This is a genomic window from Mycolicibacterium vulneris (assembly GCF_002104765.1).
GTDB lineage: Bacteria > Actinomycetota > Actinomycetes > Mycobacteriales > Mycobacteriaceae > Mycobacterium > Mycobacterium vulneris.
Map to the genome: position 1 here is coordinate 1 of NZ_NCXM01000009.1, position 115,343 is coordinate 115,343.

Annotated in this window: 100 protein-coding genes, 2 tRNA genes and 2 pseudogenes (1 of these 104 running past the window's edge); 49 read left to right on the top strand and 55 right to left on the bottom strand. The window is 66.6% G+C overall.

Features of this window, described 5'->3' with window-relative positions; genetic code table 11:
* Positions 1–86: 86 nt before the first annotated feature.
* The 6 genes from B8W69_RS10315 to B8W69_RS10340 form a co-directional block, all read right to left on the bottom strand.
* Positions 87–159 (bottom strand) — tRNA-Arg (locus B8W69_RS10315).
* A 49-nt stretch (positions 160–208) separates the two neighbouring features.
* A complete protein-coding gene (locus B8W69_RS10320) occupies positions 209–1,033 on the bottom strand; it encodes an LLM class F420-dependent oxidoreductase (protein WP_085289734.1) in 825 nt (274 codons plus the stop codon).
* Positions 1,034–1,039: 6 nt separating this feature from the next.
* Positions 1,040–2,116 carry a poly-gamma-glutamate hydrolase family protein gene (locus B8W69_RS10325; RefSeq protein ID WP_085289735.1) on the bottom strand — a complete coding sequence of 359 codons (1,077 nt, stop codon included), beginning with the start codon at positions 2,114–2,116 and terminating at the stop codon, positions 1,040–1,042.
* Entirely contained in the window at positions 2,117–3,358 is a 1,242-nt protein-coding gene (locus B8W69_RS10330; RefSeq protein ID WP_439330602.1) for an Nramp family divalent metal transporter, read from the bottom strand.
* Between the two features lie 83 nt (positions 3,359–3,441).
* Positions 3,442–4,518: an NAD(P)H-dependent amine dehydrogenase family protein gene (locus B8W69_RS10335; protein ID WP_085289737.1), complete on the bottom strand. Its 1,077-nt coding sequence runs from the start codon at positions 4,516–4,518 to the stop codon at positions 3,442–3,444.
* 24 nt (positions 4,519–4,542) lie between these two features.
* Positions 4,543–5,334, bottom strand: a complete 792-nt coding sequence (locus B8W69_RS10340) for an SDR family oxidoreductase (RefSeq protein WP_085289738.1) — start codon at positions 5,332–5,334, stop codon at positions 4,543–4,545.
* 239 nt (positions 5,335–5,573) lie between these two features.
* On the opposite strand from B8W69_RS10340, the gene pstS (B8W69_RS10345) reads away from it, so the two are divergent.
* The 4 genes from pstS (B8W69_RS10345) to pstA all read left to right on the top strand — a co-directional run bounded on the left by pstS (B8W69_RS10345) (position 5,574) and on the right by pstA (position 9,951).
* Positions 5,574–6,674 carry a phosphate ABC transporter substrate-binding protein PstS gene (gene pstS, locus B8W69_RS10345; protein ID WP_085289739.1) on the top strand — a complete coding sequence of 367 codons (1,101 nt, stop codon included), beginning with the start codon at positions 5,574–5,576 and terminating at the stop codon, positions 6,672–6,674.
* A gap of 252 nt (positions 6,675–6,926) precedes the next feature.
* Positions 6,927–8,039 carry a phosphate ABC transporter substrate-binding protein PstS gene (gene pstS, locus B8W69_RS10350; RefSeq protein WP_085289740.1) on the top strand — a complete coding sequence of 371 codons (1,113 nt, stop codon included), beginning with the start codon at positions 6,927–6,929 and terminating at the stop codon, positions 8,037–8,039.
* A gap of 32 nt (positions 8,040–8,071) precedes the next feature.
* Entirely contained in the window at positions 8,072–9,046 is a 975-nt protein-coding gene (gene pstC / locus B8W69_RS10355; RefSeq protein WP_085289882.1) for a phosphate ABC transporter permease subunit PstC, read from the top strand.
* Entirely contained in the window at positions 9,043–9,951 is a 909-nt protein-coding gene (pstA, locus tag B8W69_RS10360) for a phosphate ABC transporter permease PstA (protein WP_085289741.1), read from the top strand. Before pstC ends, pstA begins: the two co-directional genes overlap by 4 nt.
* A gap of 12 nt (positions 9,952–9,963) precedes the next feature.
* Here the strand turns inward: pstA and ku are convergent, their stop codons facing one another.
* The 5 genes from ku to B8W69_RS10385 all read right to left on the bottom strand — a co-directional run bounded on the left by ku (position 9,964) and on the right by B8W69_RS10385 (position 15,735).
* Positions 9,964–10,869 carry a non-homologous end joining protein Ku gene (gene ku / locus B8W69_RS10365; RefSeq protein ID WP_085289742.1) on the bottom strand — a complete coding sequence of 302 codons (906 nt, stop codon included), beginning with the start codon at positions 10,867–10,869 and terminating at the stop codon, positions 9,964–9,966.
* A gap of 96 nt (positions 10,870–10,965) precedes the next feature.
* Positions 10,966–11,874: a carbohydrate kinase family protein gene (locus B8W69_RS10370; RefSeq protein WP_085289743.1), complete on the bottom strand. Its 909-nt coding sequence runs from the start codon at positions 11,872–11,874 to the stop codon at positions 10,966–10,968.
* Entirely contained in the window at positions 11,871–13,298 is a 1,428-nt protein-coding gene (locus B8W69_RS10375) for a mannitol dehydrogenase family protein (RefSeq protein ID WP_085289744.1), read from the bottom strand. Before B8W69_RS10375 ends, B8W69_RS10370 begins: the two co-directional genes overlap by 4 nt.
* Positions 13,299–13,354: 56 nt before the next feature.
* A complete protein-coding gene (locus tag B8W69_RS10380; protein WP_085289745.1) occupies positions 13,355–14,212 on the bottom strand; it encodes an HAD family hydrolase in 858 nt (285 codons plus the stop codon).
* Positions 14,209–15,735, bottom strand: a complete 1,527-nt coding sequence (locus B8W69_RS10385; protein ID WP_085289746.1) for a mannitol dehydrogenase family protein — start codon at positions 15,733–15,735, stop codon at positions 14,209–14,211. The genes B8W69_RS10380 and B8W69_RS10385 overlap by 4 nt, the downstream gene beginning before the upstream one ends.
* Before the next feature lie 129 nt (positions 15,736–15,864).
* Here B8W69_RS10385 and B8W69_RS10390 point away from each other — a divergent pair, with 129 nt between their 5' ends.
* Both B8W69_RS10390 and B8W69_RS10395 read left to right on the top strand, forming a co-directional pair.
* Complete coding sequence (locus tag B8W69_RS10390) at positions 15,865–18,132, top strand: ATP-dependent DNA ligase (protein ID WP_085289747.1); 2,268 nt, start codon at positions 15,865–15,867, stop codon at positions 18,130–18,132.
* Positions 18,129–20,078, top strand: a complete 1,950-nt coding sequence (locus B8W69_RS10395; RefSeq protein ID WP_085289748.1) for a fumarylacetoacetate hydrolase family protein — start codon at positions 18,129–18,131, stop codon at positions 20,076–20,078. Before B8W69_RS10390 ends, B8W69_RS10395 begins: the two co-directional genes overlap by 4 nt.
* A gap of 14 nt (positions 20,079–20,092) precedes the next feature.
* Here the strand turns inward: B8W69_RS10395 and B8W69_RS10400 are convergent, their stop codons facing one another.
* Complete coding sequence (locus tag B8W69_RS10400; protein WP_085289749.1) at positions 20,093–21,010, bottom strand: class I SAM-dependent methyltransferase; 918 nt, start codon at positions 21,008–21,010, stop codon at positions 20,093–20,095.
* A gap of 75 nt (positions 21,011–21,085) precedes the next feature.
* Between B8W69_RS10400 and B8W69_RS10405 the strand changes: the two genes are divergently transcribed.
* Positions 21,086–21,892 carry an enoyl-CoA hydratase/isomerase family protein gene (locus B8W69_RS10405; protein WP_085289750.1) on the top strand — a complete coding sequence of 269 codons (807 nt, stop codon included), beginning with the start codon at positions 21,086–21,088 and terminating at the stop codon, positions 21,890–21,892.
* Between the two features lie 271 nt (positions 21,893–22,163).
* Here the strand turns inward: B8W69_RS10405 and B8W69_RS10410 are convergent, their stop codons facing one another.
* The 4 genes from B8W69_RS10410 to B8W69_RS10425 all read right to left on the bottom strand — a co-directional run bounded on the left by B8W69_RS10410 (position 22,164) and on the right by B8W69_RS10425 (position 26,423).
* A complete protein-coding gene (locus B8W69_RS10410; RefSeq protein ID WP_085289883.1) occupies positions 22,164–23,030 on the bottom strand; it encodes an LLM class flavin-dependent oxidoreductase in 867 nt (288 codons plus the stop codon).
* Positions 23,031–23,145: 115 nt separating this feature from the next.
* Entirely contained in the window at positions 23,146–23,889 is a 744-nt protein-coding gene (locus B8W69_RS10415) for an STAS domain-containing protein (protein ID WP_085289751.1), read from the bottom strand.
* 396 nt (positions 23,890–24,285) lie between these two features.
* Entirely contained in the window at positions 24,286–25,272 is a 987-nt protein-coding gene (locus B8W69_RS10420; protein WP_245843196.1) for a DUF4873 domain-containing protein, read from the bottom strand.
* A 245-nt stretch (positions 25,273–25,517) separates the two neighbouring features.
* Complete coding sequence (locus tag B8W69_RS10425) at positions 25,518–26,423, bottom strand: AurF N-oxygenase family protein (RefSeq protein ID WP_085289753.1); 906 nt, start codon at positions 26,421–26,423, stop codon at positions 25,518–25,520.
* A 125-nt stretch (positions 26,424–26,548) separates the two neighbouring features.
* Between B8W69_RS10425 and cobF the strand changes: the two genes are divergently transcribed.
* The 3 genes from cobF to B8W69_RS10440 are packed head-to-tail and all read left to right on the top strand — an operon-like array spanning position 26,549 to position 28,955.
* Positions 26,549–27,295 carry a precorrin-6A synthase (deacetylating) gene (gene cobF, locus B8W69_RS10430; protein ID WP_085289754.1) on the top strand — a complete coding sequence of 249 codons (747 nt, stop codon included), beginning with the start codon at positions 26,549–26,551 and terminating at the stop codon, positions 27,293–27,295.
* A gap of 4 nt (positions 27,296–27,299) precedes the next feature.
* The gene (locus B8W69_RS31790) at positions 27,300–28,163 is read left to right on the top strand and encodes an Fpg/Nei family DNA glycosylase (protein ID WP_085289755.1); all 864 of its coding nucleotides are present in this window, start codon (positions 27,300–27,302) and stop codon (positions 28,161–28,163) included.
* A gap of 42 nt (positions 28,164–28,205) precedes the next feature.
* Positions 28,206–28,955 (top strand): SDR family oxidoreductase, encoded by a 750-nt coding sequence (locus B8W69_RS10440; protein WP_085289756.1) that lies wholly within the window; start codon positions 28,206–28,208, stop codon positions 28,953–28,955.
* Between the two features lies 1 nt (position 28,956).
* On the opposite strand, the gene pgi is transcribed toward B8W69_RS10440, so the two are convergent.
* On the bottom strand, positions 28,957–30,621 hold the full coding sequence (gene pgi / locus B8W69_RS10445; protein WP_085289757.1) for a glucose-6-phosphate isomerase: 1,665 nt from the start codon (positions 30,619–30,621) through the stop codon (positions 28,957–28,959).
* A 76-nt stretch (positions 30,622–30,697) separates the two neighbouring features.
* Positions 30,698–31,018, bottom strand: coding sequence for a chorismate mutase (locus tag B8W69_RS10450; protein ID WP_085289758.1), 321 nt, complete (start codon positions 31,016–31,018; stop codon positions 30,698–30,700).
* 391 nt (positions 31,019–31,409) lie between these two features.
* On the opposite strand from B8W69_RS10450, the gene pcrA reads away from it, so the two are divergent.
* Positions 31,410–33,821, top strand: coding sequence for a DNA helicase PcrA (pcrA, locus tag B8W69_RS10455; protein WP_085289759.1), 2,412 nt, complete (start codon positions 31,410–31,412; stop codon positions 33,819–33,821).
* A 20-nt stretch (positions 33,822–33,841) separates the two neighbouring features.
* On the opposite strand, the gene B8W69_RS30920 is transcribed toward pcrA, so the two are convergent.
* On the bottom strand, positions 33,842–34,432 hold the full coding sequence (locus B8W69_RS30920) for a hypothetical protein (RefSeq protein WP_181447364.1): 591 nt from the start codon (positions 34,430–34,432) through the stop codon (positions 33,842–33,844).
* Position 34,433: 1 nt separating this feature from the next.
* The gene (locus B8W69_RS10465; protein ID WP_085289760.1) at positions 34,434–35,489 is read right to left on the bottom strand and encodes a M23 family metallopeptidase; all 1,056 of its coding nucleotides are present in this window, start codon (positions 35,487–35,489) and stop codon (positions 34,434–34,436) included.
* Positions 35,490–35,812: 323 nt separating this feature from the next.
* Here B8W69_RS10465 and sucC point away from each other — a divergent pair, with 323 nt between their 5' ends.
* From sucC to B8W69_RS10480, 3 genes are all read left to right on the top strand, one after another.
* Positions 35,813–36,979 carry an ADP-forming succinate--CoA ligase subunit beta gene (gene sucC, locus B8W69_RS10470; RefSeq protein WP_085289761.1) on the top strand — a complete coding sequence of 389 codons (1,167 nt, stop codon included), beginning with the start codon at positions 35,813–35,815 and terminating at the stop codon, positions 36,977–36,979.
* A gap of 13 nt (positions 36,980–36,992) precedes the next feature.
* Entirely contained in the window at positions 36,993–37,895 is a 903-nt protein-coding gene (gene sucD, locus B8W69_RS10475) for a succinate--CoA ligase subunit alpha (RefSeq protein WP_085289762.1), read from the top strand.
* A 63-nt stretch (positions 37,896–37,958) separates the two neighbouring features.
* Positions 37,959–39,485, top strand: a complete 1,527-nt coding sequence (locus B8W69_RS10480; RefSeq protein WP_085289763.1) for an acetyl-CoA acetyltransferase — start codon at positions 37,959–37,961, stop codon at positions 39,483–39,485.
* A gap of 88 nt (positions 39,486–39,573) precedes the next feature.
* On the opposite strand, the gene B8W69_RS10485 is transcribed toward B8W69_RS10480, so the two are convergent.
* The gene (locus B8W69_RS10485) at positions 39,574–40,422 is read right to left on the bottom strand and encodes an LLM class F420-dependent oxidoreductase (protein WP_064879182.1); all 849 of its coding nucleotides are present in this window, start codon (positions 40,420–40,422) and stop codon (positions 39,574–39,576) included.
* A 243-nt stretch (positions 40,423–40,665) separates the two neighbouring features.
* Here B8W69_RS10485 and B8W69_RS10490 point away from each other — a divergent pair, with 243 nt between their 5' ends.
* From B8W69_RS10490 to B8W69_RS10520, 7 genes are all read left to right on the top strand, one after another.
* The gene (locus B8W69_RS10490; RefSeq protein WP_085289764.1) at positions 40,666–41,577 is read left to right on the top strand and encodes a DUF5336 domain-containing protein; all 912 of its coding nucleotides are present in this window, start codon (positions 40,666–40,668) and stop codon (positions 41,575–41,577) included.
* Between the two features lie 47 nt (positions 41,578–41,624).
* Entirely contained in the window at positions 41,625–43,046 is a 1,422-nt protein-coding gene (locus B8W69_RS10495) for a cell division protein PerM (RefSeq protein ID WP_085289765.1), read from the top strand.
* Between the two features lie 70 nt (positions 43,047–43,116).
* On the top strand, positions 43,117–43,764 hold the full coding sequence (gene purN / locus B8W69_RS10500) for a phosphoribosylglycinamide formyltransferase (RefSeq protein ID WP_085289766.1): 648 nt from the start codon (positions 43,117–43,119) through the stop codon (positions 43,762–43,764).
* The gene (purH, locus tag B8W69_RS10505; RefSeq protein ID WP_085289767.1) at positions 43,761–45,344 is read left to right on the top strand and encodes a bifunctional phosphoribosylaminoimidazolecarboxamide formyltransferase/IMP cyclohydrolase; all 1,584 of its coding nucleotides are present in this window, start codon (positions 43,761–43,763) and stop codon (positions 45,342–45,344) included. The genes purN and purH overlap by 4 nt, the downstream gene beginning before the upstream one ends.
* Before the next feature lie 88 nt (positions 45,345–45,432).
* The gene (locus B8W69_RS10510; protein WP_085289768.1) at positions 45,433–46,827 is read left to right on the top strand and encodes a sigma 54-interacting transcriptional regulator; all 1,395 of its coding nucleotides are present in this window, start codon (positions 45,433–45,435) and stop codon (positions 46,825–46,827) included.
* A complete protein-coding gene (locus B8W69_RS10515) occupies positions 46,820–48,799 on the top strand; it encodes a vWA domain-containing protein (RefSeq protein WP_085289769.1) in 1,980 nt (659 codons plus the stop codon). Before B8W69_RS10510 ends, B8W69_RS10515 begins: the two co-directional genes overlap by 8 nt.
* Before the next feature lie 78 nt (positions 48,800–48,877).
* The gene (locus B8W69_RS10520; RefSeq protein ID WP_085289770.1) at positions 48,878–49,726 is read left to right on the top strand and encodes an aldo/keto reductase; all 849 of its coding nucleotides are present in this window, start codon (positions 48,878–48,880) and stop codon (positions 49,724–49,726) included.
* Between the two features lie 9 nt (positions 49,727–49,735).
* Here the strand turns inward: B8W69_RS10520 and B8W69_RS10525 are convergent, their stop codons facing one another.
* The 7 genes from B8W69_RS10525 to B8W69_RS10555 all read right to left on the bottom strand — a co-directional run bounded on the left by B8W69_RS10525 (position 49,736) and on the right by B8W69_RS10555 (position 58,940).
* The gene (locus B8W69_RS10525; protein ID WP_085289771.1) at positions 49,736–50,338 is read right to left on the bottom strand and encodes a DUF1707 SHOCT-like domain-containing protein; all 603 of its coding nucleotides are present in this window, start codon (positions 50,336–50,338) and stop codon (positions 49,736–49,738) included.
* 132 nt (positions 50,339–50,470) lie between these two features.
* Positions 50,471–51,304 (bottom strand): enoyl-CoA hydratase family protein, encoded by an 834-nt coding sequence (locus B8W69_RS10530; RefSeq protein WP_085289772.1) that lies wholly within the window; start codon positions 51,302–51,304, stop codon positions 50,471–50,473.
* Positions 51,304–52,470, bottom strand: coding sequence for an acyl-CoA dehydrogenase family protein (locus tag B8W69_RS10535; protein WP_085289773.1), 1,167 nt, complete (start codon positions 52,468–52,470; stop codon positions 51,304–51,306). Before B8W69_RS10535 ends, B8W69_RS10530 begins: the two co-directional genes overlap by 1 nt.
* A complete protein-coding gene (locus tag B8W69_RS10540) occupies positions 52,467–54,455 on the bottom strand; it encodes an acetyl/propionyl/methylcrotonyl-CoA carboxylase subunit alpha (protein WP_085289774.1) in 1,989 nt (662 codons plus the stop codon). The genes B8W69_RS10535 and B8W69_RS10540 overlap by 4 nt, the downstream gene beginning before the upstream one ends.
* A gap of 5 nt (positions 54,456–54,460) precedes the next feature.
* Positions 54,461–56,050, bottom strand: coding sequence for an acyl-CoA carboxylase subunit beta (locus B8W69_RS10545; protein WP_110881891.1), 1,590 nt, complete (start codon positions 56,048–56,050; stop codon positions 54,461–54,463).
* A 2-nt stretch (positions 56,051–56,052) separates the two neighbouring features.
* Positions 56,053–57,213 carry an acyl-CoA dehydrogenase family protein gene (locus tag B8W69_RS10550; RefSeq protein ID WP_085289776.1) on the bottom strand — a complete coding sequence of 387 codons (1,161 nt, stop codon included), beginning with the start codon at positions 57,211–57,213 and terminating at the stop codon, positions 56,053–56,055.
* Positions 57,210–58,940: an acyclic terpene utilization AtuA family protein gene (locus B8W69_RS10555; protein WP_085289777.1), complete on the bottom strand. Its 1,731-nt coding sequence runs from the start codon at positions 58,938–58,940 to the stop codon at positions 57,210–57,212. The genes B8W69_RS10550 and B8W69_RS10555 overlap by 4 nt, the downstream gene beginning before the upstream one ends.
* A 270-nt stretch (positions 58,941–59,210) precedes the next feature.
* On the opposite strand from B8W69_RS10555, the gene rpmF reads away from it, so the two are divergent.
* The 5 genes from rpmF (at position 59,211) to B8W69_RS10585 (ending at position 63,978) form a co-directional block, all read left to right on the top strand.
* Positions 59,211–59,384 (top strand): 50S ribosomal protein L32, encoded by a 174-nt coding sequence (gene rpmF / locus B8W69_RS10560; RefSeq protein ID WP_003872812.1) that lies wholly within the window; start codon positions 59,211–59,213, stop codon positions 59,382–59,384.
* Between the two features lie 166 nt (positions 59,385–59,550).
* On the top strand, positions 59,551–60,240 hold the full coding sequence (mprA, locus tag B8W69_RS10565; protein ID WP_085289778.1) for a two-component system response regulator MprA: 690 nt from the start codon (positions 59,551–59,553) through the stop codon (positions 60,238–60,240).
* 16 nt (positions 60,241–60,256) lie between these two features.
* Complete coding sequence (locus B8W69_RS10570) at positions 60,257–61,825, top strand: HAMP domain-containing sensor histidine kinase (RefSeq protein WP_085289779.1); 1,569 nt, start codon at positions 60,257–60,259, stop codon at positions 61,823–61,825.
* A 72-nt stretch (positions 61,826–61,897) separates the two neighbouring features.
* Positions 61,898–63,421 (top strand): S1C family serine protease, encoded by a 1,524-nt coding sequence (locus tag B8W69_RS10580; protein WP_085289781.1) that lies wholly within the window; start codon positions 61,898–61,900, stop codon positions 63,419–63,421.
* Between the two features lie 59 nt (positions 63,422–63,480).
* The gene (locus tag B8W69_RS10585) at positions 63,481–63,978 is read left to right on the top strand and encodes a MogA/MoaB family molybdenum cofactor biosynthesis protein (protein ID WP_044487196.1); all 498 of its coding nucleotides are present in this window, start codon (positions 63,481–63,483) and stop codon (positions 63,976–63,978) included.
* Positions 63,979–64,372: 394 nt separating this feature from the next.
* On the opposite strand, the gene mscL is transcribed toward B8W69_RS10585, so the two are convergent.
* The 4 genes from mscL to B8W69_RS10605 all read right to left on the bottom strand — a co-directional run bounded on the left by mscL (position 64,373) and on the right by B8W69_RS10605 (position 66,656).
* Positions 64,373–64,843: a large-conductance mechanosensitive channel protein MscL gene (gene mscL, locus B8W69_RS10590; protein WP_085289782.1), complete on the bottom strand. Its 471-nt coding sequence runs from the start codon at positions 64,841–64,843 to the stop codon at positions 64,373–64,375.
* A 67-nt stretch (positions 64,844–64,910) separates the two neighbouring features.
* Positions 64,911–65,579: an SAF domain-containing protein gene (locus B8W69_RS10595; RefSeq protein ID WP_085289783.1), complete on the bottom strand. Its 669-nt coding sequence runs from the start codon at positions 65,577–65,579 to the stop codon at positions 64,911–64,913.
* A gap of 64 nt (positions 65,580–65,643) precedes the next feature.
* Complete coding sequence (locus tag B8W69_RS10600; protein ID WP_085289784.1) at positions 65,644–65,967, bottom strand: FmdB family zinc ribbon protein; 324 nt, start codon at positions 65,965–65,967, stop codon at positions 65,644–65,646.
* An 89-nt stretch (positions 65,968–66,056) separates the two neighbouring features.
* Positions 66,057–66,656: a 5-formyltetrahydrofolate cyclo-ligase gene (locus tag B8W69_RS10605; protein WP_085289785.1), complete on the bottom strand. Its 600-nt coding sequence runs from the start codon at positions 66,654–66,656 to the stop codon at positions 66,057–66,059.
* A 76-nt stretch (positions 66,657–66,732) separates the two neighbouring features.
* On the opposite strand from B8W69_RS10605, the gene B8W69_RS10610 reads away from it, so the two are divergent.
* The 7 genes from B8W69_RS10610 to B8W69_RS10640 all read left to right on the top strand — a co-directional run bounded on the left by B8W69_RS10610 (position 66,733) and on the right by B8W69_RS10640 (position 73,729).
* Entirely contained in the window at positions 66,733–67,644 is a 912-nt protein-coding gene (locus tag B8W69_RS10610; RefSeq protein ID WP_085289786.1) for a UTP--glucose-1-phosphate uridylyltransferase, read from the top strand.
* Positions 67,645–67,771: 127 nt separating this feature from the next.
* Positions 67,772–69,061 (top strand): molybdotransferase-like divisome protein Glp, encoded by a 1,290-nt coding sequence (glp, locus tag B8W69_RS10615; protein WP_085289787.1) that lies wholly within the window; start codon positions 67,772–67,774, stop codon positions 69,059–69,061.
* 20 nt (positions 69,062–69,081) lie between these two features.
* Positions 69,082–69,735, top strand: coding sequence for a GNAT family N-acetyltransferase (locus B8W69_RS10620; RefSeq protein ID WP_181447365.1), 654 nt, complete (start codon positions 69,082–69,084; stop codon positions 69,733–69,735).
* Positions 69,736–69,962: 227 nt separating this feature from the next.
* Positions 69,963–71,030: a divisome protein SepX/GlpR gene (gene sepX, locus B8W69_RS10625; RefSeq protein ID WP_085289885.1), complete on the top strand. Its 1,068-nt coding sequence runs from the start codon at positions 69,963–69,965 to the stop codon at positions 71,028–71,030.
* 50 nt (positions 71,031–71,080) lie between these two features.
* A tRNA-Ala gene (locus tag B8W69_RS10630) sits at positions 71,081–71,153 on the top strand.
* A gap of 466 nt (positions 71,154–71,619) precedes the next feature.
* Positions 71,620–72,369 carry a glucose 1-dehydrogenase gene (locus tag B8W69_RS10635; RefSeq protein ID WP_085289789.1) on the top strand — a complete coding sequence of 250 codons (750 nt, stop codon included), beginning with the start codon at positions 71,620–71,622 and terminating at the stop codon, positions 72,367–72,369.
* Between the two features lie 229 nt (positions 72,370–72,598).
* A complete protein-coding gene (locus B8W69_RS10640) occupies positions 72,599–73,729 on the top strand; it encodes an FAD-dependent monooxygenase (RefSeq protein ID WP_133057988.1) in 1,131 nt (376 codons plus the stop codon).
* A gap of 613 nt (positions 73,730–74,342) precedes the next feature.
* Here the strand turns inward: B8W69_RS10640 and B8W69_RS10645 are convergent.
* The 3 genes from B8W69_RS10645 to B8W69_RS10655 form a co-directional block, all read right to left on the bottom strand.
* Positions 74,343–74,642 carry a HigA family addiction module antitoxin gene (locus B8W69_RS10645; RefSeq protein WP_085289791.1) on the bottom strand — a complete coding sequence of 100 codons (300 nt, stop codon included), beginning with the start codon at positions 74,640–74,642 and terminating at the stop codon, positions 74,343–74,345.
* Positions 74,639–74,938, bottom strand: a complete 300-nt coding sequence (locus B8W69_RS10650; RefSeq protein WP_085289792.1) for a type II toxin-antitoxin system RelE/ParE family toxin — start codon at positions 74,936–74,938, stop codon at positions 74,639–74,641. Before B8W69_RS10650 ends, B8W69_RS10645 begins: the two co-directional genes overlap by 4 nt.
* A gap of 250 nt (positions 74,939–75,188) precedes the next feature.
* Positions 75,189–75,470: a three-helix bundle dimerization domain-containing protein gene (locus tag B8W69_RS10655; protein WP_181447366.1), complete on the bottom strand. Its 282-nt coding sequence runs from the start codon at positions 75,468–75,470 to the stop codon at positions 75,189–75,191.
* 405 nt (positions 75,471–75,875) lie between these two features.
* On the opposite strand from B8W69_RS10655, the gene B8W69_RS10665 reads away from it, so the two are divergent.
* On the top strand, positions 75,876–76,139 hold the full coding sequence (locus B8W69_RS10665) for a hypothetical protein (protein WP_085289794.1): 264 nt from the start codon (positions 75,876–75,878) through the stop codon (positions 76,137–76,139).
* Positions 76,140–76,361: 222 nt separating this feature from the next.
* Here the strand turns inward: B8W69_RS10665 and B8W69_RS10670 are convergent, their stop codons facing one another.
* The gene (locus B8W69_RS10670; protein ID WP_085289795.1) at positions 76,362–77,165 is read right to left on the bottom strand and encodes an alpha/beta hydrolase; all 804 of its coding nucleotides are present in this window, start codon (positions 77,163–77,165) and stop codon (positions 76,362–76,364) included.
* A 197-nt stretch (positions 77,166–77,362) separates the two neighbouring features.
* Between B8W69_RS10670 and B8W69_RS31340 the strand changes: the two genes are divergently transcribed.
* Entirely contained in the window at positions 77,363–77,974 is a 612-nt protein-coding gene (locus B8W69_RS31340) for a cation efflux transmembrane domain-containing protein (protein WP_110881892.1), read from the top strand.
* Positions 77,975–78,007: 33 nt separating this feature from the next.
* On the opposite strand, the pseudogene B8W69_RS31345 reads toward B8W69_RS31340, so the two are convergent.
* From B8W69_RS31345 to B8W69_RS10685, 3 genes and pseudogenes are all read right to left on the bottom strand, one after another.
* A pseudogene (locus B8W69_RS31345) lies at positions 78,008–78,403 on the bottom strand (cation diffusion facilitator family transporter); the annotation flags it as partial.
* Between the two features lie 22 nt (positions 78,404–78,425).
* Positions 78,426–78,572: pseudogene (locus B8W69_RS10680) on the bottom strand (ArsR/SmtB family transcription factor); the annotation flags it as partial.
* Between the two features lie 44 nt (positions 78,573–78,616).
* The gene (locus B8W69_RS10685) at positions 78,617–79,225 is read right to left on the bottom strand and encodes a TetR/AcrR family transcriptional regulator (protein ID WP_085289886.1); all 609 of its coding nucleotides are present in this window, start codon (positions 79,223–79,225) and stop codon (positions 78,617–78,619) included.
* Positions 79,226–79,283: 58 nt separating this feature from the next.
* Here B8W69_RS10685 and B8W69_RS10690 point away from each other — a divergent pair, with 58 nt between their 5' ends.
* The 7 genes from B8W69_RS10690 to B8W69_RS10720 all read left to right on the top strand — a co-directional run bounded on the left by B8W69_RS10690 (position 79,284) and on the right by B8W69_RS10720 (position 85,959).
* A complete protein-coding gene (locus B8W69_RS10690; RefSeq protein WP_085289797.1) occupies positions 79,284–80,486 on the top strand; it encodes an aromatic ring-hydroxylating oxygenase subunit alpha in 1,203 nt (400 codons plus the stop codon).
* A gap of 79 nt (positions 80,487–80,565) precedes the next feature.
* Entirely contained in the window at positions 80,566–81,690 is a 1,125-nt protein-coding gene (locus B8W69_RS10695; RefSeq protein WP_085289798.1) for a M42 family metallopeptidase, read from the top strand.
* 122 nt (positions 81,691–81,812) lie between these two features.
* On the top strand, positions 81,813–82,862 hold the full coding sequence (locus tag B8W69_RS10700) for a GHMP family kinase ATP-binding protein (protein WP_342744682.1): 1,050 nt from the start codon (positions 81,813–81,815) through the stop codon (positions 82,860–82,862).
* On the top strand, positions 82,780–83,331 hold the full coding sequence (locus B8W69_RS10705) for a D-glycero-alpha-D-manno-heptose-1,7-bisphosphate 7-phosphatase (RefSeq protein ID WP_085289799.1): 552 nt from the start codon (positions 82,780–82,782) through the stop codon (positions 83,329–83,331). Before B8W69_RS10700 ends, B8W69_RS10705 begins: the two co-directional genes overlap by 83 nt.
* 260 nt (positions 83,332–83,591) lie before the next feature.
* On the top strand, positions 83,592–84,536 hold the full coding sequence (gene pat, locus B8W69_RS10710) for an acetyltransferase Pat (protein ID WP_110881894.1): 945 nt from the start codon (positions 83,592–83,594) through the stop codon (positions 84,534–84,536).
* Between the two features lie 55 nt (positions 84,537–84,591).
* Positions 84,592–85,281, top strand: a complete 690-nt coding sequence (locus tag B8W69_RS10715; protein WP_085289801.1) for a DUF5642 family protein — start codon at positions 84,592–84,594, stop codon at positions 85,279–85,281.
* A 27-nt stretch (positions 85,282–85,308) separates the two neighbouring features.
* The gene (locus B8W69_RS10720) at positions 85,309–85,959 is read left to right on the top strand and encodes a DUF5642 family protein (protein ID WP_085289802.1); all 651 of its coding nucleotides are present in this window, start codon (positions 85,309–85,311) and stop codon (positions 85,957–85,959) included.
* A gap of 58 nt (positions 85,960–86,017) precedes the next feature.
* On the opposite strand, the gene B8W69_RS10725 is transcribed toward B8W69_RS10720, so the two are convergent.
* A complete protein-coding gene (locus tag B8W69_RS10725; RefSeq protein WP_181447367.1) occupies positions 86,018–86,614 on the bottom strand; it encodes an alpha-ketoglutarate-dependent dioxygenase AlkB in 597 nt (198 codons plus the stop codon).
* Between the two features lie 88 nt (positions 86,615–86,702).
* On the opposite strand from B8W69_RS10725, the gene arcA reads away from it, so the two are divergent.
* Positions 86,703–87,917: an arginine deiminase gene (gene arcA, locus B8W69_RS10730; protein WP_085289804.1), complete on the top strand. Its 1,215-nt coding sequence runs from the start codon at positions 86,703–86,705 to the stop codon at positions 87,915–87,917.
* A 17-nt stretch (positions 87,918–87,934) separates the two neighbouring features.
* Here the strand turns inward: arcA and B8W69_RS10735 are convergent, their stop codons facing one another.
* Complete coding sequence (locus B8W69_RS10735) at positions 87,935–89,530, bottom strand: dolichyl-phosphate-mannose--protein mannosyltransferase (protein WP_085289805.1); 1,596 nt, start codon at positions 89,528–89,530, stop codon at positions 87,935–87,937.
* 24 nt (positions 89,531–89,554) lie between these two features.
* On the opposite strand from B8W69_RS10735, the gene rsmI reads away from it, so the two are divergent.
* Positions 89,555–90,391 carry a 16S rRNA (cytidine(1402)-2'-O)-methyltransferase gene (gene rsmI / locus B8W69_RS10740; protein WP_085289806.1) on the top strand — a complete coding sequence of 279 codons (837 nt, stop codon included), beginning with the start codon at positions 89,555–89,557 and terminating at the stop codon, positions 90,389–90,391.
* Here the strand turns inward: rsmI and B8W69_RS10745 are convergent.
* The 4 genes from B8W69_RS10745 to B8W69_RS10760 all read right to left on the bottom strand — a co-directional run bounded on the left by B8W69_RS10745 (position 90,358) and on the right by B8W69_RS10760 (position 94,781).
* Positions 90,358–91,656, bottom strand: a complete 1,299-nt coding sequence (locus B8W69_RS10745) for an aminodeoxychorismate synthase component I (RefSeq protein WP_085289807.1) — start codon at positions 91,654–91,656, stop codon at positions 90,358–90,360. The two genes, rsmI and B8W69_RS10745, sit on opposite strands and share 34 nt — an antisense overlap.
* 108 nt (positions 91,657–91,764) lie before the next feature.
* A complete protein-coding gene (locus B8W69_RS10750; RefSeq protein WP_085289808.1) occupies positions 91,765–92,676 on the bottom strand; it encodes an RNA polymerase sigma-70 factor in 912 nt (303 codons plus the stop codon).
* Positions 92,673–93,863 carry an NAD(P)/FAD-dependent oxidoreductase gene (locus B8W69_RS10755; RefSeq protein ID WP_085289809.1) on the bottom strand — a complete coding sequence of 397 codons (1,191 nt, stop codon included), beginning with the start codon at positions 93,861–93,863 and terminating at the stop codon, positions 92,673–92,675. The genes B8W69_RS10750 and B8W69_RS10755 overlap by 4 nt, the downstream gene beginning before the upstream one ends.
* A gap of 108 nt (positions 93,864–93,971) precedes the next feature.
* Positions 93,972–94,781: an FkbM family methyltransferase gene (locus tag B8W69_RS10760; protein WP_085289810.1), complete on the bottom strand. Its 810-nt coding sequence runs from the start codon at positions 94,779–94,781 to the stop codon at positions 93,972–93,974.
* Positions 94,782–95,088: 307 nt separating this feature from the next.
* On the opposite strand from B8W69_RS10760, the gene B8W69_RS10765 reads away from it, so the two are divergent.
* From B8W69_RS10765 to B8W69_RS10785, 5 genes are all read left to right on the top strand, one after another.
* On the top strand, positions 95,089–96,762 hold the full coding sequence (locus B8W69_RS10765) for a hypothetical protein (RefSeq protein ID WP_085289887.1): 1,674 nt from the start codon (positions 95,089–95,091) through the stop codon (positions 96,760–96,762).
* 197 nt (positions 96,763–96,959) lie between these two features.
* On the top strand, positions 96,960–98,825 hold the full coding sequence (locus B8W69_RS10770; RefSeq protein ID WP_085289811.1) for a putative bifunctional diguanylate cyclase/phosphodiesterase: 1,866 nt from the start codon (positions 96,960–96,962) through the stop codon (positions 98,823–98,825).
* A 12-nt stretch (positions 98,826–98,837) separates the two neighbouring features.
* The gene (locus tag B8W69_RS10775; protein ID WP_085289812.1) at positions 98,838–100,523 is read left to right on the top strand and encodes a hypothetical protein; all 1,686 of its coding nucleotides are present in this window, start codon (positions 98,838–98,840) and stop codon (positions 100,521–100,523) included.
* A gap of 31 nt (positions 100,524–100,554) precedes the next feature.
* Positions 100,555–101,598 carry a glycosyltransferase family 4 protein gene (locus B8W69_RS10780; RefSeq protein WP_181447370.1) on the top strand — a complete coding sequence of 348 codons (1,044 nt, stop codon included), beginning with the start codon at positions 100,555–100,557 and terminating at the stop codon, positions 101,596–101,598.
* Positions 101,599–101,683: 85 nt separating this feature from the next.
* Positions 101,684–102,751, top strand: coding sequence for a polysaccharide deacetylase family protein (locus tag B8W69_RS10785; RefSeq protein ID WP_085289813.1), 1,068 nt, complete (start codon positions 101,684–101,686; stop codon positions 102,749–102,751).
* Between the two features lie 10 nt (positions 102,752–102,761).
* On the opposite strand, the gene B8W69_RS10790 is transcribed toward B8W69_RS10785, so the two are convergent.
* The 10 genes from B8W69_RS10790 to B8W69_RS10830 form a co-directional block, all read right to left on the bottom strand.
* Complete coding sequence (locus B8W69_RS10790) at positions 102,762–103,775, bottom strand: glycosyltransferase family 4 protein (protein ID WP_133057990.1); 1,014 nt, start codon at positions 103,773–103,775, stop codon at positions 102,762–102,764.
* 80 nt (positions 103,776–103,855) lie between these two features.
* Positions 103,856–103,993 (bottom strand): hypothetical protein, encoded by a 138-nt coding sequence (locus B8W69_RS30570; protein ID WP_165762587.1) that lies wholly within the window; start codon positions 103,991–103,993, stop codon positions 103,856–103,858.
* Between the two features lie 16 nt (positions 103,994–104,009).
* Entirely contained in the window at positions 104,010–104,768 is a 759-nt protein-coding gene (locus tag B8W69_RS10795) for a WecB/TagA/CpsF family glycosyltransferase (RefSeq protein ID WP_165762588.1), read from the bottom strand.
* 263 nt (positions 104,769–105,031) lie between these two features.
* The gene (locus B8W69_RS10800) at positions 105,032–105,685 is read right to left on the bottom strand and encodes a class I SAM-dependent methyltransferase (protein WP_085289816.1); all 654 of its coding nucleotides are present in this window, start codon (positions 105,683–105,685) and stop codon (positions 105,032–105,034) included.
* Between the two features lie 238 nt (positions 105,686–105,923).
* Positions 105,924–107,453, bottom strand: coding sequence for an O-antigen ligase family protein (locus B8W69_RS10805; RefSeq protein ID WP_085289817.1), 1,530 nt, complete (start codon positions 107,451–107,453; stop codon positions 105,924–105,926).
* A complete protein-coding gene (locus tag B8W69_RS10810) occupies positions 107,450–108,853 on the bottom strand; it encodes a tyrosine-protein kinase domain-containing protein (RefSeq protein ID WP_085289818.1) in 1,404 nt (467 codons plus the stop codon). Before B8W69_RS10810 ends, B8W69_RS10805 begins: the two co-directional genes overlap by 4 nt.
* Before the next feature lie 93 nt (positions 108,854–108,946).
* Positions 108,947–111,109 carry a hypothetical protein gene (locus B8W69_RS10815; RefSeq protein WP_133057991.1) on the bottom strand — a complete coding sequence of 721 codons (2,163 nt, stop codon included), beginning with the start codon at positions 111,107–111,109 and terminating at the stop codon, positions 108,947–108,949.
* A gap of 105 nt (positions 111,110–111,214) precedes the next feature.
* Positions 111,215–113,239, bottom strand: coding sequence for a glycosyltransferase (locus tag B8W69_RS10820; RefSeq protein ID WP_085289820.1), 2,025 nt, complete (start codon positions 113,237–113,239; stop codon positions 111,215–111,217).
* Entirely contained in the window at positions 113,236–114,699 is a 1,464-nt protein-coding gene (locus B8W69_RS10825) for an oligosaccharide flippase family protein (RefSeq protein WP_085289821.1), read from the bottom strand. Before B8W69_RS10825 ends, B8W69_RS10820 begins: the two co-directional genes overlap by 4 nt.
* Positions 114,700–114,709: 10 nt before the next feature.
* Positions 114,710–115,343, bottom strand: partial view of a sugar transferase gene (locus tag B8W69_RS10830; protein ID WP_110881896.1) — the 3' end only. Its footprint extends 917 nt past the window's final position; the window shows 634 of its 1,551 coding nt (coding positions 918–1,551); its start codon lies off the right edge, out of view; it ends in the stop codon at positions 114,710–114,712.

Here is a 115,343-nt window from a genome sequence, read left to right on the forward strand (position 1 = left end):
AACTGTCAACCATCAACCGAAACACTGTCAGCCATCACCCGAAGACAAAATGTCAAGCATCAACCGAGGTCATACACTCTCTGACGTGCCCCCGGCAGGATTCGAACCTGCGACACCGGCTTTAGGAGAGCCGTGCTCTATCCCCTGAGCTACGGGGGCGGACGGGCCTGAGCTTACCGGCACGCCCGCCGGTAAATCGCCGCGGCGGTCAGCGCAGTTCGGCGATCACCTTCGAGAAGTTGTCGATGTTGTTGTCCTGCACGGTGAAGGACGACACACCGTACTTTTCGCGGTATGCGATCAGCGTGTCGGCGATCTCGCGGGGCGAACCGCTCAGCACCGAGGGCTGGGACAGGATCTGTTCGTCGGACAGGTCCGGCGAGTAAGCGCGGGTCAGCTTGAGGTCGGGCTCGGTCTCGCCGGCACGCGGCATCGCCGTGATGGCCAGGTTCAACTCGAGGGAGTCGAACCGGTCTCCCGCAGCCTTGCGGACGAAGTCCACGCGTTCGGCGAACGGGTCCTCGACATCGCGCACCTTGGAGCCGGTCAGCCCGATGATGTCGGCGTTGCGGGCGGCGATGGTCAGCACCCGGTCACCATTGCCGGCGATGATGAGCGGCGTCGACGGGTGGTGCTCTTTCAGGTACTTCGTCATGTGCTCGAGATAGTCGACCCGGGCGCCTGCGCTGGGATACGGGATCTCCGCGGCTTCGAACTCTTCCCGGACGTAACCGGTGCCAAGCCCGATCTCCAGGCGGCCGTCGCTGAGCAGATCCAGGCCTTGCATGTCCCGGCTGAGCAGGGCCGGCTTGTAGAACGCGGAGTTGAGCACATACATGCTCAGCCGCAGCGTCGTGGTGACCATCGCGACCGCGGTCAGCGTCGGGAACGGGGCCGCGGCACCCAAATGGTCGGGCACACAAAGAATGTCGAAGCCCGCGTCCTCAGCGCGCTTGGCCTTGTCGAGCAGTGCCTCGCGCGACTTGAAGAACCGCATGCTCATTCCGAAGCGAAAATCCTTGGCCACCAACATCTCCGTTCAACGATCCGACATTGACCAACTACGGGCGGCCTGCGCCAACCCCTCAATCAGGGCGCTGGTGACCGAGGACAAACCGTCATCACCCGGCAGCGGGCTGCGCGGGCTGATCCCCCTGACGCGGGCCGAGAGCTCCAGCTGGGTTCCGCCGTCCCGCACCCGGTTCACCGGGTTGCGCGGATGCAGGCCGCGCAATTCCGGCGGGATCTTGTCGAGGTCGGTGATCACCTGGTAGCCGGTGAGCTGAATGTGCTGGGTCAGGTGAGCGGCCAGCGCCCGGTTGCGGCCGCCGGCCAGCAGCTGGGTGCTGCGACCGTCGCGGCCGTACCCGTGCAGCGACACCGCGGCGTCGACATGGTCGAGGAACTCGGCGAGTCGCGGCGACTCGGCCGGGTCGAACAGGGCCGACGGCAGGTGATGCGGATAAGCGTCGGGATGGCGCACCACGTACACCGACGCGCCGGCGGCCTCGGCGGCACGTTCGGCGACCACGTCGGTCATCTCTTCCAGCCCGCCGCCATGGATCGCGAGAAAGCCGAACCGCGAACGTAATTGGCTGCTTTCGGTCACCCCGGGATCGCTCAGTAACGCCGCAAGTGACTGTGGCCCAGGGCCGGACGTCGACAACGATTTCGGGCGGGGCCAGCCGGCGGGATCCCAGCGGCGCAAGAAGTCGACCCAGCGTTGCGGCAACCCGTGCTGCGTGGCGCCGTCGATGATCTTGGGTAGGTAGCCCGGTCTGGGCGGGCCCGGCGTCACGCGGTGGTCGATGTAGACCCAGGCCGGCTCGGGTCCGTCATCGGTGTGCACGGTCATCTCGTCGCGCCGGTAGCGGACCGGCACCCCCTCGGCGCTGTCCAGCGTCGCCAGGTCACCGTCGGAGATCCGCCACACCACCCCGTACACCTGGTTGCCGGCGAGCGGCTCGACGGTGGCCACGCCGCGCTGATTGATCAGCCAGTCGTGATCGGCCAGCACGGCAGGCCGCGGATGCGCTGCGTCGGGGCAGCGTTGAGCCATCTGCCTGACGCATAGGTTCGACCCGTATGCGAAGTAAAGGTGCCGGAGGGCCGGCATTCAGCCCGTCACCGTCAGCCAGATGAGCACCACGTTAAGCAGACTAATCAATATGCCGACGGCCCAGCCGAGAATCGTCGTGATGCGGTGATTGGCGTCGCTGCCCATCAGCCCGCGATCGCTGGTCAGCTTGATCAAAGGCAGCACGGCAAAAGGTATTCCGAACGACAACACCACCTGCGACAGCACCAGTGCGCGGGTGGGGTCGAATCCCACCGCCAGGATCACCAGGGCGGGCACCAGGGTGATCACCCGCCGCAGCACCATCGGAACCGACCGGTGCAGCAATCCCTGCATGATCATGGCGCCCGCATAGGCGCCCACCGACGACGACGCCAGACCCGACGCGAGCAACCCGACCGCGAATAGCACCGCGATGGTCGCGCCCAGAGTGTTGTGAATCGCGGAGTAGGCGCCCTCGATGGAGGCGCTGACGTCACGGTGCTGCAGATTGACCGCGGCGATCACCAGCATCACGGCGTTCACCGTGCCGGCCACCGTCATCGCCAGCACGACGTCCCAGCGGGTGACGCGCAGCAGCAGGCGCCGGTGTGCCCCCTCGTCGGGATGCCCGTGCCGGTCCAGGACCAGGCCCGAATGCATGTAGACCGCGTGCGGCATCACGGTGGCGCCCAGGATGGCGGCCGCCAGCAGCACGCTTTCGGTGCCGTGGAACCGGGGCACCAATCCGCCGACCATCTCCTCAGGTGGGGCCGTCTTGACGAAGAAGCTTGCCGCGAACCCGACCGCGATGACCAGCAACAAGCCCGTGATGACCCGCTCGAAGATGATCTGCCCGCGCCGGTCCTGGATCCCCAGCAGCAGCAAGGCCACCAGGCCGGTGACCAGCCCGCCGGCCAGCAGCGGCAGGCTGAACAGAATGTGCAAGGCGATGGCCCCGCCGACGACCTCGGCCGCGTCGGTCGCGACGGCCACGAGTTCGGCTTGAGCCCAGTAGACCAACCGCGCCCCGCGGCCCATCCGCTTGCCGATCGTGGCGGGCAGGGAGCGTCCGGTGACCAGCCCCAGCTTCGCCGACAGGTACTGCACCAGGCCCGCCAGCACGTTGGCCACGACGATGACCCACAGCAGCAGGTAGCCGTACTGCGAGCCGGCGCTGACATTGGCGGCGACGTTTCCCGGGTCGACGTAGGCGATCGCAGCGACGAACGCGGGCCCGAGCAAATACCAGTTGCCCTTGAGCGAGCCCTGGGTGCGCTGCCCCAACGTGTCGACCTCGATTCACATCACCGAATAAGAAAGTGAGGTTAGTCGAACATCTCGGCGCGACCTGCAGCGGCTACGGCGTTTCCCGCCCTCGAGCCTCACTGCGGGAGGTAAAGCCCCTTGCCGGTGACCAGCGGCAGGTCCAGGGTTGTCACGATGCCGGGCTGGGCGGCCACCACCGCGGGGATCGCGTTGACGACGCGCATCGCGGTGGCCACCAGGCCGGCGTGGTTGTGATCGCCCTTGCGGCTGCACAGGCAGACGTCCATGGCATAAGACGGTTCGCCGGTGATCTCGATGCGGTAGGAACCGCCCTTCTGCGCGGGCTGCGGCCACTCCGGGCACAGGTCCTCGCGCAACCGGGTGACGTGTTCGAGGACGACGACGGGGTCGCCGTTGACCACGCCGAACACCTCGAAGCGCAACGCCGCGGCGGTGCCCTTGGCGATATGGCCCGAGGCGATGTCGAAATCCTCGGGCGCAGGCACCCGCACGTATTCCTGCGTCACCTCGTCGAGCGTGATGCCCAGGCCGGCCGCTATCTGCCGGATCACCGATCCCCACGCCAGGCTCAGCACACCGGGCTGCAGCAGCATCGGGATGTCGTCCATCGGCTTGCCGAATCCCATCACGTCGAACATGACCGCGGCGCTGTCATAGGTCGCGTAGTCGACGATCTCCATGCACCGGATCTGCTGGATGCTCTGGCAGGTACCCGCCAGCGCCAGCGGCAGCAGATCGTTGGCGAAGCCGGGATCAATACCGTTGACGTAGAGGCTTGAATTCCCTTCTTGCGCGGCGTCTTCCAGGGGCTTGATGAGCTCCTCGGGGATGACCTGCCATGGGTACTGCAAGAAGACCGGGCCGCTGCCGACGATGTTGATTCCCGCCGCCAGGACACGCCGGTAGTCCTCGAGCGCCTCAGGCAACCGGTTGTCGGCCAGTGCGTTGTACACCGCGCATTGCGGGCCGGTGGCCAGTACGGCATCCAGGTCGGTGCTGGCGAGCACACCGGTCGACTCGCTAAGCCCCGCAAGCTCCGCCGCGTCCTTCCCGGCCTTGGCGTCCGAGGACACCCAGACGCCCTTCAGGTCGAACTCCGGATTGGTGATGAGCGCGCGCAGGGCGTGGATACCGACGTTGCCGGTGCCCAATTGGACGACGGGGATGGGCATGACGTGCTCCTTAGCGGTCGGGGCTCACAGGTCCGGGACGGGGATGTCGAGGTTCGGGAAGGTCAGGCCGCCGTCCACCTCGAGCGTCTTGCCGGTCAAGAAATTTCCAGCTGGCGACGCCAAATACACTGCGGCAGCGGCAATATCGACCGGGTCGCCGAGGCGGCGCATGGGTGTCGCCTTCTCCATCGGCTCGCGCAATTCGTCGTTGGAGGCCACCACGTCCAGCGCCGAGGTCAGGATCGAGCCGGGTGCGATGGCGTTGACCCGGATGCGCGGGCACAGGTCCAGCGCGGACGACCGGGTGTAATGCGCCAGCGCGGCTTTTGCGGTGGCGTAGGCGGCGAAACCACGCCCGGCCAGCCGGCCCATGGTCGAGGTGATGTTGATGATGCTGCCGCCGCCGGAGTGCTCCAGCATCAGCGGCACCGCCGCGATGGTGAGCGCGTGAGCGGTAGCGACGTTGAAGGTGAATGCGTCCTTGAGGTCCTTGGTCGAGGTGGTCAGCAGCGTGTTGGGCATGGTGCCGCCGACGTTGTTGACGACGATGTCTAGTTTCCCGAATGCCTCGACGGCCTTGCCGGCCAGCTCCGCAGTGGACTCGGGGTGCGCCAGGTCGGCGGCCACGACGTGGGCCCGCCGCCCGACGGCCCGGACCTGTTCTGCGACGGCTTCTAGTTGAGACTCCGTGCGTGAGGAGATGAGGACATCGGCGCCCGCCTCGGCGAAGGCCAGCGCGATGGCCGCCCCGAGGCCGCGGCCCGCACCGGTGATGACGGCGACTTTGTCGTCGAGACGGAACCTGTCAAGGATCATGGCGGCCTCTCTTCATTTCGATGTCAGCCGACACGGTAGCAAGCCGCGCCGTCTCGGATCGGGCATTTCTGGAACAGGTTCTACTTTTGCACACGGGTGTGGCGATGCGGCCCGCAGCGCAGGCATACACGCGGCACCGGCCACCCACCTCTGCCGGGCGACCATTCGCCCGCCGTTAACCTTGGTGCTGTTAGCTGAACGGCGACGATCGTGTCTGGTCTTCACCGTGAGGAAGTAACTTGAGGCGCAACCGGTTTGGTGCCGCAATGGCTGTCCTGATGGCCGGTGGGCTGGCGTTGTCGGGGTGCGCGGGCAGCGAGACATGGGGGCGCGGGGCGACCCTGCCGGGCCACGTCGATTGCGGTGGAAAGAAGGCGCTGAAGGCCAGCGGATCGACCGCGCAGGCCAACGCGATAACCCGCTTCGTCAGCTCGTTCGAGCGGGCCTGCCCCGGCCAGACGCTGAACTACACCCCCAACGGTTCGGGTGCCGGCATTGGTGAATTCACAGGTAATCAAACCGATTTCGCAGGTTCAGACTCGCCGCTGGCCCCGATCGAATACTTCGCCGCCGAGGCGCGATGCGGTTCGCCGGCATGGAACCTGCCGGTGGTTTTCGGCCCGATCGCGATCACCTACAACGTCACGGGCGTCAACTCGCTGATCCTGGATGGCCCCACCACCGCCAAAATCTTCAAGGGCGCGATCACCGCCTGGAACGATCCCGCGATCCGGGCGCTGAACCCCGGCAGCCTGCTGCCCGCCGAGCCCATCCACGTCGCGTTTCGCAGCGACCAGTCCGGCACCACGGACAATTTTCAGAAATACCTGGACTCCGCGTCCGACGGCGTGTGGGACAGGGGCATCGGCAAGGCCTTCAACGGTGGGGTCGGCGAGGGCGCCGAGGGCAACGGCGGCACGTCGGCGGCCGTGAAAACGACCCAAGGGTCGATCAGCTACAACGAGTGGTCGTTCGCGTCGGCGCAGAACCTGGCGATCGCCAGGATCGTCACCTCGGCCGGCCCGGACCCGGTGTCGATCGATGCGGAGTCGGTCGGCAAGACGATCTCCGGCGCCACCCTGACCGGGCGGGGCAACGACTTGGTCGTCGACACCTTCTCGTTCTACAAGCCGACCCGGCCCGGCTCCTATCCCATCGTGCTGGCCACCTACGAGATCGTGTGCTCGAAATATCCCGATCCCCAGGTCGGCGCGGCGGTAAAGGCGTTCCTGCAGAACATCATTGGCGATGGACAGAACGGGTTGGCGGGCAACGGGTATATCCCGGTGCCCGCGTCATTCAAGTCGCGGCTGGCGGAGTCCATCAACGCCATCTCGTGATGTGAGACGGCGCGGGCGGGGCGCCGTGAAAGCCAACCGATTTTCTTTGCTGCCGGCGCGTGTCGAAGCGCTGTCGGGTACCGCCCGCGCCTACGTCGCCGTACGGTGCCACCGCGTTCAGCGATGAGCGCCGAACAATTTGCTCAACGTTCACCTTGTTACTGTTAGCTTCGTGGCTGCGAGACGGCTGGTCGGGCGCTACGGCTATCGACCGGCGGCGAGCCTGTTTCATCCCTACCGTAAGGAAGCGAATTGAAACTCAACCGATTCGGCGCCGTGCTGAGTGTCGTGAGCGCCGGCGCGCTGGCGTTGTCGGCATGCGGAAGCGACAACAACGGGACCGGCGCGAGCGCAACGAGCGGCTCCTCGTCGGGCAACGTGAGCTGCGGTGGAAAGAAGGCCCTCAAGGCCAGCGGCTCGACGGCTCAGGCCAACGCGATGACCCGGTTCGTCAACGCGTACGAGCAGGCCTGCCCCGGCCAGACGCTCAACTACACCGCCAACGGGTCGGGCGCGGGAATCAGCGAATTCAACGGTAAGCAAACAGATTTCGGTGGTTCGGACTCGCCGCTGGCGACCAGCGAATACGCCGCCGCGCAACAGCGATGCGGGTCGCCGGCATGGAACCTGCCGGTGGTCTTCGGCCCGATCGCCATCACCTACAACGTCGCGGGCCTCAATTCACTGAGCCTGGACGGCGCCACGGCCGCCAAGATCTTCAACGGTGCGATCACGACGTGGAACGACCCCGCGATCCAAGCGCTCAACCCGGGAGCCACCCTGCCGTCCGAGCCGATTCACGTCGTGTTCCGCAACGACGAATCCGGCACCACGGACAACTTCCAGAAGTACCTCGATGCCGCCTCCAACGGCGCGTGGGGCAAGGGCGCCGGCAAGACGTTCAAGGGCGGCGTCGGCGAGGGAGCAAAAGGCAACGACGGCACCTCGGCGGCGATCAAGGCGACCGAGGGCTCCGTCACCTACAACGAGTGGTCGTTTGCTCAGGCGCAGAAACTGAACACGGCCAAGATCATCACCTCGGCCGGCCCGGATGCGGTGTCGATCAGCGCCGACTCGGTGGGCAAGACGATTGCTGGAGCCAAGATCGTCGGCCAGGGCAACGACCTGGTGCTGGACACGCTGTCCTTCTATAAGCCGACCCAGGCCGGTTCCTACCCGATCGTGCTGGCCACCTACGAGATCGTCTGCTCGAAGTATCCCGACCCCCAGGTCGGTACGGCGGTCAAGGCGTTCCTGCAGAGCACCATCGGCGCCGGGCAGAACGGCCTGGCCGACAACGGCTACATCCCCATCCCTGACGCGTTCAAGTCGAGGTTGTCTGCTTCCATTAACGCCATCACATAACCTGAGGTGGTCTCGTGACACGAGGAACAGCAATCAGCCCATCGACCGCGGAGAAGCCGGCACTGACTGCGCTGAGCCAACACGTGGGGCGGCGGGCTGATCGACTGTTCAAGTTGGCGGCCGCCGCCGCCGGTTCGACGATCGTGGTCGCCATCCTGCTGATCGCGGTCTTCCTGTTGCTGCGCGCCATCCCGTCGTTGCGCGTCAACCACGCGAACTTCTTCACCAGCGCACAGTTCAGCACCACCGACCCGGGCAAGCTCGCCTTCGGCATCCGCGACCTGCTGATGGTCACGGTGCTGAGTTCGCTCACAGCGCTGGTGCTGGCGGTGCCGGTCGCGGTCGGGATCGCGGTGTTTCTCACCCAATATGCGCCCAGGCGGCTGGCTCGCCCGTTCGGGGCGATCGTCGACCTGCTGGCCGCGGTGCCCTCGATCATCTTCGGGCTGTGGGGGATCTTCGTGCTGGCTCCCAACATCGAGCCCGTCGCGGCGTTCCTCAACCGCAACCTGGGGTGGTTTTTCCTGTTCAAGCAGGGCAACGTGTCGCTGGCCGGCGGCGGCACCATCTTCACCGCGGGCATCGTGCTTTCGGCGATGATCCTGCCGATCGTCACGTCGGTCTCGCGGGAAGTGTTCCGCCAGACCCCGCACATCCAGATGGAAGCTGCGCAGGCGCTGGGTGCCACCAAGTGGGAGGTGGTGCGGATGACCGTGCTGCCGTTCGGCCGCAGCGGTGTGATCGCGGCGTCAATGCTGGGATTGGGCCGCGCGCTCGGCGAGACCGTGGCGGTGCTGATCATCTTGCGCTCCGCCGCTCGCCCGGGGAATTGGTCGCTGTTCGACGGCGGTTACACGTTCGCCTCGAAAATCGCCTCCGCGGCAGCCGAATTCAGTGAACCATTGCCCACCGGCGCCTATATCGCCGCGGGTTTCGCGCTGTTCGTCTTGACGTTCGTCGTCAACGCGCTCGCGCGCACCATCGCCGGCGGAAAGGTCAACGGATGACAGCCACGGTCGAAGCGTTCGACCGGCCGGTCAAAACCCAGGCGTTCCGGCCCGTCAGCATCCGCCGCCGGATCACGAACAACGCGGCGACGATATTCTTCGTCGCCTCCTTCGTCATCGCGCTGGTGCCGCTGGTCTGGGTGCTGTCGGTCGTGGTGGCCCGGGGTTGGTACGCGGTCACCCGGACCGGTTGGTGGACCCACTCGCTGCACGGGATCCTGCCGGAGCAGTTCGCCGGCGGCATCTATCACGCGCTCTACGGAACCGTGGTGCAGGCCGGGGTGGCCGCCCTCCTGTCCGTGCCGCTGGGGTTGATGACCGCGATCTTCCTGGTGGAGTACGGATCCGGGCGCCTGGTGCGGCTGACGACGTTCATGGTCGACGTGCTCGCGGGCGTGCCCTCGATCGTGGCGGCGCTGTTCATCTTCAGCCTCTGGATCGCCACCCTCGGCTTCCAGCAGAGTTCGTTCGCGGTGTCGCTGGCCCTGGTCCTGCTGATGCTGCCGGTGGTGGTGCGCTCCGGCGAGGAGATGCTGCGGCTGGTGCCCGACGACCTGCGCGAGGCCAGCTATGCGCTCGGCGTGTCCAAATGGAAGACCATCGTGCGGATCGTTTTACCGATCGCGACGCCCGGCATCGTGTCCGGAATCCTGTTGTCCGTCGCGCGGGTCATCGGCGAAACCGCGCCGGTGCTGGTGCTGGTCGGCTACAGCCGCTCGATCAACGTCGACATCTTCCAAGGCAACATGGCGTCACTGCCGCTGCTGATCTACACCGAGCTCACCAACCCCGAACACGCTGGCTTCCTGCGGATCTGGGGTGCGGCGCTGACCCTGATCATCATGGTCGCCGTCATCAACATCGTGGCGGCGCTGACCCGCTTCCTGGCCACCCGCAGACGCTGACCCGACAGCGGGTCAGGACTTCGACGACGCCTTCGAGGCCGCCTTCTTGGCCGGAGCCTTCTTGGCGGCGGTCTTCTTCGCGGGGGCCTTCTTCGCCGCGGCCTTCTTCGCGGGTGCCTTGCCGTTACCGGAACGCGCCTTCACGCTGGCCTCCAGCTTGGCGAGCAGATCCGAGACGTCCTCGGTCTCGTCCAGCTCCTTGGGCTGCTCCTCGGTGGTAAACGCTTCCCCGCCTTGGAGTTTGGCGTCGACCAGCTCTTGTAGCTGCTCCTGGTAGGTGTCGTGGTAGCGGTCGGGATTGAAATCCTCGGCCATCGACTCCACCACCTGACCGGCCATCTTGAGTTCGGCCGGCTTGATCTCGACCTTCTTGTCCAGAATGGGGAAGTCCGGATCGCGGATCTCATCGGGCCACAACAAGGTGTGGATCACCATCACGTCACGCTTGCCGAAGTCCTTGACGCGCAAGGCCGCCAGCCGAGTCTTGTTGCGCAGTGTGAAGTGGACGATCGCCATCCGATCCGTCTCGGCAAGCGTCTTGGCAAGCAGCACATAGGATTTCGACGACTTCGAGTCCGGCTCCAGGAAGTAGCTGCGGTCGAACAGCATCGGGTCCACCTCGCTGGCCGGAACGAACTCCAGCACTTCGATCTCGCGGCTGCGTTCCTCGGGCAGGGTGGCGATGTCGTCGTCGGTGATGATGACCATCTGACCGTCGTCGGATTCGTAAGCCCGGGCGATGTCACGGTATTCGACCGTCTCGCCGTCCACCTCGCAAACGCGTTGGTAGCGGATGCGGCCGTTGTCCTTGGCGTGCACCTGATGAAACTTGATGTCGTGGTCTTGGGTGGCGCTGTACACCTTGACCGGGACGTTCACCAGCCCGAACGCGATGGAACCCTTCCAGATGGAGCGCATGCAAGTCAGTATGCCCGTAGGGCCGCCGGCAAAACAGCACGGCAGGGCTACGACCTGGGATTGTCCGCCCGGGCTTTCGACTATCGGGGCATGCCCCTACTGATGCGAAGCCGCGTCCAGCGCGGCCCGATCCGGCAGGTCAGCTCCGGCGCGAGCGACCGTCAGCGCCGCGGACAGGCTCGCCGCCTCCAGCGCCGTCGTCAGCGCGTCCACCTTGATCCCATGTAAGTCGGCGCGACGGTCGCCGCCCAGCGATCCCGATTCCCACAGCGCGTCGAGCAGACCGGCCATGAACGAGTCACCGGCGCCGACCGTGTCGACCACGTGCACGGCGCGCGTCGGCACCCGGGCGACGCCCGTCGCGCAGAAGGCCACCGCGCCCCGGTCGGCCATCGTCACCGCCACGATGGCCGGACCCAAACGCAGCCACGTTTGCGCGATCTGCTCGGGCGGGTGAGCGGGGTCGATCCAGCGCAGGTCTTCCTCGCTGACCTTCACGATGTCGCTGCGCTCGATGAGGTGCTCGATGCGTTCGACGGCCAGTTCCCGGTCGGCGATCAGCGACGGCCGAACGTTGGGATCGAAGGTGACCGTGGCCGAGACTCGATACGTGTCGATCAGCGCCGCGACCGCCAGGCAGCCCGGATCCTGCACGGCGGCAATCGATCCGGTGTGGACGAAAAGCGGCGGGGCGACCGGCGGCGTTCCGGAGAGTCGCCAGTCCAGATCGAACACGTATTCGGCCGACCCGTCTTCGGCGATGGTTGACCGTGCGGTCGGCGTGCGCTGCGCGGTCCGGCTCTCCGAAACCAGTTGCACTCCTGCGGCTTCGACGTAGTCGACGATGCGCCGCCCGTACGGGTCGTCGGCGATCGCGGTCAGGAAGTCGACCTGGCGGCCCAGCCGACCGAGTCCGACGGCGACGTTGAGCGGACTGCCGCCGACATGCTCGTCGCTCCCGACGATATCGATCAGCGACTCACCGATCACCAGCCCGCGGATCATCGCACCAGGGCATCCAGTGTCGCGCGAGCTCCCTTGCTGTGCAACGAATCCAGGGCCCAGAGGTACGCCTCGACGAAGCGTGGCTGATGGGCCAGATCGCAGAACACCGCGGTGATCTCGATGAACACGGTGGGATTCTCGTGCTGCGACCTGGCGATCGGGATGAGCGAGTCCGCCAGCTGGTCCAACACCTCGTACGGGTTGCCCCACTCGTCGACCCCCTCGGCGTAGCGGGCCCAGCTCGCCACCACCGCTGCCGCCAGTCGGACCGGCCCGCCGTTGGCCAGGTTGTCGCAGATGACGGGATACAGAAATTTCGGGATGCGGTCCGACGAGTAGGCGCACACGCGCGCAACGGTGTCCCGCACGGCCGGGTTGGCAAACCGCTCGATCAGCGTGCGGCTGTACTCATGCAGGTCGATTCCCGGCACCGGCGGCAGCGTCGGAATAGCTTCGGATTCGAAGTAGGCACGCAGGAATTCGGCGAACAAAGGATCGCTCGCGGCCTCGTGGACGAACTTGAAGCCACAGAGATGGGCGAAGTAGGCCAGGCACTGATGTCCCGCGTTGAGCAGTCGCAGCTTCATCAGCTCGTACGGGCGCACATCGTCGACCAACAGCACGCCCGCTTGCTCCAGCGGCGGCCGACCGTCGGCGAAGGCGTCCTCGATGACCCAGGCGGTGAACGGCTCGGCCACCACCGGCCACCGGTCGTTGATGCCGAAGTCGCGTCGCACTTCCGCGGCCATCTCCAAAGTCGTTGCCGGGGTGATGCGATCGACCATCGAACTCGGGAACCGGGCGTGCTCCGCCACCCACTCGGCCAACTCGGGATCCATGTGTTCTGCGCTCGCGAGCACGGTGCGCCTGGCGACCTCACCGTTGTTCTCGATGTTGTCGCAGGAGACGATCGTCGGCGCGTTGATCCCGCGTTGGCGCCGTCGGGCGAGCGCCTCGGTGATCAAGGCGAAGGCGGGCCCATCGGGGTCGCGGTACCCACCTTCGGTGATGGTCAGTGAAATGATCCGGGTGGACGGGGCGGCAAGCACCTTCAACGCCGAATCCGGATCGTCCGGGGCGTAGCGGTAGTCGATGATCGAGCCGATCACCTGGGCATCGCGGCTGCCGTTGGGGTTTTCCAGGATCAGCGTGTACAGCCCGTCCTGGCCATTGAGGACGTCGCGCATGGTCCAGTCGGCAGGCATTACACCGACCCCGCAAATGCCCCACTCGCGCGCCAAACCTTGCTGCAGCAGCAGATTGATGTACGCGGCCTGATGGGCCCGGTGGAAGTGACCGGCGCCGATGTGCGCGATCCCGACGCTGACGCTGCCGCGGTCATACTTCGGCGCGTCGATCGGCAGCTCGGAGAGCGACGCATTGTTCAGATCGATCGCGTTGTTCAGGTTGATCGCGCTGGCCATCGTTGGCCACCTCCTCCCCGGGTCGCGGCCCGGATCGTTACTGCGAGGTCGATGTCCTACGGGAGTTGGGAACGTCCGGCCGGCACAGCCGACGGCAACAGGACATCAGCAAGAGCACGCCACGAATCGGTGATCGCGACTGCGCCGGCATCGATCAATTCTGCACGGCGGCAATCCCGTTCGTCGGGCAACACGAACATCAGGTTGCCGACGGTTGCGTACCCGGCCGCGACCGCGGACTTCACGCCGGCCACGGAATCTTCGATGGCCAGCCCCTGTTCGGGTGCGACGCCCAGTACCTGGCCGCAATGCAGATACACCGCCGGATCGGGTTTGCTTGTCGGCACTGGAAGAGAATCCTCCGCGCTGAAGGTCACCGCCTCCGGTAGCAGCGAGGCCAGACCGGTCGCGGTGAAGCAGGCACGCAGACGCTTGGTGGCGCTCGAGCTCACGGCCGCCAGTGCGTAGCGCGCCGCGAGGTCGCGCAACGGTTCGAGCACCCGCGGATCGGGGGTCAGGGTGACGGCCAGGTGTGCGGTGACCCGTTCACGCTCGTCGCGCACCCACCGCTCGAGCTCGTCGGCGCACAGCGCATGGCCGCTCGCCACGTCGGCGGCTGACGCGACCACCGCGGCGGTGCGGCCCTCGGCCAACGTCTGGTCGAGCGGAACCTCGCACTGCACCGCCAGGTCGAGAGCCGTGGTACGAAAGTTCTTCCCGACGGCGCGCTTACGCAACTCCTCGGAGCTGAGCGGGGCGGTCACGCCGAACCTGGCCAGGAAACGATTCGTCACCTCGGTCGAGGCGTCGAATGCCGGCCTCTCCGACCCGAATAGGTTGTCATCGGCGTCGCAGAGCAAGGTGGTGATCGGCGCCGGGTCGAATTCGCGCACGAAGGTCAAGCCCGCGGTCATCGTGCCACCAACTCCCGCTGGTCGTGGCGCAGCGCGTCACGCAGCGTGGGCAACACACCGCGCGCGTCGATATCCGCGATCATGTCGCCGAGGCGCTCCGCAAAAAGGGGGACCGCGCGCACCTCGGCGAACATTTCGTGCCCCAGCAGCGGATCGGGATTACTGCTTGCCATGTTGGCCAACCTAGCCACCGGTATCGCCTGCGAGTCTTCCAGGCGGAGCTTTCGTCCCTGGAGGTCATGGCCGCGCATGTAACGGGCCCATCCGGCGACCGCCAGCATCAGCAGGGTGTGTGGCCTGCCCTGCGCGATCGCCTCCTGCAGGGAGGGCAGCACGAACGTCGCGATCTTGCTTGTTCCCCGGCGGGCCAGCCGAGGCAGCTGGTCACTCATTCGGGGATTGCCGAGCCGGTCGAGCAACGTGCGCCGGTATTCGGGTGTGTTCATCCCGGGGACCGGGGGCAGCAGCGGCTGAATCTCGTCACGCAGCAGCTTCTCGACGAAATCGAAGATGATGCCGTCGCGCATCGCTTCGTCGGTGCGCCGGTAACCGGCCAGGATGGCCAAGCATGCCAGCGCGATATGGGTTCCGTTGAGCAGCCGGGTCTTGATCAGCTTGTGGTCGCTGACGTCGGCAACGAACTCGGCACCGACCTCGTGGAGCGGCGGCCGCCCGTTGCTGAAGGAATCCTCGATCACCCACTGGCAATACGGCTCGGTCACGACGGGCCATTTGTCGGCGACGCCGAACGTCTCCTCGACGAATTTGAGCTCCGCCTTCGAAGTTTGTGGGGTGATGCGATCGACCATGGTCGACGGGAACGCGACATGCGTGTCGATCCAGCGGGCAAGCCCGGGGTCCTTCAGAGCGGCGAACGACACCAGCGCGGTCCTAGCCGGCTGGGTGTCACCGGGGATGTTGTCGCAGCAGAGCACGGTGAACGGCGCGATGCCGGCGTGGCGACGCCGGTCCAAAGCTTCGGCCAGGTACCCCCACGCGGTGGCGTAGTTGCCGGACGCGACCAGGTCGGCGCGCACGTCGGGATCGTCGGCGTCGAACTCGTCGGTGACGGGATTCAGGAAGTACCCGTTGCCGGTGATGGTCAGGCTGACGATGCGGGTTTGGGGATCTGCGAGGGCGGCGCGGACGGCCGTCCCATCGTTCGGTGCGTAGTGCACGGAGCCGATCGAGCCGACGACGCGGGCGGTTTGGCGATCGTGTCCTTGCTGTACCACGGTGTACAGCCCGTCTTGCGGCGACAGCAGGTCTTTGACGTCCGGGGAGTGGAGGCTGACGCCGGTAACCCCCCAACGGTCGGAGATGCCCGCGCGGGCGAGATCGTCGAAGTAGACGGCCTGGTGCGCCCGATGGAAGTTGCCCGCACCGATGTGGACGACTCCGCGGCCGAGGGACGACCGGTCGTAGGTTGGAACGTCGATTCTCCGGGAATGCAGTCGTAGGGTCGCATCGCTGAGCGGGACGCCGCTGTTTCGACGCCACGGGGAGGGGATCACGTCAAACATTGAGTGTCTGTGCCCGGGCTCGGTCGCTAATCCAACACTTTCGTGGGTCATGTCACAAGGTCAATTGGTGATTGGACGATTAGCCGTGGTCAAAGCGGTTAACACGCGCGAAACGCGTAGTTTGACAACATGGCGCCGCGGCTGAAACTGACCAACGCAGAGAAGGTGCTGTACCCCGCCACCGGGACCACGAAGAGTGACATCTTCGACTACTACACGCGCATCGCCGAGGTGATGATTCCGCACATCGCCGGGCGGCCGGCCACGCGTAAGCGCTGGCCCAACGGTGTCGAGGCGGAGTCGTTTTTCGAGAAACAACTGGCCTCTTCGGCGCCCGACTGGCTGCCGCGCGCCAGCGTGACGCATCGATCCGGAACGACGACGTATCCGATCATCGACAGCGTCGAGGGTCTGGCCTGGATCGCCCAACAGGCCGCGCTGGAGGTCCACGTACCGCAGTGGCGCTTTGTCGCCGAGTGGACCCGTAGCCGGGCCGAGGAACTGAAACCCGGCCCGGCCACCCGCCTTGTGTTCGACCTCGACCCGGGTGAAGGCGTCACGATGGCCCAACTGGCCGAGGTGGCGCGCGCCGTCCGCGAACTGATCACCGCGATCGGGTTGACCACCTATCCGCTCACCAGTGGCAGCAAGGGCCTGCACCTTTACACGCCGCTGCAGGAGCCGGTGAGCAGTAAGGGCGCGACGGTGTTGGCCAAACGCGTTGCGCAACAACTGGAAAAAACGATGCCCACGCTGGTGACGTCGACCATGACGAAGAGCCTGCGGGCCGGAAAGATCTTTCTGGACTGGAGTCAGAACAACGGCGCCAAGACCACCATCGCGCCGTACTCGCTGCGCGGACGTGAACAACCCACCGTTGCGGCGCCGCGCACCTGGGAGGAACTCGACGACCCGTCGCTGCGCCAGCTGCGTTATGACGAAGTGCTGTACCGAGTCGCCCGCGACGGCGATCTGCTGGCACCCCTGGACGAGGATGCGCCGGTTTCCGATCGCCTGAGCAGATACCGCAGCATGCGCGATGCGTCGAAAACCCCCGAGCCGGTACCTGTCGCGAAACCGGCTATAGGACAAGGGAATAGCTTCGTCATCCAAGAACACCACGCCCGCCGGCTGCACTACGACTTCCGGCTGGAGCGGGACGGCGTGCTGGTGTCCTGGGCGGTGCCGAAGAACCTGCCCGAAACGACCTCGGTGAACCACCTGGCGGTCCACACCGAGGACCATCCGCTGGAATACGGCGGGTTCGAGGGCATCATCCCCAAAGGCGAGTATGGCGCCGGGAAGGTGATCATCTGGGATTCCGGAACCTACGAGGCCGAAAAGTTCAATGACTCCGCCGAAAAAGGGGAAGTCATCGTCAATCTGCACGGCGGCAAGATCTCCGGACGCTATGCACTAATTCAGACCAACGGCGACCAGTGGCTGGCGCACCGGATGAAGGATCAGAAGGTCTTCGACTTCGACACCATCGCCCCCATGCTGGCCACCCATGGTTCGGTGACGGCGCTGAAGGCGGGCCAGTGGGCGTTTGAAGGCAAATGGGATGGCTACCGGCTGTTGATCGAGGCCGACCACGGCGCCATCCGGGTACGGTCCCGGCGCGGCCGCGAAGTCACCGGCGAATACCCCGAACTACGCTCGCTCGCAGAAGATCTCGCGGAGCACCACGTGATCCTCGACGGTGAGGCCGTCGTCCTGGACTCCTCGGGTGTGCCCAACTTCCATGAGATGCAGAACCGCGGCCGGGGATCGCGCGTCGAATTCTGGGCGTTCGACGTGCTCTACCTCGACGGCCGCTCGCTGCTGCGGGCCAGGTACTCAGACCGGCGCAAGGTGCTGGAAATGCTGGGCGCCGGCAGCGATCTCATCGTTCCCGAACTGCTGCCCGGGGACGGCGCGCAGGCGCTCGAGCACTCCGGCAAGCGTGGCTGGGAGGGCGTGATCGCCAAGCGGCGCGACTCCACCTACCAGCCCGGCCGGCGCTCGTCGTCCTGGATCAAGGACAAGCATTGGAACACCCAGGAAGTCGTCATCGGCGGCTGGAAGGCGGGGGAAGGCGGACGCAGCAGCGGCATCGGCTCACTGCTGATGGGCATCCCGACCGCGGACGGCCTGCACTTCGCGGGCCGCGTCGGCACCGGGTTCACCGAACGCGACCTGACCAACCTGAAGAAGACGCTGGCACCGCTGCACACCGACGATTCCCCCTTCCACCCGCCGCTGCCCCGCAGCGAAACCCGGGGCGTCACGTACGTCGAGCCGGTTCTGGTCGGGGAGGTGCGCTACAGCGAGTGGACCCCGGATAACCGGCTACGCCAATCGAGTTGGCGGGGGCTACGGCCGGACAAGAAAGCAAGTGAGGTGGTACGCGAGTGAAATGGGTTACCTACCAAGGTGATGACGGCGAGCGCGTCGGGGTCCTCTCCGGCGACACCATCCACGCGCTGCCGGCGGGCGTGACGCTGCTCGACCTGATCGCGCGAGGCTCTGACGGACTGCGGCAAGCGGGGGAGGAGGCGCAGCGCTCCCCGGCGGCGTCGGTACCGCTCGCCGACGTCCGACTGCTGGCGCCCATCCCGCGCCCGCCGTCCATCCGGGATTCCCTGTGCTTCCTGGACCACATGCGCAACTGCCAAGCCGCGCTGGGCGCCGGACGGCTGCTCGCCGACAGCTGGTATCGCATTCCCGCGTTCTACTTCGCCTGTCCGTCAACCGTTTTAGGGCCCTACGACAATGCGCCGACAGCACCCGGTTCCGCTTGGCAGGACTTCGAATTGGAGATCGCCGCGGTGATCGGGGCCGGCGGCAGGGATCTCACCGTCGAGCAGGCCGAACAGGCGATCATCGGCTACACCATCTTCAACGACTGGTCCGCGCGCGACCTGCAGCAGATGGAAAGCCAACTGGGTATCGGACAGGGCAAGGGAAAGGACAGCGGTGTCACGCTGGGTCCCTACCTGGTGACCCCCGACGAACTCGAGCCGTACCGCCAGCCGTCCCATCCAGGCAGGCTGGACCTGCGGGTTACCGCCCTGGTCAACGACGCCATCATCGGTACGGGGTCGACGGCCCAGATGGACTGGACGTTCGGCGAAGTCATCTCCTACGCCTCGCGCGGCGTCACCCTCAACCCCGGCGACGTCATCGGCTCCGGAACGGTGCCCACCTGCACACTGGTCGAGCATCTCAATCCCGCTGCGCTGGAATCGTTTCCCGGCTGGCTACACGACGGCGACGTCGTCACGCTCCAGGTCCAGGGCTTGGGGGAGACCCGCCAGACCGTCCGCGCGAGCCGCGCGCCACACGCGTTGGCCGCGCGGCCCAACCCGGACGCCGCGCCCGCAGCGCCGCGGGTCAATCGGGCACCGGCCCGGGTGCCTTACACCCGCGGGCTGCATCAGGTCGCCGACCGGGTGTGGGCATGGACGCTGCCGGACGGGGGCTACGGGTGGAGCAACGCCGGGCTGATCGCCGGCGAGGACGCGTCCCTGTTGGTGGACACTCTGTTCGACCTGGCGCTGACCCGCGAGATGCTCACCGCGATGCGGCCCATCACCGGGTCCGCGCCCATCACCGACGCGTTGATCACCCACTCCAACGGCGACCACACCCACGGCAACCAACTGCTCGACGCGTCGGTGCGCATCATCGCCGCGCACGGAACCGCCGAGGAGATCGAGCACGGGATGGCGCCCGAGATGCTGGCCATGGTGCAAACCGCCAACCTCGGGCCGGTGGCGACCCCGTACACGCGAGAACGATTCGGGCACTTCGACTTCAGCAACATCACGCTGCGCAACGCCGACCAGACCTTCGAGCGCAACCTGTCCGTCGAGGTCGGCGGGCGGCGGATCGACATGCTGAATCTGGGTCCCGCGCACACCGCCGCCGACTCGGTGGTGCACGTGCCCGACGCGGGAGTGCTGTTCGCCGGCGACCTGCTGTTCATCGGCTGCACGCCCATCGTGTGGGCCGGTCCGATCGCCAACTGGGTCGCGGCGTGCGACACGATGATCGCGCTGGACGCGCCGACGGTGGTGCCCGGCCACGGCCCCGTCACCGATCCGGACGGAATCCGCGCGGTGCGTGGCTATCTCGTGCACGTCGCCGAACAGTCCGAGGACGCCTACCACCGGGGGTTGTCGTGGGCCGAGGCCGCCGACACCATCGACCTCGGCGAGTACGCCACGTGGCTGGACGCCGAGCGCGTCGTCGTCAACGTCTATCAGCGGTATCGCGAACTCGACCCGCAGACACCGCAATTGGAGGTCATGGCCCTGCTGGTGATGCAGGCCGAGTGGCTGGCCAAGCGGTCCGCGTGACGCCGGCGCGCCGGCTAGTGGCGCACCGCCCTGACGAAGCTGATCGTGGCTGCGGGAACCTGATGCTCGGCGGGGCCCAGTTCCGGTAAGCCCGCGGCGGAGAACAGATCCGTGAGCCGAAATGTGGTGGTATCCCACCCGTTTGCCGCCAGGTGCGCGGCGACGTCGGTGTGCTCGCCCGGGTAGGCCAAGCCCGCGATGTCCAAATCGAGGCCCTGCCGTCGCCACCCCTCGGTCATGAGCCGGGCCTGTTCCTGCCCCTCTGGCGTCGTCGGGGCGACGGTCCCGAAGTCGCCGGCGAACCGGCTGCCTTCGCTGGACAACGGAATGATGGCGTTCAGCAACCGAACTTCGGCGTCGGGCGGAAGGAATCCGATCAGCACTCCCTCGGCGAGCCAGGTCGTCGGCTGATCCGGGTCAAAGCCCGCCGCTTGCAACGCCGCCGGCCAGTCCTCACGCAAATCGATACCCACGGTGCGGAGTTCGGCGGTCGGGGCGGCGCCGATCTCGGCCAGCGTCGCCGTCTTGAACGCGATCACCTCCGGCTGATCGATCTCGTACACCGTCGTCCCGGCCGGCCATCGCAGCCGGTAGGCCCGCGAGTCCAGACCCGATGCCACGATCACCACCTGGCGCAACCCGGCCTGCCCGGCCGCGGCGAAATAGTCATCGTAAAACCGGGCCCGGGCCGCGAATGTGTCCACCATGCGCGAGAATCCGACACCCGTTTCCAGGTCCACCGAATCGAGTTCGCCGGCCGCCAGCCTGGTGAATACGTCCAGCCCGACGGCGCGTACCAGCGGCTCGGCGAACTCGTCGGTGATGACCGGCTGCGGGCGTCTGGTGGCCGCCGCCCGGGCCGCGGCCACCATGGTGGCGGTGGCGCCCACGCTGTTGGCCAGGTCCCAGGTGTCGCCTTCGGTTCGTGCCATGGCTGCTCCTTCGATGTGGTGGCAGAACCACGGTATGCCTCCTCGGTAAAGAGCGATGTGGCCTACGGTTCCCCTATGCCTGCAGTGACACTGGATCGTCCCGAAGACAACATCGCCCGCATTACCCTGAACCGGCCGGAGCGCCTCAACGCCATCGATGGCTCGTTGATCGACGGCGTCCACGAGGCCCTCGACGTGCTGGACAACGGTGAGTATCGGGTGGCGATCCTGACCGGTGCCGGACGCGGATTCTGCGCCGGCGCCGATCTGAGCGGCACCGGCCAGCCCTGGACTCAGCACAAGCCGACCACCCCGGCGTTCAAGGTCAACTACGACGCCCAGGTCCGGCTGGCCAACCTGTACACCCGGATCTACGAGATGGACATTCCGGTGATCGGCGCGGTGAATGGGGTCGCCGTCGGCGGTGGGCTGGCGTTCTCGTTGGTCTGCGATATCCGGGTCGCCTCCGAGCACGCGCGGTTCGGTTCGGTGTTCATCAAGGCGGGGTTCTCGTCGATGGACATGGGCACCAGCTACCTGCTGCCCAAGATCGTCGGCGCCGGAGTGGCGCGCGAACTCATGCTCACCGGTCGCATCATCGACGCGGCGGAGGCCTACCGCATCAAGCTGGTGCACGAGGTCGTCGCCGCCGATGAGCTGATGCCGGCCGCGCTCAAGCTGGCCCGCTCGATCGCCGAGAACAACGCATACGGCGTGTGGCAGACCAAGATTGGCCTCAACGCCGCACTGGACGCGCCGAGCCTGCGCCATGCCATCGAGATCGAGAACCGCACCCAGATCCTCAGCGGCTTCACGAACAACCCGGTCGAGGCCGCGCTGGCGCACCGGGAAAAGCGCGCCCCGAAATGGGATGTGCTGTAACGCTTCTGCTTGCGCCCGGCTGCGGCCGCGCTTGCGACCGCCGCTAAAGCTGATGGCGGCGGCCCGCTGCGCCCGGCTGCGGCCGCGCTTGCGACCGCCGCTAAAGCTGATGGCGGCGGCCCGCTGCGCCCGGCTGCGGCCGCGCTTGCGACCGCCGCTAAAGCTGATGGCGGCGGCCCGCTGCGCCCGGCTGCGGCCGCGCTTGCGACCGCCGCTAAAGCTGATGGCGGCGGCCCGCTGCGCCCGGCTGCGGCCGCGCTTGCGACCGCCGCTAAAGCTTCGCGATCACGTTCTCGGCGAACATCTCCAGGTTGCGGATCTTGCTGTCCAACGGCTCGGTGTCCTTGCCCTTGATGTAGGGAATGCGGAAGCCGACGATGACGTCGGTGACGCCCTTGTCCTCGAGCCGTTTGATGCCGTCGGCGGTGTAGGCGTCGGCCGAGATCACGTGGATCTCGAACGGCCCGGTCTTGCCGGCTTCTTCGCGGAACTTCTTGAGCTTGGCCAGCAGGTGGTCGAGTTCCTCGGGGTCGCCGCCGCCGTGCATCCAGCCGTCCAGGCGCGCCGCGCGCCGCAGCGCCGCGTCGGCGTGCCCGCCGATCAGAATTGGGACGGGTTTGGTGGGCGCCGGGGTCATCTTGGTCTTGGGGATGTCGTAGAACTCGCCGTGGAATTCGAAGTAGTCGCCGGTGGTGAGGCCCTGGATGATCTCGATGCATTCGTCCATCCGCTTGCCGCGCCTGGCGAACGGGACACCCAACAACTCGTAGTCCTCGGGCCACGGGCTGGTGCCGACGCCGAAGCCCACCCGGTTGTCGGTCATCGCGGCCAGCGACCCGATCTGCTTGGCCACCAACGCCGGTGGCCGGATGGGCAGCTTGAGCACGAAGAAGTTGAACCGCAGCCTCGTAGTCACCGCGCCCAAAGCCGAAGTGAGCACGAAGGTTTCGATGAACTCCTTACCGTCCAGGAATTCGCGGTTGCCGTCCGGGGTGTAGGGGTACTTCGAATCGGATTCGAAGGGGTAGGCGATGCTGTCGGCGATCGTCATGGCGTCGTAGCCTGCCGCCTCGGCTGCCTTGGCCAGCGGGATGTAGTACCTAAAGTCCGTCATCGCCTCTGCGTAGGTAAACCGCACGTCATCTGCCTTCCTGAAGGGGTCGTCAGTCGACATTAGAACGTGTTCTAGTTTCAGCACAACCGGCAAATCGGGGTGGCGACACCCGGGCCGCCGACCAGGGCAGGTTTTTGGGCTAGAGCTGGTTCTCGGGGCCGATGACCGCCCACACCGTCTTCCCGGACGAGGTGGGCGTGCTGCCCCATGCTCGGGACAGCGCGTCGACGATCGCCAGTCCGGACACGTCGATGCCCTTCTTCGGCGACGGCAGTCGTACCGCGGGCGTGTTGCTCGCATCCGACACCGCGATGGTCGCCGTGGCGCCCTGCGCCTCGATGCGCACCGCCGGAACGCTGGCGGTGTGTTCCAGCACGTTCTCCACGAACACGTTGACCACCACCAGCGCCACCGGAATGAGCTTGGACTGCGACCAGGTCGTGAGCCATTCGCGGACCAGGCGCCGGGACTCCCGCAGGCTGGTCAGGTCGGCGGGCAGTTGCACATCGGCGCGCCGCACCGGGCGGCGGCTGTTCTGGCTGAGCGTCTTCAGCGCGGCCTTCTCGCTCGCATAGACCGGCATGAAGTGGGTGACGCCGCTATTGGTGATCACATCGCGGACCGCCCGGTTGGTGCAGACCAGCACGATCGGAATGTGGGGGGAGCTGCCGAGCTGCCAGTATGCGCCCACGAAGGTCGCCCATGCCGATTCGGTGCGCACCTTGAGCCCGGAGACGTTGACGATCACGGCTGCGGCATCGTCCAGCGTGGCTTTGAGGATGCGTTCGCGAAGTGCGGTCGAGTTGACGGCATCAAGCTCGCCGTCGACGGTAAGAACGGCAACCGAGTCATCCGTCCGCATCGCAACGGCCACCGGGCTCATCCCAGCTCGGTCCTGGCGTCCGGTTCCATTTCCCCCTCCTCGCATCATGCCGGGCCGACTGCTTGAGTATCCGCTCTCGGCTGCAAAAGTCTACTTCGCGAACCAGCGGCCTCAATAGAGCCGGAAATCGCAGGCTGCGATTGGGATTCCCGTAAATCCATGCCGCAAGCCCGCAACGAAAGCACCATGCGCCCCCCTCCCACACCCGTCGGGAGTCGACCCCACCCCGACGCGCTATGGAGTCAAATGCCCAGCACGCGCTTCCAACGGGGTTACCACGCGGTGACCATCGCCAAACTTTTCGGTATGCCAGACCAACGGGTGGTTAACCAGCGCAAAGGCATCAGCCATCGCGCCGCGCGTCAGCCACGGCGCGCGGCGGAGCGCCCATCGGGCTCAGTGGTTGCTCAGCGCGTAGGGGGGAGCGCCCACTCCGGCGACCGAGTGCGTCCCCCACGGTGTCTGTTCGACGATGCGTGCCGGCGCGCTGCGCTCCCCGACCGTGAGCGTGCCTGTCCGTGATTGCTTGAGGACGTCGCCGGCCAGGGGTCCCGACGGAGAACCAAACACCGTTCCCTGCCAGTGGTAGCGGCCGTCGATCGGGTCCAGATGACCGGTCAGCCGGACCCGCACCGAGTGGTGGGCACCGGCGATTTCCAGCGTGGCGTCGCCGTCGTACGTGTCTTCACCGGCGGGCGCGCTGGCCGACAGATCGAAGGCGGATGCCACCGAGGGCGGCTCGGCCGGCCGCAGCTGGGCGCGCTCGTTGAACACCCGCTGGCTGCTGGCGCGCAACTCGATGCGGCCACTGGCCGTGCGCCCCATGACTTTCAGGCACGCGGCGACGTAACGCGCCTGCGCGTCCGGATCGGGACCGGTGACGAAGAAGTAATTGGGGAACCCGCGAATCGCCACCCCGCAGAACGGCTCCATGCCGTCGTGCCAGGCCTGCCGGATGGTCAGCCCTGCCGAGCCGACCAGGGTCTGGTCGGCGACGTCCTCGGGGATGAAGTAGCCGGTGCCGAAGATGATGGCGTCGACGCGGTGGACGGCTCCGTCGGCGGTGCGCACGCCCGATGCCGTCACCGCCTCGATCGCGGACCCGGCGATGGCGACCCGCGGGCGCGAGGCCGGCGTGCGGCGGCGCAGCCAGCGTGTGGCCCGGGTGGACCACGCCGGGATGTCGGCCACGACGCGACGCGGTGCGTGGGCGAACACGGTGACCGATGCCGCCGCCTGAGTCAACGGCCTGAGGAGGTGGGCGGCCGCGGAGTCGGTGCCTATTACCGCGATCTGCTTTCCGGACGGATCGAATCCGGGATCCCACGCCGCGGCGTGAAACGCCACTCCACCGAACTCGTCGCGTCCGGGGATGCCGGGCAGCCAGGGCCGCTGGACCGGATGGTGGGCGGCGACGACGACATCGGCCCGGATTTGGTCGCCCTCCGCCGTGGTCAACAGCCAGGTATCGGACTCATCGTCAAAGCGCGCGTCTCCGGTGGGCCGGTCCAGCCTCACCAGGTCGGTGAAACCGGCTGCCAGCAAGGCGGTTTGGGCGCTCTTGCCGCAGGCGCCCGCCCCGACGACGACGATGTGGCAGCAGCGCTCAGCATGGTCCGGCGGCTGCGTCACAGAAACCTGCTGCGCTTCCAGCCGCGGCGTGCGATCGAGCCCATCAGGCCGACCTCGGTCAAAAACGCCGCCAGTGGCGCGAATCCGGCAACCTGGATGTCGCGGCGGTGCGGGCTGGTGCGCGCGAGCTTGCGGGCCCGCTTGGGGTCGAGACCCGCCCGCGCATAGGGGACGGGATTGCTGAACAAGTAGTTGAAGAAGTAGCCGCCCAGGCCGTTGATGTTGGCCATGAACCAGCGGTTGAACCGGGGCATCTCGACCACGCGCTTGCGGGCACCGTCGCGCGCGAACTGGATGTGGCGCGCCTCCTCGGTAACGTGAATCCGCATGAGCCGCTGAATGATTGGTTGCAGCTCCGGATCGTCCATCATCTGTCGCTGCAGCGAGTCGAAGATCTCCTCACCGATCAGGGCGGCCACCCAGAGCATCGAGCCGCGCTGAAATGCCAGGGGCAGGCAGTTGATGATCATCCGGTGAAACAGTTTGGGGCGCACCGGTTTGGCGCCGATGCGTTCGATCGCCTTACCGAACATCACCATGTGGCGGGTCTCGTCGCCCAGTTCGGTCAGCTTGTAATGGGTCGACCTGCTGGTCGGGTCCTCGTGCAGGATCGTGCGCAGTAACGCCTGGTTGAGCATGTTCTCGAACCAGATCCCGGCCGACAGCGTGTTGACCAATTCCTGCCGGGACAGCTCGATCTGTTGTTCGCGGGTCATCTCGTCCCACATCGGCGTGCCGTAGAGCGACACCAGCCGGGGCGGCAGATAGAACTTGTCCGGGTCCAGCGGGGCGTCCCAGTCGATATCGACAACGGGTTCGTAGGACTTTTTGACCGAGCCCTTCAGCAATCGGTCCGAGAAGTCCTCACGACTCGGCCCACCTGGCTTCACCGGAGTAGTCATCGCTGGCGTCCCTCCATTGGGTGCTTCAGACGGTACCCATGGTACTGGGTACTTGCGGTCCCGGCTAGATGCTCGAGGTTGCGATTCGGCAATCTGACGGGCAACGAGCATCAGGAGGCGGCGTAGTGGGCCGGCACATTCACGTCATCGGCATCGGTGCCGGCGACCCCAATTACGTGACCGTGCAGGCGATCGAGGCGCTCAACGACACCCAGGTGTTCTTCGCGATGGACAAGGGCGAGCAGAAGAGCGACCTGGTGGCGCTGCGACGCGACATCTGCGACCGTTTCATCCGTGAGCCGGGCTACCGGTTCGTCGAGCTGCCCGATCCCAAGCGGGCCGATGACGCCGACTACCGGGACGCGGTTGCTGATTGGCACGCCGCCCGCGCGCAGATCTGGGCCGACGCCATCTCCGCCGAGCTGGGTCCGCACGGCGTCGGCGGTTTTTTGGCCTGGGGTGACCCGTCGCTCTACGACAGCACCCTGCGCATCCTCGACGCGGTGGCCGAACGGGTCGACTTCACGTTCGACGTCATCCCGGGCATCACCGCCGTGCAGGCGCTGACCGCCCGGCACCGCATCCCGCTCAACGAGGTCGGCGAACCCGTTCTGATCACCACCGGGCGGCAGCTGCGCACCCATGGGCCGGCCGCGGGATCCGCAATCGTGATGCTCGACGCCGAATGCTCGTTCCAGGTCTGCCCGCCCGACACGCGAATCTGGTGGGGCGCCTACCTGGGTACCGACGACGAACTGCTCATCGCGGGGACGATCGGCGAGGTGGGTCCCCGCATCGTTTCGCTGCGAGCCGAAGCCCGTGCCCGGCACGGCTGGATCATGGACACCTATTTGCTGCGACCGGCACACTGAAACCGTGCCCGAACTACCCGAGATCGAAGCGCTGGCCGACCACCTGCGGCGCTACGCCGCCGGCCTGACGATCGGGCGGGTCGACATCGCCGCCCTGTCCGTACTGAAGACCTTCGACCCGCCGATCAGCGCGCTGCACGGCCAGGCCGTGACCGGGGCCGAGCGGTGGGGCAAGTATTTGGGGCTGCGCACGGACAACCTTTTCCTGATCACCCATCTGTCGCGTGCGGGCTGGTTGCGGTGGTCGGACAAGCTTGCCGCGGCGCCGCTGCGGCCCGGCAAGGGCCCGATCGCGCTGCGGGTGCACCTGGGCACCCCCGGTGAGGCGCCGGGCTTCGATCTCACCGAGGCCGGCACACAGAAGCGGCTGGCGGTGTGGCTGGTCGACGACCCGGCCCGGGTCCCCGGGATCGCCGCGCTCGGCCCCGACGCGCTGGACCTGGACCTCGACGCGCTGGCCAACGTGCTGGCCGGCAACACCGGCCGGATCAAGACGGTCATCACCGACCAGAAGGTGATCGCCGGGATCGGCAACGCCTACAGCGACGAGATCCTGCACGTCGCGCGCATTTCGCCGTTCGCCACCGCCGGCAAGCTGTCCGACGCGCAGCTCGCCACGCTGCACGACGCGATGGTCTCGGTGCTCACCGATGCGGTGAGCCGGTCCGTCGGGCAGGGGGCGGCCACACTCAAGGGCGAGAAGCGCTCCGGATTGCGGGTGCACGCCCGCACCGGGCTGCCCTGCCCGGTATGCGGGGACACCGTGCGCGAAGTGTCGTTCGCGGACAAGTCTTTCCAGTACTGCCCGACGTGTCAGACCGGCGGCAAGATCCTGGCCGACCGGAGGATGTCGCGTTTGCTGAAGTAGTCGCCCGACCGGGAGTTGACACCTTGTCGATATGCTGCCCCGATGACTCGCCAGAAGATCCTCATTACCGGCGCCAGCTCGGGCCTGGGCGCCGGCATGGCGCGCGCCTTCGCCGCCAAGGGCCGCGACCTCGCGCTGTGCGCGCGTCGCACCGACCGGCTCGATGAGCTGAAAGCCGAGCTCTCGCAGAAGTATCCGGGCATTCAGATCGCGGTCGCCGCGCTGGACGTCAACGACCACGAGGCCGTTCCCAAGGTGTTCGCCGAACTCAGCGACGAACTGGGCGGCATCGACCGCATCGTCGTCAACGCCGGCATCGGCAAGGGCGCGAAACTGGGCTCCGGCAAGCTGTGGGCCAACAAGGCCACCATCGAGACCAACCTGGTCTCGGCGCTGGTCCAGATCGAGACCGCGCTGGAGATGTTCAACAAGAACGGGTCGGGCCACCTGGTGCTGATCTCGTCGGTACTCGGCAACAAGGGCGTACCCGGCGTCAAGGCGGCCTATGCGGCGAGCAAGGCCGGGGTGAGTTCGCTGGGCGAATCGCTGCGCGCCGAATACGCCAAGGGGCCCGTCAAGGTTTCGGTCATCGAACCGGGCTACATCGAATCGGAGATGACGGCCAAGTCCAACAGCACAATGTTGATGGTGGACAACGAAACCGGCGTCAACGCGCTCGTCGCGGCGATGGAACGGGAGCCCGGCCGCGCCGCGGTGCCGTGGTGGCCGTGGGCCCCGCTGGTGCAGTTGATGCGGGTGCTGCCGCCTCAGCTGACCAAGATGTTCGCCTGAGTCAGCTGGTTCGTCCGCGTTCGCTGCGATAGCGGCGCACCAGGGCATCGGTGGAGCTGTCCGACTGCGGCGCCGGTGAAGCGTCCGCGGTGATCACCGGAAGCAGCGCCTTGGCCTGGGTTTTGCCCAGCTCCACACCCCATTGGTCGAACGAGTCGATCCCCCAGATCACGCCCTCCGTGAAGACCTGATGCTCGTACAGCGCGATCAGCTGTCCCATGACCGAGGGGGTGATCCGGTTGGCCAGGATCGAGGTCGACGGCCGGTTACCGGGCATCACCTTGTGCGGCACGATGTTCGCGGGCGTGCCTTCGGCGGCGATCTCTTCGGCAGTCTTGCCGAAGGCCAGCACCTGGGTCTGGGCGAAGAAGTTGCTCATCAACAAGTCGTGCATGCTGCCGTCGCCCTCGGCGGTGGGCAGGTCGTCAGTGGGTTGGCTGAAGCCGATGAAGTCGGCGGGCACCAACCGGGTGCCCTGATGCAACAACTGGTAGAACGCGTGCTGCCCGTTGGTTCCCGGTTCGCCCCAGAAGATTTCACCGGTGTCCGTGGTGACCGGGCCGCCGTCCGCGCGGGTCGACTTGCCATTGGACTCCATGGTCAGCTGTTGCAGGTAGGCCGCAAAGCGCGCCAGGTCGTTGGAGTACGGCAGCACGGCGTGCGATTGCGCGCCCATGAAGTTGGAGTACCACAGGCCGATAAGCCCAAGCAGCACAGGCGCATTGGACTCCAGCGGTGCGGTCTTGAAATGCCTGTCGACGATGTGGAAGCCGGAAAGGAAGTCCGCGAAGGCTTCTCGGCCGATGACGGCCATCACCGACAGGCCGATCGCCGAACCCACCGAGTAGCGGCCGCCGACCCAATCCCAGAAAACGAACATGTTGTCGGTGTTGATGCCGAATTCGTCGACCAGACGTTTGTTGGTGGAGACGGCGACGAAGTGCTGCGACACCGCGGCGTCGCCGAGGGCATCGGTGGTCCACCGGCGTGCCGCGGTGGCGTTCGTCAGGGTTTCCAGCGTCGAGAACGTCTTCGACGCGACGATGAAAAGTGTTGTGGCCGGGTCTAGGTCGGCCAGGGTGGCGATCAAATCCGCCGGGTCGACGTTGGAGACGAACCGCGCCGAGATCCCCGCATTCGCGTAGTGGCGCAGCGCCTGATAGACCATCGCCGGGCCGAGGTCCGATCCACCGATGCCGATGTTGACCACCGTGCTGATTCGTTTCCCGGTGGCCCCCGTCCATTCACCGCTGCGCAACCGGTCGGTGAATTCGCCCATGGCGTCGAGCACCTCGTGCACCTCTTGGACAACGTTTTCGCCGTCGACGACCAGCTCGGCGTCCCGGGGCAGTCGCAGCGCGGTGTGCAGTACCGCGCGATCCTCCGAGGTGTTGATGTGCACGCCGGCGAACATCTGGTCGCGGCGCTCTTCGAGGTTGGCCGTCCGCGCCAGATCGACCAAGAGCCGCAGCGTTTCTCGCGTGATGCGGTGCTTGCTGTAATCGATGTAGAGGTCGCCGACTGAGACGGTCAGCTCGCGGCCGCGATCGGGATCGTCGTCGAAGAACTGCCGCAGATGGGTGTCGCCGATTTGTTCATGATGCCTACGCAAGGCGTCCCACTCCGGAGTGGCGGTGATGTCGGGGAGGATGTGCACGGAGGTCATGTTTCGACCCTATGGGCTCTGACGTGATGGAGCCAGGTGTAGCGGGAATCTGCGCCCGACGAATGAACCGCCGAGGTCAGTGGCCGAGCCGGCCCCTGCCCAACCGCAGCAGCAGTATCGCCAGGTCCTTGCCTTCGGGGCCGAGCTCGCTGTAGCGCTCGATGACCTTCATTTCGCGGCTGTGGACAAGCCGCGTTCCGCCGGACGCCATCCGGGCCCTGCCGATCGCTTGTGACACCTCGGTGCGCCGCTGCACCGCTGCGAGAATCGCGGCGTCGAGCCGGTCGATCTCCTGGCGCAACTCGTCTATGTCGGTGACCTCTTGGGTCGCCACCGTGTCGATGTCCATGTCGGCTGACTCCGCGTCGTCGTCGTGATGTGGGGTTTCTGGTCTCATGCAGTTTAGGGCCTCACAAAAGACGAGCCCCGAGTGCCGAAAGCGGACCACGGGGCTCTGCGGAAGCAGTTAGGCCACGTGCACCGCAAACCGGTACCGGTAGGGAAATCGGCGGCGCCACTCCTGAGTCGAGGAGCATCGCCGACACTGCACGTTGAGCACGAATCGAGTGTGCCACTAAAAACGGTAAACGCGCAAAAAACGATGTTTAAGCTGCACTTTTTGGACTCGGGTGCAATTGCCCCGCCGGGCAGAATCCGGGCCGCAAATTGCCTTCCGACACGCCGAATTCCCGGTAGTCCGAGTGACGCCGTCCCGGCCGTCCTGCCCACTAGCCTGGTCTGATGCCAGGGCGCTGCGCGTCAGTGGGCGGCGGTAAGTTTGGACTGACATGAGTGTGCACGCAACAGATGCCAAGCCGGCCTCCGAAGCAGATCAACTGCTCGAGGGCCTCAATCCGCAACAGCGCCAAGCGGTGGTGCATGAGGGTTCCCCACTGCTGATCGTCGCGGGTGCGGGTTCGGGGAAGACCGCGGTGTTGACCCGCCGCATCGCCTACCTGATCGCGGAACGCGGGGTCGGGGTCGGCCAGGTGCTGGCCATCACCTTCACCAACAAGGCCGCCGCCGAGATGCGCGAACGGGTGGTGCGGCTGGTGGGCAACCGGGCCCGCGCCATGTGGGTCTCCACCTTCCACTCGACCTGCGTGCGCATCCTGCGCAACCAGGCTTCCCTGATCGAGGGTCTCAACTCCAACTTCTCCATCTACGACGCCGACGACTCACGGCGCCTGTTGCAGATGATCGGGCGCGACATGGGGCTCGACATCAAGCGCTACTCGCCCCGGCTGCTGGCCAATGCCATTTCCAACCTGAAGAACGAGCTGATCGACCCCGCGCAGGCGGTGGGCAAGCTGACCGACGATTCCGACGAGTTGTCCCGAACGGTGGCCAGTGTCTACGGCGAATACCAGCGTCGGTTGCGGGCGGCCAACGCGCTGGACTTCGACGACCTGATCGGGGAAACCGTGGCGGTGCTGCGGGCCTTCCCGGAGATCGCCCAGCACTACCGGCGGCGGTTCCGGCACGTCCTCGTCGACGAGTACCAGGACACCAACCACGCGCAGTACGTGCTGGTGCGCGAACTGGCCGGCCGCGGCGGTTCAGCGAGGCCCGCCGGAGCTGGCCCGGGGGCCGGCGGAGGCGAGCCGAAGCTGGGACCGCCGAATCAGCCTGGCAGTGGCGAGGTATCCGACGAGGTGCCGCCCGCGGAATTGTGCGTTGTCGGCGACGCCGACCAGTCGATCTATGCGTTCCGCGGCGCCACGATCCGCAACATCGAGGACTTCGAGCGCGACTACCCCGACGCGACAACCATTCTGCTGGAACAGAATTACCGCTCGACGCAGAACATCCTGTCCGCGGCCAACTCGGTGATTGCCCGCAACTCAGGGCGCCGCGACAAGCGGCTGTGGACCGCCGAGGGTGCCGGTGAGCTGATCGTCGGTTACGTCGCCGACAACGAGCACGACGAGGCCCGTTTCGTCGCCGAGGAGATCGACGCGCTCGCCGAGAAGGGCGAGATCACCTACAACGACGTCGCCGTCTTCTACCGCACCAACAACTCCTCGCGGTCCTTTGAAGAGGTGTTCATCCGCGCCGGAATCCCCTACAAAGTCGTTGGGGGAGTGCGCTTTTACGAGCGCAAGGAGATCCGCGACATCGTCGCCTATCTGCGGGTGCTGGACAACCCCGGGGACGCGGTCAGCATGCGGCGCATCCTCAACACCCCGCGCCGGGGCATCGGCGATCGTGCCGAGGCGTGCGTGGCGGTGTACGCCGAGAACACCGGCGCCAGTTTCGCCGACGCGCTCGTGGCCGCGGCCGAAGGCAAAGTGCCGATGCTGAATTCGCGCGCGGAGAAGGCGATCGCCGGTTTCGTCGAGTTGTTGGACGAGCTGCGCGGCCGCCTCGACGACGATCTCGGAGATCTGGTCGAGTCGGTGCTCGAACGCACCGGATATCGCCGGGAACTCGAATCCTCCACCGATCCGCAGGAGCTCGCGCGTCTGGACAACCTCAACGAACTCGTCAGCGTGGCACACGAATTCAGCACCGACCGGGCCAACGCCGCGGCGTTGGGCGAGTCGCTGCAGACTCCCGAAGACGAAGACGTGCCGGACACCGGTGTGCTGGCGGAGTTCTTGGAGCGGGTTTCGCTGGTCTCCGACAGCGACGAGATCCCCGAGGACGGGGCCGGCATGGTCACCCTGATGACCCTGCACACCGCCAAGGGTCTGGAGTTTCCGGTGGTGTTCGTGACCGGCTGGGAGGACGGAATGTTCCCCCACATGCGGTCGCTGGACGATCCGGTCGAACTCTCCGAGGAGCGGCGGCTGGCCTATGTCGGGATCACTCGGGCGCGGCAACGGCTCTACGTGAGCAGGGCCATCGTCCGGTCTTCCTGGGGGCAGCCGATGCTCAACCCGGAATCGCGCTTCCTGCAAGAGATTCCGCAGGAGCTCATCGAATGGCGGCGCACGGCGCCGGCCCCGTCGTTCAGCGCGCCGGTAAGCGGCGCCGGCCGGTTCGGCACGCCGCGGGCGGCCCCGACCCGCTCGGGGATGAGCAAGCGGCCGCTATTGGTGCTCGCGGCCGGCGACCGGGTGACGCACGACAAGTACGGGCTGGGCCGGGTCGAGGAGGTCTCGGGCGTCGGCGAATCGGCGATGTCGCTGATCGACTTCGGCAGCGCCGGGCGGGTGAAGCTGATGCACAACCACGCCCCGATCAGCAAGCTCTAAGCGGCTGCGTTCGGCGAAGGTCAGGCGTCCAACCAGCGTTTGGTCTGCGGCAGCATCACCAGCACGACCGTGGCGATCGGCAATATCGGCAGCAGGTGGACGACCCACGCGACGCGGGCGCCGGCGATGAACACGCCGAGGTAAGTGAGGAACGCGACCAGCGCGCCGGCCATCAGAAGGTACCGGCTGATCGATCGGCGCTTCAACAGCAGGATCACGCCCGACACCGTGGTGCCGGCGAACACCAGGGCCAGAAAGGCGACCGCGATGCAGAACAGGCGGTCGGTTCGCCACCAACCGGCGATCAGGTCGGTGGCGACCACCGAGGTGGCCCAGCCGCTGACGATGCTCACCGCGCACGCGGCGACGGCCGTCCGATCGGTGGGCTCAAGGGCCGGCACCCCGGCATAGCCGGTGCGACCCGCACGGGAACCGGCCCGGTAGGGCGCCGATTGCGGGGCGAAGTGGGTGGTGGGGCTGTCCGGCGTGGTCGGGATGGGCCCGGTGGGCGCGCGCCGGATGATCCGTGTCCGTGACTCGGAGGGCGAATCGTGCTCGAGCGTGGGCTCGGGCGGACGCGGACCGGAAGTTTCGTCGTTCGGCGCGGTCACCTCAACCAGCGTAGTTGCCGACCATAAGACCACGCTTAGCGAGCCACGGCACGGGGTCGATCCGTTCGCTGCCACCCTGCAGCACCTCGAAATGCAGGTGCGGGCCGGTGGAATTACCCCGGTTGCCCATGGTGGCGATCTGGTCCCCGGCCATCACGCGCTCACCGACGCTGACCAGTGTGGTGTTGATGTGGCCGTAAAGCGTGACCGTGCCGTCGGCGTGACGCAGCTTGACCAGCATGCCGTAGCCGCTGGCCGGGCCGGAGTCGATGACGACGCCATCGGACACCGCGTAGATCGGTGTCCCGATCGAGTTGGCCAGGTCGATGCCGGCGTGCAGCACACCCCAGCGGTAGCCGAAGTTGGAGGTGAAGATGCCCTTGGTCGGCATCACGTAGAGCGGCTGCGACAACCGCGCCTCGCGCTGAGCGCGATCGTTGGCGAAGGCGACGCCCTTGGCCAGCTCCTGGTTGTGCAGCGCGGCGGTGGCCGCCGGCGCCGCGGCGATCACCTGGGGGCCGCGCACGGTGCTGCTGCCGCCGGCCCCGCCGGTGAGCGCGGACGCGTTGGCGGTCAGCACGGCGTCGGTCTTGGGGGTGTCGGCGTGGCTGGTTGCCGTGTGGGCGGCCGCGGCGGCGGCTCCGGCGGCCATCGCCGAGATCAGCAGCCGGCCCCGGGCCGCACTGGTCGGTTGCTTGCGGTGCTGCCCGCCGCGGCGTGCGACGCCGACGACGTCGGTGGTGGGCGAGCGCTCGAGACGCCGCTCGGTGCGCGGCTCGACGATCACCCGCGGCAGCACCTCGGTGACGGGCGCGGCCAGCCATACCGGGCGGACGTCGTCGGCCTCGTTCAGGTCGTCGAGCTCGGGCGCCAGCAGCACCTGAGCTTCGTTATCGAACGGTGAGTCGCTGCTGAAGTCCAAGTCGCCGAGATCACCGGCGTCGTCGCTGAACTCGAAGTCGTCGAAGTCAAACCCGTCAAGCGGAAGGATCTCGGTGACTTCGGTGCGATGCGGTGCGTCGGCCCATCGGGCGCCTGCGGCGCGGCCTACCCTCACGACGCCTTCAGTTACGGCAGAAGGCCGGGCAAAAAGGTGTTGGGACAACCTGAAATGTCCTCGTATCGTGACCATAACGTTATCTGGACCCTAGGAAGGTATCCGCTAACGCGCCGGGCTGGCAACCTTGTTGGAAAATCCGGGCGGAATTGTGATTTGGATCACGCGCACGGTCAACCCCTTGACGGTGAGCTGTGCCACATCGGCGGACGCCGCGGTAAACGCCGTTTGAAGGGTGGATACAGTTCGTCCGTGCGAGTTGCCGACTGCGGCACCGCCCACCAAGAGGCCTAGTAGTTGAGTCGAGCGAAGACAGAGAGTCCATGGACCTTTTCGAGTATCAAGCAAAAGAATTGTTCGCCAAGCACAACGTACCGACTACGCCGGGACGCGTGACCGACACCGCCGAGGGCGCTCGTGAGATCGCCACCGAGATCGGTCGTCCGGTGATGGTCAAAGCGCAGGTGAAAGTCGGTGGCCGGGGCAAGGCGGGTGGTGTCAAGTACGCGGCGACGCCCGACGACGCCTACGAGCACGCCAAGAACATCCTCGGTCTCGACATCAAGGGACACGTCGTGAAGAAGCTGCTGGTCGCCGAGGCCAGCGACATCGCCGAGGAGTACTACATCTCCTTCCTGCTCGACCGCGCCAACCGCACCTACCTGGCCATGTGCTCGGTCGAGGGCGGCATGGAGATCGAAGAGGTGGCCGCCACCAAGCCCGAGCGGCTGGCCAAGGTTCCGGTGAACGCCGTCAAGGGTGTGGACCTGGCGACCGCGCGTTCCATCGCCGAGCAGGGCCACCTGCCCGCCGAGGTGCTCGACGCCGCCGCGATCACCATCAACAAGCTGTGGGAGGTCTTCGTCGCCGAGGACGCCACCCTGGTTGAGGTCAACCCGTTGGTGCGCGACCCACAGGACCAGATCCTGGCGCTGGACGGCAAGGTCACGCTGGACGCCAACGCCGACTTCCGTCAGCCCGGCCACGCCGAGTTCGAGGACCGCGACGCCACCGACCCGCTGGAGCTCAAGGCCAAGGAGCACGACCTCAACTACGTCAAGCTGGACGGCTCGGTCGGCATCATCGGTAACGGTGCGGGCCTGGTGATGTCGACGCTCGACGTCGTCGCCTACGCGGGCGAGAAGCACGGCGGGGTCAAGCCGGCCAACTTCCTCGACATCGGCGGCGGCGCGTCGGCCGAGGTGATGGCCGCGGGCCTCGACGTCATCCTGAACGACAAACAGGTCAAGAGCGTGTTCGTGAACGTGTTCGGGGGAATCACCTCCTGCGACGCGGTCGCCAACGGCATCGTGACCGCGCTGAACATGCTCGGCGACGAGGCGAACAAGCCGCTCGTGGTCCGGCTCGACGGCAACAACGTCGACGAAGGCCGGCGCATCCTGGCCCAAGCCAACCACCCGCTGGTGATCCAGGCCGAGACCATGGACGCCGGTGCCGACAAAGCCGCCGAGCTGGCGAACAAGTCCTAAGGAGAGATGACCCATGTCTATATTCCTGAACGCAGATTCCAAGGTCATCGTCCAGGGCATCACCGGTGGTGAGGGCACCAAGCACACCGCGCTCATGCTGAAGGCCGGCACCCAGGTGGTGGGCGGCGTGAACGCCCGCAAGGCCGGCACGACCGTGTCGCACGTGGACCCCGTCGGCAAGGAGGTCGAGCTCCCGGTCTTTGGCACCGTCGCGGAGGCGATGAAGGAGACCGGCGCCAACGTGTCGGTCGTCTTCGTGCCACCGAAGTTCGCCAAGGACGCGATCATCGAGGCCATCGACGCCGAGATCCCGCTGCTGGTCGTCATCACCGAGGGAATTCCGGTGCAGGACAGCGCCTATGCGTGGGCCTACAACGTCGACAAGGGGCAGAAGACGCGCATCATCGGGCCGAACTGCCCCGGCATCATCACCCCTGGCGAGGCGCTGGCCGGGATCACCCCGGCGAACATCAGCGGGCCCGGTCCGGTCGGCCTGGTCTCCAAGTCGGGCACCCTGACCTACCAGATGATGTACGAGCTGCGCGATTTCGGCTTCTCCACCTCGATCGGCATCGGCGGCGACCCGGTAATCGGCACCACCCACATCGACGCCATCGAGGCCTTCGAGAAGGACCCCGACACCAAGGTCATCGTGATGATCGGTGAGATCGGCGGTGACGCCGAGGAGCGTGCGGCCGACTACATCAAGGCCAACGTGTCCAAGCCGGTCGTCGGCTACGTCGCGGGATTCACCGCGCCGGAGGGCAAGACGATGGGCCACGCGGGCGCCATCGTGTCCGGCTCGTCGGGCACCGCGGCCGCCAAGAAGGAGGCCCTGGAGGCGGCCGGCGTCAAGGTGGGCAAGACCCCGTCGGAAACCGCGGCGCTGGCCCGGGAGATTTTGCAGAGCCTGTAGGGCCGACCCCGCGCGCGGGCCCCGGATTTGGCCGGGGCCCGGCCCTCGGTAGATAGTGGGTCTATGAATCTCGACCCGAACACCCCAGTCATCGTCGGGGTGGGGCAGTTCACCGAGCGCATCGAGGACTCCGGCTACCGCGGAATGTCGTCGGTGGAACTGGCGACCGCAGCGTCGCAGGCCGCTCTGCATGACACCGGGGCCGACGCCACCGCCGTCGCCGCGGCCATCGACACCGTCGCCGCGATCCGGCAGTTCGAGCTCTCCGGGCGCACACCCGCGCCGATGGGCAAGTCCAACAACTACCCGCGGTCGGTGGCCAAGCGCATCAGGGCCGCACCGGCCCGAGCGATTCTCGAGCCCATCGGCGGCCAGGGCCCCCAGCATCTGGTCACCGAGTTCGCCGGCGTCATCGCCTCGGGCGAGGCCGAGGTCGTGATGATCTTCGGCTCCGAAAACACGTCCAGCATCAGGTATTTCGCCGACCGGGATAAGCCGGACCATTCCGACACGGTCGAGGGTTCGCTCGAGGACCGGGGCTTCGGCTATGACGGCCTGTTCGACGACTACACCGTCGCGCACGGCCTGATCGGAGCGCCGGCCCAGTACGGGTTGCTGGAGAACGCGCGCCGCGCTCGGCTGGGCTTGAGCGTGGCCGACTACCGGCGCCAGATGGGCGAGCTGTTCGCCCCGTTCACCAAGGTGGCGGCGAAGAACCCGTTCGCGTCCTCCCCGGTGGAGCGCAGCGTCGACGAGCTCATCACCGTCACCGCGTCCAACCGGATGATCTGCGATCCGTATCCGAGGCTCCTGGTGGCCCGCGACCAGGTCAATCAGGGTGCGGCCGCGCTGCTGATGTCGGTGGGCGCCGCCCGCCGGCTCGGGGTGCACGAGGAACGCTGGGTGTTCCTGCACGGCCACGCCGACATGGTGGACCAACCGCTGCTAGACCGCCTCGACCTGACGCACAACTCGGCCTCGGTGCTGGCGGTTCGGGAGGCTCTCGCCGGGGCCGGCGTCGGCATCGATGACGTCTCGACCTTCGACCTCTACAGCTGCTTCCCGGTGCCGGTGTTCAACTTCTGCGACGGAATGGGTCTGGCCACTGACGATCCTCGCGGGCTGACGCTCACCGGCGGCCTGCCGTACTTCGGCGGACCCGGCAACAACTACTCACTGCACGGCATCGCCGAGACGGTCAGCGAAATGCGGGACCTCCCAGGCCAATTCGGCCTGGTCGCCGCCAACGGCGGGATCATGAGCAAGTACTCGGTCGGGGTGTACTCGACCACGCCGGTGAACTGGACGCCCGACCACAGCGCCGCACTGCGCGCCGAGGTCGCCGCTCGTCCCAAGGTGCCGGTGACCGTCAAGGCCGACGGTCCGGCGACCATCGAGACCTACACCGTGCGCTACGACTGGCCGGTGCACACCGGCATCATCATCGGCCGCCTCGACGACGACGGCAGCCGCTTCCTGGCCCTGAGCGAGGACCCCGAACTGGTCGGCCTGCTCACCGACGGCGAGCCACTCGGGGCTTCGATCGTGGTCCGGCCGACCGAGACGGACAACCGGGCCACGCTGGCCTGACTCCGCGTTCCTTGCGCGACACATAAACCACGCACACGACACGCCGTTGGCGGTCGCCGTGGTTTATGTCTCGCGACGACGATCGATGTCAGACCAGGGCGGCGAGTTTGCCGGCCAGCCGCTCGACGTAGGCGGCGACCTCGTCCTCGGACTTGTCCGGCAGCCCGAACAGCACCTCGGTCACCCCGAGCTCGGCCCACTTGGCGAGCTTCTCGGGCACCGGCTTGAAGTCCAGCGCCACGATCTGCGGGGCGCCGTCGCGGCCCGCGGCCGCCCAGGTGTCCTGAAGCAGCTTCACCGGCTCGTCGATGTTGAAGTCGCGTGGAGTGGTGATCCAGCCGTCGGCGCTGCGAGCGATCCACTTGAAGTTCTTCTCGGTGCCCGCCGCGCCCACCAGCACCGGGATGTGTGACTGCACCGGCTTGGGCCAGGCCCAGCTGGGACCGAACTTCACGAACTCGCCGTCGTACTGGGCTTCCTCTTCGGTCCACAGCGCCCGCATCGCCTCGAGGTATTCGCGCAGCATGGTGCGGCGCCGGCCCGGCGGCACGTTGTGGTCGGCGAGTTCGTCGGTGTTCCAGCCGAATCCGACGCCCAGGCTGACCCGTCCGCCTGACAGGTGGTCAAGGGTGGCAATACTTTTCGCCAGGGTGATCGGGTCGTGCTCGACCGGCAGGGCCACCGCGGTGGACAGCCGCACCCGCGAGGTGACCGCGCACGCGGCACCCAGACTTACCCATGGGTCTAGTGTCCGCATGTAGCGGTCGTCGGGCAGCGATTCGTCGCCCGTCGTGGGGTGAGCCGCCTCGCGCTTCACCGGAATGTGAGTGTGTTCTGGCACGTAGAAGGTCTGAAAGCCGTGGTCGTCGGCGAGCTTCGCGGCCTTCGCCGGGGAGATGCCACGATCGCTGGTAAAAAGCACAAGCCCGTAATCCATGCTGAGAATTAGAACGTGTTCTACCTCTGCTGAGCAAGCCGTTGTGACACGGACCGTCTCGCGGGGCCGCCGGCGTGGGCCGCACCGTCCAAGCCGGTGGCAGCGGCACGGGTTGCCGCACGTGCGCTAGCGTGGGTGATCGACCGCGTCGCTAACTCAGCGAGGCGCCTGGAAGCACAGCTTTGCACTGCAACCGTGGCGACCGCTAGGCAGTTCAAGGCACTGGAAGCAACAGGAGGAGCCATGACCTACTCTCCCGGAAGCCCGGGCTATCCACCGGCGCAACCCGGCGGCAGCTATGCGGGCACTACACCGTCCTTCGCCAAGGACGACGACGGAACGAGCAAGCTGCCGATCTACCTGAACATCGCGGTGGTTGTGCTGGGTCTGGCGGCGTACCTCCTGAACTTCGGACCTACCTTCACCATCGGCGCCGACCTCGGCCCGGGCATCGGTGGGCGCGCCGGCGACGCCGGCACCGCGGTGGTGGTTGCCGTGCTGGCCGCGCTGCTCGCCGGGCTGGGCCTGCTGCCGAAGACCAAGAATTACCCGGGAATCGTCGCGGTGATCGCGGTCCTCGGTGCGTTGCTGGCCATCACCGAGACGATCAACCTGCCCGCCGGGTTCGCGATCGGCTGGGCGATGTGGCCGCTGGTGGCGGCCGTCGTGCTGCAGGCGATCGCCGCTGTCGTCGTGGTCCTGCTGGAGTCCGGGGTGATCACCGCGCCGGCGCCGCGGCCCAAGTACGACCCCTACGCGCAGTACAACCAGTACGGGCAATACGGCCAGTACGGCCAGCAGCCCTACTACGGACAGCAGCCCGGCGGTCAGCAGCACGGGGGCCAGCAGCAGTCGCCGCAGGGATACGGGTCGCAGTACGGCGGCTATTCGCCGAGCGCGGCGCCCACCCAGAGCGGCGTTCCGACCGGCGGTTTCGGTGCTCAGCCGTCGCCGCAGTCGGGTTCCCAGCCGTCCGCGCAGCAGCACGGCCCGTCCACGCCGCCCACCGGCTTCCCCAGCTTCAGCCCGCCGCCGAACGTCGGCGGATCGGATGCCGGTTCGGCGACGACGAACTTCTCCGAGCAGGGTGGTGGCCAGCAGTTCGGCCAGGAGCAGCAGTCGGGGTCGTCACCGTCTGGGCCAGCGCCCGCCTAACCGTGCGCTGTCGCGCCTAGTCGGGGACGTGCCCCAGAGTGACACGGGTGGAGGACAACCGGGCAGCGGGCGCTCGCCAGGCACGTGACCTAGTCAGGGTCGCGTTCGCGCCGGCTGTGGTGGCGCTGGTCATCATCGCCGCGGTCACGCTGATCCAGTTGTTGATCGCCAACAGCGACATGACCGGCGCGCTGGGCGCCATCGCCAGCATGTGGCTGGGCGTGCACCAGGTCCCGGTTTCGATCGGTGGCCGCGAACTCGGTGTGATGCCGCTGCTGCCGGTCCTCCTGATGATCTGGGCGACCGCGCGCAGCACAGCGCGCGCCACCACGCCCCACTCGTCGTGGCTGGTCGTCCGCTGGGTCGTCGCCTCGGCGCTGGGCGGCCCGCTGCTGATGGCTGCGATCGCCCTGGCGGTCATCGACGACGCGTCCTCGGTGATCACCGAGCTGCAAACACCCAGCGCGCTGCGCGCGTTCCTGAGCGTGTTCGTGGTTCATGCCGCGGGCGCCGGTATCGGCGTGTGGTCCCGGGTGGGGCCGCGCGCGCTGGCAGCCGCGTCGCTGCCGTTCTGGCTCGGCGACTCCGTGCGCGCCGCATCCGCCGGTCTGCTGGCGTTGCTTGGGCTGTCCGGCCTGGTGGCGGCCGGGTCGCTGGTCGTGCACTGGTCGACCATGCAGGAGCTCTACGGCATCACCGATTCGATCTTCGGCGAGTTCAGCCTCACCTTGCTGTCAATGCTCTACGCGCCCAACGTGATTGTGGGCACCGCGGCGATGGCCGTCGGCGCCAGCGCGCATATCGGATTCGCGACTTTCAGTTCATTCACCGTGTTCGGTGGCGATATCCCGGCCCTGCCGGTGCTGGCCGCGGTCCCCAGGCCACCGTTAGGGCCGGTCTGGGTGGCGCTGCTGATCATCGGCGCGTCGTCCGGGGTGGCGGTCGGCCAGCAGTGCGCCCGGCGTGCGCTGCCGCTGCTCGCGGCCGCCGCCAAACTGTTGGTCGCCGCGGTCGGCGGGACGCTGGTGATGTCGTTGCTCGCTTACGCCGGCAGCGGCCAGCTGGGTAACTTCGGCCACGTCGGCGTGGACCAGGGCGCGTTGCTCGTCGGCGTCTTCTTCTGGTTCGCGGTCGTCGGCGGGATCACCGTGGTGATGAGCGGTGGGATCATGCGTCGTCCCCGACGGATCAAGCCCAGGCCCGCACCCGTGGCGGCTGTCGAGGAACCCGCGGACTTCGCGGGCGTTTTCGACGACGATCGGCTGGCCGATGACACGGAGGGGGAGGACGCCATCCCGGCGGATTCGTTCGACCCGGGCGGCGTGCCTCCGGACGATGTGGGCGACGCGCCTCCGGACGATGCGGTCGCCCATGCCGACTCCGCCGAACCCGACGCGCAGGCCGGTGGCGACGCGTCGCCCCCCGCCGAACCGGAGCGGGGCGTGTCCGAGCGAGATTCCGGGGATTAGGCGTTTTGTCCGCCGACTCCTCCTCACGTCGCTGCACGCCGCGCATCGTCGTCGGGCTAGGCTCGCCGATGTGGTCGAACCGCTCCATGTGCCCCCGAACGCACCGGCGCGGGTAGTGGTGCTGGCGTCGGGCACCGGGTCGCTGCTGAATTCACTGCTGACGTCCGCCGTCGCGGACTACCCGGCCCGGGTGGTCGCTGTCGGCGCCGACCGCGACTGCCTGGCCACCGAGATCGCCGCGGCCGCGTCCGTGCCCGCGTTCACCGTCCGGCTCGGCGATCATCCGGACCGCGACGCCTGGGACGCGGCCGTCACCGAGGCCACCGCCGCGCATTCACCCGACCTGGTGGTCTCCGCCGGCTTCATGAAAATCCTTGGACCGCAGTTTCTTTCGCGGTTCTACGGCCGCGTCATCAACACCCATCCGGCGTTGCTGCCGGCGTTTCCGGGCGCGCACGGGGTGGCCGACGCGTTGGCCTACGGTGTGAAGGTCACAGGCTGTACGGTGCACCTGGTAGACGCAGGGACGGACACCGGGCCGATTCTGGCGCAGGAATCCGTTCCGGTGCTCGACGGCGACACCGAAGAGACTCTGCATGAACGCATCAAGGTCACCGAACGCAAGCTCCTGGTGGACGTGGTGGCTGCGATCGCGACCGGCGGCCTGACCCTGGTCGGGAGAACAGCGACGATCGGACGAAAGGCGATGAACCGATGAGCACCGACGACTGGCGCGAAGACGCCAAACGGCCGATCCGGCGCGCCTTGATCAGCGTGTACGACAAGACCGGGCTGGTCGACCTCGCCCAGGGGCTGGCGGGCGCGGGCGTCGAAATCGTCTCGACCGGATCGACCGCAAAGGTCATTGCCGACAAAGGCATTCCGGTGACCCGGGTCGAGGAGCTGACCGGTTTTCCCGAAGTCCTCGACGGCCGCGTCAAGACGCTGCACCCGCGCGTGCACGCGGGACTGCTGGCGGACCTTCGCAAGCCCGAGCACGCCGCCGCACTCGAGGAACTCGGGATCGCGGGCTTCGAGCTCGTCGTCGTCAACCTGTATCCGTTCACCGAGACCGTCGACTCCGGGGCGAGCATCGACGAATGCGTCGAACAGATCGACATCGGCGGCCCGTCGATGGTGCGGGCCGCGGCGAAAAACCACCCCAGCGTGGCGGTGATCACCGACCCGCAGGGTTACGACGGAGTGCTCGCCGCGGTGCGCGAAGGCGGCTTTACCCTCGCCGAGCGCAAAAAGCTGGCCTCACTGGCGTTTCAGCACACCGCCGAGTACGACATCGCGGTCGCGAGCTGGATGGAGTCGACGCTGGCTCCCGAACACCCGCCGACGACCTTCCCGAAGTGGCTGGGCCGCAGCTGGCGTCGCTCGGCGATGCTGCGGTACGGCGAGAACCCGCACCAGCAGGCGGCGCTGTACAGCGACCCGGGCGCGTGGCCGGGACTGGCGCAGGCCGAGCAGCTGCACGGAAAAGAGATGTCCTACAACAACTTCACCGATGCGGACGCGGCCTGGCGGGCCGCCTTCGACCACGAGCAGACATGCGTGGCAATCATCAAGCACGCCAACCCATGTGGGATCGCCATCTCGTCGGCGTCGGTCGCGGACGCACACCGCAAGGCGCACGAGTGCGATCCGCTGAGCGCCTTCGGCGGGGTCATCGCGGCCAACACCGAAGTCAGCCTGGAGATGGCCGAGTACGTCAGCACCATCTTCACCGAGGTCATCGTCGCGCCCGCCTACGAGCCGGCCGCCCTGGAGGTGCTGACCCGCAAGAAGAACATCCGGGTGCTGGTGGGTTCGGAGCCGCTGAGCGGTGGCACCGAGCTGCGGCCGATCAGCGGCGGCCTGTTGGTGCAGCAGCGCGACGAGCTCGACGCACACGGCGACAACCCGGCGAACTGGACACTGGCCACCGGCTCACCCGCCGATCCGGCGACGCTGGCCGACCTGGTGTTCGCCTGGCGCGTCTGTCGCGCCGTGAAATCGAACGCGATCGTGATCGCCGGCGGCGGCGCCACCATCGGCGTCGGCATGGGTCAGGTGAACCGGGTCGACGCCGCGCGGCTGGCCGTCGAACGCGGCGGTGACCGGGTGCGCGGCGCGGTCGCGGCCTCGGACGCGTTCTTCCCGTTCCCCGACGGACTCGAGACGCTGACCGGCGCCGGCGTGAAGGCGATCGTGCACCCCGGGGGATCGGTGCGCGACGACGAGGTGACCGCGGCGGCCGCCAACGCCGGCATTTCGCTGTATCTCACCGGGGCGCGTCATTTCGCGCACTAGCCACGGTGTGCGCGGGCGACGCGGGTGTCAATAAGCGCGTAGTGAACGCCCTTGGCATGACTCGTCTGAGCGCGCGTCGTAGCGTGGAGTGGTGACGTCACCGAGCAACCTGCCCCGCACAGTCGGCGAACTGCGTGCCGCTGGTCATCGTGAACGCGGAGTCAAGCAGGAAATACGCGAAAATCTGCTGACCGCTTTGGCCGAAGGACCGGATAGCGCAGACATCTGGCCGGGCATTCTGGGATTCGACGACACCGTCTTGCCCCAGCTGGAGCGGGCGCTGATCGCGGGCCACGACTTCGTTCTGCTCGGCGAACGCGGTCAGGGCAAGACCCGGCTACTGCGTGCGCTGACCGGATTGCTCGACGAGTGGACGCCGGTGATCGCCGGAGCCGAACTAGGTGAGCACCCCTTCTCGCCGATCACGCCGGAGTCCATCCGCAAGGCCGTCACCCTGGGCGACGACCTGCCGATCGAATGGAAGCACCGCAGCGAGCGCTACACCGAAAAGCTCGCCACCCCGGACACCAGCGTCGCCGACCTGGTCGGCGACATCGACCCGATCAAGGTGGCCGAGGGCCGCAGCCTGGGAGACCCGGAGACCATCGCCTACGGCCTGATCCCGCGCGCGCACCGCGGCATCGTCGCGGTCAACGAGCTGCCCGACCTCGCCGAGCGCATCCAGGTGTCGATGCTCAACGTGATGGAGGAACGGGACATCCAGGTCCGCGGTTACACGCTGCGCCTCCCGCTGGACGTGTTGGTGGTCGCCAGCGCCAACCCCGAGGACTACACCAACCGGGGCCGCATCATCACCCCGCTCAAAGATCGTTTCGGCGCGGAGATCCGGACCCACTACCCGCTGGAGCTCGACGCGGAAGTCGGCGTGATCGCGCAGGAAGCGCACCTGTCGGCCCAGGTTCCCGACTACCTGATGCAGGTCATCGCGCGGTTCGCCCGCTACCTGCGGGAGTCCAACTCCGTCGATCAACGCTCCGGGGTGTCGGCACGGTTCGCGATTGCCGCCGCCGAGACCGTCGCCGCCGCCGCGCGGCATCGCGGTGCGGTGCTGGGGGAGACTGATCCGGTGGCCCGGGTGGTCGACCTGGGCACGGTGATCGACGTCCTGCGCGGCAAGCTGGAATTCGAATCCGGCGAGGAGGGCCGCGAGCAGGCCGTGCTCGAACACCTGCTGCGCCGCGCGACTGCGGACACCGCGTCGCGGGTGTTGGGCGGCATCGACGTCGGTTCGCTGGTGAGCGCGGTCGAGGGCGGTTCGGCGGTGACGACCGGCGAGCGGGTATCGGCCAAGGACGTGCTGGCCGCGGTCCCGAACCTGCCCGTGGTGGACAAGATCGCGGCCAAGCTCGGCGCGCAGTCGGAAGGCGAACGCGCCGCGGCGCTGGAACTGGCGCTTGAGGCCCTGTATCTGGCGAAGCGCATCGACAAGGTATCCGGGGAGGGTCAAACCGTCTATGGCTAAAGGGCATTCTTCGCGCTACTCGGCGTACACCGGCGGGCCCGACCCGCTGGCCCCGCCGGTGGATCTGCGCGAGGCGCTCGAACAGATCGGCCAGGATGTCATGGCCGGCACGTCGCCGCGCCGTGCGCTGTCGGAGCTGCTGCGCCGCGGCACCAAGAACATGCCCGGTGCCGACCGGCTGGCCGCCGAGGCCAACCGGCGGCGACGGGATTTGTTGCGGCGCAACAACTTAGACGGAACCCTTCAGGAGATCAAGAAACTTCTCGATGAGGCCGTGTTAGCCGAGCGCAAGGAGCTGGCCCGCGCGCTCGACGACGACGCCCGGTTCGGCGAACTGCAGCTGGACGCGCTGCCGTCGTCGCCGGCCAAGGCCGTCCAAGAACTCTCCGACTACAACTGGCGCAGTGGCGAGGCGCGCCAAAAGTACGACCAGATCAAGGATCTGCTCGGCCGCGAGATGCTCGACCAACGCTTCGCGGGCATGAAGCAGGCCCTGGAAGGGGCCACCGACGAGGATCGTCAGCGGGTCAACGACATGGTCAACGACCTCAACGACCTGCTGGACAAGCACGCCCGCGGTGAGGACACCCAGCAAGACTTCGAAGACTTCATGAACAAGCACGGCGAATTCTTCCCGGACAACCCGCAAAACGTCGATGAGTTGCTTGACTCCCTGGCCAAGCGCGCCGCCGCCGCGCAGCGCTTCCGGAACAGCCTGAGCGCCGAACAGCGCGCGGAGCTGGATGCCTTGGCGCAGCAGGCTTTTGGCTCGCCGTCGCTGATGCAGGCGCTGAACCGGCTCGATGCGCACCTGCAGGCGGCCCGGCCGGGGGAGGACTGGAGCGGGTCCGAGCAGTTCTCCGGTGACAACCCGTTCGGGATGGGGGAGGGCACCCAGGCGCTGTCCGACATCGCCGAGCTGGAGCAACTGGCCGAGCAGCTCTCGCAGAGCTATCCGGGCGCCACCATGGACGACGTCGACCTGGACGCGCTGGCGCGCCAGCTCGGTGACGAGGCGGCCGTCGACGCCCGAACGCTCGCCGAATTGGAACGCGCGCTGGTTAATCAGGGCTTCTTGGATCGCGGCTCCGACGGCCAGTGGCGGCTGTCGCCCAAGGCCATGCGCCGACTCGGCGAGACGGCGCTACGCGATGTGGCACAACAACTTTCCGGTCGCCGCGGGGAGCGCGACCATCGGCGCGCCGGAGCGGCCGGTGAACTCACCGGCGCCACCCGACCCTGGCAGTTCGGCGACACCGAGCCATGGAACATCTCCCGCACGTTGACCAATGCCGTTCTGCGCCAGTCGGGAACCGCCACCCTGGACGGCCCGGACGGGCGGTTGAAGATCACCGTCGACGACGTCGAGGTCTCCGAGACCGAGACGCGTACGCAGGCCGCGGTCGCGCTGCTGGTCGATACCTCGTTCTCCATGGTGATGGAGAATCGCTGGCTGCCCATGAAGCAGACGGCGCTGGCGCTGAACCACCTGGTGTGCACGCGCTTTCGCTCGGATGCCTTGCAGATCATCGCTTTTGGCCGATACGCACGGACGGTGACCGCCGCCGAGCTTACCGGCCTCGAGGGCGTCTACGAGCAGGGCACCAACCTGCATCACGCACTGGCGCTGGCCGGTCGCCATCTGCGCCGCCATCCCAACGCGCAGCCCGTGGTGCTGGTGGTGACCGACGGCGAGCCGACCGCGCACCTGGAGGATTTCGACGGCGACGGCACCACCGTGTTCTTCGACTATCCGCCGCATCCGCGGACCATCGCCCACACCGTGCGCGGCTTCGACGAGATGGCGCGGCTGGGCGCCCAGATCACCATTTTCCGGCTGGGCAGCGACCCGGGCCTGGCCCGGTTCATCGACCAGGTCGCCCGGCGGGTGGAGGGACGGGTCGTGGTGCCCGATCTCGACGGATTGGGGGCGGCCGTGGTCGGCGATTACCTGCGGTCTCGCCGTCGCTGACCGCCCCCCTTTGCAACCCCGGTCTTGGGGTAGGTGTGCCATGGACTGGGTACAGGCATTTGGAGAAGGAGGAGACCTATGAGCCAGGTTCCAACGATCGAACTCAATGACGGTGTGAGCATTCCGCAGCTGGGTTTCGGGGTGTTCCAGATCAAGCCCGACGAGACGGCGGCGGCGGTGAAGACGGCGCTCGAAATCGGATACCGCCACATCGATACGGCCGAAATGTACGGCAACGAAAAGGAAGTCGCGCAAGGCATTCGCGATGCGGGTCTCGACCGCGGCGATGTCTTCGTCACCAGCAAGCTCAACAACGGATTTCACAAGCCCGACGATGCGCGCCGCGCCTTCGACGAGACGCTGAAGAAGCTGGATTCCGACTACGTCGATTTGTTCCTGATCCACTGGCCGCTGCCCACCCTCTACGACGGCGACTTCGTCTCGACGTGGAAAGTGTTCGAGGAGTTCGCGCGCGACGGCCGCGCTCGCAGCATCGGTGTGTCCAATTTTCAAGTCGCACACCTGGATCGGCTCGCCAGCGAGACCGACACCGTCCCGTCGGTCAACCAGATCGAGGTGCATCCCTATTTCGGCAACGACGAAGTCCGGGCCTACGGGCGCGAGCATGGCATCGCCACCGAGGCGTGGGCGCCCATCGCGCAGGGCAGGGTGCTCGACGATCCGGTGATCAACCGCGTCGCTGAGGGCCGCGGTAAGACCGCCGCGCAGGTGGTGTTGCGCTGGCACATTCAGCGGGGCGACATCGTCTTCCCGAAATCGGTGACGCCGGAACGGGTCAAGGCCAACTTCGAGCTGTTCGACTTTGAGCTGGACGACTCCGACATGGACGCGATCTCCGCGCTGAACAAGGGTGAGTCGGGACGCAACGGCCCCAACCCCGACACGTTCGATTACGTGCCCGACTGAACCGTTCTGCTAGCCGCGCGGCCGGCGGGCCTTGCGGATGATGCCGACCCCGCCCCACAGCGAGAAGCCGCGAATGTGGACGGTCGGCGCGCCGGGCGTGCCCTTTCCGAGGACGGCGCGGTCGAAGTTGCCCATCACGCCGCGGCCGTGCACCTCGACGTTGACCTCGGGCGGCAGCAAAATGTTCTGCACACCCATAATCGACATCGCATGAATGTCGACCTCGGTCGAGGTGAAGTCCGCGTAGCGCAGATCGACCACCCCGCTGCCCCACAGGGTGAAGGTGGTGAGCTTCTTCGGGACGTTCCATCGGCCGCGGCGCTCGAAGCCGCTCATCAACGCCAGCAGCAGGGTCGACGGCGCCGGATTGGGCTTGCCGCCACGGCGGGGGCTGATCGGCGTCCCCGGCAGATCGGCCCGCAGCTGATCCAGTTCCTCGTACGTGGTCGCCGCATACGCCCTGGTCAAACGCTCCTCGTAATCGTTGAGCTGCAGGCGGCCCTGCTCGGCCGCATACGCAAGCAACTGCGCAATCTGGATGCGATCAGTGTCAGCCGCGCGCGACGGCTCGCCGCGCGTGTCCTCCGCATCCCGTTGCGTTGAGTTGCTCATCACCCACGAGCCTACGACGTCCAGGTTTTGCTGCAAGAGGATTGGCTAAACTGCAACCTTGCGCCGGCCCGCGCCGCGCCGCCGGCCGCCCGGCCGGGCACTTTGTTCGACATCTGGCTAACTCCTCGCTGGCTAACTCGTCCAGTTGGGAGGCCGCTTCTCCAGGAACGCCAGCATGCCTTCTTGCGCTTCGTCGGACACGAACAGCCGGGCCGATTCCTCGGCGAGCCGCTCGGCGTCGCGGTCGAACCCGTCCAGCACCGCGGCCGTGGTCAGTGCCTTAGAGGCCGCAAGGCCCTGCGGCGAACCGCGGCCGATGTCGGAGACCAGTTTGTCCACCGCGGCGTCGACGTCCTCGGCCGCCTCGGTGATCAATCCGATCTCGGCCGCCCGGCCGGCGTCGAACGTCTCGCCGGACAGGTAGTAACGCGCCGCGGCCCGCGCCGACAGTTTCGGCAGTAGCGTCAACGAGATGATCGCCGGGGCGACGCCGATCCGGGCCTCGGTCAGCGCGAAGGTGCTGCGCGGGCCGGCGACCGCGATATCGCAGGCACCCACCAGGCCGAATCCGCCGGCACGGACGTGCCCGTTGATCGCGGCGATCACCGGCAGCGGCGAGGAGACGATGGCCCGCATCAAGGCGGCCATCTCCCGGGCCCGCTCGACGGCCATGTCGTATGCCGATGGCGGCGACCCGCTCGGCCCGGCAGCGCCGCGCTCGCGATCGCCACGCGGGTCGCCGTCGCCGGCCTCGCTCAGATCCGCACCGGCACAAAAGGTGCCGCCGGTGTGGCCCAGCACCACCACCCGCACCGCCGGATCCGCCGAGGCGTCGCGCAGGCCCTGGTGCAGCTGGTTGACCAGCGTGGTGGACAGGGCGTTGCGGTTGTGCGGTGAGTTCAGCGTCAGCCGCGCGTGCGGGCCGCCCGTGTCGGCGGGTCCGGCGTATTCGACGAGCGTATCCATCAGTAGCTTCGGGGCAGGCCCAGCGATGTCTGCGCGACGAAGTTCAGCACCATCTCGCGGCTGACCGGAGCGATGCGGCCCAGCCGCGCCGAGGTCAGCATCGCGGCCACGCCGTACTCCTTGGTCAGCCCGTTGCCGCCCATCGACTGCACCGCCTGGTCCACCGACCGCGTGGCCGCCTCGGCCGCAGCGTATTTCGCCATGTTCGCGGCCTCGGCCGCGCCCATGTCGTTGCCCGAGTCGTACAGGGTGGCGGCCTTCTGCAGCATCAGCTTGGCCAGCTCGACCTCGATGTGGCACTGCGCCAACGGATGTGACAGGCCCTGGTGCGCGCCGATTGGCGTGCCCCACACCTGGCGGGTCTTGACGTAGTCGGCGGCCTTGCTGAGGGCGAACCGTCCCATCCCGACAGAGCTCGCCGCGCCCATGATGCGTTCGGGGTTGAGCCCGGCGAAAAGCTGTGCGATGGCGGCGTCTTCGGCGCCGACCAGCGCGTCGCTGGGCAGGCGAACGTCGTCGAGGAAGACCTGGAACTGGCGTTCGGGGCTGATCAGCTCCATTTCGATTGGCGTGTAGGTGAATCCGGGCGCGTCGGTGGGCACTACGAACAGCGCGGGGCGCAGCTTGCCGGTCTTGGCCTCTTCCGTGCGGGCCACCACGAGCACCGCCTGCGCCTGGTCGATGCCGGAGATGTAGACCTTCTGGCCCTTGAGGATCCAGTCGCTGCCGTCGCGGCGGGCGGTGGTGGTGATCTTGTGCGAGTTGGAGCCGGCGTCGGGCTCGGTGATGGCGAACGCCATCGTTAGCGTGCCGTCGGCGATGCCCGGGATCCAGCGCTTCTTCTGCTCCTCGGTGCCGAACTTGCTGATGATGGTGCCGTTGATGGCGGGCGAGACGACCATCAGCAGCAGCGCGCTACCCGCGGCCGCCATCTCCTCCATGACCAGTGACAGCTCGTACATTCCGGCGCCGCCACCGCCGTACTCCTCGGGCAGGTTCACTCCGAGGAAGCCGAGTTTGCCTGCTTCGGACCATAATTCGTCGGTGTGCTCGTGGGCGCGGGCCTTGCGCAGGTAGTACTCGCTGCCGTAGTTGGCTGCCCACGCCGCCACCGATTTGCGTAGGGCCTGACGCTCCTCGCTCTCGATGAAGCTGGTGTCGGTCATGCTTGATCCCCTTCTGATTGCGGCGCTTCCACTCTTGCCAGCACGGCGCCGACTTCGACTTGCTGACCGGTCTTGACGTTGAGTTCGGTGAGTACCCCGTCGACCGGGGCGACGATTGTGTGTTCCATCTTCATGGCTTCCAGCCAGATCAGGGGCTGGCCGGCGGTGACGGTGTCGCCGATCGCCGCGCCGAGCCGGATGACGCTGCCGGGCATAGGTGCCACCAGCGAGCCCTTTTCGACGGTCGAACCGGGCTCAGGGAAGCGCGGCAGCGCGATCAGGTTCACGGGTCCGCGTGCGGAATCGACGTAAACGTCGGAATCGCCCGTGTCGTAGCGCCGCACCGAGAAGCCGTGGTCGACGCCGTCGGCCCGCAGCACGACGTCCTCCGCGCTGGCCGACACCAGCTGCACCGATGGGTCGTCGGGGAGCGCCAATCCGGTTCTGCTGAACCGGTATTGAATTCGATGCTCGTCACCCCGGTCGTCGCGATAGGCCTTGACCTGATGGCCCGACGCCAGGTTGCGCCAGCCGCTGGGGACGGCGCCCAACACCGGGGCGGCGGCGCGGTTGTGCGCGGCGTCGGCGAGCGCGGCCGCGATGGCGGACAGGCGGGCCACCGCGGCGTCGCCGAGCGGCGCCGCCAGCCGCGCCAGGTCGTGGGTATCGAAAAACGCGGTGTCGGTGGCACCGTCGAGGAACGCCGGATGCCGCAGCACGTTCACCAGCAGATCGCGGTTGGTGCGCACCCCGTGCACCCGGGCGCGAGCCAGCGCGTCGGCGAGCACTAGCGCCGCCTGGCGGCGCGTCGGGGCGTAGGAGATGACCTTGGCCAGCATCGGATCGTAGTGAATCGAGACGGTGCACCCGTCGACGATGCCGGAATCCAGCCGGATTCCGGTCCGCTGTCCCAGTGAGCTGAACTCGGTCCGGACCGACGGCACATCGAACGCGTGCACCAGGCCGGCCTGCGGCCGCCAGTTCTTGGCGGGGTCCTCGGCGTAGAGCCGGGCCTCGATCGAATGTCCTTGGGCGGCGGGCGGTTGCACGTCGAGACGCGCGCCGTCGGCGACGGCGAGCTGGAGTTCGACGAGGTCGAGCCCGGTGGTCTCCTCGGTGACCGGGTGTTCGACCTGCAGCCGGGTGTTCATCTCCAGGAAGTAGAACTCGCCGTCGTCGTCGGCGAGGAACTCGACGGTCCCGGCTCCGGTGTACCCGATGGCTTCGGCGGCCAGCCTCGCCGCGTCGAACAGCTTGGCGCGCATGCCGGGTGTGCGCTCCACCAGCGGCGAGGGCGCCTCCTCGATGATCTTCTGGTGGCGGCGCTGAATCGAGCATTCGCGTTCGCCGACCGCCCACACCGTGCCGTGGGTGTCGGCCATCACCTGAACCTCGATGTGGTGCCCGGTGGGCAGATAGCGTTCGCAGAACACGGTCGGATCACCGAACGCGGACTGCGCCTCGCGGCTCGCCGCGGCGACTTCGCCCGCCAGAGCGGACAATTCGCGGACCACCCGCATGCCGCGGCCACCGCCCCCGGCGGAGGCCTTGACCAGCACCGGCAGCTGAACCTGGGTGACGGTTTCGGGGTCGAGCTCGTCGAGCACCGGCACCCCGGCCGCGGCCATCAGCTTCTTGGACTCGATCTTGGAGCCCATCGCGCGCACCGCGTCCACCGGCGGGCCGACCCACGTCAGGCCCGCGTCCTGGACGGCGGCTGCGAATTCGGCGTTCTCCGAGAGGAACCCGTAGCCGGGGTGTATCGCGTCGGCGCCCGCGGCGCGGGCGGCCGCGATGATGGCCGCGGCGTTGAGGTAGTCGTTGGACTTGTCCAGCCGCACCCTGGCGTCGGCCTCGGCGACGTGCGGCGCGCCGGCGTCGGGGTCGGTGTAGACGGCGACGGTGCCGAGGCCGAGCCGGCGGCAGGTGGCGAACACGCGCCGGGCGATCTCGCCCCGGTTGGCGACCAGAACTCGAGTGATCATGGGGCTCACATCCGGAAGACGCCGAAGTTCGACGTCCCCTTGATCGGGCCATTGGCGATGGCGGACAGACACATTCCCAATACGGTGCGGGTATCGCGCGGGTCGATCACCCCGTCGTCGTAGAGCATCCCGGACAGCACCAGCGGCAGCGACTCGGCTTCGATCTGGCCCTCGACCGCGGCCCGCATCGCCGCGTCGGCCTCCTCGTCGACCTGCTGGCCGCGCGCCTCGGCCGCCGCGCGAGCAACGATCGACAACACCCCCGACAGCTGGGCGCCACCCATCACCGCGGACTTGGAGGTCGGCCACGCGAACAGGAACCGCGGATCGTAGGCGCGGCCGCACATGCCGTAGTGGCCCGCGCCGTAGGACGCGCCGATCAGCAGCGAGATGTGCGGGACGGTCGAATTGGACACGGCGTTGATCATCATCGAGCCGTGCTTGATCATCCCGCCCTCTTCGTAGTCCTTGCCCACCATGTAGCCGGTGGTGTTGTGCAGGAACAACAGTGGCGTGTTGGAGCGGTTGGCCAGCTGGATGAACTGGGTGGCCTTCTGGGACTCCTCGCTGAACAGCACGCCGCGCGCGTTGGCCAGGATGCCGATCGGATAGCCGTGTAACTGGGCCCAGCCCGTCACCAACGACGACCCGTACAGCGGTTTGAATTCGTCGAATTCGGAGCCGTCGACGATGCGGGCGATCACTTCCCGCGGATCGAACGGGATGCGCAGATCCGCGGGCACGATGCCGATGAGTTCCTCGGTGTCGAACAGCGGCGCGGTGACCGGTTTGGGTTTCGGCCCCTGCTTGACCCAGTTCAGCCGGGCGACGACGCGGCGGCCGATTCGGATCGCGTCGAGTTCGTCGACGGCGAAGTAGTCGGCCAAACCCGAGACACGGGCGTGCATTTCGGCGCCGCCGAGCGATTCGTCGTCGGATTCCTCACCGGTGGCCATCTTCACCAGCGGGGGACCCGCGAGGAAGACCTTGGAACGTTCCTTGATCATCACCACGTGGTCGGACATGCCCGGAACGTAGGCGCCGCCCGCGGTGGAGTTGCCGAACACCAATGCGATGGTGGGGATCCCGGCCGCCGACAGCCGGGTCAGGTCGCGGAACATCCGCCCACCGGGAATGAAGATCTCCTTCTGCGTGGGCAGGTCCGCGCCGCCGGATTCCACCAGGGAGATGACCGGTAGCCGGTTCTCGAAGGCGATCTGGTTGGCCCGCAGGATCTTCTTCAGGGTCCACGGGTTGCTGGTGCCGCCTTTGACGGTCGGGTCGTTGGCGACGATCATGCATTCCACGCCTTCGACGACACCGATGCCGGTGACCGTGCTGGCGCCGACCTTGAAGGCGCTGCCCCACGCCGCGAGCGGACTGAGCTCCAGGAACGGCGAGTCCTGGTCGACGAGTAATTCGATGCGTTCGCGCGCCGTCAACTTGCCGCGATCATGATGGCGTTCAACGTATTTGGCCCCGCCGCCAGCCAGCGCATTGGCCAGCTCGGTGTCGATCTCCTCAAGTTTGGTGATCGCCGCCGTCGCCGCGTCGGTGAAGACGGGGGCCTCGGCGTCGAGGGTGGACTGCAGCACGGTCATGATTGGAATCCCAGCAGTTTGGCGGACAGTGCGGTGAGGATCTCGGTGGTCCCACCGCCGATGCCGAGGATTCTCATGTCCCGGTATTGGCGTTCCACCTCGGATTCGGCCATGTAACCCATGCCGCCGAACAGCTGGACGGCTTGGTTGGCCACCCACTCGCCGGCCTCGACGGCGGTGTTCTTGGCGAAGCACACCTGCGGGATCAGATTGGTCTCACCGGCGAGCTGCCGCTCCACCACGCTGCGCGAGTAGACCCGGGCGACGTCGATGCGACGGGCCATCTCGGCCAGCGTGTTCTGCACCGACTGCCGCGATATCAGCGGCCGGCCGAACGTTTCGCGATCGCGACACCATTGCACCGTCAGGTCCAGGCACCGCTGCGCGCTTGAATATGCTTGTGCGGCAAGGCCGATGCGCTCCGAGACGAAGGCCTGCGCGATCTGGGCGAAGCCGCTGTTCTCGGCGCCGACCAGGTTGGCCACCGGCACGCGGACGTCGGTATAGGACAGTTCGGCGGTGTCCGAGGACCGCCAGCCCATCTTGTCCAGCTTGCGGGTCACCTCGAAGCCCGGCGTGCCCTTCTCGACCACCAGCAGCGAAACCCCACCCGCGCCAGCGCCTCCGGTGCGCACCGCGGTGACCACGTAGTCGGCGCGGACCCCGGAGGTGATGTAGGTCTTGGCGCCGTTGACCAAGTAGTAGGCGTCGCCGTCGCTGCGGACAAGCTCAGCCGAGGTCCTCAGATGCCCGACGTCGGAACCGCCGCCGGGTTCGGTGATGGCCAGCGAACCGATCATCTCACCGGCCAGCGTCGGGCGGACGAACTCATCGATCAGCCGTTGATCGCCCGAGGCGATCATGTGCGGCACCGCGATGCCGCAGGTGAACAGCGACGCGAAGACACCGCCCGGCGCTCCGGCCTGATGCATCTCCTCGCAGATGATCACCGCGTCGGCGCCGTCGCCGCCACCGCCGCCGGCCGATTCGGGCAAGCCCGCTCCCAGCAGTCCGGCGGCCCCGGCGCTGCGGTGCAATTCGCGCGGCAGGTCGCCGGTGCGCTCCCACTCGTCGACGTGGGGCAGGATCTGGCGTTCTGCGAACGAGCGCACCGTCTTTCGCAGCTGTTCGCGCTCGGGCGTGGTCCAAAGATTCACAGCAGACTCTCCGGGATGTCGAGGTAGCGGCCGCGGAGCCATTCGCCCAGCCCCTTGGCCTGGGGATCGAATCGAGCCTGGTAGGCGACGCCCCGGCCGAGGATGCCGTCGATGACGAAGTTGACCGCCCGCAGGTTCGGCAGCAGGTGGCGGGTGACGTCGAAGTCCGCGGCCTCGGGCAGCAGCGCCTTGAGCAGCTCGACGGTCAAAGTGTTGGCCAGCCACCGCCATTGCTCGTCGGTGCGCACCCAGACCCCGACGTTCGCCGAGCCGCCCTTGTCGCCGCTGCGCGCCGCGGCGATGCGGCCCAGCGGCACCCGCCGGGTCGGGCCGGCCCGCAGCGGTTCCGGCAGCGGTGGCGTGTCGGCCGGGGATAGCTCCAAAGTGTCTGTGGCGCAGGGGATGTCGATACGGGATCCGTCGGCGTGTACCGCGACGTGTGGTACCTGATCGGCGGCGACGTATCCCGGGGTGAACACGCCGTAGACCTGGCCGTCGCCCGGCGGGGCCGTCACGTGAAATCCCGGATAGCTGGCCAACGCCAATTCGACAGCGGCGGAGGAGAATTGGCGCCCGACATTGGCGGGGTCGGGGTCGCGCACGACGCAGTGCAGCAGGGCGCTGGCGGCCTCTTCGGTGTCGGCGTCTGGGTGGTCGGTGCGGGCCAGCGACCATTGCAGTTCGGCGGGCTTGACGTTGAGCGCGGCGTCGAGTTGCCGGCGTATCAGCTCGGCCTTGGCCTCGATGTCCAGGCCGGTCAGCACGAAGGTCATCGAGTTGCGGAACCCGCCGATGCTGTTCATCGACACCTTGTAGGTGGGTGGCGGGGCTTCGCCGCGCACCCCGCTGATGCGCACCCGGTCGGGCCCGTCGGACGACAACTCGACGCTGTCCATCCGGGCGGTGACGTCGGGATTGGCGTAGCGCGCACCGGTGATCTCGTAGAGCAGTTGCGCGGTGACGGTGTCGACGCTGACCAGGCCGCCGGTGCCCGGGTGCTTGGTGATCACCGAGGATCCGTCGGCGCTGACCTCGGCCAGGGGGAAACCGGCGTGGGTGAGATCGGCGACCTCGGTGAAGAACGAGTAGTTGCCGCCGGTGGCCTGCACCCCGCACTCGATGACATGGCCGGCGACCACGGCGCCGGCGAGCCGGTCATAGTCGGTGCGGTCCCACCCGAAGTGTGCGGCGGCCGCCCCGACGATCACCGAGGCGTCGGTGACGCGGCCGGTGACGACCACGTCGGCGCCGGCCTCGAGGCAGTCGACGATTCCCCAGGCGCCCAGGTACGCGTTCGCGGTCAGCGGGCTGCCCAGGCCGAGCTCGGCGGCACGCGACAACAGGTCGTCGCCCTCCACGTGAGCGATCCGGGCGTCGATGCCCAGCCGCTCGGCCAGCGCGCGTATCGCGTCGGCCAGGCCGGCGGGGTTGAGGCCGCCGGCGTTGGCGACGATGCGGACCCCGCGGTCGCGAGCCTCGCCGAGGCAGTCCTCGAGCTGGGTCAGAAAGGTCTTGGCGTAGCCGCGCTCGGGGTGCTTCATCCGGTCGCGGCCCAGGATTAGCATGGTGAGTTCGGCCAGGTAATCGCCGGTGAGGTACTCGACGTCACCGCCGGTGAGCATCTCGCGCATGGCCGACAGCCGGTCGCCGTAGAACCCCGAACAGTTCGCGATCCGGACGGCGCCGGAACTGCCCAAGGCGCCGGAAGCGCCGGAAGCCGAGGCCATGCCTGTCCTCCATTCGGGGATTCACCGGTTCGGACCTACCAACCAACCGGTAGGTTAGCGGGTACCGTCGGTGTCACGTCAAGGATCCCACTTCGGAACAGGGTGCCCGCGGTGCGCCCGGTGGGCAGGGGATCGGCGCGCGGACGTCCATTTTGGCCACAGGCGGACCAGCGACTATCCTGATGTGCGATCGTCGCCCGTTCGGCCCACCGGCCACGCCGCGCGACATGCCGAACTGCAAGTCCCACTATTGAGGAGTTAGGCCCGACCATGGCCGTACCCAAGCGCAGAATGTCGCGCGCGAACACCCGTAGCCGGCGCGCGCAGTGGAAGGCCGAGAAGACCGAACTCGTCGGTGTGACGGTCGCAGGTCAGCGGCACAAAGTTCCCCGGCGGCTGCTCAAGGCGGCCCGCCTCGGTCTGATCGACCTCGACCGCCGCTAGCCCGATGGCGGCGGCCCGCTGCGCCCGGCTTCGCCGCGCTTGCGACCGCCGCTAGCCCGATGGCGGCGGCCCGCTGCGCCCGGCTTCGCCGCGCTTGCGACCGCCGCTAGCCCCTCCCGGCGCGCCTCTCAGGTCAGTCTCAGGCAGTGGGACGAAACTAGGGTCCGTGCGAATACTGGTCGTCGACGATGATCGCGCGGTGCGCGAGTCGCTGCGTAGGTCGTTGTCCTTCAACGGCTACTCCGTTGAGTTAGCCCATGACGGGGTCGAAGCCCTCGAACGGATCGCGAACGAGCGGCCCGATGCCCTTGTTCTGGATGTGATGATGCCGCGCCTGGACGGCCTCGAGGTATGCCGCCAGCTCCGCAGCACCGGCGACGACCTGCCCATCCTGGTGCTCACCGCGCGCGATTCGGTGTCGGAGCGGGTCGCCGGCCTGGATGCCGGCGCCGACGACTACCTGCCGAAGCCGTTCGCCCTGGAAGAGCTGTTGGCTCGGATGCGCGCTCTGCTGCGCCGCACCAAGCCGGAGGACGAGGACGCCGATTCGGTGGCGATGACGTTCTCTGACCTGACGCTGGACCCGGTCACCCGCGAGGTCACCCGCGGTCAGCGCCGGATCAGCCTGACCCGCACCGAATTCGCGCTGCTGGAAATGCTGATCGCCAATCCGCGCCGGGTGCTCACCCGCAGCCGCATCCTCGAGGAGGTCTGGGGATTCGATTTCCCCACCTCGGGCAACGCGCTGGAGGTCTACGTGGGCTATCTGCGGCGCAAGACCGAAGCTGATGGGGAGTCGCGGTTGATCCACACCGTGCGCGGTGTGGGTTACGTCCTTCGGGAGACGCCCCCGTGACGATGCGGGTCCCTCGATGATCCGGTTCCACCGGCCTCAACGCCCACCGATGCGCCCACCGTTGCGCGCAACGCCGTCCCTGTCGTTGCGGTGGCGGGTGATGCTGCTGGCCATGTCGATGGTGGCCATGGTCGTGGTGCTGATGGCCTTCGCCGTCTACGCCGTGATCTCGGCCGCGCTGTACAGCGACATCGACAACCAGCTGCAAAGCCGGGCGCAACTGCTTATCGCCAGCGGTTCACTGGCCGCCGACCCCGGCAAAGCCATCGAAGGCACTGCCTATTCCGACGTCAACGCGATGCTGGTGAACCCGGGCCACGCGATCTACACCGCCCAGCAGCCGGGTCAGACCCTGCCGGTCGGCTCGCCGGAAAAAGCGGTCATCCACGGTGACTTGTTCATGTCACGGCGCACCGCCGGCGACCAGCGAATCCTCGCGGTGCACCTGCAGAACGGCACCTCGCTGCTGATCTCCAAGAGCCTCAAGCCCACCGAGGCGGTGATGAACCGGCTGCGCTGGGTGCTGCTGATCGTCGGCGGCGTGGGTGTGGCGGTCGCCGCGGTGGCGGGCGGCATGGTCACCCGAGCCGGGCTACGCCCGGTGGCACGGCTGACCGAAGCGGCCGAGCGGGTGGCGCGCACCGATGACCTGAGACCCATTCCCGTGTTCGGTAGCGACGAACTGGCAAGGCTCACCGAGTCGTTCAACCTGATGCTGCGCGCGCTCGCCGAGTCCCGGGAGCGGCAGGCACGACTGGTCACCGACGCCGGGCACGAACTGCGCACCCCGCTGACGTCGCTGCGGACCAACGTCGAGCTGCTGATGGCCGCGATGGAACCGGGGGCGCCGCGTCTGCCCGAGCAGGAGATGGTCGACCTACGCACCGATGTCATGGCGCAGATCGAGGAATTGTCAACGCTGGTAGGCGATTTGGTGGACCTCACCCGCGATGACGCCGGCCAGGTGGTGCACGAACCCGTCGACATGTCCGAGGTCGTCGATCGCAGCCTGGAGCGAGTCAGGCGGCGGCGCAACGACATTCACTTCGACGTCGACGTGACGCCGTGGCAGATGTACGGCGACGCCGCCGGGTTGTCGCGTGCGGTCCTCAACCTGCTCGACAACGCCGCCAAGTGGAGCCCGCCCAGTGGGCACGTCGGTGTCACAATGCGCCAGCTCGACCCGTCGCACGCGGAGCTGGTGATCGCCGACTACGGCCCCGGCATTCCGCTCCAGGAGCGCCGGCTGGTGTTCGAGCGGTTCTACCGCTCGATGGCCGCACGCGCCATGCCTGGCTCAGGACTCGGGCTCGCCATTGTCAAAAAGGTCGTGCTCAACCACGGGGGACTGCTGCGCGTCGAGGACACCGTTCCGGGCGGTCAGCCCCCGGGCACGTCCTTCTATGTGCTGCTGCCCGGCCGGCCGCTGCCCGCCTCGACGTACGCCACGGCCGCCGACGATGCGGAAACCGGCCAGGTAGACGCCGCAACCGGCCCCACCCAAGCGGTGACCGACGACGAGGCGAACTCTCGGGAATCGGCGAACGTTATCTCAGTGGACTCTCAGTCCGCGCGGGCAAGGTAGGTCTGCGGCTACTGTTGAACCCAGCCGTCGACTTGCCGAAACACAGAGATAGAGGAAGAGCGACTTAGCGACATGACGAATGACCCGAGGTATTCGCCACCGCCGCAGCAGCCGGGATATCCCCCCGCGCCGAATCAGCCTGCGCACGTCCCGAGCCATGCGGGGTCCTCCGGCTATGCCCCGGGACGACAGCTGCCGTACAACCAGCAATATGACTGGCGCTATCGGTCGCAGCCCTCGTCGTCGCCGACGACGCAGTTCCGTCCGCCCTACGAGCCCTTCAGCAACACCGGGCAGGGTCGGATTCCCGGGGGCGCCGGCGCAGGCCCGATGCCGGGAGGCGCCGGCACGGGTCCCATGCCCGGCATGCTGCCCGGGATGCCCGTCCCGCCCGAACCCCAAAAGCGTTCTCGCACAGGCTTGTTGGTCGTCGGTGCATTAGCCATCGCCGTGGTGTCGGCCGGTATCGGCGGTGCCGCGGCGACGGCCGTCGAGCTCGGCACGCACGCGACCGGGAACGGCGGCGGGCGTGTCATCGGGGCGGCGCCCAGCGTCCCGGCCGCGAACATGCCGCCCGGCAGCGTCGAGGGGGTCGCCTCCAAGGTGGTGCCCAGCGTCGTGATGCTCGAGACCGACATAGGGCGCCAGTCCGAAGAGGGCTCCGGCATCATCCTGTCCACCGACGGGCTCATCCTGACGAACAACCACGTGATCGCCGCCGCGGCGGGACCGCCCAAGGGGCCCGGCGGCCCTCCGGGAGCTCCGCCGGCGGCTCCCGTGCCACCCGGCATCCCGGGTGGTCCCGGCGGCGCCGGTGCCGGTTCCCCGACGCCCAAGACGACGGTGACCTTCTCTGACGGTCGCACCGCACCGTTCACGGTGGTCGGCGCGGATCCCACCAGCGATATCGCCGTGATTCGCGTGCAGGGCATGTCCGGGCTCACCCCGATCTCGCTGGGCTCCTCGTCGGACCTTCGCGTCGGCCAGCCGGTCGTCGCGATCGGGTCGCCGTTGGGTCTGTCGGGCACGGTGACCACGGGCATCGTCAGCTCGCTGAACCGGCCGGTGTCCACCACCGGTGAGTCGGGCAACCAGAACACCGTGCTGGACGCGATTCAGACCGACGCCGCGATCAACCCCGGTAACTCCGGTGGTGCGCTGGTCAACATGAACGGCCAGCTGGTGGGCGTCAACTCGGCCATCGCCACGCTGGGCGCGGACTCGCCGGACGCGCAGAGCGGTTCGATCGGCCTGGGCTTCGCGATTCCGGTCGATCAGGCCAAGCGCATCGCCGATGAGCTGATCGCCACCGGCAAGGCGTCCCACGCCTCGCTCGGCGTGCAGGTGACCAACGACAAGGGCACCCCGGGCGCCAAGGTCGTCGACGTCGTCGCGGGCGGCGCGGCGGCCTCCGCCGGCGTCCCCAAGAACGTGGTCGTCACCAAGGTCGACGACCGGCCGATCAATAGCGCCGACGCGCTGGTCGCGGCTGTGCGGTCCAAGGCGCCCGGTGACAAGATCTCGCTGACGTTCCAGGATCCCGCTGGTGGCGGCAGCCGAACGTTGCCGGTCACCCTCGGGAAGGCGGATCAGTAGTGAAAGTGGACGAACCCTCGGCGACGGGATTGTCTGAGCTCGGATATACGGTTGCTCCCATGGAAACGGGTGCGGAATTAGTAGTTGGCCGGGCTTTGGTTGTGGTGGTCGACGATCGCACCGCTCACGGGGACGAGGACCACAGCGGTCCGCTGGTGACCGAGCTGCTGACCGAGGCCGGCTTCGTTGTCGACGGTGTGGTCGCGGTCGCCGCTGACGAGATCGAGATCCGCAACGCGCTGAACACCGCGGTGATCGGCGGGGTGGACCTGGTCGTCTCGGTCGGCGGGACGGGCGTCACGCCGCGCGACGTCACCCCGGAGGCCACCCGCGAGATCCTGGATCGCGAAATCCTCGGTATCGCAGAGGCTATCCGCGGGTCGGGCCTGTCGGCGGGCATCATCGATGCCGGATTGTCACGTGGTCTCGCCGGGGTGTCCGGCAGCACGCTGGTGGTCAACCTGGCCGGCTCCCGCTACGCCGTGCGCGACGGCATGGCGACGCTGAATCCGTTGGCGGCCCAGATCATCGGGCAATTGTCGAGCCTGGAGATCTGAACTCCGCGGCCGGGCGATCGCCGCGGAATCGGCTAACGGGCCACAACGAACCGCGCGGTGCGCAGCAAGCGGCGGGGCAACGGATACCAGCGGTCTGGATCGAGCCCGCAGTCCCGAAATGCGCTGGCGGGCAGTACGTCGGCAATCAGGCTGAGGTGGTACTGCAGCAGGGCGAACACGGCGTAGGGAAGAACCGGGTTCGCCTATCGAAAACCTCTCTGGGGCAAAGGCTTTGGTGATGATCATCGACCCCGAAGGGGAACTGGAGCCACCCAGGCATTGATCCGCCGGCTGTTCGACCTGACCAATGCCGAAGCCGACGTTGCGCTGCGCATGCTGCGCGGTGATGGTGTCAAACCCATCGCGGACGACCTGGAGCTATCGGCCGCGACCGTCAAGACTCGCTTGATTTCGATTCGGCTTCCGCGCGGGGTCCGTGCTCCGGCGGCGGTGTGGTGACCACGCTGCCGTGCTTGCCCGACGAATCGCCGTTGGTCTGGGCGAGCAGGTCGCGGATCTCCTTGAGCAGGACGACCTGCGCGTCGTCGGCCGGCTCGACCTCACCGCGCTTGCGCAGTGTGGTGTACGGCAGCACGACCAGGAAGTAGACCACCGCGGCGATGATCACGAAGTTGATGGCGGCCGACAGGACGTTGTTGAGATCGATGGCTTGGCCGCCCCCGATACCGATCCGCAGGATGCCGAAATTGGACTGCTGATTGACGCCGATGCGGTTGATCAACGGTTTGATGATGTTGTCGGTGAACTGCGTGACCAGGGCGGTGAACGCGGTACCGATGACCACCGCGGTGGATAGGTCGATGACGTTGCCCCGCGAGAGAAACTCCTTGAACCCTTTGAGCATTGGGGATGGCCTTTCTGGGACTGGACAGAGTTTGCTGTCGACACGCAGACGAACAACGGCCAGGCGCTCAGTGCAGGGTGAGCGTCACGGTCTGGCCCAGCGCCGACCCTGCCACCGTGTTCGCCACACGAGCCGGCAGCGCAACCAACACTACGCGGTCGCCGTCGGCGGTCTGAATCTTTTCTTTGGCCGACACCAGCACCACCACGGCGTCGGTGGCCAGCACCTTGGTGGCGGCGTGGGAGTTGTCCGGCCCACTGGTGGCCGGCGCGGCCAGCACGTCGACCACGTCACCGACCCGGACGAGGTCGATCAGGGCGGCGTCGGCCAAATGCAGCGGCACGATGCGGGCGCCCGGCCCGGCCGTCGACTCCGCCAACCGGCTGCCCAGTAGCCGGACGTCGGTGAGCACCTCGCCGCGTCGGGTCGGGCCGGCCAGCGTCGAACCCACTACCGCGCCCAGGTCAGCCCGTGCTCCGTCGGGAACGGTTGCGGTTAAACGCTTTTCGAGCCGGACATCGGCGGGAGTCAACGCGGCGCCGGGGCGCAGGTCATGCTCGGCCACCACTACTTGCGCATAATCACCGGCGGGGTTGGACCGCAGCGTCGCGATCCCGGCCAGCACCACCAGCCCGCCCGCGGCGACGCGGCGTGCCAGCACGGTGCGAGTCCAATCCGGGCGCAACCAGAGCGAGACCCGGCTGAATAGGCTTGGGTTCAGCGATGATTCGCCCACGCGGCAACGGTAGGCGTTACCCGGCGCCCGGGCTCACGCCCGGCGAGGCCGGTGTGGATAACCGTCAGTTGGCCGCGGCGGCGGTGGATGTCGTGGAGCTGCTGCTCGACTTGTCGCTCGAGTCGGAGCTGGACTTGTCGCTGGAGCCCGAGCCGTTGGATCCCGAGTCGCGCGACGAGGAGCCGTTGCTCGAACTCGACTTTTTGCCGGACTCGCGGCTGTCGGTGCGGTAGAAGCCGCTGCCCTTGAACACCACGCCGACGGAGTTGAAGCGCTTGCGCAGCCGCCCGGAGCAGCGTTTGCATGTGGTCAGCGCGTCGTCGGTGAAGGCCTGCACGACGTCGAAGCGATCGTCGCACTCGGTGCACTGATAGCTGTAAGTCGGCACAAAAACCTCCGGATGATTGCAAACCTGATTAGCACTCTAGCGTCTCAAGTGCTAGAACCGCCAGGTGACATGTCTCATTCCCCGATATGTCAGCGCCCATCGAGATCGATCAATCCCTGTCGCGGAGTGAGCGCATGGGTCATCGGAATGTCGTGGGGATCGGCCGGTACTTCGTCGAGCACTTCGGCGTCGCGGACGACCGCGATCAGCCGCGCGTGCGGATCGCGGCCGCCCAGCGAGCGGTCGTAGAAACCCCGGCCCCGGCCCAGCCGCACGCCGCGGCGGTCCACGGCCAGCGCCGGCACCAGCACCACGTCGGCTTGCACCAGGGCGGATGACGGCAGCCAGGGCTGCGGCGGTTCGAGCAGCCCCCACCGCCCGGTGGTCAGCGTGCCGGGCCGGTATTCGCCCCAGGACAACGGCAGCGGCGTGTTGTCGGCCGCGGTGCGCGCCACCGGCAGCAGCACTCGCCCGGTGCGCCGCAGCAACATGTCGAGCATCTCGATGGACCCCGGTTCGGTGCCCACCGGCACGTAGGCGCAGATCGTGCCGCCGCTGGTCACAATGCTTTCCAGGGCCTCCAGCCGCTCGCACACCTGCCGCGCCTCGGTGGCGCGAACGTCGTCGGCAACGTGGCGCCGGGCGGCGAGCAGCTGGTCGCGCAACGCGGCTTTGCTGGTGGTCGCCATGCGTCAACCATGGCAGCCCGGTCTTTGCCCGCGCCACATCGACTCGGCGAAGCGGATGCGGGTTATCGTGTGAACAATGTCAAGCCCAAACGTGGTGGTGCCACGCACTGCGGTCGTGCCCGCCGCGGGTCTCGGTACCCGCTTCTTGCCGGCGACCAAAACGGTCCCCAAGGAGCTGTTGCCGGTTGTCGATACGCCGGGCATAGAGCTGGTGGCCGCCGAGGCGGCTGAGGCCGGTGCCGAGCGCCTGGTGATCATCACCTCGGAGGGCAAGGACGGCGTCGTCGCGCACTTCGTCGAAGACCTGGTGCTGGAAAGCACGCTGGAGGAGCGCGGCAAGACGGCGATGCTCGACAAGGTCCGCCGCGCGCCGCAGCTGATCAAGGTCGAGTCCGTGGTGCAGAGCGAGCCGCTCGGTCTGGGGCATGCGATCGGCTGCGTGGAGTCGCGGCTGGCCGACGACGAGGACTCCATCGCGGTGTTGCTGCCCGACGACCTGGTGCTGCCGACCGGCGTGCTGGGCACGATGTCGAAGGTGCGTGCGCACTACGGCGGCACGGTGCTGTGCGCCATCGAGGTGACACCCGAAGAAGTCAGCGCCTACGGCGTTTTCGACGTCGAACCGATTCCCGACGACGACAATCCAGACGTGCTCAAGGTCAACGCCATGGTCGAGAAGCCGCGGGCCGAGGACGCGCCTTCGATGTTCGCCGCGGCCGGCCGTTACGTGCTCGACCGCGCCATCTTCGATGCGTTGCGCCGCATCGAGCGTGGGGCCGGCGGCGAAGTACAGCTCACCGACGGGATCGCGTTGCTGATCGCGGAGGGCCACCCGGTGCACGTGGTTGTGCATCGCGGATCTCGACACGACTTGGGAAATCCTGGCGGCTACCTCAAGGCTGCGGTTGACTTTGCATTGGATCGTGACGACTACGGCCCGGATTTGCGGCAGTGGTTGGTGGCGCGATTAGGTCTGGCCGAGCAGTAGCCGGACGCTGATCCGGCTGGCGGACGACGGCGGGCCGGCGGAACGCGTAGCGGTCCCGGGCGGGGATGCCCCGCCTGCGCAGTGAGCGGGTCGCCCTATGCGCGGCCCGACGGCAGAGAGGCGCGCTGTGCGTTCGGTGGAAGAGCAGCAGGCCCGGATCACGGCCGCCGCGGTGGCCCCGCGGCCGATACGTGTGGCGATCGCCGAGGCGCAGGGATTGTTGTGCGCCGAAGAAGTGGTGACCGAGCGCCCAATGCCCGGCTTCGACCAGGCCGCGATCGATGGCTATGCGGTGCGAAGCGTCGACGTACTCGGTGTCGGCGAGGTGGGCAGCGAGGGCCTGCCTGGGCCGTTCGAGGAGTCGGGCGAGTGCGACGGGCGCGAGGGTCTGGTGCTGCCGGTGATGGGCATGGTCGAGGCGGGGTCGCGCACCCCGAGCCGGTTGCAGCCGCGCCAGGCGGTGCGCGTGCAGACAGGGGCGCCGCTGCCGACCCTGGCCGACGCGGTCCTGCCGTTGCGGTGGACCGACGGTGGGACGCAGCGGGTGCGGATCCTGCGGGGTGCCCCGTCGGGCGCCTACGTGCGCCGCGCCGGCGACGACGTCCAGCCCGGTGACGTCGCGGTGCGGTCCGGGACGGTGATCGGCGCGGCGCAGGTCGGGCTGCTGGCCGCGGTAGGACGCGAACGGGTGCTGGTGCACCCGCGGCCCCGGGTGACGATCATGGCGCTGGGCGGCGAACTGGTCGACATCTCGCGTACCCCGGGCAACGGGCAGGTTTACGACGTCAACTCGTATGCGCTGGCGGCGGCGGCGCGCGATGCCGGGGCGGAGGTCAACCGCGTCGGGATCGTCAGCGGCGGGCTCCGCGAACTCCGCGAGATCGTCGAGGGCCAGATCAATCGCGCCGAGGTGATCGTGATCGCCGGCGCCGTCGGGGGCGCCGCGGCCGAGGCGGTGCGCCAGGTGCTCGCCGAGCTCGGCGAGATAGAGGTGGTGCGCGTCGCCATGCATCCGGGATCCATCCAGGGTTTCGGGCAGCTGGGCCGCGAGGGCGTGCCGACCTTCCTGCTGCCGGCCAACCCGGTCAGCGCGCTGGTGGTCTTCGAGGTGATGGTCCGGCCGCTGATCCGGCTGTCGCTGGGCAAGCGTCAGCCGATGCGCCGCATCGTGCAGGCGCGCACGCTGTCGCCCATCACGTCGGTGGCCGGACGCAAGGGCTTCCTGCGCGGCCAGCTGATGCGCGACCAGGAGAGCGGAGAGTATTTGGTGCAGGCGCTCGGCGGCGGCCCCGGCGCGTCGTCGCACCTGTTGGCCACCCTCGCCGAGGCGAACTGTCTGGTGGTGGTGCCGAGCGGCGCCGAGCAGATCCGCACCGGCGAGATCGTCGACGTCGCCTTTCTGGCTCAGCGCGGCTGAGCGAAAGAACTTCACACACGGTGAACCTGTTGCGCGCCAATTCCCGTCATCCAGGGTGGCCCATGAGCGTTGGGCCACTGCGGGTTCCGGCCGGCGTCGTGCGGTTGCGGGCGGTGCGGCTGCGCGATGGCGCGCAGTGGAGCCGGATCCGGTTGACCGATCGTGCGCATCTCGAACCGTGGGAGCCCAGTTCCGAGGGTGATTGGACGACCCGTCACGCGATGGCGGCCTGGCCGGCCCTGTGTTCCGGTTTGCGCGCCGAGGCGCGGCAGGGGCGGATGCTGCCCTACGTCATCGAGCTCGACGGCCACTTTTGCGGCCAGCTGACCATCGGCAATGTCACCCACGGCGCGCTGCGGTCGGCGTGGATCGGCTACTGGGTGCCGCGATCGGCCACCGGCGGCGGCGTGGCCACCGCGGCGCTGGCGCTGGGGCTGGATCACTGTTTCGGCCCGGTGATGTTGCACCGGGTCGAGGCGACCGTGCGTCCGGAAAACGCCGCGAGTCGGGCCGTGCTGGCCAAAGTCGGCTTCCGCCAGGAGGGCCTGCTGCAGCGCTACCTGGAAGTCGACAGGGCGTGGCGCGACCACCTGCTGATGGCCATCACCGTGGAAGAGGTGAGCGGATCGGTGGCATCGGCGCTGGTCCGCGCCGGTAACGCCAGCTGGGTGTGACCGCATCGCCGGCCGAGGCGCGGATTTCGCCGACCTTCACTCGGGGTCTCCGACGGCTCGCGGGGGAGACCGAATCGTTGCCGTTCTGGGACTGGCGCGACACGAGTGACTCGTGGTGCTTGTGAGAGGCAAATTACAGGTGTGTAATTGTCCTGGTCAGTACGACCCGGCCGCGTTGGCCACCAATGGGCTTCGCGGGGGATGGACACCGAAGAGAGCAGGTCATCATGCCAAGCATCCCGCAGTCATTGTTGTGGATATCGCTCGTGGTGCTGTGGCTGTTCGTCTTGGTGCCGATGCTCGTCAGCAAGCGCGACGCGGTGCGGCGCACCAGCGACGTGGCATTGGCGACCCGGGTGCTCAACGGCGGGGGCAACTCCCGGCTGATCAAGCGCAGCGGTCCGGCCGCCGGGCACCGCAGCGACCCCGACTGGACGCCACCGGAAGAGTCGGCCGACACCGACCTCGACGAGGAGCGCGACCTCTCCGAGGATGAAGACCGCGACCACGAGGCGGACGACGACGCCGACACCGACGAGCTGAGCCGTCGGCGCCCGGTCGTGATGAGAATGGCCGTCGCCGAGCCCACCGAGCCCGACTACCTCGACGTCGATGTGGTCGAGGATTCCCACGTACTTCCGGTGGGGGCCAGCGGTTCTGCCGCTGAGCCGGAGACGGCAGACATCGAGCCGATCGAAGAGGACGAGGCGGACACCGAGGCCGTCGCCGAACGCGACGACGAGGACGATTACGAGGACAGCTACGAGTACGTCGAGGACTCGTCCGGTCTGGAGCCCGCCGCCGAGGCTGCCGACGCCGACGAGGAGGCGCCGGCGCCGATGCCCCGCAACTCCTCGCGGCGGCGCCGGTTCGACAACAAGACCGCCGCCGCGGTCAGCGCCCGCAAGTACGCCTTCCGCAAGAAGGTCCTGATAGTGATGGCGGTCTTCCTGGTCGGCTCGGCCACCGCGGCCTTCAAGATCTCGCCGACCGCCTGGTGGGTGTGCGGCACCGCCACCGCGATCACCCTGATGTACCTGGGTTACCTGCGGCGCCAGACGCGCATCGAGGAAAAGGTGCGCAACCGCCGGATGAAGCGGATGGCGCGGGCGCGGCTGGGCGTGGAGAACGCCTACGACCGCGACTACGACGTGGTCCCGTCGCGGCTGCGACGCCCCGGCGCGGTGGTCCTGGAAATCGACGACGAGGACCCCGTCTTCGAGCACCTGGACTACGCGATGGCGATGCGGACATTCGGCTGGCCGCGGGACTTGCCGCGCGCCGTCGGCGAATAGTCCTGGCAGTTCGGTAGTTGGTGCCGCGGCTGGTAGCCTGCTAGCGGTCAGGGGCTATGGCGCAGTTGGTAGCGCGACTCGTTCGCATCGAGTAGGTCAGGGGTTCGATTCCCCTTAGCTCCACAGAGTTTGAGCAGGACACAGCGTTTAGCAGTTTGCTGGGCCACACTGTGGTCAACGTCGGGCGTACCCTGCCCGCATGGCGCTGTTGCCGTTGCCCACCCGCAGAACGGCAGTGCGTATACGTCGGTGCTGTTCCGGGTAGAGGCAAGCAGTCGTCGCTCTCGTTCGACGACCATGCCAAAACGGTCCGGTTCAAGGATCTGGTGAACCGAGTCGGCCCGATCAACGCTTTCGAGATCATTGCTGCGACGGAACGCAGCGGAGCGTGGTGTGGGATTGATCATGTGCACCGCGCTCAGCTGGCATTGGAGCAATGACAGGAGACTTGATCGACAATGTGCACAAGGCGCGACCATAGCGGGGTTCCCCGTCGGGAGATCACACCGCGCGACCGGCGCCTCGCGTGGCAACGGTTCTCAATTCTCCAGGCATAACCCGCTGGCTGTTCAGATCGGAGGAGAAGAGGATGGCTGACTTGACGGGCAAGGTGGCGATCGTGACGGGCGGCGGATCGGGTATTGGCGAGGCGGCGGCCATGGCGATGGCGAGGGCCGGAGCCGCCGTTGTTATCGGGAACCGGGGCGCCGCCGAGGGAGAGCGGGTGGTTCAGGCCATCCGACGGGGCGGGGGCCGGGCTGTCTTCCAACCGACCGATGTGAGCAGACCTCTCGATGCCAGGGCGTTGGTCGAGCGGACCGTCAGTGAATTTGGCCGTTTGGACATCGCCCACAACAACGCCGGGACGGAGGGCGAACAGGTCCCGCTACACGAGCAAGACATCGAGAAGGCAACCTTGCTGTTCGACGTGAATATCAAGGGAGTGTTCTACTGCATGAAGTACGAGATCGAGCAAATGCTCAAGACCGGTGGAGGGGCGATCGTGAACACGTCCTCGATCTTCGGATTGAACGGCTATCCCGGCTGGTCGTTGTACACCGCCACTAAGCATGCCGTCACCGGCATGACCAAAGCGGCGGCTCTGGACTACGCCAAGCAGAACATTCGGGTGAATGCGGTTGCGCCCGGACCGATTGAGACGGCTCTACTAGTGAAAGGGACAGGCGGCGACCCGCACAGCTATGCCGCTTTCGTACCGATGGGGCGAATCGGGCAGCCAGACGAGATCGCCGGCGCCGTGGTGTGGCTGCTGTCCGACGAAGCGAGTTACGTCACCGGCCACACGCTGCCCGTTGATGGTGGGGTCTGCGCGCAGTAAGCGCGTCCCGCCGGCGCGCGGCGTGCAGCACCGGGGGCCTATCGACACCCGTGCGGTCGAAGCGGTGCGTTCATCACCGGAGAGGCTCTGTTCGTCGGCGGCGGTGCGTCTATCGGCCATGCCCCGATACGACGGGTATAGCCAGGCCATCGCTTCACCGCAGTGAGCAGGGGCGCCCGGCCGTCACGGTGTCCACGCAGTTGCGTTGAGGAGCGGGGAAGGAGTGCTGATGACCGTATTGCGGGTGGCCATTGTCGGTGGTGGTCTGGGCGGACTGTCGGCGGCTTTGGCGCTGCGCGCATATGGGATGCAGGCACGGGTCTACGAGCAGGCCCACCAGCTCGGCGAGATTGGGGCCGGAATTGCGCTGTATCCCAACGGATTAAAGATCCTTGATCGGCTGGGCCTGCGCCAGCAGGTCAGCCGGATCGGCACGCCCTTGAGCGCTTTTTGTCTTTACGCGCCTGATGGGACGCTGGTTTCAGTTGAAAGATACGGCCGTGAGGCCACGCCACTGGGAATACACCACGGCGATCTGCAGCTTGTCCTTGCCGGGGCCTTACCCGACGATGTCGTGCACGCCGGATGGCGGTGCATCGATTTCGCGCAAAACGACGAGGTCGCAGCGGTGAGTTTCGACAATGGAGTCACTGTGGAGGCGGACGTCGTCATCGCCGCCGACGGCATTCATTCGGTTTTGCAACGTTATGTCGTCGAGCCCACCGAGCCGGTGTTCTCCGGCATGGTGGCCTACCGTGGCCTCATCCCGGGGGCACAGTTGCCGGACTGGCCCCACGATCTGGTGGCATGGGGAGGCGAGGGTAAACACCTCATGACCTACCCAGTACGTGCCGGTGAGCTGATCAACTATGTGGGCGTCGTTCCCGCTAACGAGCAGACGGGCGAAACCTCCTCCAACGCAGCGAGTCCCGCTGAGTTGACTGCGGAGTTTGCCGACTGGAACCCGCAAGTTCGCCGACTGGTTACTGCAGTTGACACAACATCGGTGTTCGGGCTTTATGACCGCGACCCGTTGCCGCGCTGGGTACTTGGCCGACTTGCCCTACTCGGTGATGCGGCCCATCCAATGCTGCCGCACATGGCACAAGGCACCAATCAGGCACTCGAAGACGCAATGGCGTTGGCCACCTTGCTGCGCGGCGCCACCGCTACCGATGTCCCGCAAGCCCTGCTGCGCTACCAGAGGCTGCGACTCGATCGCACTGCGCGAATTCAGCAGTACGCCCGCACAAACGGAATCCGAGAGGACTCCGCATTAGCGGTAAGCCTCGGCCATCCCTGGGTGGTGAACTACGACGTGGAGCGGGCGGCCCTGGACCTCTTAAGAACGTCTGAGTGACGATCAAGACGGCCGCGTGGGTGGAGATTGCCGACTGGCCATGGTGGGTCGCGGTGATGGTGGATCGCGTGACGTCTACGCGGCGACCAAGGCTGCCGTCCGGTGATTCGCCTTTCGGCGGCTTCGTTAAATGGCGTCGGGGAGGGGTGCAAATCTCTGACAGCGACCATCCGGACGGGCCAGAGGTCGCGGCAATTTTTGTGGGACGGCTAGCAAATCTACCGGGAATCATTTTCGGGCGAGTTTTGGCGCACTCCCAGCAAATAGCACCCCTGACCTGCAGTTATCACCTGTCAGAAATCTGACCAGCGGCAAGCTGACCTTTCGCAGCAAACCAGGTCAGGGCTCTAGCAAACTCGCAAACACCGCCTCTGCCAGTGAAAATGCCTCTGGCGCACCGTAACAGCGTCTACGCCGTAACCGTAGTTTGTTGCAAGGCAAACTGTACCCAGGGCACCACGGCTATGCACGCAGTATGCATATGCGCGGCGTAAGCGCCTGAACGTGCTCGTGGCCTTGAATAGCCCCAAGGTGTTCTCGTAGTCTCATAGGCCGCGCAAACCCGGTACTGCCAGGGTGAAATCGTGGCAGGGAACATGACTGGGGCCAGCTTTTAGATCCCGCATGCGGCCAAAGGGTGAATGTGTCCCAGCTCCTCGCTCTTCTCAACGCGAACAAGATCGGCGTCGTAGCGTGCCTGCAGGTTGATCCAGAACATGTCACTAAGGCCCAGGGCTCGCGACAGTCGCAGTCCAGTATCGGCGGTGATTCCGCGCCTGCCAGCAAGAATCTCACTCACGCGCGTCTGTGGTACGCCGATCTCCTTGGCGAGACGGTACGCGGAAATTTCCATCGGTCCGAGGAACTCCTCGGCGAGGATCTTGCCGGGGTGGGTTGGTGCAAAATCGGTCATCGTCCCATCTCCTCTGAGTGGTAATCGACGAGTTCAACGTCATCTGCGCCCCCGTTGCTCCATGTGAAGCAGATGCGGTACTGCTCATTAACGCGGATGCTGTGCTGCCCTTCCCGCGGTGGCTGAAGCTTCTCCAAGCGGTTTCCCGGAGGAACTCGTAGGTCGTTGATGTTCTCTGCGGCATCGAGGATCTGCATCTTCCGGCGAGCCGCCTTCGCCAGCTCCTTACTGATCCCCCTCGGACATCGCAGCTCCCAGAGCTTCTGAGTGTCGCCGTCGCTGAACGAGCGGATCACGTGCTCGATGCTAACGCTTTACGTTACTAACGTCAATCGAGACTATTTTAATTTCAAACCACCCAGTTTCAATAGTCGGGCCGCCCTCTAGCAGAGTAGGGGCGGCCCGACAACTATTCAGAGGCGGACCGCGGCGCTCCCGTTCCACACCGATTGCCGAGCGCAGCGGCGTAACTACCCTGAAAGCACACCCTGGCGTTCACCTGCTGAAGCAAGTTCGGGCGGGTTTCGCGGCACGACGCGCGTCCGTCTACCGCCGGGTCAGGCTCAACGCAAACCGCCATCGAGCCGGAGCTTGTTGAGGAGCGCCTGGCCGGGTTAGCGCGCGGTGGTCCGCTGACTTGGCCAACTCCTGGCTGGCGCGGCGCTCGACCAACAATGGAACGAAATCGCGCAGCTTGCTTTTGTTGAACCGCGCATAGGCGTGTTGGACGGCGCCGGCGACATGGTCATGCGGAAACTCCGCGTACTTTTGCATAAGACGACGCTCTACCGCATCGATCTGTGCCCGCTCTTCTTGAGGCACGCTCATAACCATACGGTCCACGAACCGGCGTTGGTACCGGTCTGATGCTTGCTAGTTGGTTTTCAGGTAACGCCGCTGTAGCCGGTCAATGTGAAGGTGTGCCTCTTTAATGTCGCGGCGCAGCTCAGCGGCTTCAAGGCTGTGCGCGTGCCCGGTCTTTCCTACCCGCGACATCCTGGCGTTCCAGCCAAGCTAGCCGTCTCGTCATCTCGACCAGTTGAACGCGCAACGCACGGATCAACTCCATTGCCTGGATGATCTGCCATCTGCTTACAGAGCCGTCATGGCCCCTCGGTCGCATGATCCCTCCGGCTGTCCCTTCAAGGTCAGCGGATTGTCGCTGCGCGTACGACATGGCTATCGCCATGCACCCAGAACCAAAACTCCGTTCAACGGAATGACAACCAGCAGTTGACTATTCAGCATCAACCTTTAGTCAGGGCCTGGGATCTGCCGCTTGATGAGCAGCAGCAAGTCCGGGAATTTGCGCGCAAATACAACACCGAAATCGATTCGGTGTATCTCAAGATACAAAGCAAGTGCCCCGTGACTGGCCCCACCAAGTACCTCAACAAGAAAGATGTCCAGACATTAATCAACGACCACTATGAACTCAGCAAAAGTGCTTTGAGGCGGCTGAATGCGATGACGATTGCGCAAGCACTGTACAGGTGAATTCCGTAAACTCCACTGAAACGATGATTAAGCAGGCCGGCGAAGTTTCACAATGGGGATTGGCACGTCGGGCTGGTACGCGATTTCGAACTCTTGGTAGTAGGCATTTCTCGGGCAACCAACGTAGCTTGGCCCTGTAAACGCCGAGGAAGTCTCGTTCGCATCGAGTAGGTCAGGGGTTCGATGCCCCTTAGCTCCACAGAGTTTGAGCACGCCACTTCGCTAGTCGGGCGAGGTAGTGCTGCGCCTCGGATGAAGCTGATTCCTCGTAAGCCACTCGTCGATGTAGCTCATGGTTATGGGCAGGCAAGTCCCGGAGAAGACCATGTGGTCAGCGTTCGGTATCTGGATGACGTCGGCGCGCTGATATTGAGCCGCTGTCTGGTGCAAAACCCCTGCGGGCACGATCAAGTCGCGCTCGCCGCCTATGACCAGTACGGGCGTGTTCACCGCGGCAGCGTCTACATGAGTGGTCTTGGAAATTTTGAGTGTCGCCAGGAGCATCTCGCATTGCGCGCGGCCCGAGTCGCAGACCAGGCCGTCGTAAATCTCGCGCGCGGTGTCCTCGGATTGGGTGTTGGCCACCCATTGGCGGAATCGCTCGTATGTGGGCGGAGGCACCGGCTTGGCCCAGGCGCGAGGCCGTAAGAACCACGGCATCGACATGCGCCTATTCGCAGGTGTCGAACCCGCGATGCCGGCGGCCGGGGCTGGACATGCCGCTATCAACCCGATGTGACGTGTGCGTGCGGCGACCAGTTGCGCAAGCAGGCCGCCCATCGAGTGGCCGACCAACAGTGGTGGCGTTTCGAGCGCACCGACGAATGCCGACAGGTCGCCGACGTAGTCCCGCAGGCTGAGGGACGCGATTTTGCTGGCACCCTCATGGATCGGCAGTTCGTGATGGCGCAGTGTCGGAGTGTGCGCGGTGAAGCCCCGTTCGTTGAAAGCGGCGCGGAGACCGGCCAGCTGTTCTCCGCGGGACCAGTTGCCATGGATCAGAACAACTTGCTGGGCCTCGGACATGCCCAAAGGATGGCACCTGCCGCCGCCGGATTGTCGAGATTGCTGCATTTGCCGGCGGGTCGACCCGCGCGCTGAAATTACTGTTGCCGTTGATGTCCTCTTAAGTTTCAAAGCGTTTGTCACGGCAGTGCTCGCGGCTTGCCCACCGTTCTGCGGCCCGTCCGGGTCATCAGCGCTGGCATGTGACACTGGTTCCGATGAGCCAGCTCAACGATGCCGTCCGCCGGTCCCTCTTGCGGCGCGGATTCGCCCTTGAATACGCGACGCTGGCGTGGAACGTGGTGGGCGTCGGCATCCTCGCGGTAGCGGCCATCCGGGCTAAATCGGTGGCACTGGCCGGTTTTGGCCTGGACTCGCTGATCGAAATCGCCGCCTCACTCGTCGTCGTTTGGGAACTCTCCGGAACCGGCGCGGTCCGCCGACGTTTTGCGTTGCGTCTCATCGGTGTCGGGTTCGCGGCGCTGGCACTCTACCTGCTGGTGCAGTCCACTTTCGTCCTGGTCGCTCAATATCGGCCCGAGCACTCGTCATTGGGCATCGCCTGGACGGCGATCACGGCCGCGGTCATGTTCGCGCTCGCGGCCGGCAAGGCCCGAACCGGCGCCGCGCTCGGCAATCCGGTGCTCACCACCGAAGGCCGGGTGACCCTAATCGACGGCGTGCTGGCCGCCGCGGTGCTCGGCGGTCTGTTGCTGAACAGCCTCATCGGCTGGTGGTGGGCCGACCCCCTCGCCGGCTACGTACTGTTTTTCTACGCGGTGTGCGAGGTCAAGGAGATCTTCTTCGACTCCGCACCCGAGGATCGCTGACGGCCTACGCGCTGTGGCGGTGCTGCTCTGTGGCGTTCCCTCGTGGGCGGGGTAGGCGTGGATCATCGCGGTGGTGAGCTTCGGCACCGCGTGAATCAGATCGTGTTCGGAGTCGTGGGCGATGCGGTGCGCGTCGGCCAGGCTCAGCGACGGGTCGACGTCGAGTTCGGCATCGGCATGCAGTCGATGGCCGATCCAGCGCATCCGCACACCGTGCACCGACAGCACCCCGGGCCTGGCCGCCAAGACGGCCTCGGCCGTGTCAACCAGTCGGGGGTCGACGCCATCGATCAGACGGCGGAACACGTCACGCAGGGCCGTGCGAAAAACGGCCAGGATGGCCAGCGCGATAACCAGGCCGATGATCGGGTCGGCCAGCGGAAACCCCAGTGCCACACGGGCTGCCCCGACGAGCACCGCCAGCGAGCTGTCGGCGGCGTCGTGCGACGGCTCGCCGGGTGCGCACCAGCCGGGCCATCCGCAGCTTGGCCAGGTGCTGGGAGACCGACGGTGCGGGCTTGTCCACCTTCTCGGCGAGCTCGTTGGCCGAAGACTCGCCCTCGGTCAGCGCATACAACACCCGGAGCCGGGTGGCGTCGCGCGTCTCGGGGCCGCCGGTACGACGGCCTAGCCGCTGACCGCTCACCGCTCGACGGCGGCGTGGGCGCGCACCGAGGGCGCGATCCAGTCCTCGAGGAACCGTCGCAGCTCCCGTCCGGTGCGCGGCGGACGGCCCGGGTCCACGATCAGTGACTGCACGGTGCGCAGCATGATCTCGACCAGCTCGTCGAGCCTGCCCTCGGCGAATCCCGCTGCGGCCCAATCGACGTCGAACCGCTGCAGGATCGACCGGCCGAACGAAATGGCCATGTCGGACGTGACGCCCGCGGTGAACGCGCTGGCCTTGCCGGGCTGGAAGACGAGGCCGAGGTACTTGTCGTGCGCGAGTTGCTCGAACGTGTAGGCGATGCCCTCGACCACCGCCTCAGTGGGATCCGTGATCGAACCCAGGTGCGCCGCAAGGCGATCCAAGAACCCGTCGACGGCGGACAGCGCCGTCGACCCCAGTAGCGCCTCGTGGGTGGGGAAGTACCGGTAGATCGTCTGCCGCGTCACGCCGAGCGTCGACGCGACCTCGGAGACGCTCACGGTTCCGCGCGCATCGATGGCACTGCGGGTCGCGCCCAGGATGCGTGCGACCGCCTCATCGTCATCGGCCGGGATGTCACCCGACCAGCCGTGCCGGCGCATGGCGTGATCGTCGCACACGCCGGCCGAAGGTCTTGACAATACAAACGATAGTGATTGTATGGTCCGAAGCATCGAGGTGAAGGAGACCAGGGTGACGACGATCGACAAGCCGGTGAGCGGCACCGACGAGACGCTGACGCGGCGGGGCCTGCGTCACGCGCGGGAAAAGACGACCGACCTGGCCGAACGTGAACTGCGGGTGCCGTTGCACTACTACCGCGATCCCAAGATCACCGAGATCGAAGAATCCCAGATTCTGCGCCGGGTGCCGCTGGCCATCGTCCCGTCGGCCCAGGTGCCCAATAAGAACGACTACGTCGTGCGTTCGGTGCTGGGTGACTCGCTGCTGGTCACCCGTGACCAGACCGGCGCCAGCCACGTCTTACTCAACTACTGCCGGCACCGCGGCGCGATGCCGGCCTGCGGCTCGGGCAACGCCTCGCGGTTCGTCTGCCCGTATCACGCCTGGACGTACCGCAACACCGGCGAGTTGTTCACCGTCCCGGGCAAGGCCGGCTTCGATTCGATGGACACCAAGGACTACGGCCTGGTGGAGCTGCCCTCCGAGGAGCGGCACGGGTTCATCTGGGCGGTGCTGACCGCCGACGCGACCATCGACCTCGACGCCCACCTCGGTGACTTCGGCACCGAACTGGCGCTGTGGAACTACGAGTCGTACGGCTACCACGCGCAACGCGAATTCACGTCCGAGGTGTCCTGGAAGGGCGCGCTGGAAGCCTTCGCCGAGGGCTATCACTTCCCGTACGTGCACGGCGAGAGCCTCATCGGGCAGAACACCCTGGCGAACACGATGGTCTACGACGAATTCGGCAAGCATCACCGCATCGGGTTTCCGTTCACCTGGATCACCAACGCGGACACCGACCCCACGGCGTCGCTGGACCCCTCGACGAACATGGGCGTGATCTATTGGGTGTATCCGAACCTCATCCTGGCCAACAGCCCGGTGGGCGTGGAGATCATCGACATGCTGCCCGCTGGTGAACCGACCCGGTGCACGGTCCGGCACAGCTGGATGGGACGCATCCCGGCCACCAACGACGAGATGAGAGCGGCCTACGACACGGTCTTCGAAGGCGTGCACGCGGCCGTGCGCGACGAGGACTTCGCCATGCTGCCCCAGTGCGGCGAGGGAGTCCGGCACGGCCAGCACGACCACATGATCATCGGACGCAACGAAATCGCCGTCCAGCACATGATCAAGGTGTTCGCGCAGGAACTGGGCGTGGCACTGGCCTGAACGGCGTCGTTGCTCCCGGTTGGGTAGCCGCACCCCAGCGCGGGTACTGATCCTCTGAACCGAAGACGGAGAGGACCCGATGGCGCACGACTACACCGACGACCTGCTGCAAGAACTCGTTGGAACCTACGGGCCGCCCGGCCAGGAGGGCGCGGTACGCGCCGTCTGCGCCCGCGAACTGCAACCCGTGGTCGACGACATGTGGACCGACGACGCAGGAAACTTGATCGGATATATCGCCGCCGACCCCTCGGCCGCCGGTGCCGGTGCGCACGACCACCGCCACCGGACGACGTCGGATCCCGGAACCGCAACGCGGGTGATGGCGCACATGGACGAAATATCCATGATCGTCAAGCGCGTGGAATTCGATGGCACACTGCATCTGACGCAGCTCGGGACAATGTATCCGGGCAACTTCGGCCTGGGCCCGGTCGCCGTCCTCGGTGACAACGAAACCCTCACCGCGGTACTGACTCTCGGCTCCGAGCACACCACCATCGAGAGCCCGAGGATCTGGGAGACCAAGCCCGATCAGGGCGACCGGGCGCTGGACTGGCAGCACGTCTACGTCTTCACCGGACGCAGCACCGAGGAGCTGAGCGCCGCGGGAGTGCACGCGGGCACTCGGGTGTGCGTGGAGCGCAGCAAGAGGGATCTGGTCGAGATCGGCGACTACGTCGGCGCTTACTTCCTCGACGACCGCGCCGCGGTGACTGCTCTGCTGCGGGCCGCGCGTGTGCTGCACGAGCGCGGGCAACGACCCGCCGACGACGTCTATATCGTGTTCACCACCAACGAAGAGATCGGTGGCGTGGGGGGTACCTACGCCAGCTCTCACCTACCTGGCGACCTCACCCTGGCCCTCGAAGTCGGCCCCACCGAACGCGAATACAACACCAGCGTCACCGGCGGTCCGATCATCGGTTACATGGACGCGTTGTGCATCTACGACAAGGAGGTCGCCGACCGGCTCCTGAAGATCGCCACGGATCTGGGGCTGTCGCCGCAGCCGGCCGCGCTGGGCGCCTTCGAATCCGATGCCTCGCACGCCAAGGCGTACGGGCTGACCGCCCGCGCCGGCCTGCTGTGCCTGCCCACGCTCAGCACCCACGGCTACGAGGTCATCGCCCGCCGTGCGCTCGACGACATGGCCGCGATCGTGGTCGATTTCGTGCTGCAGCGGAGTCAAAAGATCGCCTGAAAACGCGACGACCGCGCTAATCACCCTGTTAGGCTGGCGACGCTTCAGGACGCCGAACGATGGGATTAGCACGTGGCGGGCGTGGTCTCTCGAAATTCGCTGCCGGAACAAAGCGAATCCCCGTGACACGCCCACGAATTCGCGCACGAGCGCCGCTGCGGATCTCGTTCGCCGGAGGCGGCACCGACGTCCCGCCGTTCCCGACGACCGAAGGTGGCTGCGTCTTATCGGCGACCATCGATCGCTACGCCCAGGGATCGCTTGCGCCGCGTACCGATCGCCGGGTCAGCATCGAGTCGGTGGACTTCAAGACCACGCACGAGATGACGCTGGACAGCGAGATCCTCTGCGACGGCAGCCTCGACCTGATCAAGGCTGCGGTGCGCAGGTTCGGCCGCGACGGCACGGATGGCTACGACCTGGTGCTGCGTTCCAGCGCTCCACCGGGCTCCGGCCTGGGCTCGTCGTCGACGATGATGGTCGCGCTCACCGGCCTGCTAGCCGAGCACTACCGGGTGCCGATGGGCGAGTACGAGACCGCTCAGCTGGCGTGCGCTATCGAACGCGACGACCTGGGCATCGCGGGCGGCCTGCAGGACATGTACGCCGCGACATTCGGCGGCTTCAACTTCATCGAGTTCACCGACCGGGTGATCGTCAACCCCTTGCGGATCCGCGACGAGACCGCCTTCGAACTCGAGCTCAGCCTGCTGCTGTGCTACACGGGGATCACCCGCGACTCCGCGCGCGTGATCGAGGACCAAACCCGGCGCGCCACAACGGGTTCCGACGACACCCTGGCCGGGCTGCGGGCCCAGAAGGATCTGGCGATCGCGATGAAGGCCGCGCTGCTGACCGGCAAGCTGAACGACTTCGGCGCGCTGCTCGGCGAGGCCTGGAATCAGAAGAAACGCATGTCGCCCTACATCACCAACGAGCGCATCGACGACCTCTACGACCTCGCCCGGAAGAACGGCGCATGCCCAGCCACGACACCGGGCGAATCCAGGAGGCATGCCTGCACCTGGGCCACTCCATCTGCGAAATGGTCGAAGCGGCACTGTTTCCCAGGCCTTCCTGACAGCGACGATGGCCGCACCCGAGCTGCGCACCGTGCGCACCGTGTTCCTGGACCGCGACGGCACGATCAACGTCAAGGCCGCCGAGGGTGAATACATCCGAACACCCGCTGAGCTGGTGCTGTTGCCCGGCGCGGCAAGGGCGCTGGCCACGCTGAACGCCGCGGGACTGCGGACCGTGCTGGTGACCAACCAGCGCTGGTTGTCGGAAAAGGTCGCCGAGCCAGCAGATTTCGCCGCCACGCAGCGGCGCCTCGGCGAAATCCTGGCGCGCGAAGGTGCCCGGCTAGATGCCGCCTACCACTGTCCGCACGCGGCGAACAGCTGCGACTGTCGCAAGCCGCTGGAAGGCATGTTGGTGCGCGCGGCGCGCGAGCACGGTTTCGACCTGGCTGAGGCGGTCATGGTCGGCGACACCGACATCGACATGATGGCGGGCAGGGCGGCCGGAGTGGCGACCATCTTGCTCCGCCCGGGCGGCGGAGAAGCCGTCGACGCCGACTTCGTGGTCGACGACCTGTCCGCCGCGGTCGAATTGATTCTGAGCGCCCGAGCCGGCTAACTCTCGCTGCTCAGCGGGCCTCGACAGGTGGCGCGCGATGCGGCGACTTGCCCCGCATCCTTGCCGCAGCCGCAGCGGTGCTCATAACCTGGCAACATCCGACCGCATCCGGGGGGTTCGGCCCGGCACGGTAGACGACGGCAAGCAGGCGGGTAGGTCATGGCATCACCGCGACGCGCTGAGGGCTGTCTTGATGCTGCGGGCGGCGGTCTATAGCGGTGGCCGGACTGACCGGCGCCCGGGTGGACGAGCTGGCGACGATGGACATCTTCCAAGGCTGTCCCGCCGAAGACCTCGCGCCGCTGGCGGGCCGCCTGCAGCCACTGCGCGCCGCGGCCGGCCAGGTGCTGATGCGGCAGGGGGAGCAGGCCGTCTCGTTTCTGCTGATCTCGTCGGGTACCGCCGAGATCACCCACGTGGGTGACGACGGAGTGGTGATCGTCGAGCATGCGTCCCCGGGCATGATCGTCGGCGAGATCGCCCTGCTGCGTGACATTCCCCGGACCGCGACGGTGACCACCGCCGAACCGCTGACCGGTTGGATCGGTGACACCAGGGCCTTCGCCAGCTTGGTGCACATTCCCGGCATCACGCCGCGGCTGCTGCGCACCGTGCGCCAGCGTCTCGCCGCGTTCATCACGCCGATCCCGATCCGGGTGCGCGACGGCACTGTGCTGTTGCTGCGCCCGGTGCTGCCCGGCGACAGCGAGCGCACCGTGCACGGACACGTCTACTTCTCCAGCGACACCTTGTATCGACGCTTCATGACCCCGCGGCTTCCCACCCCGGCGCTGATGCACTACCTGTCGGAGGTCGACTACGTCGATCACTTCGTGTGGGTGGTCACCGACGGCAACGATCCGGTGGCCGACGCGCGCTTCGTGCGTGACGCGAACGACCCGACGGTCGCCGAGATCGCCTTCACCGTCGCCGACGCCTATCAGGGCCGCGGCATCGGCACCTTCCTGATCAGCGCGCTGTCCATCGCCGCCGAGGTCGACGGCGTCGAAAGGTTCTCCGTGCGAATGCTTTCCGACAACGGGCCGATGCGCGCGATCATGGACCGCTACGGCGCCGTCTGGCAGCGCGAAGACATCGGCGTCATCACCACCGTGATCGACGTGCCCCGCCCGCGCCACCTGCGGCGTGAGGAGGTCGAGCAGATCAAACGCGTGGCCCGGCAGGTGATCGCGGCGGTCGGCTGAGGCCGCGCGGGCGTGGGACGACGGGTGCGGTCGCGTGTTGTGTTATCAACTCCTCATGCGGCCGTTCTGGATTGGTCCGACGCTGGCTGCCGTGCTCACGGTGGTCATCGCCGCGTGCGGTCACTCACCGGCACATGCGCCGTCGGCCAAACCCACGAAATCCGCTCCACCCAGCGCCGTTGCCGTCAACCCCGCCAACATCAAACGGGTCGTTCGGGATCTGCCGCCCGGTTACGAGGTGACCACAGGAATCCCGAGCGCGGCCTCACCGAGGGTGATCTGGAGCCTGGGGGACGACCTGCAGGCCAAGCCGGCCAAGTGCGGGACGCTGGCCGATCCCGGGAATGGGCGCGACCAGTCGGCGCAGGGCGTGTCGGGATCGGGGAGCGGCGGCATCGTCGACGCGGTGGTGGTGGCTTTGCCTGAGCCGGTTGATTTCCCGGACGACCTGCTCACCTCGTGTCCGCAGTGGTCGGAGTCCGCCGGGCGCACCGTGGTGCACGTCCACCTCACCGACGCGCCGCACGTCGATGGTGCCGACACCGTCGGCATGGTGGCAGACGTGAAGTCCTCCGTCGAGTCGGGCACCGAAATAGATTCGCGCACCTACACATTCACCGCGTACCTAGGCAACTACTACGCGTTCACGACGCTGACCACCGATCCGGGTTCGGCGCTTCCGGTGCTGCCGCCGCAATTCGCCGCGGATCTGCTCGCCAAAACGGTGTCCACGTTGCGCAGTTGAGCTACCCGCTTGGGTAGATTGGCCACGATGTCCAAGATGTTGCTCGCGGTCGCGGCTGGCTGCGTCCTGGCCGGCTGCTCTTCGCCCACTCACTCGGCAAAGGTCGACATCAGCAAGGTCGTCGACGTGAAGTCCAACTTCGGACCCGAGTTCAAGGTCAGCGACATCAGCGAACGGGGAATCGATCCCAAGCTGCTGGCGGGCCGGAAACTGCCCGACGGGTTGACGTTCGACCCGGCGAACTGCGCGAAAGTGGCGGCCGGGCCGGACATGCCGGCGGACCTGCAGGGCAACATGTCCGCGGTCACTGCCGAGGGCCGCGGCAACCGGTTCGTGGTGATCGCGCTGGAGACCTCAAAAGCGTTGCCGTTCAACGATCCAGGGAAGGACTGCAACAAGGTGACCTTCACCGGGCCGCAGATGAGGGGCGGTGTTCAGGTGGTCGAGGTGCCGCAGATCGAGAGCACCCGCACGCTGGGCGTGCATCGGGTCATGCAGGCGCTGACACCCGGCGGTCCACGCACCGGTGAGCTGTACGACTATTCGGCCGCGTTCGGCGACTACCAGGTGATCGTCATCGCCAACCCCTTGGTGCTTCCCAATCAGCCCGTTGCGCCGGTGGACACCCAGCGGGCGCGCGACCTGCTCGTCAAAGCGGTGTCCGCGGTGCGCACCTGACGCTCGGCTCGATGGAGGCGATCGCTGCGCCCGGCTGTCGCCGCGCTTGCGACCGGGTCTAGCGCACGCCGCGCGGCCGGAACTGGATGCTCACCCGGGGGCCGACGGACGCCGTCGTCTTGGGCACCGCGTGCTCCCAGGTGCGTTGGCACGATCCGCCCATCACCAGCAGGTCGCCGTGCGCCTGCGGCAGCCGCAGCGACGGGCCGCCGCCGCGGCGCCGCATCGCGAACGAGCGGGTGGCGCCCAGGCTGACGATCGCCACCATGGTGTCCTCCGAGCTGCTGCGGCCGACGGTGTCGCCATGCCAGGCCACGCTGTCCGAGCCGTCGCGATAGCAGCACAACCCGACCGTGGTGAACGGCTCACCGAGCTCGCCCGCGTAGATGTCGTTGAGCCGGCGCCGCAGCCGGGCCAGCTCGGGATGCGGCGGCTCGCCCAGCGTGAGGTCGTGAAAGCTCACCAGCCGCGGCACGTCGACGACCCGGTCGTACATCTGCCGGCGCTCCTCGCGCCACGGCACCGTCGACAGCAGGGCGTCCAGCAGGTCATCGGCGTCGGTGAGCCAGCCGGCACGGATCTCGATGAACGCGCCGTCACCGAGTTGCCTGCGCTCGGTGTGCTGGAACAGGGAGCCTTGGACCGCGATCTCCACGCGACCGAGTTTATCGCACATCCGTTCGATCGCGCGGGGCGCGCGACGGGCGTGTGGCGGGACCTGGCGACGCCGCTACGGTTGACCTGTGGGTGTTGTTGAGCTGGGCACCAATTCCGAGGTCGGCGCGCTGCGCGTGGTCATCCTGCACCGCCCCGGGGCCGAGCTGCTCCGCCTCCATCCGCGCAACGTCGACCAGCTGCTATTCGACGGCCTGCCCTGGGTCGCCCGCGCGCAGGACGAGCATGACCAGTTCTCCGCGCTGCTGCGGTCCCGCGGCGTCGAGGTGCTGCTGTTGTCGGAGCTGCTCACCGAGGCGCTGACGCACAGCGGAGCCGCCAGAATGCAGGGCGTCGCGGCCGCCGTCGACGCACGGCGGCTCGGAGTGCCGTTGGCGCAGGAACTTTCGGGTTACCTGCGGGGGCTCGCGCCGGCCCGGCTGGCCCAGGTGCTGATGGCCGGGATGACGTTCAACGAGTTGCCGTCGGACACTCGGACCGACGTGTCGCTGGTGCTGCGCATGCACCACGGCGGCGATTTCGTCATCGACCCGTTGCCCAACCTGGTCTTCACCCGCGATTCGTCCATCTGGATCGGCCAGCGGGTGGTGATCCCGACGCTGGCGTTGCGCGCCCGCATCCGCGAGGCGTCGCTGACCGACCTCATCTACGCCCATCACCCGCGGTTCACCGGCGTGCGGCGTGCCTACGAGTCGCGCACCGCCCCCGTCGAGGGCGGTGATGTGCTGCTGCTGGCGCCCGGCGTGGTCGCCGTCGGGGTCGGCGAGCGGACCACTCCGGCCGGCGCGGAAGCGTTGGCCCGCAGCCTGTTTGACGACAACCTGGCGAACACGGTGCTCGCGGTGCCGATCGCTCAGCGGCGCGCCCAGATGCACCTGGACACGGTGTGCACGATGGTCGACACCGACACGGTGGTGATGTACGCCAACATCGTCGACTCGTTGTCGGCGTTCACCATTGCGCGCACACCCGACGGCGTCGCGATCAGCGACGAGGCCCCGTTCCTCGAGGCCGCAGCCAAGGCGATGGAGGTCGATAAGTTGCGGGTCATCGATACGGGGCTCGATCCCGTCGTCGCCGAGCGCGAGCAGTGGGACGACGGCAACAACACGCTGGCGCTCGCCCCCGGTGTGGTGGTCGCCTACGAGCGCAACGTGCAGACCAACATTCGCCTGCAGGACGCCGGCATCGAGGTGCTGACCATCGCCGGGTCCGAACTGGGCACCGGCCGCGGCGGGCCCCGGTGCATGTCGTGTCCGGTCGCCCGGGACCCGCTGCGGTAGCGACGCCAAGGCAAAAGCTAGCGCCAGCTGGGCAGCCAGATCTCCATGTTCCACGTCTGCTGCGAAATCGGCAGGCCGGTGAGCACCGGGAACAGCCACGCGAAGTTGGTCACCACCAAGGCCACGTAACAGGACACGGCGATCAACCCCAGCGTGCGCCGCTCCGAGTTCGCCTGCAGCCGTAGCCGCCCGGGCGGGGCGCCCGGGGTGTAGAGGATGTCGCCGCAGATCAGCGCGATGGCCATCACCAGGAACGGCGCCATGGTCGCCGCGTAGAAGAAGTACATCTGCCGATCGATGTCGGCGAACCAGGGCAGCCAGCCGGCGCAGTAGCCGACCAGTACCGCGGCGTAACGCCAGTCGCGCCGGACCAGTGTGCGCCACAACGCGAAAACCAGGACCGGCACGGCCAGCCACCACATCGCGGGGGTGCCCACCAGCATCTCGGCCTTGACGCAGGATTGGGCGCCGCATCCGGCGACATTCTGCTCGTCGATGGCATAGAGCACCGGCCGCAGCGACATCGGCCAGCTCCACGGTTTCGATTCCCAGGGGTGGTAGTTGCCGGCGGAATTCGTTAAGCCTGCATGGAATTGGAACGCCTTGGCCGTGTAGTGCCACAGCGATCGGATGGCGTCGGGCAGCGGCAGCACCGGATGCGGGCCGATCGTCTGGCCCACCTCATGCCGGTCGATGGCGGTCTCGGAGGCGAACCACGGTGCGTAGCTGGCCAGATACACCAGCACCGGCATGACGGCCAGCGCATACACGGTCGGGGCGAGGTCGCGCCGCAAGGTCCCCAGCCAGGGTCGCGTGACCTGGTACTGACGCCGCGCGGCCACGTCGAACGCCAGCGACATGGCTCCGAAGAACAGCACGAAGTACAGGCCGGACCACTTTGTGCCGCAAGCCAATCCGAGCAGGATCCCGGCGCCGAAGCGCCACCACCGCACGCCCAGCCGCGGGCCCCACACCGTGTCGGCGTTGCGGCCCTGCAGCAACGCGATGTGCATCCGTTGCCGAACCTGGTCGCGGTCGACGATCAGCGCGCCGAACGCCGCAACCACGAAGAACGTCAGGATGCCGTCGAGCAGGGCGGTCCGCGAGGCGACGAAGCTGACGCCGTCGCAGATCACCAAAACCCCGGCGATGGCGCCCACCAGCGTCGAGCGGCTGATCCGCCGGACGATCCGCATCACCAGCGCCACCATCACCACACCGAGCAGCGCGCCGGTGAACCGCCACCCGATGCCGCTGTAGCCGAAGATCGCCTCGCCGAGGGCGATCAGCTGCTTGCCGACCGGTGGGTGGACGACCAGGCCGAACCCGGGATTGTCCTCCACGCCGTGGTTGTGCAGCACCTGCCAGGCCTGCGGCGCGTAGTGCTTCTCGTCGAAGACGGGGGTGCCGCCGTCGGTGGGGGAGCCCAGGTTCAGGAACCGGGTCACCGCCGCCACCAGCGTGATCACCCCGGTCGCCACCCAGCCGCGGATTTGATCGGTCGGGCCGAAATCGGCCACCGGCACCAGCGGTCCGGGGCTGACGACGGGCACCACGCTCTCCTGCTCGGCACCCTCCATGGTCAAGGGGGATTCGCGGGGCGGGGCGGTCATCACGTCGATCGTAGGCTGTCGGTCATGACCACCGGCCGCCTGTTGCTGGGCGCGACCCCCCTGGGCCAGCCGTCGGACGCCTCCCCCCGCCTGCTGGATGCCCTGGCCCGAGCCGATGTGGTGGCCGCCGAGGACACCCGCCGGGTGCGCACCCTGGCCAAGGCCCTCGAGGTGCGGATCACCGGTCGGGTCATCAGCATGTTCGACCAGGTCGAGAACGCCCGGGCGGAGTCGGTGATTGAGGCGATCCGCGCGGGCGCGACGGTGCTGGTGGTCAGCGATGCCGGGATGCCGCTGATCAGCGACCCCGGCTACCGGCTGGTGACGGCCTGCGTGGAGGCCGGACTGCCGGTGGGATGCCTGCCGGGGCCGTCGGCGGTGACGACCGCGCTGGCCCTGTCCGGCCTGCCGGCCGAGAAGTTCTGCTTCGAGGGATTCGCGCCGCGCAAGAAGGCGGCGCGACGGACCTGGCTGGACTCACTGGCCGACGAGCGGCGCACCTGCGTGTTCTTCGAATCTCCGCGCCGGTTGTCCGCCTGCCTGCAGGACGCCGTCGAGCGGCTGGGCGGCTCACGCCGGGCGGCGGTCTGCCGGGAGCTGACCAAGGTGCACGAGGAGGTGGTGCGCGGGTCGCTCGACGAGCTGGCGGCGTGGGCGGCCGACGGCGTGCTCGGTGAGATCACCGTGGTGCTTGCCGGCGCCACCCCGAGTGCAGACCTGCCGTCGCTGGTCGTCGAGGTTGAGGAACTGGTCGCGGGCGGCACCCGCGTCAAGGACGCCTGCGGGGAGGTGGCCGCCGCCCACCCGGGGGTGCGTTCGCGCCAGCTCTACGACGCGGTGCTGCAGTCCCGGCGCGGCTGAGGCCGCGCGGTCAGCCGGCCCGGGCTCGCGGCGACGGACGGCAGCCCGACGATCGGGGATGCCTTGTGCAGGCATTCGGCCCACTCGGCGTCCGGGTCGGAGTCGGCGGTGATCCCGCCGCCGACGCCCAGCACGGCGGCGCCCGCGGCGTCGAATTCGACGGTGCGGATGGCGACGTTCAGCTCGCAGCCGGCCACGGGCGAGGCCAATCCCATTGTGCCGCAATATATTCCACGACGATTCGGCTCCCACTGCGAGAGCAGTTGGCGGGCACGGTGTTTGGGCGTCCCGGTGACCGAGGCCGGCGGGAAGGTGGCGTCCAGCAGCGCCGAAGTCGGCAAGTCGGTGGGGACCTGCGCGGACACCGTCGACACCAGGTGCCACACGCCGGGGGCCCGTCGCACCACCAGCAGCTCGGGCACGGTCACCGTGCCGACGATCGCGACTCGGCCGAGGTCGTTGCGGACCAGGTCGACGATCATGATGTTCTCGGCGACCTCTTTGGCCGACGCGCGCAGCGCCGCCGGCCAGGCATCCAGCGGCAGGGTGCCCTTGATCGGGCTGGACGTGACGACGGCACCGCGCCGCTGCAGGAAGAGCTCGGGGGACAGCGACGCCACCGCGCCCCAGGTGCCGGCGACGTAGGCCGCCCGGGCCGGGGAGGTGCGCTCGACGCCGTCGATGAAGAAGTCGAGCGGGGCGCCGGTGACCGTCCCGGTGAACTGCGTGCACACGCAGGCCTGGTAGACCTCGCCGGCGCGGATGGCCTCCAGGCAGGCCAGCACCCCGTCGCGATGCGCCGCCCGGTCGACGATGCCCCAATCGATGTGGCATTCGCGCGGCGCGGCCGCCGGTGCGGCCAGCGCGGTGGCGAGCCACTTCGGCATCGGCGCGCCGGAGAGGCTCTCGTACCACCAGTGCCCGTCGCGGTCGCGGCGCAGCACGCAGTCGGTCCAGCCGCCGGCGGCCTCGGGAATGCGGTTGGGCTGCGCGCCGGCGCCGGCGCCGGGGTCGGGGTAGGACCGGTAACCGATCCAGCCGCCGCCTACCGCGTGCGGCTCCGGTGTCCGCGACGCCTGGACCGCGAACGCGTCGTCGGCATGCACCGGGCGCACCGACAGGCTCGGCGCGATCACCGCCAGGGCGCCGAACCACTCGCCGGTCAGCGCGGCCGGCGGCGGCAGACCGAGCCGGCGGGTGGCGTCACCCACGGCGCGCAGCACCAGGGGTGCGGCGCCAAGATCGCCGAGCCGGTTGATTCGCACAGCCCTAGCTTGACAGAGCGGCGGCGTTTCGCACCCGCGGCGCCCGCCCGGGGGTCGGATGGTGGCGACCCGCTGCACCCGGCTACGCCGCGTTTGCGATCGCCACGGTCAGCCGCGGCTGATGTCGCGCGCGGTGGCCAGCGCGGCCAGTTTCTGCGGGTTGCGCATCACGTAGAAATTGGTGATCTTGCCCTCGGCGATCTCCAGCGTGATCACACCCTCGAGCTGTTCGCCGAGGTAGAGCAGGACCGCCGGGGCGCTGTTGCAGGTCACCATGTCCACCCGCATCGTGCCGAGGGCCGCGGCCCGGCGCATCAGGCCGGCGATCGCGCGGGCCACCTTCTCGGCGCCGACCACCGGCCGGCGGGCGGCGCTCACCACGCCGCCGCTGTCGGCCGTCCAGGTGGCGTCCGGGGCGAGCATCGTCATCAGCGCTTCCACGTCGCCGCTGGCCGCGGTGGCCAGGAACTGCGCGGTGATCTCGGCGTTGCGTTCGGGGTCCACCGAGTCGAAGCGCTTGCGCCGGGCCCGCACGTGTTCGCGCGCCCGGTGCGCAACCTGCCGCACGGTGGGCGCCGGCCTGCCCACCGCCTCGGCGATCTCGACGTAGTCGAACCCGAACACCTCGCGCAGCACGAACACCGCGCGCTCGTCTGGACTCAACGTCTCCAGCAACACCAGCATCGCCATCGAAATCGACTCCGCCAGGACGACGTCGGCCGAGGGATCCTGCGCGTCCAGCAGCAGCGGCTCGGGCAGCCACGGCCCCACGTAATCCTCGCGCCGGCGGGCACCGGCCCGCAGCGAGTTCAGCGCCTGGCGGGTGACCAGCTGGGCCAGGTACGACTTGGTGTCGCGCACCGTCGCCAAGTCGACCCCCGCCCACCGCAGATAGCTGTCCTGCAAGACGTCGTCGGCCTCGGTCGCCGAGCCCAGCATCTCGTAGGCGATGGTGAACAGCAGTGGCCGCAGCAGGGTGAACCGTTCGGCGTGCTCGCTGCCGGCCGGTGCCTGCGTCATGGCGCAACGACCTCCGCGTCGACCGGGGACTGCGCGGGCCGCTTGCCGCCCTTGATCCAGCGATACGAACCGGGCTTGGCCGCCTCCCGCCGGATCGACCACACCGTGCCCTTGCAGACCGCCTCCTTGAGCGAAGCCGCCGCCCGCCCACCGAGGAACATGTTCACCGGGGTGTCGTCCGTGCGCGCCATCTGGAAGGTGGCGTGCGCGCGGCCCAGGCTGACGCACTGCCCGACGAACGCCTGGCTCAGCGCCGCGGGGGCGTCGCCGGCGATGCGGGCGAGCACGGTGTTGGCGGCCTGGGCGCCCATCGGGCCTGCGGCCTGGCAGCTCATCCGCAACGGCTGGCCGGACGGCGCGGCGGCGTCACCCGCGGCCACGATGCGCTCGTCGTCGATGCTGGTGAGCGTCTCATCGGTGAGCAGCCGGCCCATCGGGTCGGTGTGCAGCCCGCTGCGCACGGCCAGGTCCGGCACGGCGAATCCGGCCGTCCAGATGGTCGCCGCGCTGGGCAGCGTCACGCCGTCGGTGAGCACTACTTCATTCCAGCGCACCTCGGCCACCGCCACGGACTCCAGCACGTTGATACCCAGGCGCCGCAGCCGCTTGGCCACCGAGCGCCGGCCCCTCTTGCTCAGCGACGGACCGAGCACCGGGCCGCAGACCAGGGTCACCGGGCGCCCGCTCTCGGCGAGCTCGGCGGCCGTCTCGATGCCGGTCAACCCGCCACCGACCACGGTGATGGCTGCGGGCAGCGGCAGATCGGTGAGCGCGTAGTGCAGCCGCTGCGCGCTTTCCAGGTCGGCCACCGAATGCGCGAATTCGGCGCAGCCGGGCACCGCGGCAGCCCCGGTCGCGGTGGCGCCGGTGCTCCCCACCGCGTAGATCAGGTAGTCATAGGTCAGCTCGGCGCCGGTGGCCAGCGCGACCCGGCGACCGGCGGTGTCGATGTGATCGACGGAGTCGACGATCAGCTGGATCCCCTCGCCGAGCAGACTCGCGTAGTCGGCGGTCGCCGTTCCGGTGTCGGCAACCAACTGGTGCAAGCGGATTCGCTCGACGAAGACCGACCGCGGGTTCACCACGATGATGTCGATGTCCGGGCGCTGCCGCAGATGGTTGGCCGCCAGTGTTCCGGCGTATCCGGCGCCGACAACGACGACATGGGTTCTTTGGGGGGCCTTCATGGCTGTCTCCTTTTCGTGAGGACCTGTGCCCTTGAGACACCGCAGACCCGCCGAGCGTGACACGCTCGCCCCCAATTGTGACCCGTCTCACGGAGACGGCCGTGGGGGCTACTTGACCTGCTGTTCAACCATTTTTGGAAAGAAACTGAAGCTGTTCACGTAGACGCCTCGAGGAGCCCAGTCGTTTACCCGGTTGCCCAGATTGGCTGGGTTTTGGTGCTGAGCGGGGTCGAACTCCTCTATCGGCAGCCACGCGTCACCGCGATCGAAGTAACCCGAGAAACCGAGCCCGTTCAAAAACTGGTTGATCTCGGCGACGGCGTCGGTGCGATGGCGTTCCTCGGCTTCCAGGAGAACCACTGGTCGATTACGCACGAGAGTCTTCGAGGCGCCACGCAAGACGGCCAGTTCATGACCCTCCACGTCGATCTTGATCATGCCGATGTCGTCCAGATGCAAGTCGTCGAGTCGTGTGACGGGCACGTCGATGCTCTGCACTTCGCTGCCATTTACGTCGCTTAGTGCATTCTTGCTGTCGATCGTGCTGCGGCCTGGCTCGGACGCGACCACGCGCATGGACGTCGTGCCGCGCTTATCCGACAGCGCGACCGCTTCCACCCGGGCCGCGGCGCCAACTGCCTTCAACATCGAGGCCAAATCGCGTGCCTGCGCCGGCCGGGGCTCGAACGCGATCACCGACAGTGAAGACCCCAACATTGCGATCGTGAACTCGCCGACATCTGCTCCGATGTCCAGCGAGATCCGGGCTGGGTCGCATAGGGAAGCCGCCAGCCGCACGTCGGGGCGGGATTCGCCGAGTCGTCGCAGGATGCGGTATTTGCGTCCCCAGAACAGGCGGGGTGCCAGTGTCTTTGCCGCAGGCGCGAGCCAACGTTTGGCCGAACGTGTGGCGGGCATCGTATGGTCTCCCGTGCGATTTGCTGGATCACCAGCGTAGTAGACGCTGCCCGTACGGTGGTTTGCGGCGCGCGGTGCTGAGGAGTCGCGCAGCAAGCATCGGGCTGCGCTGCGCCGCTCGTGCTACGCTGCGATACGCCAATTCGTGGCCTGCCTCCGGGGCCGGATAGACGCACAAGACAAACCCGCGAAATGTGGGGCCACTTCAGTGCGCATCGGTGTGCACGGGGAGAAGCAACCTTGACGATGACCATTTCTTCGAGCGGCCGCGCGCCGTTGAGGTCGGGCGCGATCTGACGCGGTGACCATGTTGTGCTCATTGAGGAAACGTGCGCTGGCCGCTGTCGTGTGCGCGGCGGTGGTGCTCAGCGGCTGCGGCGATAAGAGCGACCCCGGGCCGCTGTCGGCGATGGTCAGCCCAGCCATCCCGCCTACCGTGCAGGAGATACCCAACCCGCTGCGCGGCCAGTACGAGGAAATGCTGAATCCGCTATTCCCGCAAGGCAATTCGGCGCAGCAGCGATACTCCGCCTGGCCGGCGTCGTACGACGCCAGCCTGCGCGTCTCGTGGCGGCAGTTGCAGCCCGTCGACCCGCGCACGCTGCCCCCGGACGCACCTGATGACCGCAAGTTCGATTTCAGCGCCATCGACGACGCGCTGGCCAAGCTCGGCAGCCGCAACATGCGCCTGACCCTGGGCGTGTACGTCTACAAGTCCTGCTGCAACGACTCCTACGCCGACAACACCAACATCGCGATTCCGGATTGGCTGCGCCCGTCGGCCGCCAGCTATCCCGCGCCGCCGAACGGTTCCGCCCCGGGCGTGACCCAGGTGGTGCCGAACTTCAACGACCCCGACTACCTCAACGGCGTCGGCCAGCTGCTGGCCGCGCTCGGCCGCCGCTACGACGGTGACGAGCGCCTGTCCGTGTTCGAGTTCTCCGGGTACGGGGACTTCGGCCAGAACCAGCTCGCGTACGTGCGTGATTCGCTGAGTGCGCCGGGCCCCACCCCCGACGACAGCGTGGTGAAGCTGGGCTATTACAGCCAGTTCCGTGACCAGAGCATCACCAAGGCCTCCATCGCGCAGCTGGTCGCGGCCAACACCAACGCCTTCCCGCGCACCCAGCTGGTGGTGGCTCCGCAGAATCCGGAGATCGTCCGCCAGCTGTTCGCCGACGACGTCACCAAAAAGTTGGCGGCACCGGTCGGTATCCGCGCCGACTGCCTCGGGGTGCAGGCCCCCCTGCCGGAATGGGCCGAGGCCAACGACTCGTACTACGTGCGATCCAACGACGCGGTGGTCAACGCGATCAAGCAGCGGCTGATGACCGCGCTGGTGATCAGCCAGTGGTGCCGATTGCCGAGCGGAGCGGATGCCCGGTCGTATTACGAGAAGGGCCTGCACGACGTCATCCGGTATCACGTGTCGATGACGTCGAGCGCCGATTTCCCGGACCGCGATGCGACGTCGGCGATGGACCCCAAGCTGTTTCAGTTGTGGAGCCAGGCCAATATCTCTGCCGGCTACCGGTATTCGGTCGAGGCGCAGCCGGGATCGCAATCGATCCAGGGCAAGGTGGCGACGATCTCGGTCGACTGGACCAATTACGGCTCGGCGGCGGCCACCGAGCGCTGGGTGCCCGGCTACAAGCTGGTGGACTTCTCGGGCGCGGTGGTTCGCAGCCTGCCGGCGACCGTCAACCTCAAGACGTTGTTGCACGACGAATCCAGCCAGTCGCGTGAGGAGCCGGTGGCGGAGTCGGCCAGCGAGTCGGTGCACGTGGACGTCGCCGGACTGGCACCCGGTCACTACACGCTGCGCGCCTCGGTCGAATGGCAACAGCACATCCCGGGCGCCTCGCACGTGGTGAACTACGCCCCGATGGCGCTGGCGCGGGACGGCCGCGACGGCTCCGGGCTGTACCCGATTGCCACACTTGACATTCCGAGCGACGCGGCCTCAGCAAACGGTCAGTGATCCGTCGCTTCGCGGCGCCCGCCGGCACCTTGTCGTAAGTCCTGATCGACTGGGCCGTGCGTGATACCGTTTCCAGACGGATTTCGGCCGCGTCGCCGCGCGGTTCGAAGTTCGACCAGCAAACAACCGAGCGAACTATCGGACCCCTTCGATGGGTATTCGGAAGGGTCGCCGAGTGTGCCCGTATCGGAGGACCCGTGCCACGCAGCCTGGACCTGGTGGTCACCTCCGTCGCCACCCAGTTGATGGAGGCCACGGCGTCCACCGCGACCCGGGTCAGCGAAAAGGTTCTCGAGCAGCTCGTCGAGCAGTTCGATGTGGACGCCAGCTTCCTGCGCCACCACGCCCAGGACGCCCCGGCCTCGGTGCTGGTGGCCGAGTGGCCACGCCGCACCGATGGCGCCGATCCGGATCCGGTGGCCGATCTCGAGTCGGACGGCGCCGAGTCGGTGCTCGCCCAGTGCGAGCGCGACCGGAAGCCGGTGGTGACCCGGCCCGATCAGCCCAACGGCTGGATTCGCCGCTCGCTGAACCAGGGCAAGTCGCAGGTGTCGCCGTCGCTGGCCGTCGCGCCGCTGGTGTCCGGCGATGCGACCACCGGTGTGCTCGGGTTCGTCAAGTTCGGCGCCCGCAAGTGGAAGCAAGAGGAGATCAACACGCTCGAGGCGGTCGCCGCCCTGTTCGCTCAGCTGCAGGCCCGCATCGCCGCCGAGGAACGGCTCCGCTATCTCGCCGAACACGACGACCTGACCGGCGTCTACAACCGTCGAGCGCTGGTCGCGCATCTGACCGAACGGCTCGCGGCCGGCGGCCCCGGGCCCGTCGCGGTCTTCTACCTCGATCTCGACCGGCTCAAGCCGATCAACGATTACCTCGGCCACTCCGCGGGTGACTGGTTCATCAGGATGTTCGCGCAACGCATCGAGGAGTGCGCGGGAAGCCAGAGCATGATCGCCCGGGTGGGCGGCGACGAGTTCGTGGTCATCCCGCATGAGCCGATGTCCTCGGAGGACGCCGAGGCGTTCGCGCGGCGCCTGTCGGCGATGTTGTGCGACCGCCTCACCATCGGCGGCCACGTGATCAGCCGGACCGTCAGCATCGGGCTGGCGGTGGGCACGCCCGGCACCGACAACTGCGCCGACCTGCTCCGGCGAGCCGATGAGGCCGTGCTGACGGCCAAGCGCGCCGGCGGCAACCAGACCGCGGTGTCCACCGACGACATGTCGCTGAAACGCGCCTTCCGCAACGACATCGAGCTGCACCTGCAGGGCGACATCGAAAGCGAAGGTTTGATCCTGCACTACCTGCCCGAGGTCGACCTGTGGACCGGCGCCATCGTCGGCGCCGAGGCGCTGGTGCGGTGGCGGCATCCGGTGTGGGGACTGCTGTTGCCCGACGCGTTCATCGGTGTCGCCGAATCGACCAACCTGGCCGCGGAATTGGGCCGGTGGGTGATGCGCAGCGCCTGCGCCGAGTTCAGCGGGTGGCGGGCCAACGGCGTCGGGCAGGGCGCCATGCTGCGCATCAACGTCTCGCCCATTCAGCTGATCAGCCGCGGTTTCGTGGAAAGTGTCGCCGACACCATCGGCGAGTTCGGCATCGATGCCGAGTCGGTGTGCCTGGAGATCACCGAGCGCGCGGTGGTGCACGACATCGACACCACGCGAAAGACCTTGTCGGAGCTCAAGGAAGTGGGGGTGCAGATCGCCATCGACGACTTCGGCACCGGTTACGCCGTTCTGTCCCACCTGAAGTCCCTTCCGGTGGACATGCTCAAGATCGATGCCGGGTTCGTGCGTGACGTGGGCGCCAACGCCGGTGACCTGGCCATCGTCCGCGCGATCATCGGGCTGGCCGAGGCGTTCGGCCTGGAAGTGGTCGCCGAAGGCATCGAGACACCCGCTGCCGCAGTGACTTTGATGCAACACGGCTGCCACCGGGCGCAGGGCTTCCTGTTGTCGCGCCCGCTCCCCGGTGATGCGATGGAAGCGTTGCTGTCCGCGCGCTGGATGCCGATGCCGTTTCTGGCCGATCGCGAGTCATCGTCGCTGGGTTCGCTCTAACCTTAGACCATAATGGTCCGAAAAATTAGCAAGAGGGCAGTGGCCTTTGCGATGTTCGCGATATTGTTACTCAACGGATGTGGCGGTCAGCAGCAAACCGGTTCGTTGAGCGCGATAGTCAGCCCGGCCTTACCGTCTAACACCCAGGAGATCCCCAACCCGTTGCGCGGCCAGTACGAGGACCTCCTGCAACCGCTTTTCCCACAAGGCAATCCCGCACAACAGCGGTATCCGGCTTGGCCGGCGTCCTACGACGCCAGCCTGCGCCTCTCGTGGCGGCAGATACAGCCCACCGATCCGCGCACGTTGCCGCCCAATGCTCGTGACGATCTTAAGTTCGACTTCAGCGTGATCGACGATGCGCTGGCGAAATCGGCTGAGCGCAATATGCGGATGACGCTTCGCGTCTATGCCTACAACTCGTGCTGTGACACCACGTATCCGAACAACACCAACATCGGGGTGCCGGAATGGGTGCATGCCGTTCCTGGCACCACCACTAGCTTTCCCGGGTCGCCGAACGGCCCCGGAGCGGGGGTGACGCAGGTTGTGCCCAATTGGAACGACCCCAACTATCTGCATGCGTTCGAGCAGTTGCTGGGTGCGCTCGGTCGCCGCTATGACCGCGACGAGCGGCTCAGCGTGTTCGAGTTTTCCGGTTACGGGGATTTCAGCGAAAACCACATCGCGTATCTGCGCGACTCGTTAGGCGCGCCGGGTCCGGCGCCTGACGAGAGCATCACGAAACTGGGGTATTACAACCAGTTTCGGGACCAGAGCATCACCAAGGCGTCCATCGGCCGGCTCGTCGCAGCGAACGTAAGCGCCTTCCCCCATACACAATTGGTAACTGCACCGGACAATCCGGAGATCGTCCGGGAGTTGCTTGCCGACGACGTCACGAAGCAGCTGTCAGCGCCGGTAGGCATTCGCTCCGATTGCCTCGGGATGTACTCGCCGCTGCCGACGTGGGCCGAGTCCAACGACTCTCAGTACGTACGGTCCAACGACTCGGTCGTAACCGCGATCAAGCAACGGATGGCCTCAGCGCTCGTGATCACCGAGTGGTGCCAGTTGGACGCCGGAACCGACCCTCGGTCCTACTACGAAAAAGCGCTACACGACGTCGTCAGATATCACGTCGCGATGACGTCGAGCGTCAATTTCGCGGATCGAGACTCGAGTGTGGCGATGGACCCTAAGTTGTATCTGCTGTGGGCACAGGCCAATACCTCGGCCGGTTACCGGTACTCCGTCGAATCGCGGAAGGGATCGCAGTCGATAGAGGGCAAGGTGGCGAGCATCGTGGCGGTATGGACCAACTACGGCTCCGCGGCCACCGTCGAGAATTGGGTATCTGGCTACAAGCTGGTGGATTTCTCCGGAGCGGTGGTCCGTTCGCTTCCGGCGGCGGTCAACCTGAAAATGCTGGTATCCAGCGACACAAGCCAGTCGCGTGACCAGGCGGTGGCGACATCGGCCACGGAGACAATTCACGTCGATTTGAACGGGTTGGCGCCGGGGCACTACACGCTTCGCGCAACAGTGGAATGGCAACAGCACAAGCCGGATGCATCACACGTGGTGAATTATCCGCCCATGAACTTAGCGCGCGACGGCCGTGATAGCTCCGGGCTGTATTCTATTGCGACGCTTGACATCCCACGTGACACACTGATCCCTGCCAACGGTAAATGATGTGTCTCAGTCCATGCCGGCGAGCCTTCGAGTGTTGTGGCTGTCGCCGTGGATGCGGCCGTTGGCGCGGGTCCAGGCCGAAGCGCTGAATCGCCGGGGCGCCGACGTGATGCTGGTGACCTCCGATCTGCACCCGGAGTCCGGCGCCCCCCGCGATTACGAGTTGGTGCTCGATCCGCGGTTTCGCACGGCTGCAACCTGGCCCGCAAGCTTCGCGGCCTGGCACCGCGTCCGCGAGTTTCGGCCCCACGTCGTCATCGCCGAGCTGGTCCGCGACCCGCGTTGGATCGCGTTGGCCGGACGGGCTCCCCGCGTCCAGCTGGTGCACGACGACCAACCCCATGACCCCGCCGAAGAACGGCCCGCGTATGAGCGGGCCGTATTCGACCGTTGGGGCGCCCACTCGGCGGCGACCGTGACGTACAGTGATTACGTTGCAACCGCCGTCGCCACCCGGCGTGACGTCAGTGGGAGCAGGTTGCATGTGCTGCCCCTCACCAGCGATCTCGACCCGAAGTTACTTCCTCCGCTGGTCGGCCCCAACGGACGTCGTGACTTCGTGATGGTCGGCCGCCTCAACCCGTACAAGAACCTCGAGCGAGTACTCGAGGCATGGCAGCAGCACGTCATGGGCGGTGGCTGGCGCGGAGACGATCTGGTGTTCATCGGCGACGGGCCGCTTGAGGGACGAACCCTTCCTGAACACACCCGGTGGCTAGCCGGCAGGTACCGGTACTCCGACGTCGTCGCCACGATGGCCGCGGCGAAAGGTTCGATCGCCCACTATCGGCGCGCTTCGCAAAGCGGTGTTCAGGTGCTGTCGATGCAGCTTGGCGTCACACCGATCGTCTCCACCGCCGGTGGTCTGCCCGAGTATCAACCGCGAGGCTGCCCGGCGATCGGCGTTGACGACGTCGCCGGGCTCGCAGCCGCATTCGACCAGCTGGCCGATCCGTCCCTCGCCGCGCTTCACGGGGCCGCGGCGGCGCGACATTACGAGCAACGCTGCGCCGTCGAGCGCGTTGTGGATCCCTTGCTGGGAGTGCTTACCGAAGTGCTTGCAGATCGACGCTGACCGGGCAACCCGCGTCCGTTGGGCTGGCAACACGATCACGGCTGTAGAGCCAGGCCCGTGAGGAGCGGCTAGAGTTCCACAGTTGATGGCAAGACTGACCGAGCTCGTGCCGCCCACCACCCGCGCGACTATCAAGAACGTCGCAGCCAAACTGCTGTGCGCGGCGGGGGTACCGGCGTTGGCCCGGCTCCGACACCGCGACCGGCTCGCCATCGTGATGTTCCACGGTGTGGAAGACAAAGCGTTGTCGCCGGCCTGTTGGCATGTGCTCGACGCGGCGCTGTACCGCCGTCAATTGGCCTACCTGCGCAAGCACTTTCACGTTCTTCCGCTCGAGGAGGCCCTCGATTGCCTCGCCGCGGGGACGCTTCCGCCGCGCGCGGTGGCGATCACCTTCGACGACGGCACCCGCAACCTCGCCACGAACGCGGTTCCGGTGTTGCGCGCTCTGAAACTGCCCGCCGCGGTGTTTTTGGCAACGGGCCCGATGGGCAGCGGCGAAACCCTGTGGCCCGACCGGCTTTGGCTGGCGATCGCACGCACCACCGTAGACGAACTCGATATGGGCGCGCTGGGGCTGGGCGCTCGTTCGCTTGACGGTGAGGCCAACCGCGGCAAGGTGTACGCAGCTGCGGTTGAGCGGTTGAAAGACCTGCCCGACGCGCAACGAATCGCGGTATTGGATAACGTCCTCGACGCACTGGACTACCGCGACGGCGGCGACGCTGGCCCGTTCCGGATGCTGTCCTGGGACGAAGCGCGCGAGATCGTCAGTGATGGTCTGGTGACGCTTTACCCGCACACGGTGACCCACCCGATCCTCTCGCGCTGCAGCGACAACAAGGTCGCACAGGAGATCAACGAGTCGTGCGCGGTGTTGGAACGTGAGACAGGCCGAGCGCCAACAGTTTTCGCTTACCCTAACGGGCGGCTCCAGGACTTCGACGTCCGCGCCAAGGCCGTCCTGGTCGGTCACGGGGTGCGCTGGGCGTTGTCGACCGCGGCGGGATTCGCCGATCGTCGCTGCGACCCGATGGCGCTGCCGCGGTTGGCGGTGGGCGGCGATTCGTCATTCGACTATTTCCGGTTGATGGTCTCCGGCGGCCTGCCACACCGCTATGGCGGCAGCCGTGCGATGACCCGTGTGGGTTGAGCAGTCCGTGTCAGCGGGACGCAGCGATGAGCCACAAGTCGTGCAGTGCATCCCGCCATCGAACGACGTCGAAGGCGGCGGCGCGCGCGTAGGCGGCGGCGGCGAGGCGGCCGCGCAACCCGGCATCGACGATGAGGGACTGCATCGCCGCCGCCAGCTCGCCGGTGTCGCCGGGTTTGACCAGCACACCGTGGACCCCGTCAGTGACCACCTCCGGAATCGCGCCCACCGCAGTAGCTACCGGAACTACCCCGTTGGCCATCGCCTCCAGCACCGCCATCGGAAGCCCCTCGCTGTAGCTGGGCAACACGAAGATGGCCGATTCGGCCAGTAACTGGTCGCGGCGGGCGGAGCCGACCCAGCCGACGACGTCGATGATGTCGTCGAGCGCGTTGGCCCGGACGAACGCGCGCACCTGATCCACTTCTCCGTCACAGGCCAGCGTGAAGCGCAGATCGGTCTGGATTTCGTTGCGCAGCATGCCGATTGCGCGAACCAGATCGTAGCTTCCCTTGTTGGCGCCCAATCTGCCCAACGACACGATCCGCAGAGGCTGCCCAGTGCGCGGCGCCGGGGCGACGGCGGGCATCACCACCGGGTTGTAGAGGACCCGGGTGTTGGCTTCATCGAATCCGAGACTCGCGCAGGATTCTTTGACATGGGATTGTCCGAGCACCACCGAGTAGTCGGCGCGCAGCGCTGCGCGTACTGCCCGGCGCAGCAGCGGCGGCAGCTCGTCGAACCATGGGAAGAACTGCGTGCTATGGCCATGAATGATTGTCGGGACCCCGCATAGCCGCGCGACGAACAACGGTACAGACTTGCGAGCAATGCTGCCGCGCCATGAATAGTGAACATGCAGTACGTCGGCGAACCCGAACACCAGCAGCGCGCATGCCTTGAGGGCGCCCGAGATTGCCGTCCAAAGCCGCGTCGTAATGGAGGCGTCGACATAGGTGGGAATCAAGCGGACGCGGAATCGAGAATCGTTGTCCTCAGTCAACAACTGGATCACTGTCGCCATGCCACCGCGGCTGTTGGGACCGGCTGGCGCGTTCCCGATCGTCAGGACCCGGACGGGATGGCGAACCGGCTCCGATGGCGTCACCCGCCGGCCGCCGATGGCAAGTTGGCGGCCGCGGAGAGCAATTCGATCAAAACCGCGATCATCGACCTGACCCCGAGCTTGCGGCTGTGGATGTCTCGGAGCTCGTCCGCTGCCAGGGACAATGGGGCAGCCACGCGAAGCAGTAATAACTCAAACGGCCAGATTCTCTCTGCCTGGCATCTGCAGATACGTTTCGCGTACGGCGCGTATACGGATCAGGAACGCGAGGTTTCCGATCGTGTATCTCTTGAACAACCGCTTTGGTTCGTTCAGTAAGCGAAATACCCATTCCGCGTGGATCGCGCGCAACCACCATGGCGCCCTTTTTACTTTATTGCCGATAAAGTCGATAATGGCGCCGCCATTGATAAGTATCGGGTTATAGGTCGTATTCGCTTTAAGGTACGAAGCGACCAGCTCCTGTTTTGGCATCCCCATGCCCAGGAGGACTATTCTGGGTTTATAGCATTCGATTATTTCCAGATAGGACTTTTTGTCTTTGAATCCGTTTTCGCAAACGATCACGTCGTGCCCGCGCCGTTTGAGTGATTCCGCCGCCTCTGAGAGGTAAGGCTCCCGGGTGCCCAGGACGCCGAGAGTCTCGCCCTTCGCGTGATCTAGCAGTTGCGGTATGGCGTCGGTACCGTTCATGTTCACCCCGGCGTCGGCTTTGAGCGCCTTGAAAAGCAATTGCATACCGATGCCGTCGCGCAAGATAATGTCGGATTGCAGTATGGCATCGGCGAACTCTTCTTCCCGGCAGCAGAGGTTGAAGCCATGTGCATTCAGAAAAGAAATGATCTGCGTTGACTTCGACGCAAGGCACTTGCGGATCAACGCTTCTGCTTCTTCACCGTTCTTGACCGGTGTGATGTTATCGATGATCTTGTTAATTACTTTCGAGTCCATCTTTGTCCGTCCGCACTTGGGGCGGCCCGATCGTGCCGACCGCGCTGCCTCCATCGCGTAGCCGACTCGGGCAAGCGGACTGAACCACCCTGGGCCTGGCGAACCGCGTGCCCGATGTTCCCGTGAGGGAGGTCTGGTAGAAAGGCGAGATCAAACTGAACGCCCGCATGAAACGCGACAATACCTGGTGGATGCACGATTTGAAGACGAAAATGCGAATTGCGACGATTGGCCGGAGTCCGCGCGCCGACGGCCACGCAGCGTCACGTTCGGACGGCAACCACTGATTTGATCAATCCGGCGAATCGCTCGTGCCAGATGATCGATGACGGGAAGTATCGACGCATCTGCGAAATACCGATCAGCTCGATCTCATCGACTTGTTCCTGTGCTTCTTCGCGGGTGTGCGTCCGAATATGGCCACGATTCCAGCGCAGCGATATCTGGACGCGGGCCTCGTACGGCAGCCATTGCATGCCAGGAAAGAGCCAGTGCGGTTCGATCGGAAAATAACGGTACGGCGTCTGTATCCAATGCCGGTCGGCGAGGGCGTGGACATTGTCAGCCAGTCGTTGACGCTGTACGTGACCGCCCACATGTTCGAGCAGCGAATTGGAGAACACAAGGTCGAAGTGAGCACTCGCAACTGATTTCGGTGGATCGCACGCATCTCCCTGGATCGCCGTTATGTCCGGGGTCCACGACTCCAGCGATGCTCGGTTTACCGTTGTCACCGACTTGGGCCGCACGGATGCGAGCCGCCACGACTCCGGCGTTCCACCCAGGTCGAGCACTCGCATTTCCGAGAAAGAGGGAAAGGTATCGATCAGATGTCGCCAGCGCCGTGCGCGGGCGCGACCAGACAATGATCGTCTCGAATCGACGTCGGTCGCGGCGTCCCGCAGCCAGTCAGACATCCAGGTACACATCCACTCTTGAGGTCCAGCCCGCACCGCGCGGTGGGGATCTGCCACAACGCTCGGGTCACATGTGCCGTCCCGCCCACCAGGTGTTAGAAGGTTAACCGCTGGCGCGGAAATATCTGTGTCCCCGACTCGGTGCCGCCAAAACTCTCTTCCTGCCTTATGGCATCTTCCAGCAGCGCCGGCCGGAGGCGGACCGCCCATGCGCGGCTGAATCGCGGCCGGTCAGAATTCACTCGGGCATCGCTACGGACATCGGCTCGGCCGCCACGCCGCTCTCGACATTGCCTTCGCTGGGGTCCGCTCTGCTGGATTCGCCCGGCTGTCCACGTCCCACGTTGGCGAAACCCATCGCTAATCCCAGCAGCATGCCGAACACCACGGAGTCGGGGGTGTCTTCGATGTTTGGACCGACGATGGCTAAAACCAGGAAGCCGACGCTGACGGCGGCGCTGATCTTCGCGGGCTTCGCCGCGCAGCGCAACGCCCGGACGACCGGGGTTAGCGCAAATAGCGCGAAAGCTGCCATGCCCAGCGCGCCGGCTTTGACGAGCCACCAGAGATAGAAGTTGTGTGCGTAAGTGGTGCCCAGTAGCGCGGTGAATTGGTCAAACCCGAACGCGTCGTTCCCCGATCCCTCGTCCCCGAAGGGCAGGCGATAGGCGGCACCCATTCCGTGGCCGAACACAGGCGCTTTGGCAATGGCACGGGTGAGAGCGGCATTTTCGTCCAGCCTGTATTGCGTCGATTCGTCTACGGCGAGCGAGCTCGCCGTGACGCCGCCGAGCACCCGGTGAGTGAAGCCGGCGAACTGACCGCCTAGCCATGCCCCGACGCTCGAGTGCTGCAGCAGGAACAGCGCGACCGGCACCATCACGGCTAACAGCGCCGCGCTGCTGACAAAAAATGTCGCCGAGCGGAGCAGCGCTCGCCAGCCAGGGTTGGCGAAGAACGCAACGACGGCGGCCGCGGCGATCGCGATCAGCGTGCCGCGGGAGAAGGACAGCAGCGAAATGACCAGTGCGGGCGTGCCCATAGTGAAGTACGTCGCGAGCCTGACTCGGCCGAGGATCTGAGCGGCGACCAGGGCGGCGAGCACCGCGATGGCCGGCGCGGTGGTGGGGACGATCAAGCGAATGATCGAGCCGCCAAAGCTCGATTCGCCGATGGTCTCGAAACGGCCGGTCAGGCGCAAACCCGACGACGAACTCACCACCGCCATCGCCGCCGAAAACCACAGTGTCAGGATGAGCGTGCGCGCCGCTCCCTTAAGGTAGTCGCCGTGCACGATCAACAGTGCCAGCAGGTATCCGGCGACCATTTCGAATAGGGATGTCGCTTCGTGGAGTATTACCTCGGGGGCGTATCCGGCCGCGAACCCGATCCCGGTATACAACACGACGGTCAACACGAACATGCCCGGCAACCAGAAATCGGAGAACCGCGGCCTGACCAGCTGGATCAAATAGAAAATCGCCGATAACAGAGCAACGTGCCAGACGTAAATCGCTACCGGGCCAATGACTTTCCCGACATACAAACCGATGGGCAGCGCGCCGAACGTGTAAAACAATGCGATCCATGCCATTGCCTCTGGTCTGGCCCAGTAGACGACCAGGCCGAACATCATGCCCACTAGGACGACACCTACGTAGGGGTCACGCACCGATGCGACGCCGAAGGCGAAGCATCCAAAAAGAAAAAGCGACACGACCCCGGTGGCCAGCACCAAGCGATGGCGTTTCCGCAGGTAGTAGATCACGTTGAGCCGCGGAGTTTCGTTCGGTAGGTCCGGTAGGAAGCCTTGGCGTGCCGGGACAGGCGGGCGTCGGTCAGCACCGTGCCGATGATGCGGGCACCGGCCGCGTCCAGCTCGGTCAACGCGTCGGCGAGTTCTGCCTCGGTGGTGCGGCCTGCCCGGATGACCAACACGGTGGCGTGCGCAGCGCCGCTCAGCATGCTGGCATCGGCCGTCCCCAGCACCGGTGGCGCGTCGATCACCGTTCGGTCAAACTTAGCGGATAGCTCCCGCATCGCGTTCTCCAGCGCGTCCGGCAGATACGCGCTGCAGGGCAGGGTCCCACGGCGGGCGGCGCGCGGCGCAAGCACGAAGAGCTTGGCAATCGGTGTCGGCTTGACGACTTTGACCGCGGTTGCGGGGTTGGCCAGCGCGCTGGCAAGTCCTTCGCCCGATTCCACCTTCAGCAAACCGGCAATCACCGGTCGACGGGTATCGCCCTCGACGAGCAGAACGCCTTCGCCAGATTCGGCGGACGCCTTCGCCAGGTTCAGCGCCGTGGTCGTGGTTCCCTCGCCGCCGAACGGTGCCGTCAGCACCACCAGGCGTGCTCCGGGTCCGGCCGCTCTGAGTAGACGTGCCCGCAGACCTCGGACCGCATCATCGGATGAGACGTCGGTGCCGAATCGCGGTGCGGTGCCGCGGTTTCCCGGCAGCTCAGCCAATGTCGGCAGCTTGGAAAGCCGTTCCAGCTGCTGGCGATCTCGCACCGTGTGATCGGTGGCCTCGCGGGCCAACGCCACGCCCACTCCGAGGATCACCCCGGCCACCAGTCCCAGGGCCATGTTGCGTACGGGCACCGGACTCTTCGGATGACGTGGCACGGCGGCCGGCTCCACGACCGTCGCCCGGGCCAAGATCGTCTCGGGTTGCTGCGTTTGCACTGGCGGTGGGTCGTCGTTCTGCTGCGGGGGCGCTCCCTTCGGAGTTCCGCCGAGTGATCCGACGAGCGTGACGAATTCATCGGCCACCGCTTTGGTCAGTACGGCGCTGCGATTCGCGTCCGTGTCGGTGACGACGATCGTGAACAGCATTGATTTCGGCACGTACTGGACGCGAGTCTTGCCGGCTAGGGCGTCGGCACTGATCGGGAGGTCGTAATGTGCGACCGCACGCTGTGCCACGGCGCGTCCGCCGGCAATCGCCGCGTACGACGACAGCCGATCTTGCACGGCCTGCGTCCCGTAGTACAGCTGGGTTGGATCCGTCTGCCCAGGGAAGGAGATGAGCACGCTGGCCGACGACTCGTAGTTCCTCGTCTGAAACGCCGTGACAGCCGCGGCGCCGGCCAGACAAGCCAACAACGCAGCGGCGAACAGCTTCCAGCGAACTGTAATCGTCCGGGCGAAGGTGCGGAAATCCATCGAGTGATACCTCTCTATGCCCTACCCAGCCATTTGTTACCTATAGCGCGTTTGAATTGGTCGTCGCGTCTCATCGGCGATTCGCTGACTCGACTATGTTCTGCGGTGGCGGTACACAAGCACGCCGCCACCTGCAGCGGCAACCGCGGCCCAAGCGCCGGCGACCCACAGCATCCACGTGTGGTCGTCCTCGTGCTTCGGCGGTTGCGCAGCGATGTCGGTGGGCGGATTGGCCACGGTGATTGGTTCACTGCCCGGGACCGAGATGATCTGTCGTCCGTCCAACCCGAACCAGCGGCCCTGCTCAGCGGACAACCACCGCAGCAATTCATCGAGTTGCCCGGGCGCTCCGTTGGAGGTAGCGATCAGAAGCGAGCGATGACCGTCAAACGCGGTCTGCAGCGAACCGAAGTGGATCGATGGATCGAGGGCGAGCGTGATGGACTCGCCCCCGGCGTCCAAACCGTCGATCGTGATGCTGCCCTGCTCTGCGTTGAAGGGCAGCGCGATCGTCTGGACCGGCCAAGCTCCGGCAGAAATCAGGATTGCCGGGTCACGGCTGTCGATGGCCTGCTTGAGGCTGACCACCTTGGTCGCCAACGGCACCGCGCTCAGCTGTTGTAGGCCCACCATGATCTGGACTGCGCGCACGGTGTCGTTGAATGCGTCGTCGGTGATGCCGATTTGAATGCGTGGCATCAGTGACTGCGGAATGGACGGAAAGCCTTTCGGGATAGGCGGATTGGCTCGGCCAGTCTGGACCTCGGTCTTGGGGTCGATCTTCAGGGTTATCGGAAGGTACTCGCCGCAATGACCCGCATCCCCGGTGGTATGCACCTTGATCGAGAGGCTGGTGGAACGAGTCAGTGCCCGATCCGGAATGTCCACCCAGCGATCGATCGTGCCGTTTGCTTCGGCCGGCCATCTGTTAACCGTCTGCCCGGCGACCGAGGCGACCACTTCACCGCCGAAATTGTTTGGAAGGGGTGTGTGCGAGCCGATCAGGTGCACTCTGATGTGGTCGAGCGAATGACCCCATCGCGTCTGGTCCAGGCTGATTCCCACGTCAGGCCACAGATCCTCCGCGCTGAGTCCGGTCTGATTCAGTTGTTCAAGGGTGGTGGTGTCGCTGGCCAGCTTCTGCTTGTTCGGAAGCGGGCCGGCGCTCGTGGTAGGGCCGAGCGCGAATCGCAATGAGGGATCCGTAAGTAGGCGCGTTTGGTTGGTGAGCTCGTCACCAGGGCCCGAGATGAGCAGCGCGGGAACTCCTGCGTCGCCCTGCAGCGAAAGGCCCTTATCTGGGCCCTCTTTGATGATGATCTGCCGTTCCAAAGGTAGGGACGGGTCTACCACGGTGGCCCCGCGGTCGTAGAGGGCTTCGACGACCACTTGCGGATTCTGGCCGCTGTAGCGATCTTCCAGCGCCGCGGCCATTTGCACCGCCGCGTCGGATTCCTGCTGCGTAGGCTTGGGCGGCAGCCAGATGGTCAGCTTGCGGAGCACCGGGGGGAGGAAGTCGGCGACGGTCTTCGGTGCGACTTCCGCGCCGGCGAACGCAATTGATCCGTTGACAAGCCGTATCGGGGACAGGGGATCCCAGCAGTAATTCTCCAGCGGCAGTACCGTCGCCGTCAGGGTGAGACTAACCGACTTACCGGTGACCTTTGTTCCTGCAAGGGGAATCACCATCTGAGTCTGGTCCTTGGACGGTAACTCCATCCGGGTGATCGTGCGGTCGTCCTGTGTGACCGTAAGGTTGCCGAACCGTAGATTGACTGGGATTTCGAGCGTCGCGTTCAACGAGATTGGATTCAATCCCGCGGGGACCGCAAACGTCAGACCAGTGACGGAAAGTTCGCGGTGCGGATAGAACTCGATCGTGCTCTGTGCGCCCAGATTGGGCAGCGGAATGGTCGGAGCTTCGATGATGGCCCCGCCACCGCCGACCGGGTCCGCCGCCGCGGGCGGGGCCGCCAAGACCAGCAGCGCGATGACCCCGGCAAACGCTTTAAGCCGGTGCGAGCGGCTCCATTTCATCGCTGCATTGTAGCCAGTTGGACCACGCCCGTTCGGCCTCTCTTCAGGGCGTTGCGGGATAAAAAAGGCACGGGATCGTCGACGAGTGCCGTCGCCGGATCGATCCTCACCGTCACACCGTGTTTCCGCGCGCTGTCCCAGTATTTTTCGGCCCTGTGCACGCGGCTGGCGAACCTGCTTGTCGTTGATCTCAATTCCTCTCGAAAACTCGGTCGGCATAGGGCAAACCGTCTTAATATCGGTCGCTGACGACGAAAGTTTCGGTGTGTGCTCGATTTGGCACGGGCATGCCTAGCGGTCCGCGACGCTGAGCATCAGGCCTCCTCACCGTATTGCGTCAATCGCGTCGAGGTAGGCGTCAGTCATCGCTTCCACCGTGTAATGCTTACGCATGCGCTCGAAGCCACGCAGTCCAACCGAGGGCAGTGCGGTGGGATCCGCCAGGATCTCGGCCAAGCGATTTCGCCATTCCTGCACCGTCACCTGCTCGACGAGGAAGCCTGCCTTTCCGAATTCGAGCATTTCTGGGACTGCGCAGATCGCCGACGCGGCAACCGGTATCGCCCGGGCCATGGCCTCGAGAATTACCAAAGGGAACGCCTCGGAGCGGCTGGGCAGGCACAACAGATCAGCCTCGGCCAGCGCATGCCCGGGACCGGGGGACCAGCCACGCCAATGAACCCGGTCGCGTAACGCGGTGGGGGTCCGATCCTCGAGTTTCGCCCGGTCGGGACCGTCGCCGAATATCGATAGAGTCCATGAAAATTCCGTCAGGTCACCGAGCGCATCGACCAGGAGGTGGGGGTTCTTGTGCTCTACGATCCGCGAAAGCATCACCAAATGCACTGGAGCGCCGTCCTGGCGGATCCGCTGGCTGGGTTGGGCCTCCGTGGTGACGCCGTTGGGAGCCACGAAGTGTCGTCCAGTCAACCGATGGTGTGCGACGAGCATGTCCCAATGGCGTTGCGCCAGAACAATAAATCCATCTGCTCGGGACATTGCGGCGGCGAGCGGTCGCGAATAGATCGGTCGATCCTCGTCTGGCGGGGTGTGCGGAGCGACCAGCCAGCGCCGATCGCGGCCAGCGGCCCTCCACAGCGTGCCAAAACCCGTCTCCGTGTTGGTGTCGCCGCTGATCAATACCGCTGGGCCTAGGGGTAGATCGACGGTAGGCGCCCACCATGGTTGACGCACCACCCGCACGCTGTGCGGAATCTCCTCGATCAGCGGGCCGAACCGTTGCGCGCAGACGATGGTCACCGAGTGGCCGCGGTGAGCCAATTCTGCTGCCAGCAGCGCCTTCTGCCGCTCGGCTCCGCCGTACACCAGGCGGTTAGTGACGATCACGATCGCCGGCAGATTTTTACCTCGGCTTCGTCGTGCCGTCCGACGGGCAGCGCGCTTCGCGGGCTGCAGTCTGTCCAAAAGCGTTGTTCCAAAGAGATATATATCCCCATGGTGGACGCTGTTTTGATGCTCGAGTACGAGGGCGGCATTGGCGCGCAACAAGTCGGCAACACGACGGCGTTCGTCGGTCGAAAAGTCTCCATCGGGCACTGTGCCGACTTCGAGCGCACCGAAGTCAGCCACCGGATCAACTCGAGCGACGCCAAGTTCGTCGGCCAGCAAAGTGCGCCAGCCCGCCGCGCGGGCACGAATCTGCCAGTCGATGTCCCCGCCGTATCCGAAGAATTCCTCGTCGAAACCGCCGATGGAGTTCCAGGCGGCGCGGCTGATCGCCAGGCAGGCGCCGTCGAGATAGCCATCGACACCGCGTGATTCGACGGGTTGGTGCCTAAATCGGGGCGAAATCGGTGTCCGGCGTAGCGAACTCGAGTGCCCAGTGGCCGCCATCAGCGCACGCAACAGCGTGGGGCGGCGTGCTGCGACGTCCCACGCAGCCGGACCAGGCGGGGCCGCCTCGCCCCAGGCGCACGCCATCGGCGACACCGCTGCCACTGCAGGCCGGCGCAGCAATTCTCTCGTGCGTGTCAACGCTCCGCGCAGCTCAGCAGTGGGACTCAAGAGGAGCAGATCGGAGTCGCTTGGTGTGTGTGCCACCAACGCATTGAATGCCGTGCCGATGCCGACGGGTACCGGCCCTAGGACCCAATGGGCTGCCGGGTACCGGGCCGCAAGTTCATGACGACCGGGATAGCGTGCTCCGCTGTTCTCGTAGACAAAGACGGGCAGTTCAGGTAATTGCTTGGCGACGCTGGCCAAACACCTCTCGACCAGGTCATGGCTCTTGTCAGTCACGATCAGTACCGCAAGGGGGCGCTCGGTCGGCAACGTGGCTGTCCCACCGATCGGGCGTTTCAAGTATGCCCGGTCCCTTTCGCGGGTCATGCCGGCATCTTTTTGCGGGTGAGCGAGGTCAACATCGGCCAGCTGACGGGCCCGATCGCCATGTTGACGGCCAAGTAAACGACAGCGGCAACGCCCAGAACGAGAACCACTTGGTGGCCTGATAGCAACAGCACCGTCCCGGCGCTGGCGGCCGTCGGTACAAACACCCGGAACAGGAACCTCAGCGGCGTGCGGTAGCCGCATCGGCGTCGCAGCCACCAGCTGGAGCTCACCATGCTGAATATCTCCGTGCACACCAACGTGACACCGGTGCCCACAGCGCCGAACTTTCCGGCTAGAGCGAGATTCAGCGCGATGTTGAGAAGCAGTGTGAACAGCCACATCCGGAAGAAGAACTTCTGCTCGTGGGCAGCGAACAGGCCCTGACCGAGAGCGTCGGCGACACATCGCAGGGCTACCGCGACGAACAGCAAACTCAGCGTCATCGTCCCGCGTTCGACGAAAGCCCGGTCGCCGAAGAACTCGACCAGGGGGCCGGCTAGCAACGCACCGATCGCGGCCACTGGGACCACCAGGAAGTACATGAGTTCGACACTGCGCCGCAGGAAGCCGGCGAAAGCGCCGATATCACGGGAGAACAGCTCGGTGGTGGTCGATAGCGTCGACTTGAGGAAGAAGATTGACAGGACCTCGATGTTGAACGCGATCGTGTACGCCAGCCCATACACGCCTACCTCGGAATCGGTGCTCAGCAATGACAGGATCACGCCGTCCGCGCGCCAGTACACGATCGCGATCACCAGCACGCCCATCAGCGGCAGGCTTTCCCGCAACAGATCCAGCGCCTCTCGCGGTGCGAAGATCGGGCGCAGCGAGATGCGTTGGGCCGCCGCGGTTCCCTGTATCAGAAGTTGTACAGCCGGCGGGATGAGTTGGGCGACGGCGAACCATATGACCTCAGCTCGTGTGGCCACTAGATAAGCGACCATGGCCAAGGTGGCTAGCCGGCTGACGACGTCGGAGATGGCCACTGCGGAGAAGCGTACGGTGGCAACAAAGACCGGCTCGAACCGTTTGGTGACTGTCATCATCAGCAGCTGACCGGAGAGCACCACGAGCATTACCCGCACGTCGCGATCGTGGTAGATGAGGAGCCCGGAGATTGCCGCCGCAGCAGCCAGCGGCACGCAATACAGTAGTGACAGACCGCTATTGACGCGAACCAACCGCTCGAGGCCTTCCGGGTCGGACGTGACACGGCGCACAATGACGGTTCCAACGCCGAGATCTGTCAGGCTGAGCCACATCCCGATGAAGACGACCGCGATGGTGAATTGGCCATAGAGGCCGGGACCCAGGTACCGGGCCGTCATCGCCACGGAAACGACCGAAGCCAGCATCCCAAATGCCCGGCAGGTCAGCTGGATAGCGTAGGCGTGGGCGATCTGCGACAGCGGGACCGACCGCGGGCCCGCAACGTCGGCCAACGGGTTTGTCATAGGCGTTTCATCAGTAGGCCCCGGCGCCTGCCAGGACGGCCTTGAGCGTTTTGGCGACGATCATGAGATCACCTGCCATGGACCAGTTATCGACATAAGACAGATCCAACCGGACCGACTCTTCCCACGAAAGATCTGAACGGCCGCTCACTTGCCACAGTCCGGTGACGCCCGGCTTCACCAGAAGCCGGCGCTTAGCATCAAAATCGTAGTTCTCTACCTCGCGCCGCAGCGGTGGCCGTGGTCCGACGACACTCATGTCCTGCTTCAGCACATTGATGAATTGCGGCAACTCGTCAATGCTGAACTTGCGCAGCACTGTCCCGACGGGTGTGACGCGAGGATCCCGACGAATCTTGAAAAGCATGCCCCCAGCGCTCTCATTATGAGATAGCAGGCGCGCGACTTGCGTGTCCGCGCCGTCCACCATGGTGCGGAATTTGAGCATCGTGAAGGGCTTGCCCTCGAGTCCAATGCGTTCGGCCCGGTAAAACACCGGCCCTTTGCTTGTCAGCTTGATTGCGATGGCGCATACGATCATGATCGGCGTTGCCGCGATGAGTGCGGCCAGTGAGAAACAGAAATCGAAGGCCCGTTTCTGAAAGCGGTTGGTCCCTTCATATTGGGGTTTCTCTACGTGCAGC

Excerpts from the sequence above, each read along its gene's own strand:
- pat (WP_110881894.1), top strand. The coding sequence starts at position 83,592 with ATGGACATCTTCCAAGGCTGTCCCGCCGAAGACCTCGCGCCGCTGGCG.
- B8W69_RS10690 (WP_085289797.1), top strand. The coding sequence starts at position 79,284 with ATGGTCCGAAGCATCGAGGTGAAGGAGACCAGGGTGACGACGATCGAC.
- mscL (WP_085289782.1), bottom strand. The coding sequence starts at position 64,843 with ATGCTCAAAGGGTTCAAGGAGTTTCTCTCGCGGGGCAACGTCATCGAC.
- B8W69_RS10485 (WP_064879182.1), bottom strand. The coding sequence starts at position 40,422 with ATGGATTACGGGCTTGTGCTTTTTACCAGCGATCGTGGCATCTCCCCG.
- B8W69_RS10655 (WP_181447366.1), bottom strand. The coding sequence starts at position 75,470 with ATGAGCGTGCCTCAAGAAGAGCGGGCACAGATCGATGCGGTAGAGCGT.
- B8W69_RS10385 (WP_085289746.1), bottom strand. The coding sequence starts at position 15,735 with ATGTTTGACGTGATCCCCTCCCCGTGGCGTCGAAACAGCGGCGTCCCG.
- B8W69_RS10765 (WP_085289887.1), top strand. The coding sequence starts at position 95,089 with ATGTTGTGCTCATTGAGGAAACGTGCGCTGGCCGCTGTCGTGTGCGCG.
- B8W69_RS10390 (WP_085289747.1), top strand. The coding sequence starts at position 15,865 with ATGGCGCCGCGGCTGAAACTGACCAACGCAGAGAAGGTGCTGTACCCC.
- B8W69_RS31340 (WP_110881892.1), top strand. The coding sequence starts at position 77,363 with ATGAGCCAGCTCAACGATGCCGTCCGCCGGTCCCTCTTGCGGCGCGGA.
- B8W69_RS10490 (WP_085289764.1), top strand. The coding sequence starts at position 40,666 with ATGACCTACTCTCCCGGAAGCCCGGGCTATCCACCGGCGCAACCCGGC.
- B8W69_RS10480 (WP_085289763.1), top strand. The coding sequence starts at position 37,959 with ATGAATCTCGACCCGAACACCCCAGTCATCGTCGGGGTGGGGCAGTTC.
- B8W69_RS10515 (WP_085289769.1), top strand. The coding sequence starts at position 46,820 with ATGGCTAAAGGGCATTCTTCGCGCTACTCGGCGTACACCGGCGGGCCC.
- B8W69_RS10815 (WP_133057991.1), bottom strand. The coding sequence starts at position 111,109 with ATGCCGACCGAGTTTTCGAGAGGAATTGAGATCAACGACAAGCAGGTT.
- B8W69_RS10380 (WP_085289745.1), bottom strand. The coding sequence starts at position 14,212 with ATGACCGCGGGCTTGACCTTCGTGCGCGAATTCGACCCGGCGCCGATC.
- B8W69_RS10795 (WP_165762588.1), bottom strand. The coding sequence starts at position 104,768 with ATGGACTCGAAAGTAATTAACAAGATCATCGATAACATCACACCGGTC.
- B8W69_RS10535 (WP_085289773.1), bottom strand. The coding sequence starts at position 52,470 with ATGACCGACACCAGCTTCATCGAGAGCGAGGAGCGTCAGGCCCTACGC.
- B8W69_RS10810 (WP_085289818.1), bottom strand. The coding sequence starts at position 108,853 with ATGGATTTCCGCACCTTCGCCCGGACGATTACAGTTCGCTGGAAGCTG.
- B8W69_RS10610 (WP_085289786.1), top strand. The coding sequence starts at position 66,733 with ATGTCAAGCCCAAACGTGGTGGTGCCACGCACTGCGGTCGTGCCCGCC.
- B8W69_RS10705 (WP_085289799.1), top strand. The coding sequence starts at position 82,780 with ATGGCCGCACCCGAGCTGCGCACCGTGCGCACCGTGTTCCTGGACCGC.
- B8W69_RS10715 (WP_085289801.1), top strand. The coding sequence starts at position 84,592 with ATGCGGCCGTTCTGGATTGGTCCGACGCTGGCTGCCGTGCTCACGGTG.
- B8W69_RS10800 (WP_085289816.1), bottom strand. The coding sequence starts at position 105,685 with ATGTCTGACTGGCTGCGGGACGCCGCGACCGACGTCGATTCGAGACGA.
- B8W69_RS10605 (WP_085289785.1), bottom strand. The coding sequence starts at position 66,656 with ATGGCGACCACCAGCAAAGCCGCGTTGCGCGACCAGCTGCTCGCCGCC.
- ku (WP_085289742.1), bottom strand. The coding sequence starts at position 10,869 with ATGCGCTCCATCTGGAAGGGTTCCATCGCGTTCGGGCTGGTGAACGTC.
- rpmF (WP_003872812.1), top strand. The coding sequence starts at position 59,211 with ATGGCCGTACCCAAGCGCAGAATGTCGCGCGCGAACACCCGTAGCCGG.
- B8W69_RS10555 (WP_085289777.1), bottom strand. The coding sequence starts at position 58,940 with ATGGCCTCGGCTTCCGGCGCTTCCGGCGCCTTGGGCAGTTCCGGCGCC.
- B8W69_RS10755 (WP_085289809.1), bottom strand. The coding sequence starts at position 93,863 with ATGAAGGCCCCCCAAAGAACCCATGTCGTCGTTGTCGGCGCCGGATAC.
- rsmI (WP_085289806.1), top strand. The coding sequence starts at position 89,555 with ATGACCACCGGCCGCCTGTTGCTGGGCGCGACCCCCCTGGGCCAGCCG.
- B8W69_RS10585 (WP_044487196.1), top strand. The coding sequence starts at position 63,481 with ATGGAAACGGGTGCGGAATTAGTAGTTGGCCGGGCTTTGGTTGTGGTG.
- B8W69_RS10415 (WP_085289751.1), bottom strand. The coding sequence starts at position 23,889 with ATGAGCCCGGTGGCCGTTGCGATGCGGACGGATGACTCGGTTGCCGTT.
- B8W69_RS10580 (WP_085289781.1), top strand. The coding sequence starts at position 61,898 with ATGACGAATGACCCGAGGTATTCGCCACCGCCGCAGCAGCCGGGATAT.
- B8W69_RS10820 (WP_085289820.1), bottom strand. The coding sequence starts at position 113,239 with ATGACCCGCGAAAGGGACCGGGCATACTTGAAACGCCCGATCGGTGGG.
- B8W69_RS10785 (WP_085289813.1), top strand. The coding sequence starts at position 101,684 with ATGGCAAGACTGACCGAGCTCGTGCCGCCCACCACCCGCGCGACTATC.
- B8W69_RS10775 (WP_085289812.1), top strand. The coding sequence starts at position 98,838 with ATGGTCCGAAAAATTAGCAAGAGGGCAGTGGCCTTTGCGATGTTCGCG.
- B8W69_RS10640 (WP_133057988.1), top strand. The coding sequence starts at position 72,599 with ATGACCGTATTGCGGGTGGCCATTGTCGGTGGTGGTCTGGGCGGACTG.
- B8W69_RS10720 (WP_085289802.1), top strand. The coding sequence starts at position 85,309 with ATGTCCAAGATGTTGCTCGCGGTCGCGGCTGGCTGCGTCCTGGCCGGC.
- B8W69_RS10425 (WP_085289753.1), bottom strand. The coding sequence starts at position 26,423 with ATGACTACTCCGGTGAAGCCAGGTGGGCCGAGTCGTGAGGACTTCTCG.
- B8W69_RS10450 (WP_085289758.1), bottom strand. The coding sequence starts at position 31,018 with ATGAGACCAGAAACCCCACATCACGACGACGACGCGGAGTCAGCCGAC.
- B8W69_RS10825 (WP_085289821.1), bottom strand. The coding sequence starts at position 114,699 with ATGACAAACCCGTTGGCCGACGTTGCGGGCCCGCGGTCGGTCCCGCTG.
- B8W69_RS10530 (WP_085289772.1), bottom strand. The coding sequence starts at position 51,304 with ATGGATACGCTCGTCGAATACGCCGGACCCGCCGACACGGGCGGCCCG.
- sucD (WP_085289762.1), top strand. The coding sequence starts at position 36,993 with ATGTCTATATTCCTGAACGCAGATTCCAAGGTCATCGTCCAGGGCATC.
- B8W69_RS10735 (WP_085289805.1), bottom strand. The coding sequence starts at position 89,530 with ATGACCGCCCCGCCCCGCGAATCCCCCTTGACCATGGAGGGTGCCGAG.
- B8W69_RS10320 (WP_085289734.1), bottom strand. The coding sequence starts at position 1,033 with ATGTTGGTGGCCAAGGATTTTCGCTTCGGAATGAGCATGCGGTTCTTC.
- B8W69_RS10520 (WP_085289770.1), top strand. The coding sequence starts at position 48,878 with ATGAGCCAGGTTCCAACGATCGAACTCAATGACGGTGTGAGCATTCCG.
- B8W69_RS10635 (WP_085289789.1), top strand. The coding sequence starts at position 71,620 with ATGGCTGACTTGACGGGCAAGGTGGCGATCGTGACGGGCGGCGGATCG.
- B8W69_RS10400 (WP_085289749.1), bottom strand. The coding sequence starts at position 21,010 with ATGGCACGAACCGAAGGCGACACCTGGGACCTGGCCAACAGCGTGGGC.
- B8W69_RS10375 (WP_085289744.1), bottom strand. The coding sequence starts at position 13,298 with ATGGCCAGCGCGATCAACCTGAACAACGCGATCGATCTGAACAATGCG.
- B8W69_RS10335 (WP_085289737.1), bottom strand. The coding sequence starts at position 4,518 with ATGCCCATCCCCGTCGTCCAATTGGGCACCGGCAACGTCGGTATCCAC.
- B8W69_RS10340 (WP_085289738.1), bottom strand. The coding sequence starts at position 5,334 with ATGATCCTTGACAGGTTCCGTCTCGACGACAAAGTCGCCGTCATCACC.
- B8W69_RS10760 (WP_085289810.1), bottom strand. The coding sequence starts at position 94,781 with ATGCCCGCCACACGTTCGGCCAAACGTTGGCTCGCGCCTGCGGCAAAG.
- sucC (WP_085289761.1), top strand. The coding sequence starts at position 35,813 with ATGGACCTTTTCGAGTATCAAGCAAAAGAATTGTTCGCCAAGCACAAC.
- B8W69_RS10525 (WP_085289771.1), bottom strand. The coding sequence starts at position 50,338 with ATGAGCAACTCAACGCAACGGGATGCGGAGGACACGCGCGGCGAGCCG.
- sepX (WP_085289885.1), top strand. The coding sequence starts at position 69,963 with ATGCCAAGCATCCCGCAGTCATTGTTGTGGATATCGCTCGTGGTGCTG.
- pcrA (WP_085289759.1), top strand. The coding sequence starts at position 31,410 with ATGAGTGTGCACGCAACAGATGCCAAGCCGGCCTCCGAAGCAGATCAA.
- pgi (WP_085289757.1), bottom strand. The coding sequence starts at position 30,621 with ATGACCTCCGTGCACATCCTCCCCGACATCACCGCCACTCCGGAGTGG.
- B8W69_RS10570 (WP_085289779.1), top strand. The coding sequence starts at position 60,257 with ATGATCCGGTTCCACCGGCCTCAACGCCCACCGATGCGCCCACCGTTG.
- B8W69_RS10370 (WP_085289743.1), bottom strand. The coding sequence starts at position 11,874 with ATGATCCGCGGGCTGGTGATCGGTGAGTCGCTGATCGATATCGTCGGG.
- B8W69_RS10325 (WP_085289735.1), bottom strand. The coding sequence starts at position 2,116 with ATGCCGGCCCTCCGGCACCTTTACTTCGCATACGGGTCGAACCTATGC.
- pstA (WP_085289741.1), top strand. The coding sequence starts at position 9,043 with ATGACAGCCACGGTCGAAGCGTTCGACCGGCCGGTCAAAACCCAGGCG.
- B8W69_RS10405 (WP_085289750.1), top strand. The coding sequence starts at position 21,086 with ATGCCTGCAGTGACACTGGATCGTCCCGAAGACAACATCGCCCGCATT.
- B8W69_RS10670 (WP_085289795.1), bottom strand. The coding sequence starts at position 77,165 with ATGTCCGAGGCCCAGCAAGTTGTTCTGATCCATGGCAACTGGTCCCGC.
- B8W69_RS10685 (WP_085289886.1), bottom strand. The coding sequence starts at position 79,225 with ATGCGCCGGCACGGCTGGTCGGGTGACATCCCGGCCGATGACGATGAG.
- B8W69_RS10645 (WP_085289791.1), bottom strand. The coding sequence starts at position 74,642 with ATGACCGATTTTGCACCAACCCACCCCGGCAAGATCCTCGCCGAGGAG.
- B8W69_RS10695 (WP_085289798.1), top strand. The coding sequence starts at position 80,566 with ATGGCGCACGACTACACCGACGACCTGCTGCAAGAACTCGTTGGAACC.
- B8W69_RS10750 (WP_085289808.1), bottom strand. The coding sequence starts at position 92,676 with ATGACGCAGGCACCGGCCGGCAGCGAGCACGCCGAACGGTTCACCCTG.
- purH (WP_085289767.1), top strand. The coding sequence starts at position 43,761 with ATGAGCACCGACGACTGGCGCGAAGACGCCAAACGGCCGATCCGGCGC.
- B8W69_RS10440 (WP_085289756.1), top strand. The coding sequence starts at position 28,206 with ATGACTCGCCAGAAGATCCTCATTACCGGCGCCAGCTCGGGCCTGGGC.
- B8W69_RS10790 (WP_133057990.1), bottom strand. The coding sequence starts at position 103,775 with ATGGCGACAGTGATCCAGTTGTTGACTGAGGACAACGATTCTCGATTC.
- B8W69_RS10540 (WP_085289774.1), bottom strand. The coding sequence starts at position 54,455 with ATGATCACTCGAGTTCTGGTCGCCAACCGGGGCGAGATCGCCCGGCGC.